The organism is Stenotrophomonas sp. B2 (assembly GCF_014947095.1).
GTDB classification, from domain to species: domain Bacteria; phylum Pseudomonadota; class Gammaproteobacteria; order Xanthomonadales; family Xanthomonadaceae; genus Stenotrophomonas; species Stenotrophomonas maltophilia_P.
On the sequence record NZ_JADCQA010000011.1, the window covers coordinates 1 to 113,181 of the forward strand.

Here is a 113,181-nt window from a genome sequence, read left to right on the forward strand (position 1 = left end):
GGCGCGACAGGTCGTTGTTGCCCGAGGCGATTTCGCCGGCGGCCAGGGTGATGCTGGAGGCGCTGGCCTGGATCTGGCCAACGATGCGGGTCAGCTGGGTGACGGTGGCATTGGCATCGTCACGCATCCGTGCGAACACGCCGTTGAACTGCCCGTCCATGCGCGCGGTGAGGTCCCCGGCAGCGATCGACTGCAGCAGCTGCGAGAGCTGGCCGAGATTGCTGTCGGCGACTTCCATCATGATGTTCAGGTGATCGATCATCACCTTGAAATCATGCTGGAAGCGCTGTGCGTCGCCGCGCTGGCTGAAGTCGCCCGCGGCGGCTGCGGCCGCGAGCTGCTGGATCTGCGTATTGATCGCCAGCAGGCTGGACTTGGCCGCATCCATCGACTCATGCAGGATGGCGCGGCTGCCGGGCAGGCGGCGCGCGTCCGGTGCGAGATTGCCGACGGCATACTGGTTGAGTACGTCGATCGCATCGCGGATCGCGTCCAGGTGCTCGAAAATGACCGTATTGATGCCGCTGGCGAGCTGGCCGTAGACACCCGGGAAGTCTTCCGGGATGCGATGGCTGATATCCGGTCCGGCATGCATCTGCGCCATCAGCTGTGTCTGCTCGGAGAAGCGGCGCAGCATTGCGGTCATTTCCGCGGTGGCGGACAGCATCTTGCCGGCCTCGTCGTTGCTGGTGGCCCGGGTGCTGACGCTCAGGTCACCGCGGGCAACTGCCTGGATGGCCTGCACGGCCTTGCCGAGCGGACCGGTCACGGCCCGCGAGATGACCGTGGCCAGCGCGGCGGCCAGCAACGACAGCAGTACGATGCAGCCGATGATGGCGATCATGCTGGCGCGATGCGTGGCGTTGGCATCGGCGATCCGCGCGTCCATCAGGCCGGCGATGTGGGCACCTAGTGCCTTCAGGGCGTCGAACAGTTCACGCCGTGCCGGGCGCGACTGCTCGTCGGAAATCTGCTGCGCCATGATGCCGTCGCCGGCGGCCACTGCGTCACGCATGGCCTTGTTGGCGGCGAAGTAGCGATCCACCTGCGCCGAGGCGGCGCGATACAGTTCGCGTTCCTTGTCCTGGGCCGGCAAGGCGGCATAGGCCGCCAGTTCATCGCGTACGGCTTTGGCGGTGGTGTCCATGCGCTTGTTGTAGTCGGCCACCTTGTCCGGCTGGTCCAGCATGGTCAGCTGGGCCAGCTCGTAGGTACGGAATTCACCAAGCTGCGAGCGGGCTTCGCCCAGATGCTGCACCGACGGAATATCGTTGCTGGCCATCGCCCCCAGCTGGTCGTTGGCCTGGCTCAGGCGCAACAGTGCGAACGCACCCAGCAGCAGGGTCATCAGGGTGGTGAGGGTGAACCCCACGGCCAGCTTGCGGGCGATGGGCAGATCGTGGAACCACTTCATGCAGGTGCTCCAGGTGGGCAGAGTGGCGGGCGTGCGTGCCGGCCGGGGAGTGCAGCGTGAACCGGAGCCGATGCGCGTCCGGTCACGACTGTCACTGCGAGATAGCGGCGCACGGCCGCCGGACTTTATGGATGGGCGTCACATCCGGATGCGTAGGGACGGCGGCGCGGACGCGTTGCAGGGGCCGCGTTCCGGCCTGCACGCGGGTGGTTTCCTGCGGCGCCGTGGGCCGACGGAGTTCACGAAATGGAGCGGGAGGCGCACACTCGCCTTACTACCGGGCTGCACACAAACGAAAGCCGCCGCCCGTGTGGGGCGGCGGCCCTGGATCACCTGCGCTCGGACTCAGGCGGCCTGCGGCACGCGCAGCGAGCGCACCAGCCCACCGATGTCGACGATCAGTGCAACGCGGCCATCGCCGAGGATGGTGGCGCCGGACACGCCGCCGATACGCCGGTAGTTGTTCTCGATGTTCTTGACCACGACCTGCTGCTGGCCGACCAGTTCGTCCACTTCCAGTGCGATCTTCTGCCCGTCGCCTTCCACCACCACCACCAGCGATTCGCTGCCGGGCATGCGGGCGCCGTATCCGTAGTACTCGCTGAGGGACAGGATCGGCAGGTACTCGCCACGCACGCGCAGCACGCGCCCTTCGCCGGCCATGCTGCGGATGTCCTCCGGCTGCGGCTGCAGGGCTTCCAGCACATAGGCCAGCGGCAGGATCAACGTCTCGCCCGCCACCGCCACGGTCATGCCGTCGAGGATGGCCAGGGTCAGCGGCAGCCGGATCAGGGTACGCGTTCCAGTGCCCAGGCTGCTTTCGATCTGTACTTCACCGCCCAGCGCCTGGATGTTGCGACGGACGACGTCCATGCCCACGCCGCGCCCGGAGAGATCGGTGACGGCGTCGGCGGTGGAGAAGCCCGGCTGGAAGATCAGGTCCCAGACCTGCGAGTCGGTGGGATTGTCGGGCACGCTCAGGCCGCGTTCGGCCGCCTTGGCGAGGATCCTGGCGCGATCCAGGCCGCGTCCGTCGTCGCTGACTTCGATGACGATGTGGCCTCCCTGGTGCGACGCCGCCAGGGTGATGGTGCCGGTCTCGTCCTTGCCTGCGCCCTTGCGCACGTCCGGCATTTCCAGCCCGTGGTCGATGGAGTTGCGGACCAGGTGGACGAGCGGATCGGCGATCTTCTCGATCAGGCCCTTGTCCAGTTCGGTGCCTTCACCGATGGTGCGCAGGCGGACCTGCTTGCCGAGGCGGGTGGAGAGGTCGCGGACCAGGCGCGGGAAGCGGCGGAACACGGCGTCGACCGGCAGCATGCGCACGCCGATGACGGCTTCCTGCAGGTCGCGGGTGTTGCGTTCGAGCTGATCCAGGCCGGCGAACAGGCTCTCGGCAAGCACCGGATCCAGCGCATGCGAGACCTGCTTGAGCATGGCCTGGGTGATGACCAGTTCACCGACCAGATTGATCAGCGCGTCCACCTTGTCGACACTGACGCGGATCGAGGTTTCCGCATCCTGGCTGGTGCCAGGGGTGCCACTGGCGGCAGGGGCGGCGGCAACGGGGGGTACTGCAGCAACGGGCGTGGAAGGGGCGTTGGCTGTTGTATCGGGGGCGCGGGTGGCCAGGCTCGGCGGCGCGGCCGGACGGATGTCCAGTTCGCAGTCGTCCAGCACCCACGCAAAGGTGTCTTCGATCTTGCTGCGCGGCACCTTGCCGACCAGGCCGAGGTCCCACGCAAGATGGGCTTCGAGAGGGTCAAGCTGGGCGAAGCCGGGCAGGCGTTCGAGCCGCGCAGCGACCTGCAGCGAGCCGAGATGTTCCAGTTCGCGGATGATGCGCAGCGGATCATTGCCACTCATGAACAGTGAGGGCGCGGGGGTGAAGCCGATCTGCCAGGCTTCGGGCGTATCGTCCACCGGTGCTGCGGCGGCAGCCGCGGCCGGGGCGCTGGCTGCCGGCTGGCCGGACAGCACTGCCTCCAGTCGCGCCTTCACCGCGGCGACGGCCGCCGGATCGGCCGCCTGGCCGTGCTCGGCCTCGCGCAGCAGGGCGCGCAGCACATCCACGGACGACAGCATCGCATCGACCGCGTGGCCTTCCAGCGCGCGCTTGCCGGCGCGCAGCTCGTCCAGCAGCGTTTCCAGTACGTGGGTGAGCGCGGCGATGGCATCGAAGCCGAACGTACCGGCACCGCCCTTGATGGAGTGGGCGGCGCGGAACACCGAGTTGATGATCTCCGCGTCCTGCTGCCCCGACTCCAGGGCCAGCAGGCCGGCCTCCATCGCGTCGAGGCCTTCGCGGCTCTCTTCGAAGAAGGTGGCGTGGAAGCGTTGCAGGTCCATGCTCATGCAGTGGTGATCCGGAAGCGAAGAAGGGGAACGGTGCGGGGCGATCAGCCCAGCACTTTCTGCACGGTGGCGACCAGCTGTTCCGGGTTGAACGGCTTGACCAGCCAGCCGGTGGCGCCGGCGGCCTTGCCTTCGGACTTCTTGTCGGCGGCGGACTCGGTGGTCAGCATCAGCAGCGGCGTGAACTTGTAGTCCGGCAGCTGGCGCAGCTCGCGGATCAGCGCAATGCCGTCCATGTTCGGCATGTTGACGTCGGTGACCACCGCGTTGAAGCGCTGTCCCTTCGCGCGGCCGAGCGCGACCGCGCCGTCTTCAGCTTCTTCGACGGCAAAACCGGCCGAGGTGAGGGCGAAGGACACCATCTGGCGCATCGACGCCGAATCGTCCACCACCAAGATACGTGCGCTCATGCAGCGTTCTCCACAGATTTCAGGTTGTCATGGGGTACGTCCAGGCCCAGGGCCTGGGTGACGCCCAGCAGGCGCGCGGCGTCACGGAAGGTTGCAGTGCAACCGTGGAAGCCGGTGTCCAGGCCCGCCTCGCGGCGTGCCTGCACGAATGCACACAGCACCTGCACGGCGGCGGTGTGGACGCGGCCGACCTGGCTTGCATCCAGGGTCAGCTCGCCAACCTGCGCTACCAGCGGGGCGAGGCGGTTCTTGAGCTCGGTGCTGGTCTCGATGCCGAGATCCTCACCCAGTTCGACAGTGCTCATCGTTGCTCCGGACAAACGGTTCCGTCATCCATATCGGCACCCGCCAGGGGTTCTTTAGGGGGGCGGTGAGGCCCTGCGTGCCCGTTCCGACGGGCCCGGGCAACGCGTGGACCCCGCCTCAGTTGAGCAGGCGGGTGGCGTCGAGCAGGATCATCGGCCGTTGGCTGACGCGGGCCACACCACGGAAGAGGTCGTTGGAGATCTGGCAGATGCGGGCGGTATCCGGTGGCTCGATCTGCGAATCAGTGAGATTGGCGACGTCTTCCACGGCCGAGACGCGCAGGCCGATGGTCTCGCCGTCTTCCTCCAGCACCACGATGCGGGTCTGTGCGTCGTCCTCGGCCGCCGCTGCGCCCAGGTGCAGCCCAAGGTCCATCACGGGCACCACCTGGCCGCGCAGGTTCATGATCCCCAGCATCGCCGGCGCAGTGCCGCGCAGCGGCAGCAGGGGTACCGGCAGTACCACCTCCTGCACTTTCAGCAGTTCCAGTGCATAGGCCTGGCTGCCACAGCGCATCCGCAGCCAGCGCGAGGTGCGCTCGTTCGCGCGGCGGTGCTGCGGATGCGGGCTGTTGGCGGGCCGATGGGCCTGCGCCTGCAGTTCCTGCCAGCTGGCAGGGCGGCTGGCGGCGGGTGCTTCGAGGGCGACACGCGGCGGTGCGGCCGCTACCGGCGGCGCAGCGGCGGGTGCCGGGGGCACGATCCGCGCGGGCGCCACCGGATCCACCCCTTCGCCGCTGGCGGCGGCCTCGAAGGCAGCCTGCAGCGCGGGGCTGTCGGTGTGGGCCAGCAACGGGCTTTCCGCGCCGTCGGTCTCGTAGATCACCTCATCGGGCAGATCGTCCCAGGTCGGCTGGCGTTCGGCAGCGGCCGGTGCAGCGGACTGGCTGGCGGTCTCGAAGGCGGCCGCCAGAGCGGCGTCATCCATGGGCACCACGTCGCTGCTGCCGGTTTCGTAGATGACCTCTGCCGGCAGGTCGTCCCAGGTCGGCTCGCGTTCGGCGATCGCCGCCGGAAGCGCCGTGTTGCCTGCATCGGGGCTGGCCGCCACCGGGGCGATCGCTTCGCCCAGCAGCTCGTCCAGATAGTCGTCCAGCACACCGGCGGTGTTCATGCGGCTTGCTCCAGCGCGCGCGCATCCTCGCCAAGGATCCAGTTCAGCGCGCGACGGTAGGCCGCGAGCCCGCGGCCGGGATAGTCCTCGCCGACGCTCGGCAGGGTCAGGCCGGCCGCGTTGCTGACCCGCGTGTCGATCGGAATCGCATCCTCCCAGACGCGTGCGCCGTGACGGTCCTGCATGCTGCGCAGTGATTCGTTGCCGGTGCGGGTGCGGCGGTCGAACAGGGTGGGCAGGATCGAGATCGGCAGCGGGCGCCGGCGCGAGCGCTCGACCATTTCACCGGTGCGCACCATGCCGTCCAGCCCGTGCAGTGCCAGCGGCTCGGCCTGCGTCGGAATGATCAGGCGGTCCGCTGCCGCGAGCGCATTGATCATCAGCAGGCCGAGTGTGGGCGCGCAGTCCAGCAGGATGTAGTCGTGCTGGCCCTGGTGCCGTGCCAGCGCGTTCTGCAGCGCCAGGCCAAGGCCCGGCTGGTTGGCGCTGCGGCGCTCCAGCGTGGCCAGTGCCGGCTGTGCACAGACGTAGTCCAGGCCGCTGACGCTGCTGGTGTGGCAAAGGCTGGACAGCTCGGCCGGAGGTGCGCCGAACAGCTCAAGTACGCCGGTCGGTGGCGGGTCCACCGGCACGCCGAAGGCGCGGCTGAGCGAGGCGTGGGGATCAAGATCGATCAGCAGCACGCGATGGCCCTGCGTGGCCAGGTTGCGACCGAGGGCCAGGGTGGTCGTCGTCTTGCCGACTCCGCCCTTCTGGTTGGCGACTGCCCAGATGCGCATGGGTTTACTCCTTCATTGCCGGGGGAGCGGCGGCGCCGACACGGCTGCCAGCCGGCACCGGTGGCAACTGCACCGGTGCGATGGGGGACGGGGAGGGCGCTGTGGCGGGTGTTGCCGCAGGCCCGGCGGACGGGTCGGCCGCGCCGTTGGCGGCGTTCAGGCGCTGGCCCAGCGGGTCGACCGAGTGCGAGGTGTCGGCCAGGATGATCACCATCACCCTCCGGTTGCGGTTGCGACCCTGCGCACTGTCGTTGTCCTCGCGCGGGCGGAACTGGCCGTAGCCGACCATGGCCAGACGCGAAGGCTGCAGGCCCTGGTCGGCGAACAGGTGGACCACGCTGGCGGCCCGCGCGGCCGACAGTTCCCAGTTGGAGGGGAAGGTGGCGGTGGCGATCGGCACGTTGTCGGTGTGGCCTTCCACCCGCACGCTGTTGGGTACGTCGCGCAGCACACCTGCCAGGCTGGACAACGTCCCGCGCGCGTGCACGTCCAGCGCCGCCGAGCCGGTCGGGAACAGGATGTCGCTGTTGATCTCCACTTCGATCCACAGCTCGGTGCGGCGCACGCTGATCATGCCGCGCTCGATCAGCGGCGACAGCGCGGCGGTCAACCGGTCGGCGATGCTGCTGAGCTGGCGCTCGGCACGGGCGATCTGCTGCTGGTCGTGCACCGAGACCGGCATGCGCATCTGCGAGGCCATGGCCGGCAGCAGGGTAGGGTCGTGCGAGGGTGCCGGTGCGGACGGGCCGATCTTGGTGCCGGACTTGATCACCGAAGGACTGTCCCAGCCGCCCCCCTGCACCTGCTTGTTGCCGACCTGCACCGGATTGATGGTGCGCGGCGCGCCACCAAAGGCATCGGTGAGCGCATCGGCCATGATCCGGTACTTGCCTTCGTTGATCGAGGAGATCGCATACATCACCACGAAGAAGGCCAGCAGCAGCGTCATCAGATCGGCATAGGGGATCGCCCATGCTTCATGGTTGGCGTGCTCTTCGTGGTGTCTGCGGCGGGCCATGTCAGTGCAGGAAGCCGGACAGGTTGGTTTCGATGTTCCGCGGGTTCTCGCCCTGCGCGATCGAGATCAGGCCTTCGATGACCATCTCGCGGTCGCGGCTGTTGTGGGCGATCACCCCCTTCAGCTTGGCGGCGATCGGCAGGAACAGCAGGTTGGCCGACGCGATGCCGTAGATGGTGGCGGTGAAGGCGGCGGCGATGCCATGCCCCAGCTTGCTGGGGTCGGCCAGGTTCTTCATGACGGCGATCAGGCCCAGCACCGCACCGATGATGCCCAGCGTCGGCGCATAGATGCCCATGCCCTCGAAGACCTTGGCAGCGGCCTGGTCACGGTGTTCCTGGCTGCCCAGCTCGATCTCCAGCATGTGCCGGATCGATTCGGGCTCGACGCCGTCGACCAGCAGCTGCAGGCCTTTGCGCAGGAACGGATCCTGCTGCGCTTCCACCTGCGCTTCCAGGCCCAGCAGGCCCTGGCGGCGGGCGATGTTGCTCCACTCGACGATCTGCTGGATCAGCTCGCGACGATCGCTGTGCGGCGGGCGCACGACCCAGCGCACGATCCGGAAGGCATGCCTGAATACGGCGGGTGCGGTGTGCAGCAGGATCGCGGCGATGGTGCCGACGATGACGATCACGAACGCCGCAGGCGACCACAGGGACGCCAGTCCGGCGCCCTTGAGGATGCTGCCGCCGACCAGCGAGGCCAGGGCGAGAAAGAGTCCGATGAGGCTGAGTCTATCCATGGGTCCGGTATCGGCGTGTGTGAATGGGACTTGAGACACCGGTCGATCGCGTACAGACGGTAGTCACAGTTTCTGGTTCGCCCGGCATGGCCCGGCGCTATCGCGCGAGGCCGTTTCCGGTAGCGCCGGGCCATGCCCGGCGAGCGTCATCGCAGGCCATCCACGTCGAGGATGAGGGCCATCCGACCATCACCGATCAGCGTCGCACCGGCGTAGCCGCGCAGGCCGCGCAGGGCCTTCGGCAATGGCTTGATGACCACTTCCTCGCGCCCACGGACCTGGTCCACGACCAGGCCGAAGCGCGCCTCGCCGGCTTGCAGCACCACGATGGTGAGCAGCGCCGAGGCGGCGGGCGTCACATCCAGCCACTGGCGCAGATCGACCAGCGGCAGGGTGTGCGAGCGACGGTCCAGCACCGCCCGGCCATCGAACCAGCCCAGCGAGGTGCGCGGTGCATGCAACACTTCCATCACGCGCGCCAGCGGCAGCGCATAGACGTCCTCGCCGGCCTGCACCAGCAGGGTTGGCAGGATCGCCAGGGTCAGCGGCACGCGGATCAGGAAACGGCTGCCCCGGCCCAGTTCCGACTGGATCTGGATCTGCCCACTGAGCTCGCGGATGCGCGACTGCACCACATCCATGCCGACGCCGCGGCCGGAGATGTCGGTCACCTGCTGCTTGGTGGAGAAGCCGGGCAGGAACACCAGGTGCAGACATTCCTCGCTGCTCAGCCGGGCCGCCGCCTCCGGGTCGATCAAGCCCTTTTCGCGTGCTTTCGCGCGCAGTTTTTCCGGATCGATGCCGGCGCCATCGTCCTGCACCTCGATGCTGACGTAGTCGCCTTCCTGCTGGGCCGACAGACGCACGTGGCCCATGCGTGGCTTGCCCTGTGCTTCGCGCAGATCGGGCATCTCCACACCATGGTCGATGGCGTTGCGGACCAGGTGCACCAGCGGGTCGGCCAGGGCCTCGACCAGGTTGCGGTCAAGCTCGGTTTCGGCGCCGACCAGCTCCAGGTCCACTTCCTTCTTCAGCGAGCGGGCAACATCGCGGGCGACCTTGGGGAAGCGCGAGAACACCTTGCCGACCGGTTGCATGCGCGTGCGCATCACTGCCGACTGCAGGCGCGCGGTGGCGATGTCCAGGGTCGACACGGCGCGGTCCAGTTCCTCGTCGCGCAGGCGCGCACGCAGGGTCTTGAGCCGGTTGCGGGACAGCACCAGCTCGCCGATCAGGTTGACGATGGCATCCAGCCGCTTGGTATCCACGCGCACGGTGTGCTCGGCCTCGGCCACCGGCTTGTTGGCCGCGGGCTTGGCAGCGGCGGCCGCGGGGCGCGGTGCGGGCAGTGCAGGCGCAGGCGCCGGCGGAGCAGCCACGGGTTTCGCGCCGGGGGCGGCGCCGCCGTGCAGCTGGTCCAGCAGGGCTTCGAACTCATCCTCGCTGATCAGGCCATCGTCGGCCTTGGCCGGCGTCGCCACCGCGGTGGGGGCGTTGCTGCCGTGCAGCTGATCGAGCAGGGCCTCGAACTCGTCGTCGGTGATCAGGTCACCGGCAGCGGGTGCGGCCGCTGCGGGAGCGGCGGCGGTCGGCGCAGCAGCGCCGTGCACGTCGAACTGGGCGATCAGGTCCGGCGGGGCATAGCCGGGTTCGTTGCCGGAAGACACGGCATCCAGCATCGATTGCAGGTAGTCCAGTGATTGCTGTGCGGCATCGAAGTGATGCGGCTGCAGCACCGCCTGGCCAGCGCGGGCGGCGCCCAGTGCCTCTTCGGCGGCATGGCACAGCTCGACCATGGCGGTGATGCCGAGGAAACCGGCGCCGCCCTTGAGCGTGTGATAGCCACGGAACACGGCGTTGAGCTGGTCGGCGTCCTGCGGCGCCTGTTCCAGCGACACCAGCTGTTCGCCGAGGCGATCCAGGATTTCCTGTGCCTCGATGATGAAATCGGCGGTGATGTCGTCGGATACCGCGCTCATGCTTACAGTCCCAGGTCCGACAACAGGTCGTCGGCGTCGTTCTGAGAGACCGCGTGGCGGTCCAGTCCCTTCAGTGCCGGTCCGGCCAGCGCCGGATCGGTCCGATGCTGCTCCGGTGGCAGGCCCAGCGCGCCAAAGCCTTCGTGCACGCGGCGGACGATGCCGACCACGCGACGGATGATCTGTCCGGTCAGGTCCTGATAGCTCTGGGTCAGGGCAATCTCGGTCAGGTTGTGGCGGATGCGTTCCAGCTGCGCATCCTGCCCCGGCTGCAGGCCTTCGGCGCGCAGCTGTTCGGTGAGGCTGCGGCACTCTTCGGCCAGGTCCAGGGTGCGGTGCGTGGCCTGTTCGGTCATCGCCACCACATGGTCCAGGCGCGCGCAGGCGTCGTCCAGCTCGCCCGCCTCGCTGGGGACGGTCGGCAGTTCGCCCAGGGCCTGGCCCAGTTCGCGGGCCAGCCGTGACAGGCCGCTCATCATCGGCTGCGTGCGTGCGGCCACCAGGGCGTCGATGCGCTGGCGCCAGGCGCTCTCGTCGCCGGATTCGAGCGCGTCGAGGGCTTCCTGCAGGCGCAGGGCGAGGGCGTTCTTGTCGACCGTGGCGTCCATCAGGCGCTGGCCGCCAGGCGTTCGAAGATCTTGCCCAGTTTCTCTTCCAGCGTCTGCGCGGTGAACGGCTTGATGATGTAGCCGTTCACGCCGCTCTGCGCCGCTTCGATGATCTGCTCGCGCTTGGCCTCGGCGGTGACCATCAGGACCGGCAGGGTCTTGAGCTTGGCATCGGCGCGGATCGCCTTGAGCAGTTCGATGCCGGTCATCACCGGCATGTTCCAGTCGGTGACCACGAAGTCGAACGGCTGGCTCTGCAGCATCGACAGTGCGGCATGCCCGTCCTCGGCTTCGGCGGTGTTGGTGAAGCCCAGATCGCCCAGCAGATTCTTGACGATGCGACGCATGGTCGAGAAGTCGTCGACGATCAGGATGCGCATGTTCTTGTTCAAAGCGGAGTTCCTTTGTTGTTCAGTCGCCCGCGGTGGCCGTGGCCGCCGCAGGCATGTTCATTCTTCAAGCCCGGCATCCGCAGCCTCGAAGATCTTCAGCCGGCCGCGCAGGCGCAGCACGGCCTGGCCGTGGATCTGGCAGACGCGCGATTCGCTCACGCCGAGCACCGCGCCGATCTCCTTCAGGTTCAGCTCCTGCTCGTAGTACAGCGAGAGCACCAGCTGTTCGCGCTCGGGCAGATGGCCGATGGCCTTGCCCAGTTCGCGGCCGAACTCGCCACGTTCCAGGACCTGCTGCGGTGTCGGTCCGCCCTGGGCGACGGTGTCCAGTTCGCCCTGGTCTTCGATGCGCGATTCCAGGCTCAGCACCTGGCCGCGCGAGGCGTCCTCCATCAGCCGCAGGTATTCGGGCAGTGGCATGTCCATGGCCGCCGCCACCTCGGTGGCACTGGCTGCACGGCCCGTGGTCTGCTCCAGGCGGCGGATGGTGGCGGCCGCATCGCGGGCGCGCCGATGCACCGAGCGCGGTACCCAGTCGCCACGGCGGATCTCGTCGATCATCGAGCCGCGGATGCGGATCGAGGCATAGGTCTCGAACGAGGCACCCTGGTCGGCGTCGTAGCTGCGCGAGGCTTCGATCAGGCCCATCATGCCGGCCTGGATCAGGTCGTCCACTTCGACGCTGGCCGGCAGGCGTGCGGCCAGGTGATGGGCGATGCGCCGCACCAGGTCCGAGTGCTGGGCGATGACCTCGGTCGCCGCCGAGCGCTGGACTTCCCTGTACTGGGCCGCGCCTTTCATGCTGCCACCCCGCGTTGCTTGAGGATGCGCTCGAGGAAGAATTCAACGCCACCGCGTGGCTCGGTGGGGGCCTGCCAGCGGGCGGTGCGACGGGCGATCTCGGTGATCGCCAGCGCCGCCGGGCTGGATGGATAGGCCTTCACCACCGGCTGCTGGCGCTGCACCGACAGGCGCAGCCAGTCATCCTGCGGCACGCAGCCCAGGTAGTTCAGCGAGACATCGGCAAGGAACTTCTCGCAGACCCGGGTCAGCTTTTCATACAGCACGCGGCCCTCGTTGGGGTCGCGCACCATGTTGGCCACCACCTGGATGCGGTCCACGCCGCGCTCGCGCGACAGCACCTTGATCAGTGCGTAGGCGTCTGTGATCGAGGCCGGTTCGTCGCAGACCACGACAACCGTGTCCTGTGCGGCCTGGCAGAAGGTCAGCACGCCGTCGGTGATGCCGGCGGCGGTGTCCACCACCATGATGTCCAGCTCGCGTTCCAGTTCGGAGAACACGTTCACCAGGCCGATGTGCTCGGCCGGGGCCAGCTCGGCCATGTGCCGCCGACCGGACGCGGCCGGCACCACCAGCACGCCGTTCGGACCTTCGACGATCACGTCTTCCAGCGAGCAGCGGCCGGCGACCAGATCCGCCAGGGTGTGGGTGGGATTCAGGCCCAGGATCACGTCGATGTTGGCCAGGCCCAGGTCGGCGTCGAGCAGCAGCGTGCGCTTGCCCATGCCGGCCAGCGCCACGGCCAGGTTGGCCGAGACGTTGGTCTTGCCGACGCCGCCCTTGCCACCGGTCACGGCGATGGTGCGCACAGGGCCGAGCGGCTCGCTGCGGGTGGCCGACAGCGGGAAGGTCTTGGTCAGCTTGGCGTACTCACGCGACGGCATGGTTCAACTCCGGGTTGCAGGGCATATCGGCCGCTCGGCGCAAATCTTCAAGGCGAAGTACGAGATTGGCCGCGCTGGCCCGGTGCAGGTCGTCCGGAACGTCCTGGCCATCGGTCACCCAGGTGATCGGCAGCGCGTGGTCTACCGCCACTGACAGGGCGTTGCCGAAGCGGCCGGTCTCATCCAGCTTGCTCAGCACCAGGCCCTGCAGGTTGGCCGCGCCGAAGCGGCGCACCACCTCGTCCATGTCGCCAAAGCTGGTATTGGCCGGCAGCACCAGCAGAGTGCGGACCTGGCGGGCGGCACGCAGCCACTGCAGCTGCGCGGCCAGGGCGCGGTCACGCGGGCCCAGGCCGGCGGTATCGATCAGCACCAGCTTGTAGTCCTTCAGCCGCTCCAGCAGCTGGTCCAGGTCGGTGCCGCTGTTGGCTTCATGCACCGCGATGCCGAGCTGGCGGCCATAGCCGTACAGCTGCTCGCGGGCACCGATGCGCAGCGTGTCGGTGGTGACCAGGGCCACATCGCGCGGCGCGTGCTTCTCGGCGAAGCGCGAGGCGAGCTTGGCGATGGTGGTGGTCTTGCCGGCCCCGGTCGGACCGACCAGAGCGATCACGCCGCCTTCTTCCAGCGGATCGACCGGCGCGATCGGCAGCCTGCGCGAGATCAGGCCCAGCATCAGCCCGCGGCCCCGGTGGGCTTCGGTATCCAGCGGTATCTGCATGGCCACATCGCGGGCCAGCCCGGCATCGAATCCGTACTCGTCCATCAGGTCCAGGGCGGTCGCCCGCACCGGGCAGCCGCGCAGGCGCTCGTCGGTGAAGCGGTTCATCTCGCGCTCGATGACCTGGCGCATGCCGGCCACTTCGTGGCGCAGCTGGCGGATCTCGGCATCGTCCTGTGCAACCACCGTCAGTACCGGCACCGGGGCAAGGAGCGGCGCCGGGGCCGGCGCGGTCTCCGCTTCAGCGGCAGCGGCAGGGGCTGGCGTGGTCTCGGCAACGTCCTGCGCGTACGGCGGCTCGGGGTGCACGGACTCGGCCTGCGCAGTGGCCGCAGCGGTGATCGGCAGCGGCGGCGGCAGCACTGCCGGCGCGGGGGATTCGTGATGCTCGTCCTGCGGCGGGTCGATCAGGAAACGGGCGCGGTTGGCGGGCGCCGGTGCGGGAGCCACGACGGCGCTCGCGAACGGCGCGAAGATCTGCTCCGGCAGTGCCGGATCGTTGACGGTGGCACGCGCCAGGGTGGCAGCGAAGCCGGAACTGCCGCGGGTGGGCACGATCTCGTCCGCACTGTCCAGGGTGCGGCCGGTGGCACCGACGGCCGCGCGGGCGAGGGCGGCCACGGCCGATGTGGTGGCGGTCACCGGCTGCTGGGCCGGTGTGGTGGAGCGGCGGCGGGTGACCGCGGCGATCACTGCATCCGCGGCGGTGCGCGGTTTCGGCGGCGGCGGAGCCACGTCGCGCCGCGAGGCTTCCAGCGCGCGTTGCACCGCGCTCTCGTCATAGTTGGCTGCGGCGACGATCTCGACGCCTTCCTCGATCCGGCGGTTGGACAGGATCACAGCATCGGGACCATGTTCCTTGCGCACCAGGTTCATGGCCGAGCGCATGTCGGCGGCGACGAATCGTTTGATTTTCATGCTGTGGTCACGGGACGGGGACGGCGGGGTGGTGGTGGGAGAACGCGGGTGGTCGGTGGTCTGCACGGAACGGGTTCCCCTTGGCATCTGTCTGTTGCGGTGGTTCGAAGGTGGTGTCTGTTTTCTGACGCATCGGTGGGCGGCGTCAGCTGATCGTTCCGACCAGCTTCAGGCGCTTGTCCTCCGGCACTTCGCTGTACGCCAGTACCGACAGCGACGGAACGCTGTGACGGACCAGGCGTGCCAACGCGGCACGTACCGGGCCGGGAACCAGCACGACCGCGGGCTCGTTGCGGGCTTCCTGCTTGCTGACACATTCGGCCAGACTCTGATGCAGTCGCTCGGCAAGCCCGGGTTCCAGCGCGGCGCCGTTGCCCTGCGTGGACTCCTGCAAGACGCGTTCCAATTGCGGGTTGAGGGTGAACACCGGCAGCTCCGCCGACATTCCGGCGATCTCCTGCACGATGAAGCGGCCGAGCGCGGTGCGCACTGCGGCGGTGAGCGTGGCCGGGTCCTGGCTGGACGGCGCGTGCTCCACCAGTGCTTCGGCGATCTTGCGCAGCTGGCGGATCGGAATGCGTTCCACCAGCAGGTTCTGCAGCACCCGCACCACGGCCGACAACGGCAGCGCCTTGGGCGTCAGATCTTCGACGAGCTTGGGCGCGCTCTTGGCGAGGTTGGCCAGCAGGTGCTGCACCTCTTCGTGGCCCAGCAGCTCCGGCGCATGCTCGCGGATCAGGTGGGAAAGATGGGTGGCGACCACGGTGGCCGGGTCGACCACGGTGTAGCCCATGGTTTCGGCCTGGGCGCGCTGGTGCGGCTGGATCCAGGTAGCGTCCAGGCCGAAGGCGGGATCCTTGCCGGCGATGCCGTCCAGCGGGCCGAGCGCACTGCCGGGGTCCAGCGCCAGTTCGCGGTCGGGATGGATCTCGGCGGTTGCCACCGGCACGCCATGTACCAGCACGCGGTAGCCGTTGGCCGGCAGTTCCAGGTTGTCGCGGATGTGCACGGATGGAATCAGGAATCCCACGTCCTGGGTCAGCTTGCGCCGCACGCCCTTGATGCGTGCCATGAGTTCGCCGCCCTGATTGCTGTCCACCAGCGGAATCAGCCGGTAACCGACCTCCAGCCCCAGCGGGTCGACCGGGCGCAGTTCGTCCCAGCTCAGTTCCGCGGTGGGGGCCGGCGCCGCCGGTCGGCCCAGCGCACTGACCGCGCCGGGGTCGCTGCCGGCAGCGTCGCTCGGGGCCGGGGCCTGTCCCTTCCGGTACAGCTTCCAGGCGATGAAGCCGAGAATGCAGGCAAGCGTCAGGAAAGCGACGTTGGGCATGCCCGGCACCAGGCCGACCAGGCCGATGATGCCGGCCGTGATGGCCAGGGCACGGTACTGGCCGAACACCTGGCCGGTCATCGCCTGTGCCATGTCCTGCGAGCGCGAGGCACGGGTGACCAGCATCGCCACTGCGCTGGAAACCAGCAGGGCCGGCAGCTGCGCCACCAGACCGTCACCGATGGACAGCAGGGTGTAGGTCGCAGCGGCATCGCCGAACGGCATGCCATGCTGCAGCACGCCCACGGCGAGGCCACCGAGCATGTTGATGAACAGGATCAGGATGCCGGCAATCGCATCACCCCGGATGAACTTGCTGGCGCCGTCCATCGCGCCATAGAAGTCGGCTTCCTCGCGGACCTCCTCGCGGCGCAGCTTGGCTTCTTCGCGCGTCAGCAGGCCGGCGTTGAGATCGGCATCGATGGCCATCTGCTTGCCGGGCATGGCGTCGAGGATGAAGCGCGCGGTCACTTCCGAGACACGGCCGGCGCCCTTGGTGATGACCACGAAGTTGATGATGGTCAGGATGGCGAACACCACGATGCCGACCGCATAGTTGCCGCCGATCACGAATTCACCGAACGCGGCGATGACCTTGCCGGCCGCGTCGTGGCCGTTCTGGCCATTGAGCAGGATGACGCGGGTGGAGGCCACGTTCAGTGCCAGCCGCAGCATGGTGGTGACCAGCAGCACGATCGGGAAGATGGTGAAATCCAGCGGGCGCTTCACGTACACCACCGCCAGCAGCACCATCAGCGAGATGGCGATGTTGAAGGTGAACAGCGCATCGAGCACGGGCGCCGCCAGCGGCACCACCACCATCGCCAGCAGCGCCAGCACGATCAGCGGTGCGCCGAGGCCTTGGCGGATCATCTCCAGCAGCCGGCGGGTGTTGAATCCGGACGAGGCCTGCGCGCTCATGCCCGGCCTCCCTTGCCGAATTCATCCACCTCGATGTGCGGGGCGCCCGGCATCGGGCCGGTGCGCCAGGCGCGCAGCTGGTAGACGTAGGACAGGACCTGGGCCACGGCCGAATACAGTCTCACGGGGATTTCCTTTCCGAGTTGGCCTTCCCGATACAAGGCGCGTGCCAAAGGCGGGGCGGAGACGATGGCGACCTTGTTGCCATCGGCGACTTCACGGATGCGCAGGGCGGTCTCGTCCACGCCCAGCGCCACCACGGTGGGCGCGTTCATGGCGCCGCCCTCGTACTTCAGGGCCACGGCGTAGTGGGTCGGGTTGACCACCACCACGTCCGCGGTGGGCACCGCTTCCATCATCCGGCGGTTGGCCATCTGCTGCTGGAGCTGGCGGATGCGGCCCTTCACCTCCGGGCTGCCTTCGCTTTCCTTCATTTCCCGCCGCAGTTCCTCGCGGGTCATCTTCAGCTTGCGCATCCAGTTCCAGCGCTGGTACGGCGCGTCGATCGCCGCCAGCACCAGCATTGCCCCGGCGGTGGCCAGCAGCAGTCGCAGGGTGAAGCCCAGGCCATCGGTGATGGCGGTTTCCAGTGGGTGGTGGATCAACCCGCGCAGGGTGTCGAAGCCGCTCCACACCACCAGTCCGGCGGCGACGCCCACGAACGCCACGCGCAGCAGTGACTTGGTGAATTCAGCGATGGCTTCCGGCCCGTACAGACGTTTGAGGCCGGTCAGCGGGTTCAGCCGATTGATGTCGGGCATCATCGCTTTGGCCGACCAGCGCAATCCGCCCATCACCAGCGGGGCGACGAAGCTGGCCAGCAGGCAGACCAGCACCAGCGGGGTGATCACCAGCATGAACTGCAGCAGCAGGTCGCCAAAGTGGCCGAACAGTTCCTTCGGGTTCTGCCGCAGCCCCTGCTCGGGACTCAACGCCTGTTTCATCCATTGCGTGGCACCACGGCCGATCGAGCCGCCCATGGCCATCACCGCCAGCACGCCGCCACCGAACACTGCGGCGGTCCCCAGTTCGCGGGAACGCGGCAGGTTGCCCTGTTCCCGGGCCTCGCGCAGGCGTTTTTCGGTGGGTTGTTCGGTCTTTTCGCCGGCGGATTCGTTCTCGGACATCACGGGCACTGCGGCAGGGGATGCCGGGCTGCCTGCAAGAACTGTTCCGCGGCGCGTGGTTCACCGCCGGGGCAACGCCCGACGCTAGCCGGGCAGGGCCGGCCGCAGCGGGATGCTCAGCGAGCTGTCGCTGTGCCAGTCCACCTGCAGGGGCTCACCGGCATCGGCGGCTGACTCGTCGCTGACATCGCGTCCGGTGCCGTGGTTCACCTGGTGCATGGCGTCCTTGAGCACGTCCACCTTCACCAGCAGCCGGCTGCCCGCGCCCACACGGCGGGCGACCATGCGGGTGCGATCGAAGGGCAGGTCTGTCCATCGCCCCGGCACCAGCAGCTGCCGCGTGGTCGGGTCGCGTACGTGGCTGGCCCGGCCGACGTAGTAGGACAGCTGCATCCGGCGCCCATCGGGCAGCAGCTCGTACAGGGTGACCGTGAAGTCCATGTCGCGCTTGTTGATGCGGACCTTCAGATCGCCCGAGAAGCGTCCGATCAGGTCCATCGGTGCTGGGAAGGGCTCGGAGAGGAAGGTCAGTGCCGTGTCCGGCTCGTCCCCGGCGGCCACGATCGGGAACGGATAGTAGCCATGCCGGACCTCCGTGCGATCGGCGAGGTCCACCGTCTGCCGCAGCGTTCCCGGCGTTGGCCGCTGTTCCTGCAACGGGTGATGGTCGCCCTCAGCGGATGCCGACAGGTAGTACGTGCGATGGCCGCCCGCAGCGGCATCAAGGGTGGCTGCATGCCCCCAGGTGTTGCTGCCCATCAGCTGGAAGTTGACCTGGTCGGCCAGAAGCGCCGGGCGCGGGGCACCGCGAAGTACGTGGTCCAGCCACTGGAAGGTCAGCGCAGGCGTATCGAACTGCGCGACCGGGTCCACCGCGTAGCCGCGCAGCTGCATCGGCTTGCTGGCGGCCTGGGCACCGCCGTGGTCATACGGCCCGATCAGCAGGACATGATCGGCGTCCGGCCGGTAGCGCATGTGATCGGTGAAGTACTGCAACGCGGAAATCTGGCCGTCGTCGTAGTAGCCGGTAATGGTCAGCACCGGAATGCGGATGTCCCTGAAGTCTTCGGCGTACGGCACCATGGCCTGCCAGTAACCATCATAGGCCGGGTGGGCGAGCCAGCGCTGCAGCCAGGGATTGGGGGTGCCATCGATCTGGTCGATCTGCCGGTACGGCCGGCCGGAGGCATACCAGCGGCCGGGCAGCTGTGACCACCGGTCCTGCTGCCCATAGGTGTCGGTATCCAGCATCGGGCCATTGGCCACGTAGAAGGCCCAGCCGTAGTTGGCGCTGAGGAATACGTTGTTCTCCATCGGCAGGCCCTGGCCCGGAATGGCAGCCACGTAGGGCACGATGGTCTTCAGTGCCGGATGGTGATGGCGCGCTGCCGCCCATGCGGTGAATCCTTCATAGCTGCCGCCATACATGGCGACCCGACCGTCGCTCCAGGGCTGGCGGCTGACCCAGTCGATCGCGGCATTGGCGTCCACACCGTCGTGTTCGTAGGGGGCGATGGTGCCGGTACCCTGACCTTTTCCGCGTGCGTCGACCACGATGCCGGCGTAGCCGTGGGCTGCGGCCAGCAGCATCTTCAGACGGTTCTTGGGCGGGTCGGTGTAGATGGTGAACAGCATGGCCGTCGGCAGCGGCGCGGACGCGCTGCGGGGCCGTGCCAGCTGTGCGGACAGCACCACCCCTTCGGCCACGGGGATACGCAATCCGCTGTCGATCACGAAGCGGCGTTGCTGTTCTGCGTCAAGCAGTGCAGGGGCGAGTGCCGCAGCCAGGGTCTGCGCGCGCAACACAGCCTGCAGGCGCACCAGCTCCAGCGCGGCTGACTGCGGCACGGTGGCGGCATCGGCCTGTGCCGCAAGCGCCTGCGTCAGCTGCGCCTGTACCGCAGCGGGAGGCAAGGCAAGCGCTGCATCGGCCTGCACGGCGGCAACATCATCCAGGCCAGCAAAGGCCGAATGGAAGGCGCGCGAATACGCTTCCGCATCCCGCGCGCCAGTGCTTGCCAGCAGCATCGGCATCCAGCGCTGGGCCGCCGCGCCATCGCCGGCAGCGGCCAGCGTCGCGCGCAGCTTCTCGATCATGGCGCGTGCCTCGGCGTAGCGACCCGTGGCCAGCAGCGCATGGCAGCGCTGTGCATCGGTCAGCGTTGCCGACTGCAACAGCTCCGTACCCAGCGCCTGCAGTGCCGTATCCACCTGTGCTGGCGGCGCATCGCGGGGCAGCGACCACCGCAGATCGCTGGCGGCCACGCCGGTGCAGGTGAGCGCCAGCAGCAGGCCAGCAAGAAGAGCGCGTAAGGTCACGGGGTGTTCCTTGCAATGGCGGGCGCGTGGTCATCATACGGTGGGTGGCCGCCCGCCGCGGAGAGTCCGACGTTACCCCGGCGGGGCCGGTGGGGGCGGGGTCTGCGCCAGCTCCACCCGTGGCCGCGGCAGGTCGTGCAGTTGCATGAAACGGCCCGCATCGACCGGGCGGCCGAGCAGGTAGCCCTGCAGGTAATCGCACCCCAGCCGCTCAAGGTAGGCACGCTGGGCAGCCGTTTCCACGCCCTCGGCAACAATGTCCATGTCCAGTGCATGGCCCAGCGCCACGATCGCCGATACGATCACCACGTCCTCCGCGCTGTGTTCGAGATCGCGCACGAAGGCGTGGTCGATCTTGATCTCGGTGGCCGGCAGGCGCTTGAGGTACAGCAGACTGGAATAGCCGGTGCCGAAATCGTCGATGGAGATGCCGACCCCCAGCACCGACAACGCCTGCAGCAGCCGCAAACTGGTGTCGGTGTCGCGCATCACGGTGCTTTCGGTGATCTCCAGCACCAGGTTGCGCGGCGTGATGCGATGCCGCTCGATCACGTCGCGCACATCGCGCAGCAGGTGCGGCGAGCTGAACTGGACCGGCGACAGGTTGACCGATATCGACCAGCCCTCGTGGCCGGCGTCGTGCCAGTGCCGCAGTTGCAGGCACGCCTGGTCCAGCGCCCAGCGGCCGATCTCGTTGATCGCGCCGCTGCGCTCGGCCAGGCGGATGAAGCGATCCGGTGGAATCAGGCCCTGTTCCGGATGACGCCAGCGGATCAGCGCCTCGGCGCCGGCGACCTTCTGGGTGGCCACGCGGATCTTCGGCTGGTAGTGCAGGAACAGCTGTTCGCTGCCGATCGCCCGGCGCAGGTCGGCCAGCAGGCGGAACTGCTGTTCGGCGCTGTCGTTCATCCAATCCGCAAACAGGACAAAGGAGTTTCGGCCGGATTCCTTGGCCTGGTACATCGCAGCGTCGGCGAAGGCCATCAGCTGGCGTTCGCTGGCGGCGTGGTCGGGGCAGATGGCGATGCCGATGCTGGCAGTCACCTGCAGTTCGTTGTCGGGCAGCAGCGGGCCGCCTCCCACCGCCTGCAGGATGCGCCGGGCCAGGGTCGGCAGGTCCTCGTCATGGTCGATGCGCACTACCAGCACGAACTCGTCGCCGCCGAGCCGCGCCAGCAGGTCGTTCGGCCGCAGCAGCTGGCGGGTGCGCTCGGCGACGGCCACCAGCAGGGCATCGCCGGCCTGGTGGCCATAGGCATCGTTGACCTGCTTGAAGCCATCCAGGTCCATGAACATCACCGCGAAGCGGCTGCCGCCCTGTTCGGCTTCGGCCAGTGACTGCACGATGCGCCGTTGCAGCAGCAGCCTGTTCGGAAGGCGGGTCAAGGGGTCGTGCAGCGCGGCCTGGGTCAATTCCTCCTGCGCATCCGTCAGCGAGGTGCTCAGCATCGCGTTGCGAAGGCGCAGCAGCTGCGCTTCCACCCGCTGGTCCAGCCAGGACACCACCAGCACCACCGCCAGGATCGCGACGGTCAGCACCACCACCAGCATCGCCAGCCAGGTGCTCTGCAGGCCATCGCCCACTGCAGCGCCGCAGATGCTGCCCTGTGGAAAGCGTGCGGCGGCCATGCCGGTGTAGTGCATGCCCACGATGGCCAGACCGAGCAGGCCGGCGGCGGCCAGCCGGTCACCGACCCGGGTGCGCTGCGCGCGCAGGCGGAAGGCGACGTAGAGGGCGGTCCAGGATGCAGCGACCGCAACCAGCAGCGACAGCAGCAGCCAGCCCGTGTGGTAGTCGATGCCGGGTTGCATGCGCATCGCGGCCATGCCGACGTAATGCATGCCGGCGATGCCGGTGCCCATCAGCAAGGCGCCCCCTGCCAGGCGGGGATGTGGCAGGGTGGGCAGCGAGACCAGCCAGAGCGCGAACACCGACGAGGCGATGGCCAGGGCGAGCGACAGCAGGGTGATCGGCAGGTCGTACCCCAGCGGAATGGGCAGGTCGAAGGCCAGCATGCCGATGAAGTGCATCGACCAGATGCCCAGGCCCATCGCGAAGCCGCCACCGAGCCGCCACCACCAGGTCGCGCCCCTGCCGGGTGCCGTGACCGTGCGTCCGGCCATCGCCAATGCCGTGTAGGAAGCCATCACGGCCACCAACAGCGAGACTGCCACCAGCCATGCGTTGTACGTGCCTACCAGCATTCGTCAGTCTCCCGGACCTGCCTGTCGACGGAAACTACGGTGGGGCATGCATGTGGCAGGCAGCCAGAAGCGGCCGCCAGGTGCGGCATCCCCCCGGTTGCCGCGTATTCACTCTAACGCGCGTCCCCGGGGGGACGGCAAGCAGCAAAGCGTGATGGAAGCGTCAGTGTGTGACCGCGTCCGCAGCCTGGAACGCCGCATCGAACAGTCGTTGCACCGGGGGCCCCATTTCGCCGGCCAGCAGGACCAGCAGGAACAGGCCCAGCAGCAGCGACACCGGCAGGCCGAGCTGGATCGGATTGAGCGCAGGTGCCGCACGGGCGAGCACGCCGAACGCCAGGTTCACCGCCAGCATCGCCACCGTCAACGGAATGGCCAGTGTCAACGCACCGCGCAGCACGGTCAGCAGGAACGTCGGGGCGATGCTGAAGAACGCGTGCGGATCGGGCAGCGGCGCACCGATCGGCAGTGCCCGGTAGCTGTCCACGACCAGCGAGATCAGCGCGAGGTGGCCGTTCGCGGTGAAGAACAGCAGGCCGAACAACAGGTAGAACCACTGCCCGATCACGCCGGAGGTGCCGCCGCGTAGGGGGTCGCTCATCTGCGCGAACGCCAGGCCGGTGCCCTGTGCCACCAGTTCGCCGGCCATCGCGCCAGCTTCGAACACCAGCCGCAGCAGGAAGCCGATGGCCACGCCGATGGCCAGCTCACGGGCGATGGTCAGCACGGTGGCCGCATCGAAGCCGGTCCACTCCGGCACGGGCGGCAGCAGCGGGGCGAGCGCGATGGCGAGGGTACCGGCCAGTACCACGCGGATCCGCGCCGGCACCGCACGGGTGCCGACCATGGGCATGGCCATGGCTACCGCGCCGATGCGCAGCATCGTCCACAGCACGGTGCCGATCATGCCGAAGGCCTGCAGGCCGTCGGCAGCCATCTGGGTGGCGGCATCCATCGCGGTGCGCGTCCTAGCCGATCAGGTGCGGAATGCGCTGGAACAGCAGCGTGGTGTATTCGACCAGATGGCCGATCAGCAGGCTGCCCAGGGCGAACAGCACGGCGGTCAACGCTGCCGCCTTGGCGACGAAGGCGATGGTGGGCTCATTGAGCTGGGTCGCGGCCTGCACGACACCGACCACCACACCTACTACCAGTACGGTCAGCAGCAGCGGGCCAGCCACCCACAGTACGGCAATCAGGCCGCCACGCAGTTCGGTCAGGGCAAGTTCGGGAGACATCGTCTTTCCATCGGTAGCGCCGGGTCCTGCCCGGCGGTGGTCAATGCGGCCGCCGGCAATGGCTGGCGGCCCCTGCAATCACGCCGGTCCGGGTCACGCCGGATTGAAGCTGGCCGCCAGCGTTCCCACCGTCAGCACCCAGCCGTCGACGAGCACGAACAGCAGGATCTTGAAGGGTGCCGAGACCAGCATCGGCGACAGCATCATCATGCCCATCGACATCAGCACGCTGGCCACGACCAGATCGATGATCACGAACGGGATGAAGATCAGGAAACCGATCTCGAAGGCGGTCTTCAGTTCGCTGGTCACGAACGAGGCGACCAGGACCGGGAACGGGATCGCATCCGGGCTGGCGTAGGTGCCGTGCCCGGCGATGCCGGCGAAGGTCATCAGGTCGGTCTCGCGGATCTGCGCCAGCATGAAGCCGCGCAGCGGCTGGGTGGTCAGCGTCCACGCGGTCTGGAAGTCGATCTGGCCGTTGAGGTAGGGCGCCATTCCGCTGCTCCACGCCTTGTCCCAGGTCGGCATCATCACCATCGCGGTGAGGAACAGGGCCAGGCCCAGCAGCACCTGGTTGGACGGGGTCTGGCCGGTGCCCAGTGCCTGCCGCAGCAGGCCCAGCACGATGATGATGCGGGTGAACGAGGTCAGCACCAGCAGCATCGACGGGATCAGGGTGATCGCCGTCATCAGCAGCAGTGTCTGCAGCGGCAGGCTGACCGGCTGGCCACCGATCCTGCCCACGTTGACATCCGGCAGTGGCGTGGTCGGAGCAGCGCCCGGCGCGGCAAAGGCGAGCGCGGGCAGCAGGCACAGGGCAATCAGCAGCAGCCACGCGATCAGGGTAGCTGGACGGGTACGGATGACACGCATGTCAGGGGTCCTTGCGCAGCCGCTGCTGCAGCAGCTGGGCGAAATTCGGCAGGTTCTTCAGGTCCGGCACGCGCACCGGCGCGGGCGGCGGCAGCGGTTCGGAAAGGGTGTGCAGGGCGTTGATGCTGCCGGCGGTGACGCCCAGCAGCAGTTGTTGGCCATTGACCTCCACCACCACGACGCGCTCCTTGGCGCCGACGCTGAGGCTGGCCACCAGCTTCATGCCGTCGGCCGGGCGGAAGCCGCTGCCGGGCAGGCGCTTGAGCAGCCAGCCCAGGCCGACCACCAGGGCCAGCACGGCCAGCAGCGCCAGCACCGCGCCGAACAGGCCCGGTGCCGAGGCCGCGTGCTGGCCGACCGGGGCGGCGGCCTTGCCGACGCCCAGCAGGGTGGATGCCAGCAGGCTCAACGCAGTCTCCGGATGCGTTCGCTCGGGCTGACCACATCGGTCAGGCGCACGCCGAAGCGGTCATTGATCACCACGACCTCGCCATGTGCGATCAGGGTGCCGTTGACGAATACGTCGAGCGATTCACCGGCGCCACGCTCCAGCTCCACCACCGAACCCTGGTTGAGCTGCAGCAGGTTGCGGATCGGCAGGCGGGCGCGGCCGACTTCCAGCGACAGGGTCACCGGCACGTCGAGGATCACGTCCAGATTCAGATCGACCCCGGAGGCCTCGTCGGCGTGCAGGGTGCCGAACTGGGCCGGAGTCGGTTCGAGGGCGTCGGTATCGTTCATTGCGGGTCTTCCTGGATGACGGGTACGCGCGGGCGGGTGCCCGGCGGATGGGTAGCAGTGATCTTCACGGCATTCATGCCGTTGGCGATGCCGAATTCGCCGGTGAACACCGGGATGTTCTCCACGCACAGCGGCACCTGCGGGCTCAGCTCGATCGGCAGGATGTCGCCGACCTTCAACCGGGTCAGGTCACGCAGGGTCATGCGCTTGCTGGCCAGCACGCTGGACAGGGTCACTTCGGCGATGTTGAGCTGCTCGCGCAGGGTCTGGCCCCAGCTTTCGTCGCGGTCGTTGCGATCGCTCTGGATGCCGGCATCGAGCAGCTCCCGGATCGGTTCGAGCATCGAGTACGGCAGGGTGACGTGGATGTCGCCGCCACCGCCGTCGAGCTCGACATGCAGGCGGCACACCACCACGTATTCGCGCGGGGTCACGATGTTGGCGAAGTGCGGGTTGATCTCCGAGTTGATGTACTCGAATTCCACGTCCATCACCGGTGCCCACGCTTCGCGCAGGTCGGCGAAGGTCTGCTTCAGCAGCAGATGGATCACGCGCATCTCGGTGGCGGTGAACTCGCGGCCTTCGATCCGGGTGGGGTAGCGCCCGTCGCCGCCGAAGAAGTTGTCGACGATGGCGAACACCAGGGTCGGCTCGAACACGATCAGGCCGGTGCCGCGCAGTGGCTTGAAACGGATCAGGTTCAGGTTGGTCGGCACATACAGCGAATGCATGTAGTCGTTGAACTTGATCAGCTCGATGCCGCGCACCGACAGTTCGGCCGAGCGCCGGATCAGGTTGAACAGGCCGATGCGCCACAGGCGTGCAAAGCGCTCGTGGACCATTTCCAGCGTCGGCATGCGGCCGCGGATGATGCGGTCCTGGCTGGCGAAGTCGTATGAACGGGCTTCGCCGGAGGGCGGCTCCGGGTCGGTCTCGACCGCGCCGCTGTCCACGCCGTGGAGCAGGGCATCGATCTCATCCTGGGACAGCAGATCATTCATCGGTGGGCCCTTACTGGGTCACGAAGCTGGTGAACAGCAGATCGTCGGCACCATTGCTGCCGGTCTCGGCCTTGAGCACCTTCTGCACCTCGGCCAGCGAATTGGCCTGCAGCTTCTTCTTGCCGGCGATATCGGCAATCTGTGCCGGCTCGACCTGCGAGAACAGCATCAGCAGTCGTGCACGCAGGGCCGGGGCGTGGGTCTTGATCGCCTCCAGCGCGGCCGGATCACGGGTCATCAGCTGCACTTCCAGCTGCAGGTAGCGCGGGCCGTCGATGGGACCATTGAGGTTGACCACGAACGCGGGCTCCAGCGCGAAGTACTGCGCCGGTGCCGGCGTGGCGTTCTTCTTCTTCGGCGCCTGGCTGGTCTTTTCTTCCTGCGTGGACTGGGTGAAGAACCACACGCCGCCACCGGCGGCAGCGGCAGCCAGTACGGCCACCAGCGCGGTGATCAGGATCGGACTGCGCGGCGTGCGGGCCTTGTCCTTTTCGACGTTCTTCTTGGTTTTGTCAGCGGCTGCGGCCACGAGGTGAAGCTCCTGAGGGTTGCTTCACCGGGATATGCAAGGGGTGTGCCGATGCACCGGGAGCAGGGTGCGACGGAAATCCGTCGGCAGGGCCTGCGTCGGTCGCGCACGTCAGGCGTAGGCGTCCAGCAGGCCACGCTGGCGGATCAACGGGGTGGCCGGCAGGCTGGCATCACCCCGCGTCGGTTCTCCGTCACCCCGACCTGCCTCCTGCCCGGCCTGGCCGGCAGGTGCGCCACCGCCGCCCGGCTGATGGCCGACATCGGCGTGGGCCAGCTGGAAGCCTTGTTCGCCCAGCAGTTCTCGCAGGCGTGGCAGGCTGCTTTCCAGCGCCTGGCGGACATCCACGTGCGGGCTGCTGAAACTGGCGTGGACCTTGTCACCGTTGAGCTGCAGGCGTACGTCCACCGGCCCCAGATCGTCCGGGCTCAGTCGGATGTGGGCGTGGCCGATCTTCTGGTCGGCCAGCCAGCCCAGGCGGGCGCCAATGGCCTGGTCGAATCCATCGTCGCCAAGCACCGGCTTCGGCGTCGGTTCACCGTTGAAGACCGCGTTGCTGGACAGCGCCGCCTTCAGATCCTGCAGTGCGGCGGGCAGGGGCGCCTGCAGGGGTGCAGGCGGGGCACGATCACCCTGCAACGTGCTGTCGGTGTCACCGCTGCGCTCCAGCGCGGCGTCGCCCGTCGGCAGGACGGGCAGGGACAGTGCGCCGTCCTCGCCATCGACGCCCGTGGCGGGTGACTGCACCACGGCGGCAGGCGACGCGGCAACCGGCGATGGGGGGGCGGTGGTCGCCGCCAGGGCCGGAGGCGCTGTGCCCGTTGCGGACGGTGGGACGCTGGCCGCAGGGTCGGCGGGCAGCGGGGTGGCCAGCACCAGCCCGGCCAGACCGAATGGAGGCCAGGGCGCTTCGTCGGTTTCCGTCGTCGCGTCCTGGTCGGTCGCAGCCTTGCCGGCCGGTGGCGCAGCGGCCTCGCCCGTAGCCTGCTTGCTGGCGGGGGGCCGCACGCTGGCGGCGTCATCGCTGCCGGTGGCCGCAACGCCGGTCGGCGCGGGGCTGTCCGTGGGCGGGACGGGCGCACCGCCCTGCAGCAGCTGACCGAAGTCCTTGCCGCCTTCGCTGCGTGCCGTGCGCGACGGGCTGCTGCCCACGCCGGGCGGAGTGGCCGTCGTGCTGCTGCCGGAAAGCGCGGCGGGCGTCACGAACGGCCTCCGGTGTCTGCGCCGTCCTGGTCCTCGGCCTGCGCCAGGCGGGAGCGGCGCGCGCCGATGTCATCCATCTCGCGCTGGTCGCGGCGGTCTGTCACCACCTTTTCCTGTGCGCGATAGCTGGCGGCCAGCTGCTCCAGTACCGCCTTGTCGCGGCTGGCCAGGATCAGGCGCGCGCGTTCGGCTTCGACCTTCTCGCGGTTGCCGTCGACGGTGCGCTGCTGTTGCTCCACCGCACTGTCGAGGCGGTCAAGGAACGCACGCCGGTTCAACAGCTGGGCGGGACTGGTCGCGGCCATCTGTGCGTTGGCGTACTCCTCGGCATAACGTCGCAGTTCGTCCAGACGCGACAGGTGAGTGTCGAGAAGGCGCTGGCGCTCGGCCAGGTCGCGGGCGACCGCATCTTCATGTTCCTGTGCCCGCCTCAGCAGAGGGTCGATACGCTTGGACTGGTTCATCGCTTACACCTCGTTTTCCACCAGGCGCTGCAGCGCCGCCTGGCTGTGCGGGAGATCCGCGGCCTTGGCCACGTCCTGTCCCAGGAATTCCATGATTTCCGGCCAGCGTTCCAGGGCTTCGTCGGTGGCTGCGTCGTTGCCGCGCTGGTAGGCGCCGATGGCGATCAGGTCGCGGTTGGCCGAGTAGGCCGACACCAGGCGCTTGAGCTTGCGGATGCGCAGGCGCCACGGTTCGTCGGCGATTTCCGTGACCACGCGGCTGACGGACGATTCCACGTCGATGGCCGGGTACAGGCCGCTGTCCGCGACCCGGCGCGACAGCAGGATGTGGCCGTCGAGGATCGCGCGTGCGGCGTCTGCGATCGGATCCTGCGGATCGTCGCCTTCGGTCAGTACGGTGTAGAACGCGGTGATGGAGCCGCGCCCCTTGGCGCCGTTGCCGGCGCGTTCGACCAGCGCGGGCAGCTTGGCGAACACCGACGGCGGGTAGCCGCGCGTGGTCGGCGGTTCGCCCACCGACAGGCCGATCTCGCGCTGTGCCTGCGCGAAGCGGGTCAGCGAGTCCATCAGCAGCAGGACGTTCAGGCCCTGGTCGCGGAACCATTCGGCAATGGCGGTTGCACGGTAGGCGCCATGCAGGCGCGCCAGCGGTGGCCGGTCGGCCGGGCTGGCGACCACCACCGCGCGGCGCAGGCCTTCCTCGCCCAGCGTGGTTTCGACGAAATCGCGCACTTCGCGGCCGCGTTCGCCGATCAGCCCGACCACGATGACGTCGGCAGCGGTGTAGCGGGTCATCATGCCCAGCAGTGTCGATTTGCCGACGCCGGAGCCGGCGAACAGGCCGACACGCTGGCCACGGCCGATCGGCAGCAGTGCGTTGATGGCGCGCACGCCCACATCCAGTGGCTGGGTGATCGGCTCGCGCGCGAGTGGATTGATCGACACACCGGCCATGCCGACGTGGCCTTCGGCACGGATCGGGCCCTTGCCGTCCAGCGGCACGCCATCGCTGTCGATCACCCGGCCGAGCAGGCCTTCGCCCACTTCCACGCCGCCGCGCCGTGCCGATGGCACGACCCGCGCGTTGGGCAACAGGCCATGCAGTTCGGCGCTGGGCATCAGGTAGGTGCGCTCACCGGCGAAGCCGACCACTTCGGCATCCACCCAGCCACCGTCGACCACTTCGACCTTGCAGCTGGCCCCCAGCGGTGCTTCGCAGCCGACCGCTTCCAGGGTCAGCCCGACCGCGCGGCGCAGCACGCCTTCGCGGATCAGGCCACGGCCGTGTGCGGTGTCCACGCGCAGCCCGTCCAGGCGACGGGCCAACCGTAGATTGCGGGCCAGGGCCCAGTCGGCCGCAGGCGGCGGCAGTGGCGTTTCGGCCGTCATGCGTTCGCTCCGGTCTGGCGGATCACTGCGTCCAGCGCGCCACGCAGGCGGGCTTCGAGAGTGCCGTCGATGCGCACGGCCTCGGCATGCACGCGCAGGTCGCCGCGGCTGAGGCTGGTGTCGGCAACCAGCCGCTGCTGCGGTGGCAGGGTGAGCAAGGGGGCGAGGGCAGCGATGTCGTCCGGGTGCAGGCGCACTTCCACTTCGCGCGTGCTGCCGCCGACCGCATCGATGGCTTCGCCGACCAGCTGTGCCAGCAGCGCCGGTTCGGCCTCGTAGGCGCGACCGACCAGGGCACCGGCGATGCGGACCGCCAGCTCTCCCAGCGCACCGACCACCTCGTTCTCCAGGCGGACCAGCGGGCGGCTGAAGTTGTCCAGGATGCCCTCGATCTGCGCGGCAAGCCGGCGCACCTCGGCCTGGCCCTGGCCATAGCCCTCCGCATGGCCGTGCTGGAAGCCTTCCTTCTCGGCACTGTCCTGGATGGCCTGTATCTCTTCCAGCGTCGGCAACTGCAGCGGCGGTTCCGGCTCGTGCTCCGGGTCCGGCCCGGCATGCCCGGACGCGTCCTCCTGTTCCAGCACGGGTTCCGGCTGGGCCAGCAGGTCGGGGGCGAGCCAGCGCACGACCGTGCTCACAGCATGGCCTCCGCGCTGCCGCCGATGGTGATGGTGCCTTCATCGGCCATGCGCTTGACGATGGCCAGGATCTCGCGCTGCGCGCCTTCCACGTCGGACAGACGCACCGGCCCACGGGCCTCCATGTCCTCCAGCAGGATCTCGGCGGCACGCTGGGACATGTTGCGGGTGATCTTGTCGCGGACCTTGATGTCGGCGCCGCGCAGGGCCAGTCCCAGCCGCTCGCCGCTGACTTCGCGCAGCACCAGCTGCATCTCGCGGTCGTCCAGATCGACCAGGTCGTCGAACACGAACATCAGGTCCTGGATGCGGCCACTCAACGGCGCGTCGATGCGTGCGATCTCGCCCAGGATCGCCTGGTCCTGGCCGCTGTCCATGAAGTTGAGGATGTTGGCCGCGCACTGCACGCCGCCGATGTTGGATGACTTCAGGTTCTGGTTGCCGGCGAACTGGCGCTCCATGATCTCGTTGAGTTCATTGAGTGCGTTCGGCGGAATGCCATCGAGGGTGGCGATGCGCAGCAGCACGTCCACGCGGGTGCGGTCGGGCAGCAGTTTCAGCGCATCGGCGGCCTGGTCGGTTTCCAGGTGGGCCATGACGATGGCGATGATCTGCGGGTGCTCGTTGCGGACCAGGTCGGCGACCGCACGCGGATCCATCCACTTCAGCGCATCCAGGCCGGTGGTGTTGCGGCCCAGCAGGATGCGATCTATCAGGTTGCCGGCCTTTTCGCTGCCCAGTGCCTGCACCAGCATGTTGCGGATGTAGTCGTCCGACCCCACGCCCAGCGAGGTCTTGGAGCCCAGCTCCTGGCCGAACTGGTCCATCACCCGTTCCACCTGTTCGCGGGTGATGTCGGACATGGTGGCCATCGCGATGCCGATCTTCTGGACTTCCTTGGGTTCCATGTGACGCAGCACTTCGGCCGCGTCCAGTTCACCCAGCGACAGCAGCAGCACGGCGGCGCGCTGCACTCCGGTCAGCGGTACCTCAGTCATTGGCCACCCAACCCTTGACCACCTGGGCCACGCGCTTGGAGTCGGTCTTCACGGCTTCACGGGCCATCCGCAGTCGTTCCTCGTAGGAGTCCACCGGCAGGGCCAGCGCCTCCGGTCCACCCAGGCCAGCGCGCTCGGCACCCAGGGCCGGCAGCGGGCTGCCATCGTCATCGACCAGCTGCACGTCAGCGGTATGCGGTTCCAGTGCCAGCGGGTCGTGCTTCTTCGCCTGGCCGGTGATGGCACGCAGCGCCGGACGCAGTACGCCGAACAGCAGCGCCAGCACCACCACGGCCCCCAGCAGCATGCGGCCGGCATCGTGCACCCACGGCAGTTCCCACCAGGCCGGGCCTTCCACCGGTGTGGTCTCGCGCACGAACGGGGCATTCATCACCGAGACCGTATCGCCGCGTTCGGCGCTGAAGCCGACGGCCTGCTTGACCAGCGCCTCGACGCGGGTCAGTTCGGCGGCCGACAGCGGCTGCGGGGTAAGTGCGCCATTGGCGCCGGGGCGCGGCACGTTGTCCACCAGCACCGCCACCGACACGCGCTTGATGCGGCCGGCCGGCTGGCGGGTGTGCTGCAGCGTGCGGTCCAGCTCGTAGTTGCGCGTGGCGTTCTTGCTGCTTTCGCTCGGCGTCTGCGCGGTCTGTGGCGGCGCAGTCTGGCCCGGAGGCGTGTTGCTGGTTGCGCCAGGCACACCCTGCGGTCCGGGCGTGCTGGTGGTGTTCTCGCTCATCTGTTCGCTGCGCAGCTTGGCCGGCTCGCCGTTGTACAGCTCACGCGCTTCCTCGGTGACCGAGAAGTCCATGTCCACGCTGACTTCCGGATTGACGCGGCCCGGGCCGGTCATCGGTTCCAGCAACTCGCGGATGCGCTGGTTGAAGGAGGTCTCCTGCCGGCGGACCTGCTCGAACTGGGCGGCGTTGACCGCCGCTTCGCTGTTCGGGTCGCTGATGCTGAGCATGCGCCCGCTCTGGTCGACCACGGTCACCCGTTCCGGCGACAGGTCCGGAATGCTGGCGGCGACCATGTGCACGATCGCATCCACCTGGCTGCGTTCCAGCTGCTGGCCACCGCGCAGTTCCAGGGTTACCGAAGCACTGGCGACGTCGCGCTGGCGGGTGAAGGCGCTGGGCTTGGGGATGGCCAGGTGTACGCGTGAATCACGCACCGGTCGCAGCGTGTTGATGGTGCGCGACAGTTCGGTCTCCAGCGCGTGCTGGTAGCGCGCGCTTTCCACGAACTGGCTGACACCAAAGCCCGGGTCGCGCTCCATCAGCTCGAAACCCAGCTTGCCGCTGTCGGTCAGGCCGGAGCCGGCCAGCTTCAGGCGGGCGTCATGCAGGTTCTTCTCCGGCACGGTGATGCCACCGGTTGCCGGGTCCAGGGCAAACGGGATCTGCGCTGCACGCAGCAGGTCGGTCGCTTCAGCGGTGGCCTTCTGGTCCAGGCCGGTATACAGCGGAACCATGCCGGGCTTCTGCGACCAGAAGAACACGAACAGGCCCGCCGCCACCGCCACTGCGATCATCGCCATCAGCCCCAGCCGACGGGTGATCTGCAGGCTCTGCAGGCGGTCGAACCATTGCCCCGCCTTCTCGGCGTTCAGGCTGTCCTTTGAAAGCGTCAGTGCCATGCGTCAAGTTCCTTACAGCGGCATGTTCATCACGTCCTGGTAGGCCTGGACGAGACGGTTGCGGACTTCCACGGTGGCGCGGAAGGCGATCTGGGATTGCTGCGAGGCGACCATCACCTTGGCCAGGTCGGCGCCGGGTTCGCCCATCTCGAACGCCTTGGCCAGCGCGCCGGACGTCTGCTGCGCATTGTTGACGCCGGCAATCGCACCGCGCAGGGTCTCGGTGAAGCTGGCCGGCTGCACCTGCGGCGCATCCAGCACCGCACCAGGAAGGGCATTGCTGCGCGGCGCTTCAGCCAGCGGATTGAGCACCGGCTGTCCCATCTGGGACTGGTAGGTGCGGATCTGCGAAAGGATCGAAGTGACGGAGTGGGACATCTGCAACGGTTCCAGGAACAGGGATGGGGAATCTGCAGGGATCACTGCAAGTGCCGTGCCGGAACGCCTGAGTGGTTCAGAAACGTGACGGAAGTTTGCGTTCGGCGGAGGACGGGCGAGCTGGCGTGCCGATACGCTGTCGTCATCTGCCGGTGTCAGTGAACCGGCGTCGGTTTTTTGGCCTTGCCGGCGGCCGCCGGATACACGAACGCCCGGGCAAGCCCAGGCGTCCGTGCCCCCTTCATGCTGGCGATCACGCTCAGCTGGCCAGTTCGGCCTGCTCGCGTTCGATGCCGTACTTGCGCAGTTTTTCCACCAGGGTGGTGCGGCGCAGGCCCAGCAGCTGCGCGGCGTGGGCGACCACCCCCTGCGTCCGCTCCAGCGCTTCATTGATCAGGCCCAGCTCGATGCTGGCCATGTGGTTGCGCAGGTCCAGGCCGTCGTCGGGCAGGGCAGTGGCAGCCGCAGCGCGGTTGACCGCGATGCCGTGCTCCAGCGACGGCTGGCCGCCGCTGCCGGGGGTGTGGAAGGAGAAGCTGCGCAGGTCCAATCGCTCTTCGCTGGGTGCTGCCGGTACCGCTGCCGGGGTGCTGACGGGGGCCAGCAGGGCGTCGCCCCGGTAGCGCGCGGGAAGGTCCTGCACGCGGACCGAACCACCCGGATGCAGCACCGCCAGGCGTTCGACCAGATTGTTCAGCTCGCGTACGTTGCCTGGCCATTCGTAGCCCGCCAGCGCCTGCAGGGCTTCGGCAGTGAAACGGACTTCGCCGCGGCCGGTGCGCGCCAGCTGCGCGGCAATGGTTTCCACCAGTGCTGGCAGATCCTCGCGCCGTTCGCGCAGGGCCGGCACGTCGATCGGGAACACATTGAGGCGGTAGAACAGGTCTTCGCGGAACTTGCCGTCGGCGATCCGGCTCTCCAGATCGCGGTGGGTCGCTGCGATCACCCGCACGTTGCAGCGGATGGTCTGGTTGCCGCCGACACGCTCGAAGCTGCGCTCCTGCAGCACGCGCAGCAGCTTGACCTGCATCGGCAGGCTCATGTCGCCGATCTCATCCAGCAGCAGGGTGCCGCCCTCCGCCATTTCGAAGCGGCCCTTGCGCGCGGTCAGCGCGCCGGTAAAGGCACCCTTCTCGTGGCCGAACAGTTCGCTCTCGAGCAGGTCGGCTGGAATGGCGCCACAGTTGATCGCCACGAATGGCCCGTCGCGGCGCGGCGAGCGCTGGTGGATGGCGCGCGAGACCACTTCCTTGCCGGTGCCCGACTCGCCCAGCACCAGTACGGTGGTGTCGAATGCCGCGACCTGGTCGATCATCGTGCGCAGCGCGCTCACAGCGGCACCATTGCCGGTGGGTCCCTGCTCCTGCACGGCGCCCGCCTGGTGCTCGGCATCCAGGCGCTTGAGGCTGGCACGGCGCAGCAGGGCTTCCATCTGCGCATGGCGCAGCGGCGTCTCCAACGGCCAGATGTTGGCTTCATGCAGGCCGTGGCGGTGGGCGAAGGCACTGGCCTCGCCATCGGCCAGCAGCACCGGCGGCGGCAGGCTGCTGCCGCCCAGCCATGCGTAGAGGGCGGTGCTGGCGGCGCTGTCGTCGAGGCTGCCGACGATCACCGCCATCCAGTCGCTCTGGCGCTGCCGGCCCAGGTCGAAGTCTGCCGCGTCGGAAACCCAGCGCGGATTGAAGTCCATGAATTCCAGCAGGGCAACGGTGCGTTCGGCACGCACGGCGTCGTTGTCCAGCACCAGGATGCGCGACTCGCTCACGATCGATCCTCCCTGAGGCCTTCCAGGATCGGCATCACTTCCTGGATGTAGGACAGCTTGCTGACGAAATTGTCGGCGCCGGCGCGCAGTGCATGCTCGCGGTGCTCGGCGTCATCGAAGTGGCTGGCGATGACGATGTACGGGGCGTCATCCTGCGACTTGATCAGGCGGGTCGCCTGCAGGCCGCCCATTTCCGGCATCGCCAGGTCCATCAGCACCACCTGCGGGCGCAGCGTCTCCGAACGCTCGATCGCTTCCAGGCCGTTGCCGGCACTGCCGACGATCTGCAGCCAGTCGATCTTGCGGAAATGGCGCATCGCTGCGTTGATGAAACCTTCGTGGTCGTCGACCAGCAGGACCGTGAGCGTGTTCATGTCCAACATCCTTTTCAGCCCACCCGGGCCAGCTGCGGTTGCCTGGCGCTGAGCCGGCGCCGTTCGCGGGCCGGGGCGATATCCAGTTGTTCTCGGTATTTTGCGACGGTTCGGCGGGCAATGTTCACCCCCTGGCGCGAAAGCAGGGCGGCGATGGCCTCATCGGCCAGCGGCCGACCGGCCGGCTCGGCATCGATCAGGCGGCGCACCATGGCCTTCACCGCTTGGCCGGAGACGCTGGCGCCTTCCAGGCGCACCGCGAAGAAGTGCTTCAGCTCGAAGGTGCCACGCGGGGTCTGCAGGTACTTGCCGGTGGTGATGCGCGAGACGGTGGACTCGTGCATGCCGATCTCCTCGGCCACTTCCTTCAGGGTCAGCGGCGCCATCGCTTCCTCGCCCCGGACCAGGAACGCAGCCTGGCGCTCGACGATCACCCGCGCGGTACGCAGCAGGGTGTCATAGCGCATCGACAGGCCACGGCTGAACCAGCGCGCTTCCTGCAGCATCTCGCGCAGCGCCGGTGCAGCCTCGTTGCTGTCGGCCAGCGCCTGTTCGTACTGCGTGTTGATCGATACGCGGCGGCTGGTCGCCGGATTCAGGGCCACTTTCCACTGGCCGTCGGCGTGCCAGGCGACCACGTCCGGTACCACCACGGCATTGCGTTCCGGCAGCAGGTTGTCACCCGGGCGGGGTTGCAGCGAGAGGATCAGTCGCACTGCTTCGCGCACGTCACCGATCTCGGCGTCATGCAGGCGGGCGAGGGCGGGGTAGTCGTGCGCGGCCAGCGGCTCGAGCGCGCCCGCAAGGATGCGGGTAGCCAGATGCCGCGCAGGAACCACGCCGTCCAGGCTGCGCAGCTGGGCCTGCAGGCTTTCGCGAAGGTCCCGCGCGGCCATGCCGGCGGGCTCGCCATGCAGCAGGCGCTGGCGGACCGCTTCGACACCATCGGCGGCGATGTCGAACTGGGCGCTGGCCAGCAGTTGCAGCTGTGCCAGCGGTGCCTGCAGATAGCCGGCGTCATCGCAATGCTCGAGCCAGAAGGCGGCGACCGCCAGCTCGCGGTCGTCCAGGTCCAGTGCCAGCCGCTGCAGCACGCGCAGCTGCGGATCACTCGATTCGCCCGCCGCGATGCGTGCCATCCGGTCGTCGTCGCCGTCCTGCCAGCTGGCGCCGGCAACGTCCCACATCGAGGATTCCGGCAGCTCGTCGAACGCCGCGGTTTCCAGCGTGGTGGCGCCGGCGTCGCCGGGTTCGGGTGCAGGTGCTTCGGCATCCTCGATGTCCAGCATCGGGTTGGAGTCGAGCAGGCGTTGGATTTCCTGTTCCAGATGCAGTCCGTCCAGCTGCAGCAGCCGGATCGACTGCAGCAGCTGCGGGGTGAGGTGAAGTTGTTGGCCCAGCTGGGCCGAGAGTGCAGCCTTCATCGTGGTTCCCCGGCGCCGCTCCCCGACGCCTTGTGGAACGCATCTTGCTTCTGATCCGGCGGGTCCGGAATCAGGGGGTTCCTGAGGTGGTTAGTGAATTACCCGACAGCGTGTAGGGGTTTTCCTGACATGGGCGCGGGATGTTGACGTTCCCCGGTCGCAAGTCCTTGATTTACTGTTGCGTACGCGGTCGGGGCGTCGTGCCGGCGTGTACCGGATTCCGTCAGTGCCTGTTGGGGGTGACGGGAACCCGTCATCCGGGTCGCGCGGTCACTCCAGCTCGTGCTGGTGGCGGGCGGCGAGCAGCAGCAGGTCGTTGGCGCGGCGGCACCCCAGCGATTCCATCATGCGCGCGCGGTGGGTTTCCACGGTCTTGACGCTGATGCCGAGATCGGCGGCGATTTCCTTGTTGCTTTCGCCTTTGCCGATGCGGCGCAGGATCTCGCGCTGGCGGGGTGACAGCGCGGCGATGCCGGTGGGCTTCTCGCGGCCCAGCATCGGCGCCAGCATCTTCGCCGAGATCTGCGGGCTCAGGAACACCTGGCCCGCGTGTGCAGCGCGCAGCGCCAGTTCCAGTTCCTGCGGAGCGGCATCCTTGACCACGAAGCCGACGGCACCGCGATCCAGTGCGTCGCGCACGTGGGCGGCATCATCGTGCATGGTCATCATCACCACCCGGGTGCCGGGTGCGCGCATGCGGATGTCGCTGAGTGCTTCCAGGCCGGTGCGTCCGGGCAGGGACAGATCCATCAGCACCACGTCCGGCGCGTGCTGCAGCGCCAGTTGCAGCGCCTGCTCGGCGTTGCTGGCCTCGGCCACGAGCTGCACGTCGGCAAACCCCTGCAGCAGCCGCGCCAGGCCGGCGCGGACCAGGGTGTGATCGTCGACGATGAGAACTCGCACAGGCACGCTGGAGGTCCGGGAGGGGAGTCCACCTTAACTTAGCTGAACGGGCGAGCCAAGGGTCGTCCGTTGCGGGCGGGCGTGGCAGGGTTCAGCGCGCCCGCCTTGCTTCGGCCACCTGACGACGGTGCAGGCGGAACAGATGCCGCTCCATGGCCATTTCCAGCCCGTCGCCGAGGCGATGGAAACGCAGCCAGAGATAGTGGCCTCCGCTGCCATCGGCGGCCTCGGCAACCACTTCCACCGGCAGATCGATATGGTCGGGCAGCCAGTCGCTGGGCTGCACGCGGACCACGCCGGCCTGGCCCGGGGCCGCGCCACTGCGGGGGCCCAGCTGCAGGCGGATGCCGCGCCGGGACCAGCGCACCGGGCGCAGGGTCAATGCCGGGCCCTGCTGGCGCACAAGCCGGCCCAGCAGCACCATGGCCAGATCCAGCTTGGCTTCCAGTCGCTGCAGCGGAAGGCTGGCCTCGCTGCGCTCCTCGTGTTCATCGACACGGCTGTCCTCGACCAGCGCCAGACTGCGCAGCAGGCCTTCGGCGCTGCTGGTACGTCCCGCCGCATTGCCGGCCTGGAACTCGACCGGCAGCGCCAGTTCGCAGCTGAGCGTCTCGTCGAACAGCTCGCTTTCGGCCGGGTGATGCAGCGACGTGGTCGGCAGGAGGGTCATGCCAGCGATTCTGCCTGCAGGTAGGCGTGCGCGGCGCGAAGGGAGCGCCGTCCATCGTGCAGCTGCACGGCCACCGCGTCACGGCGATGGCGCAGCAGTGTGAGCAGGCTCTGCTGGCGTTCGAACAGCGCGGTCAGGGGCCCATGGTCGGCGGCCGCCAGCGGTTGGCTCAACAGCGCGTGCAGCTTGCTGTCATGGCCTTCGAGCAGGCTGTCGGCGGTGTCGAAGGCATCTTCACCCAGCGCCTTCTCGAAAGCATCCAGCTGCGCATGCAGTGCCTGCAGGCTCATGGTGCCACCGCTGCCGTACGGCGCTGCTCGTGCGGAATTGCGTTCCAGGCGCTGTCGATCTCGCCCAGCAGCTGCAGCGATTCGTCCAGGGCGGCGCGGTCGTTGTGCAGGTTGGCCTCGGTCAGGCGCTGCAGCACGTAGTCGTAGAGGGACGAAAGATTGCCGGCAATCTCGCCGCCGGCCTCATGGTCCAGCGAGCCGTTGAGGTGGCCGACGATGGCGCAGACCTCGCCGATCGCCTTGCCCTTGCCGGCATGGTCGCCGCGCTCGAGGCTGGCCAGCGCGCGCCGCACGCGCTCCAGCGCGCCCGCCAGCAACAGGGCCACCAGCTTGTGCGGATCGGCATCGGTGACCGCACTGGTCACACCCACCTGGCGGTACTGCTCGGCGTACTGACGGCTGGAACCGTACATTCGTGATTCTCCTTGCGCTGGGTGCTGCAGCAGGATCGTGACGATCACTGCCGGCAGTACCGCGATGATTGCTGTTGCGTCCGTTATCGGTGCGTTCGGCACCAAACTTGAGTGCCGCGCGCGTCGTCCGTCAACCGTTCAACTGCGCCAGCTGCTGCTGCAGCGCCGAACTGCTCTGCTGCAGCTTGCCCATCAGGCTGTCCAGTGCGAGGAACTGCTTCTTGTACCGTGCCTCCACACCGACCATGCGTGTGTCCAGGTCCTTGCGGCGCTTGTCGATGCTGTCCAGGGTGTTGTTCAGGCCCTTGGTGCGCGCCACGAACGCACCCTCCTTGCCGACCGTCGTGCTCACGTAGCCGTCGACCAGCGAGTACAGCTGGCCCGCACCGCCGGCATCGCCGGTGATCGCCTGGCGGATCTTCTCCGGCTGGCTGGCAAGCGCGGCAGCGAACTTGGTGGTATCAAGCACCAGGCTGCCATCGGCATTGGGGTAGCCACGGGTCTGCAGGCCGATGGCCTTGGCGTCCAGGCCATCGCCGGACAGCGACTTAAGCACGCCCGACATCACCGAGCGCAGCTGGCTGGCGGCGCCGCGCATCTGCGCATCGCCGGTGAGGGCCGCCGCTTCCTTGGTCTTGGCGTCGTACTTGGTTTCGGTGTTGATGGCGGCGATGGCCGCGTTGTACGCGGTCACGAAATCCTGCATCACCTTGGTCGCCGCGGCCGTGTCGGTGCTGATCGTGACCGTGCTCTGTCCTTCCTTCTTCAGGTTCAGGGTCAGGCCCGGCACGGCGTCGGCCACGGTGTTGCTGGCGCTCACCACTTCAACGCCATCGATGGTCAGTTTGGCATCGGCGGCCGCGGTGTTCTGCTTCAGGCTGCCGACCAGCGCTCCCAACTTCGGGTCGCTGCCGGCGTATTCGAGCTTGATCGCGTTTGCCGCGCCGGTCTTTTCCTGTGCGATCGACAGGTACTGGTTGTCGCCGGAGCTGATCAGGGTGGCCTGCACGCCTTCCTTGCGGCCGGCGGCGTCGATCTTGTTGCGGATCGTGGTCAGCGTGTCGCCTTCCTCGACCTCCACGTTCATGGTCTTGGCCTTGTCGCCGACGCCGACGGTCAACGTCAAGGTTCCGGCGGCGAACGTATCGGTCTTGGGCACGGAGGTGTCGGCGATCAGCTTGTGTGCGGTCGCCAGCGACTTGACGTCGATGATGTGCGTGCCATTGGACGCTGCCGCCTTGGTGGTGCCGACGTCATACAGCGCCACGCTGGCCGTCAGGATCTCGTCGGTACCGCCGCTGCCGCCCTTGCTGGCGGTGACCGTGCGGGTGTCGAAGGCCGTGGTGGCCTTCAGTGCAGTGAGTGCGGTCTTCAGCTTGTCGAAGGCCGCGGTGACGGTGCCGATCGACGACAGCTGCATCTTGGTCTTGGACTGCTGCAGGTTCAGCGCATTGTCGGCGGGCTTGCGGTCGGCCGCGACCAGCTGGCTGACGATGCTGGAGATGTCCAGGCCCGAGCCGATGCCACCGTATCCAAAGTCTGCCACGTCGTTTCTCCTGGTAATCCGGGCGCCGCGCTGCGGCCGCCCGTCGTCAACGAAAATAGCGGCCTGCGCCGCTGGGTCTTGAGGACTTCGTTGATGCATGCGCCGTGCCAGTGCCGGACGGCAGATTTGGCATGCAGGTTGCAGGAGTGACAGGGCAGGGTGCGGTCGGGACGACGCAGGCTGCCGGGAGTCTGCAAAAAACCCTCCCCCAAAGCAGGGGAGGGATCAGGCTACTGACAATCGGGGGGAGACGAAGCCGCCCGGTGCGTACAGTCAAAGGTACAGCGCTGAAACAGAGGTCCGCAGGGGCGGGCGATGCCAAGCCGGTTCGGGAAGCGTCCCGGGCCGGGCATGGCCCGCGCCTGCGTGCGCCGTGGCTGTCGGGTTGCCGCTGCCGCCGGTTCGACCGGCGGCAGCGGTACCTTCTTGCCGTGGATCAGCGCAGCAGGCTGAGCACGCCCTGCGGTACCTGGTTGGCCTGGGCCAGCATGGCCGTACCGGCCTGCTGCAGGATCTGGGTACGGGTCAGTTCAGCGGTTTCCTTGGCGAAGTCGGTGTCCTTGATGCGGCTGCGTGAGGCGGACAGGTTCTCCGTCGAAGTCTGCAGGTTGGCAACCACCGAGGTGAAGCGGTTCTGGATCGCACCCAGATCGGCGCGGGTGTTGTTGATCGAACCCAGTGCCTTGTCGACCACTTCCAGCGCCTGCTGGGCGCCGAGCACGGTGCTCACATCCAGCTTCTGCACGCTGGCATCGGTGGCGGTGCCCGCCGTGTAGGCGGCTGCAGCGCCCTTGGCGCCCCAGGTGCCCGCGGTGGCGTCGAAGTCGCTGCGCTCCAGGGCGATATCAGCAACGACGACGTCCTTGCCTTCCTTCACGGAGCTCAGCTTCAGGGTGCCGTTGCTGTTGGCTTCGGCGTAGATGCCGGCTTCACCGATCTTGGCGTTGATGGCGGTGGCCACGGCCTTGGCGGCCTCTTCGGTGGTCGCGCCGGCCTTGATCTCGACGGTGCCGATATCCACGTCCATCACGGTACCGGTGATGCGTGCGCCGTCGCCGCCCGCTGCCAGGGCAGCCGTAGTGCCGGTGGCGAAGGTCGCGGTGCCCAGCGATTCGGTCTTGGCGTCCACCACCTTGTCGATGGCAATGGCCTGGCCGGCGTTGGCACCGACCTGGAACAGCTGGCTGGAGAACGAGCCGTCCAGCAGCTTGGTGCCGTTGAACTCGGACTGCTTGGCGACGCGATCGATTTCGCTGACCAGCTGGGTCACTTCAGCCTGCAGGGCCTTGCGGTCGCTGGCCGAGTTGGTGGCGTTGGACGACTGCACCGACAGCTCACGGATGCGCTGCAGGTTGTTGCCGATCTCGGTCAGCGAACCTTCGGCGACCTGGGCCAGCGAGATGCCGTCGTTGGCATTGCGGATGGCCACGTCGGTGCCGCGGATCTGGGTGCCGAAGCGCTCGGAGATCGCCAGGCCGGCGGCATCGTCCTTGGCGCTGTTGATGCGCGAGCCCGAGGACAGGCGCTGGATGGTGGTGGCCAGCGAGGCGCCGCTGGTGCTCAGATTGCGCTGAGCATTCAGCGACATCGTATTGGTGTTGATGACTTGTGCCATGGTGCATTTCCTTTGGCGGAGGTGGTACGTGGTTCAGGGTCCGGGCGCCGGCGTGGCCGGCGCCCGGGAGTCGATCGCGGTGCGGATCAGCGCAGCAGGCTGAGCACGCCCTGCGGTACCTGGTTGGCCTGGGCCAGCATGGCCGTGCCGGCCTGCTGCAGGATCTGGGTACGGGTCAGTTCAGCGGTTTCCTTGGCGAAGTCGGTGTCCTTGATGCGGCTGCGCGAGGCGGACAGGTTCTCCGTCGAGGTCTGCAGGTTGGCGACCACCGAGGTGAAGCGGTTCTGGATCGCACCCAGGTCGGCGCGGGTGTTGTTGATCGAACCCAGTGCCTTGTCGACCACTTCCAGCGCCTGCTGGGCACCCTTCACGGTGCTGATGTCGACGTCCTTCAGCAGCTTGCCCGGTGATGCGCCGGTGCTGGCGGTGGCGGCGGCGCTGTCAAAGCCGGTGACGCCGGCGCTGGTGCCCGCGGTGGCCGACATGGCGACGAACTTGCCGTCCTTGTCGACGCTTTCCTTCACCGAGGTCAGGTTGATCTGGCCGGCGGTGGTGCCGTCGAGTTCGGCGTAGACGCCGGTCTCACCGATCTTGGCGTTGATCGCGGTCACGGTCGCCGCGGCCAGGGCAGCCTGGTCCTTGGCGGCGTCGCCGGTGGAGGTGATCTTGACGTCGGCGATCTTGATCGCCGAGGTCAGGCCGCCGCCACCGATGGTCAGGCCGGAATAGGTGATTTCCTTGCCCGCATCGGCTGCGACGCTATCGCCTTCGTCGATGGCGATGGTGTTGGCGTCGAAGACGGCATTGCCCAGCGCGTCGGCCTTGGCATCGACCACCTTGTCGATGGCGATGGCCTGGCCGGCATTGGCACCGACCTGGAACAGCTGGCTGGAGAACGAACCGTCCAGCAGCTTGGTGCCGTTGAACTCGGACTGCTTGGCGACGCGGTCGATTTCGCTGACCAGCTGGGTCACTTCGGCCTGCAGCGCCTTGCGGTCACTGGCCGAGTTGGTGGCATTGGCGGCCTGCACCGACAGCTCGCGCACGCGCTGCAGGTTGTTGCCGATCTCGGTCAACGAGCCTTCGGCGACCTGGGCCAGCGAGATGCCGTCGTTGGCATTGCGGATGGCCACATCGGTGCCGCGGATCTGGGTGCCGAAGCGCTCGGAGATCGCCAGGCCAGCGGCGTCGTCCTTGGCGCTGTTGATGCGCGAACCGGAGGACAGGCGCTGGATGGTGGTGGCCAGCGAGCTGCCGCTGGTGCTCAGGTTACGCTGAGCATTCAACGACATCGTGTTGGTGTTGATGACTTGTGCCATGAGGAGAGGTCCTTGAGCGGTTGCACGTGAGTTGGGTCAGACGCCCCCGACGTGCCCCGGGAGCGGCTCATGTCAGCGCTGCAACAGGCTGAGCACGTTCTGCGGCACCTGGTTGGCCTGGGCCAGCATGGCCGTGCCGGCCTGCTGCAGGATCTGGGTGCGGGTCAGTTCGGCGGTTTCCTTGGCGAAGTCGGTATCGCGGATGCGGCTGCGCGAGGCCGACAGGTTTTCGGAAGAGGTCTGCAGGTTGGCGACCACCGAGGTGAAGCGGTTCTGGATCGCGCCCAGGTCGGCGCGGACGCTGTTGACCGATTCCAGGGCCTTGTCGACGATCTCCAGGGCCTGCTGGGCGCCGGCGACGGTATCGATCTGGATGTCGGCGACGTGGGCGGCAGCGGTGCCGGCGGCGGGGGCGTTCAGGTCGGTTGCGGTGGCGGTCGGCCCCATCTTCACGGTCACACCGGCCACGGTGTTGTCGGCCTTGACCGAGGTCAGGGTGACTTCGCCCGCGGTGGTGGACTGCGCGGCATGCAGGCCGGTTTCGCCGATCTTGCCGTTCAGGGCAGCAGCCAGCGCCTTGGTGGCGTTGTCCTGGTTGACCTTGCGCACCGCAGCGATCTCGGCGGCGGTGGCCGGCGCGCCCGGCGGGGTGGTGTAGTCGAACGTGACGTCGCCGATGCTGACGTCGCCCACCGTGATGTTGGCCAGCGTGCCGGCGGCGGCATCGACGGCTGCGTCATCCAGGGTGGCGCTGCCAGCGTTGACGAAGGTCGTCGCGCCCAGCGAGTTGGCCTTGGCGTCGACCACGCTGTTGATGGCGATGGCCTGGCCGGCGTTGGCACCCACCTGGAACAGCTGGCTGGTGAAGCTGCCGTCGAGCAGCTTGGTGCCGTTGAAGTCGCTCTGCTTGGCGACGCGGTCGATTTCGCTGACCAGCTGGGTCACTTCGGCCTGCAGGGCCTTGCGGTCGCTGCTGGAGTTGGTGGCATTGGAGGCCTGCACGGCCAGTTCGCGGATGCGCTGCAGGTTGTTGCCGACTTCGCTCAGCGAACCTTCGGCGACCTGGGCCAGCGAGATGCCGTCGTTGGCGTTGCGGATGGCCACGTCCAGCCCGCGGATCTGGGTGCTGAAACGCTCCGAGATCGCCAGGCCGGCGGCGTCGTCCTTCGCGCTGTTGATGCGCAGGCCGGACGAGAGGCGCTGGATGGTGGTGGCCAGCGAGTTGCCGCTGGTGCTCAGGTTGCGCTGAGCGTTGAGCGACATCGTATTGGTGTTGATTACCTGTGCCATGGGGTCGTCTCCTCTTATTTGGAACCCGTAGGTGAATGGAACGAAGCGCCGCCTGTTTTTTGTTTGGCTGTGTGCTTCGCCGTTGCCAAATGAATAACGGCGCTTTGTCAACAACCTTTAGGCGTGAATTCCGATGAACCGGAAAAAGCCCGCGGGACGCTGTTTTTCCGGGGTTTCACCGGCCTGGAAGGGGGGCGGGCAGGGGTGGCGGGCGCCGCTGGCGGCGCCGGGTGGGGCGGACCTGGGCGCGCGGGTCGTGAATGAACGCGCGCGGTGCACCCGCGGGCGAGGCAGCAGCAACGCGCTGCGGAAACGAAAAAGGCCGCGATGCAGGGCATCGCGGCCTTCATGGGCGTGTGCTGGAAACGGATCAGCCGATCTTGTTGAACAGCGACATCGACTGCATCTGCGAGAAGATCGTCTGTGCAGCCTGCAGCGCGGTGCTCTGCAACTGGTACTGGCTCAGGGCATCGGCGTAGTCCAGGTCGCGCATCTGTGACAGGGTGGTCTTCAACGTCACGCTGTTGGCTTCGCGCATGTCCGCTGCATTGTCCAGCGCCTTGAGCTGCGATCCGCCGGCAGCACGCGAATCGATCATCCGCTCGGACGCGCGGCCGACGTCGCGCAATGCACTCTGCAGCTGGTTCTGCTGGGCCGCCAGCTGCGCGGTGCTGCCGGTATCGGCGTCGAGTGCGGCGATCAGCTTGTCCATCGTCGCGAAGATGTCGCGGCTGCCGGCCGGCTGCACGTTGAAGGTATCGCCGGGCTCGGCAGCGCCGGTGATCTGCAGGCGCACGCCGTTCACTTCCAGTTCGTCGCCGGGCTTCAGGGAGCCGGTACTGGTCACGTTGCCCGTTGCGTCCAGCACCTCGTACTGGTCGCTGGCGGTGAAGCGCACGCTGAAGGCCTGGCCGTTCCAGCTGTCGCTGCCGTCGCGGGTGATGTTGGTCAGCACGCCCTTGCCGGTGTTGCCTGCGGCGGCGCTGCCGTCGACGAAGCCATCGCCGGTCGGAATGCGCATGAAGATCTCGCTGCCGGGCAGGGCGTCGAGCACGTAGGTGTCCGGCCCCACTTCCACCTGGCGCTGGGTCTGGTCGCCGCGATAGACCACCTTGCCGTCGATCTTGGCGAACGGCGGATCGCCGTCATGGGTGCCGCCGAATACATAGCGGCCGGTACCGTCGCTGCTGTTGGCCAGCGACAGCAGGCCGTCGCGGATCTGGTTCAGCTCGGTGATCAGGGTCTTCTTGTCCGCGGCGCTCAGCGCCGGATTGCTGGCCTGCAGCGTCAGATCGCTGACGCGGCCCATCAGATCGTTGACCTGGGCCAGTGTGTTCTCCTGCACGCCGAGCCGGTTCTGCACGTTGCCGGCGTTGAGGCCCATGCGCTCGAGTGCCGCCAGGCTGCGGTCCAGGCCCACGGCGGTGCCCGCGGCCACGGGATCGTCCTTGGCGCTGACGATCTTGCTGCCGGTGGCGATCTGCTGCTCCAGGTGATTGAGCTTGGCCTGCTTGGCCAGCATCAGCGTCACCGACTGGTTGAACATCATTCCGGTGGAGATGCGGCTGCTCATCGGCGGACGGCTCCCAGGATGGTCTGGAACATGTTGTCGGCAGTGGAAATCAGCTGCGAGGCGGCCTGGTAGGCCTGCTGCAGGCGGAGCATGTTCGCCGCCTCCTCATCCAGGTTGACGCCGGAGATTTCGTCGCGCGCGTCCTGGGCCTTCTCGTTGATCACCAGCTGCGCTTCAAGCGAGTACTCGGCCGAGCGCGCTGCCGCGCCGACCTGGGTGGTCAGCCCGCCCAGTGCGCCGTTCAGGGTGACGGTGCCGCTGCTGAACGCCTTGGCGCTCTCCACCTTGGCCAGCCTTGCCGCGTTGCTGTTGTCCGAAGAGCCGGCCGGGGTCGGGGTGATGTTGAAGGTGTCGCCGGTGCGTGGTGCACCGTCGAGAACGAAACTCCAACCGTTGGCGCTGATGGTCTGGCCCGGGGTGTAGGTCTGCGGTGGGCCACCATCGATGGTGTAGGTGGTGGCGGAGGTGAAGACGATCGCCGCAGGATTGCGCAGGTCAGCATGGCCGGCATCGGTCACGGAGACGCCGCTGAGCTTGCCCGTACCGGTATTGGCGGTGGCGGCGGCGCCCTTCACGGCAGCCGCGGCTGCGATGCGCGAGGGATCGGTGATGGCGATCTCCAGGCTGCCGGCCACGCCGGCAGTGGGCTGCAGCAGGAAGCGGTCGTTGATTGCCGGCGTGCCGCCGACCACCAGCTCGACGCCGTTGATCACCAGCGGATCGGCGGCGGTGCCGGTGCCGGTCAACGGAATGCTGGCGCCGGTGTCGGCGCGGCTCGCCTTCCACTGCGTGCCATCGAACTGCAGGACGACGTTCTGCGCGTCCAGCTTGCCGAGATCGCCGAAGCTGGCACTGATGCTGGCCGTCCCGCTGTTGCCACTGTTGGCCGTCACCCGCGGCGTGCCGATGTTGAAGAAGTCACCGCCGAGCTGGCCGTAGAGATCCACGCCTTGGTGGTGGACCTGGTTGAAGCTGTCGGCCAGGCCGATCGCCAGCTTGCCCAGCTCCGCCTGCGCCGGGGTCAGCACGGTGTCGCGGAACTCCATCAGCCCACCGATCTGGCCGCCGACGGCCTTGGGATCCAGGGTGATGGTGTTGCCCTGCGTTTCCAGTGCCAGCTGCAGGCGCTCGGGCTGGTACGGATCGGCCACGGTGGTGACCCGGGTGGCGGTGGTGCCGACCACCAGTGCGTTGCCGCCGGCGGTGTAGACGTTCATCACGCCGCCGTCCTGGATCACCGCGGTGCCACCGGTATAGCCGATCAGCTGCGAGATCAGCTGGTCGCGGCGATCGAGCAGGTCCGGCGCCGCGCTGGCGATGTTGGTGCCGATGGCGCCGTTGATCTGGGCGATTTCCTGCGCCAGCCGGTTGACCTCGGTCGCTCCGGCGAGCAGGCCGTTGTTGACCTCGCTGTTGAGGTTGTTCAGATGGGTATTGAGCTGCACGAAACGGTTGGCCAGGGCCTTGCCACCGTCCAGCATGCTCTGCCGGTCGGCCGTGCCGGAGGCATTGGAAGACAGGCCGCTGACCGAATCGAAGAAGCTGGACCAGACGCCTGCGACGTTGGTGGCGGCGTCGGAGAACAGCGCGTTGACTCGGTCGGCCATGCCGGACAACTGCTTCAGGCGTGCCAGCTCACCGCTGCTGTCGAGCAGGCGCGAGATCGCCAGCTGGTCGGCAGTGCGCCGGATGTCGGTGATGCGCGTGCCGTTGCCCACCGTGCCGTAGCCGAAGTTCTGCGGATCGGCCGTGGCGAAATTGACCTTCTGCCGGCTGTAGCCCGGCGTGTTGAGGTTGGCCACATTGTGGCTGGTGGTTGCCAGGGCGCGCTGGAAGGCGAGCAGGGCACCGGTACCGGTGGAAAGTACGCTGGACATGGGGTTCCTCAACGACGGGTGATACCCAGCGCCGCTGTTGCGGTGCTGGCGAAGGTCTGGCCAAGGCGACTGCCGGCATCGGTCACGGCGGCGACGGCACGCTCGATGGTCGGGCCGCCGGCGATCGCGGCGATCTTGGCGGCGTAGCGCGGATCGGTGGCATAGCCGGCCCGCTGCAGGCCCCGGGCGAAGCCCTGCACATCGGTGCCGGCCTGCAGGGCCTGCTGGTAGCGCGGGCTGGTCTTCAGCAGGCGCACGTAGTCGGCGAAGCTCTCGGCCGGCGAGGTGTAGGCACGGAAGCTTGCGGTTTCATTGCGGCGCACGCCATCGACGTACTCATGGGTGCCGGCCACCGCACGCTGTCCGTTCCAGCCATTGGCCTTGATGCCGAACAGGTTGTGCGAGGTGCTGCCATCGGCGTGCTTGATCTGGCGCTTGCCCCAGCCGGTTTCCAGTGCGGCCTGCGCAACCAGCGCGCGGGCGTCCACGCCCAGCTCCCTGGCTGCGCTCTGCGCGTGCTGCCAGATGCTGGCGACGAAGCCTTCCGGGGTATGCGCACCCAGCTGGGCTACCGCGGTGCGGGTCGCCAGCGCATCGGTCGTAGTGCCGCTGCCACGGTTGCTGGCAGTGGCGGCCCACTGGTCGTTGCGGGCTGCCCAGTCGGGGCCGTCAAGCCCGGCGATGTACGGATCATCGGTGCCCAGCGACCGGTGCACGCTGCTGCTTTCGCGGCCGGCGATCAGGTCCAGGGCCTGTTCCATCGGCGCGATGGCGGCCGATGCATCCTGCTGTGCACCTGCGGCCATCTGCTGCAGCATGCGTACGGCCTGGCCGGCGTCCTCCAGCGGCAGCGACGGCGCCGCCTTGGGGGGCGCGTTGAGCTGATAGGCCCGGCTGGCCTTCGCAGCGCCGATGCCGGTATCCAGCGCCGGTCCTTCGGCGGTCGCTCCGGACAGCTGGCGGGTGATCATGGCCGACAGCCCGAGTCCCTTGCCACGGGTCATCGCCTCGGCGATCTTCTGGTCGTACATCTCCCGGAACATCTTGTTCTCACCGGGAAAGAGCGAGTCGCCGAAACTGGCATCGCGCATGCTCTTGACCAGCATCTGCGCGAACTGGCCTTCCAGCTGCCGCGCGACCTTGTCGATCCTGGCCGGGTCGTTCTGCTGCGCCGGATTCAGCTCGAAGGCGGGGGTGATGCGCATGTCAGATCACCTCGAGTTCGGCGCTCAGCGCGCCGGCCTGCTTCAGTGCTTCCAGGATCGCGATGAGGTCGCCCGGCGCGGCGCCGACGGCGTTCACCGCGTGCACGATCTCATCCAGTGTGGTGCCGCCATTGAACTTGAACATGCGGCTGCCATCGTTGGTGGCGGTGATGGTCGACTGCGGGCTGATCACCGTGCTGCCGCCGGCCAGTGCGTTGGGCTGGCTGACGTTGGTGTTCTCCTGGATGGTCACCGTCAACGAACCGTGCGAGATCGCCGCAGGGCCGACGCGGACCTGCTGGCCGATGACCACCGTGCCCGTACGCGAGTTGACCACGACCTTGGCCGGGGCGCTGCCCGGGGTCAGCTCCAGGTTCTCGATGCGGGCAAGCAGGCCGATGCGTGCACCCGGGTCGGTCGGCGCGGCCACCGCCACCGTCACGCCGTCGACGGCACGCGCTGCACCTTCGCCGAAGGCGTTGTTGAGCGCCGCGACCATCCGCGAAACGGTGGTGAAGTCGTTGTTGTGCAGGTTCAGGGTGATTTCGCCGTTGGCACCGAACACATCCGGCAATGCGCGTTCGACCGTGGCACCGTTGGGAATGCGGCCGACGCTGGGCACGTTCACCGACACCCGCGAGCCGTCCTTGCCCTGGGCACCGAAGCCACCCACGATCAGGTTGCCCTGTGCGATGGCGTAGATCTGGCCGTCAGCGCCGCGCAGCGGCGCCATCAGCAGCGAGCCGCCACGCAGCGACACCGCGTTGCCGATCGAGGACACGGTGACGTCGATGGGCTGCCCTGGCTTGGCGAACGGTGGCAGTTCGGCGTGGATCGCCACGGCGGCGACGTTCTTCAGCTGCGGATTGACGTTGGCCGGCACATTCACGCCCAGCTCGCCCAGCAGGTTCTTCAGGCTCTGCACGGTGAAGGGGGCCTGGCTGGTGCGGTCGCCACTGCCATCCAGGCCGACCACCAGGCCGTAGCCGACCAGCGCGTTGCCGCGCACGCCACCGACCTGGGCCAGATCCTTGATGCGCTCGGCACTGGCCGGTGCAGCGACCGCAAGCAGCACCAGGCAGCACAGCGATGACAGGCGGTGCCAGGAAGAGAAGAAGGTAAGCGTCATGGCCATGCTCAGAACGGCGTCAGGCCGGAGTTGAAGAAGCGGCTCAGCCAGCCCATCGCGTTGGATTGCGCGACCGGACCGCGGCCGCCGTAGACGATGCGGGCCTCGGCTACACGGCTGGAGGGAAGGGTGTTGTCCGGACTGATGTCACCCGGGCGCACGACGCCCTGCACCTGCACCAACTCGTCGCCCTGGTTCAGGCGCAGATTCTTCTGTCCCTGCACGACCAGGTTGCCATTGGGCAGGCGCTGGATCACGGTGACCGTGACGCTGCCCTGCAGGCGGTTGCTCTGTGCGCTGTTGCCCTTGCCGGTGAAGTCGCGCGCGCCCTTGGCGCTGGCGCTGAGGATGTCCTTGCCGCCCAGGGTGACCGGCGCACCGAAGATCGAGGGCGTCCCCAGGCTCAGATTCGATTCCTTGTTGGTGGCGGTGTTGGCGCTGGTCTGCGCGGTGGTGTTTTCCAGCAGCGTGATGGTCAGCAGGTCGCCGACATCACGCGCGCGGCGGTCCGAGTACAGCTGCAGGGTTGGCCCTGCCGCATAGATCGCACCGGCCGTCGGCTCCGCCTGGGGCGGCATGATCGGCTGCAGCGGCGCCATCGCGGGGTAGGGGCGCACGTCGCCGGCGATCACGCAGCCGCCGAGCAGGGCGGCCATCGTGCTGGCGAGGACAGTGCGGGCGAGGGTGGAAATGGGCGACATGGCGTTATCCCGGTTGGGCCGGTCAGATCTTGTTGTTGAGGTAGGCCAGCATGGAGTCGGTGGTCGAGATCGCCTTGGCGTTCATCTCGTAGGCGCGCTGGGTTTCGATCATCGACACCAGCTCCTCCACCACGTTCACGTTGCTGCCTTCGAGCGCACCCTGGACCACGTTGCCGAGCCCGTTCAGGCCCGGATTGCCGTTCTGCGCCGGCCCCGAGGCGGTGGTTTCCAGGAACAGGTTCTCGCCGCGCGCCTGCAGGCCTGCGGGATTGACGAAGTCGGTCAGGGTCAGCGCACCGATTTCCACCGATGCGGCGTCGTCGGCCATCTTCACGCTGATGGTGCCGTCGCTGCCGATGGTTACCGACTGCGCGCCTTCGGGAATCTGGATGCCGGGCTGCACCGGGTAACCGCTGTTGGTGACCAGTTCGCTGTCCTGGTTGATCTTGAACGAGCCGTCGCGGGTGTAGGCGGAGCTGCCATCGGGCAGCTGCACCTCGAAGAAGCCCCGGCCATTGACCATCACGTCCAGCGCGCGGCCGGTCTGCTGCTGGCTGCCCTGCTCGAAGTTCTTGGCGGTGGCCACCACGCGCACGCCCGTGCCCAGTTGCAGGCCGGTCGGCAGCTGGGTCTGCGCCGACGATGCGCCGCCCGGCTGGCGGACCTGCTGGTACAACAGATCCTCGAAGCTGGCGCGGTCCTGCTTGAAGCCGGTGGTGTTGGTGTTGGCGAGGTTGTTGGAAACCACCGACATGCGCATCTGCTGCGCATCCAGTCCGGTTTTCGCGATCCACAATGCCTGGTTCATCTTCGGAGTCCTGTCTGGCTGAAACCGGCCGCGTGCTGCGGCCCATGGGGTACGGCGTGCAAGCGGTGTGCCAGTGCCGTTACGCGGCGCCGGCGGAATTCCGTCAGCTGCCCAGTCGCAGCAGGCTGTTGGCGCTGCGTGCGTTGTCATCACCGTGCTTGATTACCTGCACCTGCATTTCGTACTGGCGTTGCAGCTGGATCATCTGCACCAGTGCACCGGCGGCATCGACGTTGCTGCCCTCCAGCTGGCCGCTGTGCACGGTGGGCCCGAGGGCCTGGGCGAACGGCTGCAGCGGATCGGTGTTGCGGAACAGGCCATCAAGACCGCGCTCGAGCCGTTCGTCCGGTGCCTGCACCACCTTGATCCGGCCGATCATGGCCATGGTCTGTGGGCCTTCACCCTGCGGGATGATGGAGATCGTGCCGTCGTTGCCGATCTCCATCGCCTGGTACGGCGGAATGGCGATCGGGTTGTTGTTGTCATCCAGTACCGGGCGCCCACCGGAGGTCACCAGCTGACCGTTCGGTGTCACCGACAGTGCCGCGCCGCGCGTGTACGCTTCGCTGCCGTCGGTGGACTGCACGGCCAGCCAGGTGCCGGTCTGCAGCGCCAGGTCCAGCGGCTTGCCGGTGATGTGCTGCGCACCGGGCCGGCGGTTGAAGCCGGCGTCGACGTGCAGCGCATCGACCCGCGAGGCAAAGCCCCGGCCCTGGATCGGGAAGGCCTCGGTGTTGGCCAGCGCTTCCTTGAAGCCGGGGGTATCGGAGTTGGCGAGGTTGTGGCTGAGCGTTCCCTGCGCCTGCAGGGAGGCGCGGGCACCGGTCATCGCCACGTAGAGGGCTTTATCCATGCGGGGAGTTCCGTGACAGGGTCAGCCGCTCATCAACGGATGTTGATGACGGTCTGGGTGATCTGGTCCTGGGTGGTGATCATCTGTGCGTTGGCCTGGAAGTTGCGCTGCGCGGTGATCATGTTGACCAGCTGCTCGGTCAGGTCGACAGTGGACGCCTCCAGCGAGCCGGCCTGGATCTTGCCGAGGTTGGAGGTATCGGGCATTCCGGTACGGGCCGTACCCGAATCGAACGTCTCCGCCCACACGTTGTTGCCCTTCTGCTCCAGGCCCTGCGGGTTGTTGAAGGTGGTCAGCGCAACCTGGCCGAGCGGCTTGTCGTCGCCATTGGAGTAGCGTGCGTAGACCACGCCGGTGTCCGACACCGTGATTTCGTTGAGCTTGCCCGCGGCGTAACCGTCCTGCTGGGTGTTGCGCAGGGCGAACTTCTCGCCGTACTGGGTCGAGCCGCTCACGTCCAGGGTCATGTTCAACTCGCCCGCGCCGGTGGTCGGGGTGAACGTGCCGAGGCTGATCCTGCCGTTGGCCGGCGCGGTCAGCTTGCCGCTGTTGTCGAAGGTGACCGGCGTCGGGGTACCTGCGGGTTCGCCGTCGACGAAGTTGTGCACGGTCCACTGGTTGACGCCGGCTTCCTTGACGAAGTACGACACCTGGATGTGGCTCACGCCCAGCGAGTCATACACGGTAATGCCGCCGCTGGAGTGGTTGTAGCTGTTGGAATTGGTGGCATCGAACGGCTGCACCGTCGGTTCCTTGGCGTTGGCCGGCAGGGTGAAACCAACCTTTACATCGCTGGTCTGCCGGGGCGGGCTGTCGGTGGTCAGCAGCTGCAGGTCGATCATGCGACCGGCGTCGAAGTTGGTGCCGTCGGCGTTGGGCGCGAACACCTGCAGGCGCGCGCCCTGCGGGTTGGTCACGTAGCCTGCGGCATCGGTCTGGAAGTTGCCGGCACGCGAGTACACCCGCTGGCCGTTCATGTTCATGGTGAAGAAGCCCTCACCGGAAATCGCCATGTCCAGGCTGCGGCCGGTCTGCTCGTTGTTGCCCTGGATGAACTGCTGGGCCACGTTGGAGACGCGCACGCCCGAGCCGACCGCGTTCTTCGACAGGCCGTAGCTGGTGGCGGCGAACAGGTCGGCGAACTCGGCGCGCGACTGCTTGAAGCCGGTGGTGTTGACGTTGGCGACGTTGTTGGCGGTGACGCTCAGGTCGGAGTTGGCGGCATTGATGCCGGACAGCGAGACATTGAAGCCCATGGGATGCTCCTGGTAGATGCGGGTAGGCGGCTCAGCTGACGCGGAGCACGTAGTCGATCGGGGCCGTGCCCAGGCCCTTGAGGTTCAGGTACAGGCCATCGGAACCGACGGTCACGCTTTCCACCGGTGCCTGCACATAGGTGGACAGCTTGGTGCTCTTGCCAGCGGTATCGACATGGTTGGCGACCACGCTGTACTTGCCCGGCTCCATGCGGTTGCCGCCGGCATCCTTGCCATCCCACTGGAATGCGGTTTCGCCCGCGGCCTTGGCCTCGACGCTGATCGAGGTGACCTTGGCGCCGTTGGCATCGGTGATGTCCACGGTGATGATGCCGGCGCCGGGCGCGGCCACCGTGCCCTCGACGCTGCCTTCGTTCTCCAGCACCAGCTTCTCGGACGGCACCAGCACCTGGTGCCCCACCAGCGCGGCGCCACGCAGCACCTGGTCGCTGGCCATCGACTGCTGGAAGCCCTGCACCGTGGTGTTCAGATCGGTGATGCCCTGCACGGTCGACATCTGCGCCATCTGCGCGACCATCTGCGTGTTGTCCATGGGCTTGAGCGGGTCCTGGTGCTGCAGCTGCTCGGTCATCAGGCGCAGGAAGTCGGCCTGGTCCAGAGTGTTCTTCTTCTTGGTGGCGTTGCTGTTGGGAGCATTCAGGCCCAGTGCGGAGTAGACGTCCTGGCTGGTCTGGTTGTTGACGGCAGTGGTCATGGCGGTATCCGGTACTGCGGGCCTCAGCGGCCCATGGTCAGGGTGGCCAGGGCCAGTTCCTTGGCGGTGGTCAACATCTCCACGCCGGCCTGGTAGTTGCGCGAGGTCGAGATCAGATTGACCATCTGCGCGACTGGATCGACGTCGGGCTGGTAGATGTAACCGTCGGCGTCGGCGAGTGGGTGGCCGGGCTCGTAGCGCTTGATCGGCGCCGCCTCGCTGCGGGTGATTTCCTTCACCTGCACCGAGGTGATGTTCGGGTCGTCCTTGCTCGTGACCGCCTGGAAGATCGGCTCCAGCGGCTTGTAGACGGCCTCGGCCGAGCCGGCAACGGTGTCGGCGTTGGACAGGTTGGAGGCGATGGTGCTCATGCGCACCGACTGCGCCTGCAGCGCGGAGCCGGCGATGTCGAAGATCGGCAGGTTGCTCATGGCTTATTGCCCCGTGATCGCGGTCAGCATGGAACGGACCTTGCTCTCGACGAAGCTGAGCGATGCGCGGTACTCCAGCGCGGCGCGACCGTAGGCGGCGCGCTCTGCATCCGGATCGACGGTATTGCCGTCAAGGCTGGGCTGGACACCCTCGCGCGCGATCTGGAACGGATTCAGACCGTTGTTGATCGCATAGTGCTGCTCGTGGGTGGTGGCCATCAGGCCGTTGCCATCCTGTCCCTGTGCGCTGCGCAGGGCGGCGTCGAAGTCCAGGTCCTGGGCCTTGTAGCCGGGGGTATCGGCATTGCCGAGATTGCTGGCGATCAGCTTCATCCGCTGTTCGCGCAACGGCATGGCCTGGGCATGTACGCCCAGGTAGTCGGTAATCAGGTTGCGCACGATGCACTCCCACGGGAACGTTGCCCGGGACGCTGCAAGCGGTGTGCCAAAAGGTCGTGGGCGGGGCGCCGCTACGCTCGCCGGGCACGGCCCGGCGCTACCCAAGGGGCGGCCAACATCCGGTAGCGCCGGGCCATGCCCGGCGGGGAACCCGGCGGCCTCAGGCCGCCATCGCCACCTTGCGCAGGCGGTCCAGCACGAAATCGGCCAGCTCGTGCGGGGAGTACTTGGCGACGAAGGCATTGGCGCCCACGCGCTCGACCATCGCGTTGTTGAATACGCCCGACAGCGAGGTGTGCAGCAGCACGTACAGCCCCGCCAGCCCCGGATGGCGCCGGATTTCCGTCGTCAGCGTGTAGCCGTCCATCGCCGGCATCTCGATATCGGAGATGACCATGGCGTAGCGGTCGGCGGGATTCTCGCCCGAGGCGTGGATCTGCAGCAGGTGGTCCAGCGCCTGCCGGCCATCGGAGAGCAGGGTGGCGCCGACCCCCAGCTGGTCCAGCACGCTGCGGATCTGCTGGCGTGCCACCCGCGAGTCGTCCACCACCAGCACCTGCAGCTGCGGGCCGTCGGCGGGCATGGCCATCTGTGGATCGAGCACGGCCTCGCCCCGGATCTGCGCGATGTCGGCCAGCACGCTTTCCACGTCGATCACCTGGATCAGCTCGCCCTGGAAGCGGGTGACCGCCGTCAGATAGCTCGATTCAGCGCCGAGTTCCGGTGGCGGATGGATGTCCTCCACCGCGATGTTGACGATGCGCTCCACGCCGCTGACCAGGAAGCCCTGGATCGAGCGGTTGAATTCAGTGACGACCAGGTAGCCGGGCGAGGTATCGGCATCCGGCTCGCGCTCGGGATGGCCGATCGCCAGGCCCAGGTCCAGGACCGGCACCGAGCGTCCGCGCACATCGGCCACGCCGGCGAACTGCCCGGGCAGGCCGGGCACCTGGAACAGCTCCGGGCGCCGCAGCACTTCCTGCACCTTGAATACATTGACGCCAAAAAGCTGACGTCCGCCGAGGCGGAACAGCAGCAGCGCCAGTCGGTTGTGGCCGGCCAGGCGGGTCCGCTGGTCGATCCGGTTGAGCAGGTCATGGGACATGGCTGCTGTATCGGCGTGCAGCGGCGGGAACTTGAGGGTCCGATCCAGCGGCGCCGAGTGTTGCGCCGCGCATCGCACTGGCACGCCGCTTGCACGCGTCCGGGCCAGGTCCCATCGACAGGAGGCGCCATGCGCCCGATCTCCTCCATCCTGGCAGTCGCACTGGCCGTTGCCTCGCCCTGGGCAGTGGCCGCCGACTGGCAGCCGGTGGCCAGCATCCGTGCGGCGGCGTTGTCGAGCCTGCCCGCCGGCAGCGAAGGCGAGGCCCAGGTGGCTGACGCGCTGCGTCTTCCCCGGTGCGGGGGAGCGCTGCAGGTGCAGCCGACAGCGAACACCACGGTCGAGGTCAGCTGCCCCGATGCGGGCGGCTGGCGCCTGTTCGTACCGGTGAAGGTGCGGCGCAACCAGACGGTGCTGGTGCTTGCACGCGGCATCGCTGCTGGAGAAACGCTGACGGCTGCCGATATCAGTACCGCCCAGCGCGATGCTGCACGCATTGCCGGGGCCGTGCTGGCCGATCCCAATGCAGCGATCGGCCGCATCGCCCGGCGTCCGCTGCAGGCTGGAACGCTGCTGTCGAGCAACGACCTGGTCACCCAGCGTCTCATCAAGCGCGGAGACAATGTGGCGCTGGTGTCACGGCGCGGCTCGGTCGAGGTGCGCATCGCGGGCCGGGCGATGGGCGATGCCGGCGAGAACGAACGCATCTCGGTGGAGAACCTGTCCTCGCGGCGCATCGTGCAGGGCACGGTGGATGCCCGTGGTGACGTAATCGTGGCGCGTTGAATTCCCGCAAGATTTCCCTAAAGATCACGGCCCTGCGGCCGTTATCCCTTGTGAACGGCAACTCCAGGACACCCCATGAGCCAGAAAATCGACGGCAACCTGCAGGTCCCCCAGGCACTGCGCAGCGTGACGAACCCGGCCAGCAAGCCCGGCGTCAGCAGCGACTCGCCGGCGCGTCCGGTGGAGGCGGCCGACAGCCTGCGCCTGACCGGCGAGGCCACCAATCTGCAGGCCATCGAACGCGAACTGACCACGGCGCCGGCGATCGACGCCCAGCGCGTGGCCGCCGTGCGCGAATCGCTGCAGAACGGCACCTATACGATCAATCCGGACGCGATCGCTTCGCGCATGCTTGAGCTGGACCAGCAGCTGCACGGATGACCGCGGCGATGAGCGAGCCGTTGCAGCGCCTGGCGCTGGCCCTGGACGTCGAACGCCAGGCCCTGGTCGAGCATGACGTGCACGCATTGATCCGCGCCACCGGCGCCAAGCTGGAGGCGCTGCGTGCGCTGGAAGGCGCACCGCCGGTGGGCGAGGGCGAACAGCTGCAGGAGCTGGCCGAGCGCAATCGCGCCAACGGCGTGCTGCTGTCGCGCAGGCGCCGCGAAGTGAACTGGGCGCTGCGCCAGCTGGGCCGCAGCGAAGAGGCCTCGGCCTACGATGCCAAGGGGCAGGCCCACGCAGTCACCGCTGGCCGTCCTCTGGCGGTGGCCTGACGCAATTTCGCGCGGACCTCCCGGCTCGCAGGCTGTCGCCTGCGGCACGACCGCGTATATTGGGCGCCTGTTCGAATGCCCCTGAGCCGCCGTGTCCGCTGCCAACGTCCTGGTTACCGCCCCCCTTCCACCACAGCCGGTGCTGCAGGCGTTGCTTGAACGCCTGCGCGAGGGCCTGCTGCTGTTCACCGAAGACGGTCAGGTCGCCTTGGCCAATCCGGCCGCGCAGAACCTGCTGGCCAGCGACGAAGGCCTTCTGCCGGCGCCACAGCGCCTGCGTCAGCTGCTGCCGCCGGACGCGCTGGAGCACGCCCGCCAGAACGGTCACTGGAACGGCAGCCTGCCGCTGGGCGAGGGCGTGGTGATCGCGCATCTGTACCATCACGGTCCGCCCGGGCAGGGCCACTACCTGGCACTGTTCCGCCACATCGAGGGCCAGGAAGACTACGAGCGCGAGCTGCAGCAGCGCCATGCCGAACTGCGCCAGGCCTACCTTCGATTGAACGGCACGCAGGAAAAGCTGCTGCAGTCGGAGAAGATGGCGTCCATCGGCCAGCTTGCCGCCGGCGTCGCGCACGAGATCAACAACCCGATCGGCTACGTGCACTCCAATCTCGGCAGCCTGCAGGAGTACCTGCGCAGCCTGTTCACCGTGATCGAGGCCTACGAGCGCGCCCTGCGTGCGCCCGACCCGAAGGCGCTCATCCCGGAGATCGACGACATCCGTGACCGGCTGGACATCGACTTCATCAGCCGCGATCTGCCACAGCTGATGGCCGAGTCACGCGAAGGCATCGAGCGGGTGACACGCATCGTGCGCGACCTCAAGGACTTCTCGTACTCCGGCCGCGATGAGTCGTGGAAGCTGGTCGACCTGCACGCCGGCCTCGAGTCCACCATCAACATCATCTGGAACGAGCTCAAGTACAAGGTCACCCTGGTGCGTGAGTTCGGCCAGCTGCCGCTGGTCGAGTGCCTGCCGTCCGAACTCAACCAGGTCTACATGAACCTGCTGCTCAACGCCGGCCATGCCATCGCCGAGCGTGGCACCATCACCGTGCGTACCGGCGTGGAGGGCGACCATGTCTGGGTCGAGTTCGAGGACACCGGTGGCGGCATCTCGCCCGAACTGCGCCAGCGCATCTTCGACCCGTTCTTCACCACGAAGCCGGTGGGCAGCGGGACCGGCCTGGGCCTGTCGATCTCCTACAGCATCATCAACAAGCACCACGGTCGCATCGATCTGGACAGCACCCCCGGCGTCGGCTCGCGCTTCCGCGTGGTGCTGCCGGTGAAGCAGCCGCGCTGAGCCGCCGCACGGCACAGGTGCACGGTAGCGCCGGGCCATGCCCGGCGGCCTCCATCATCGCAACGGCGGGCGATCCTCGCCACCGTCACCTGCGTCCATCGCCACCGGGCCGGCGTTGCTGCGGCGCTGTTCCTCGTAGGTACGGAAGGCCTGGTGGATGTGCTTGCGCAGCTCGTCGTCGTTCCATGGCTTGGTCAGGAAGCGGTAGATCGCGCCGCGGTTGATCGCGTCGGTCACCGTGTTCAGATCGGTGTAGCCGGACAGCACGAGACGGATGGTGTCGGGGTACAGCATTTTCACCCGGCCCAGGAACTCGGTGCCGCTCATGTCGCTCATGCGCTGGTCGGACAGGATCACCTGCACATCGTTGATCGCCAGCAGATCGAAGGCGTCGCGCACGTTGCCGGCGGCAAGGATGCGGTAGCCGTCGCGGCGGAACAGCCGCACCAGCGAGCGCAGCACGTTCTCTTCATCGTCCAGCAGCAGCAGGGTGCGGTCCGGGCGGGTCTCGGCGAATGCTTCCGGGCGCAGGTAGCGCCGGCGCAGGGTCATGCCCGCGGCATCGGCCGACATCGGTTCGCCGAACAGATAGCCCTGGAACACATCGCAGTCGTTGCGGCGCAGGAAGCCCAGCTGTGCCTGCGATTCCACGCCGTTGGCGATCACCGTCATGCCCAGCTGGTGGCCCATGGCGATGATCGCACGGGCGATGGCGGCCTCGCGGTTGCCGGCGGGTGCGCTTTTGATGAAGCTGCGGTCGATCTTCAGCTTGTCCACCGGATAGCGCACCAGCGCGCTCAGGCTGGAGTCGCCGGTGCCGAAGTTGTCCAGGCTCAGGCTGATGCCTTCGTTGCGCAGGTTGGCCAGGGTCTCGTGCACGAAATTGACGTTGTTGGTCAGCGCGCTTTCGTTGATCTCCAGCGTCAGCATCTGCGCCGGCACGCCCGCTGCCTGCAGCAGCGACATCACTTCGGCGAAGAAATTCGGTCGCAGCAGCTGCAGGGTGGAGACATTCACCGCAATGGTGAAGTCGTCGAATCCCTGGTCGCGCCACAGCCGGGCCTGCTTGAGCGCACCCTCCAGCACCCAGGTGCCGATCTGCACGATGATGCCGAGCCGCTCGGCCGTTCGCATGAAACGCTCCGGTACCAGCATCCCCAGCGTCGGCGACTGCCAGCGCAGCAGGGCTTCCATGCCCACCACATGGCCATCGCGTGCGCTGACCAGGGGCTGGTAGCGCAGCTTCAGCTCGGCATTGGGGATGGCATCGACGATCTGGCGCGCGATGATGCTCTCGCTGTGCGCGCTGGGTGGTGTGTCCACGGCATGGATGCGCACCGCGTTGCCACCCTCGCGGGCGGCCTGGTACAGCGCATCTTCGGCATGATCGAGCAGGCGCGAGGTGCTGCTGGCATGCTCCGGGCACAGGCTGACGCCCAGCTTGCCGGTCATGAACAGGGTGTAGGGCAGCACCGACAGCGGCAGTTCCATCTGCTGGCGGATCTCTTCGGCGAAGTCCTCCGGCAGCGGCAGGTCGGCGTCGCGCGGCACGGCGATCAGGAACTCGTCGCTGCCATGGCGCCACAGCTTGCCGCGCCCGCGCAGGTAGGACTGCAGGCGTTGCGCCACCAGTACCAGCGCCTGGTCACCCACTTCCGCGCTCATGTTCTCGTTGACCGACGCGAAGTGGTCGATGTCCACATGCATCAGCATCAGCGGCGTGCCACCCGAAGCGGCTTCGGCCACCATCGCCTGCAGCTCGGGATTGCCGGCGCCAAGGCGGTCAGGGGCATCGTCGATGCTGACCAGCGGCAGATTGGGATTCCACATAGGCTCAGTAATCCGGTGTTTCGACGGCAGCCGCGCAGGCTGCCTGGTAGGGAAGATGGACATCGACCAGGGTGCCGGCGCCGTGCGCCGACTCGATCCGCACGTGGCCGCCCACGCTCTGCGCACGTTCGCGCATGACGATCAGGCCCAGGCCGCGCGGGCCGTCAGGGTCGAAACCCTCGCCGTCGTCGCGGATCTGCAGGTGCAGCCCGCGCTGGCCGACATCGCGCAGCTGCAGCTGCACCTGGCTGGCGCGGGCGTGGCGCAGTACGTTGGTCAGGCTTTCCTGGGCGATGCGGAAGCAGGCCTGCTCGATGCTGTTGTCGGGCCGATGCGGCAGGGGCTCGATTTCGGCCAGCAGTTCCACCGGTGAGGAGCGGAACAGTACCCGTGCCTGCCAGCTCAGTGCCGCCTCCAGGCCCAGCGCATCCAGCTGTGGAGGCCGCAGCAGGGTGGAGATGTCACGCAGCTTGGCCACCGTGGTGTCGGCCAGGCTGACGATCTGTGCCAGATCCTCGCTGCGGCGCTTCGGATCGTCTTCGTCCTGCGCGGCATAGGCGGAGAGCTTGATGGCGGTGATGGCCTGCCCGATGTCATCGTGCAGGTCGCGCGAGATCGCGCGGCGCTCGTCCTCCTGCAGCGAGAACAACCGGCCGGCCATCGCCTGCAGTTCGCGGTTGCTGGTCTCCAGCGCACTGCGGGTGCGCTCGGAGTCGCTCAGGTCACGCACGATCAGCAGCTTGCAGTCGCGACCGCCATACCGCACTTCGCCCACAGCCAGGCCGGCGTGGAAGCTGCGGCCATCGGCACGCTGCATCGCCACCACGCTGCTGTGGCCGGGGCCGTGCTGGGGCTGGCCGGCCCGGAGCTGCACGCGTACCCGCGCCAGATCGCTGTCGGCGACCAGAGCCGCCAGCGGCTCGCCGAGCAGGGCATGGCCGCCATAGCCGAACAGACTCGCGGCCCAGGCGTTGGCGTACAGCACGTGCTCCTCGAAGAGGATGACCACGCCGTCCGGCAGCACACGCACCAGTTCGCGGAACTGTTCCTCACGTTCGCGCAGCAGCCGCCGCGACTGCTCGCGCTCGGTCACGTCCTGCAGCGTGCCGAGCACGCGGTCGCGGCCGGCCTCGTCAACGCCGCTGGCCGCGCGCAGGTGCACCATCAACGCGCGGCCATCCATCGACAGCAGCGGCAGCAGCACGTCCACCTGCACCGGTTCGCCGGAACACAGTTCGGCCAGCAGCTGGTCCGCCTGCGCGGCAGTGGCCGGATCGGCCGCCACCAGCAGTTCGTCGAAGCGATGCCAGCGGCGCGCTTCCGGCGGGCGCCGGCCGAGCAGGCGATAGACCTGGCTGGAGTACCGGCCCAGCCCGCTGGAGGGGTCCAGTTCCCAGGCGCCGATCTTCGCCAGCTCATGCGCTTCCTCCACCCGTGCCAGTGCCTGGTCCCGGCGCAGCTGTGCAAGGTCCTCGGCGGTGCGATCGATGGCAATCAGCAGGCGTGCGTTGTGGCCGTCGTAACCGATTGCGTTCGAGCGCAGCTCCATCTGCCGCAGGCTGCCATCGCGCAGCTGCAGCTGCGCCCGCAGGATGCACAGCTGCTCGGGCGCCTCCCGGATGGCTTCGAGCTTGGTCTGCAGCGCCTGGTCCTGGCCGGGCGGCCAGAGCACGTCGATGGTGCGCTCAAGCAGTTCCTCGCGCTCCCAGCCGAAGGCGCTGCAGGCCGCAGGATTGGCATCGAGAATGGCCAGGCTGTCCAGATCGTAGACCAGGATCGGCCCGGGATTGCCCTCGAACATCTGCCGCAGGCGCAGCTCGGAGGCCTGCAGGCGGGCATGGGTGAGCAGCACGTGCTCGGCCAGCGGCCGCAGCAGCAGGTACAGCAGCCCGGCGCTGGCCAGGGCGAAGAACGACCCTTTCAGGCTCTGCCACAGCGAGGCCTGGTACGGATCGGGTACCAGCAGCTGCACGGCGCTGTCGGTGGCGATCATCCAGGCCAGGGCCATCGCCAGGTAACTCAGCACGATCCGCCGACGATCGCGGCCCAGGGATTGGGCCATCCGCGGGTCGGGAACAGGGGCGGTGCCGGTCGGTTCTGCGGGCATGGACAGGGCAGCAGGTAGGGGCGCCGGCCATCTTACCGCGCAGGTGCCCCGTAGCCACTCAATTATCCGCCGCAGGCGCCGTTAACCACTGCGTGCCCCGCTGTCGGGCGTTTCATCCGGAGCAAGATCGCGTGGACCAAGGGATCATCGCCAGCCTGCTGCAGCATCCGCTCGCGTCGGCGCTGGTCATCGTCGACCGCACTGGCCGTCCGCTGGCGGCCAATCCGGCGGCGCGCGAGCATGGCCTGCCGGCGACGGTCGCGGCCTACGCGCCCATGCTGGAGGACCTGCGTCTGCTGGCGGCCGACGGTGGCATTGTTGCGTGCAGCCTGCCGGGAGGGCCGCGCGGGCATTACGACGGCCACCTGCGCGCCGTGCATGACGGCGCCGGCAATCTGCTGGCCTTCACCCTGAGCGTGCCGGAACCGGTGCCGCTGGCGGGTGGCGGACGCTGGGAACTGGCGCTGGACAGCGCTGGCCACAGCCTGTGGGACTGGGATATTCCCAGCGATCGCGTCACCCGCACCCCTGGCCTGGGTGAAGAGACCGCCAGCGGAATGCTGGCGCGCGTGCACGGCGAGGACATCGTCCACGTGCGCGCCGCGCTGGATCAGCACCTGCGTGGAACCAGCGAGCAGTACAGCGCACAGTTCCGCTTCCGCCAACCCGACGGGCAGTGGCGCTGGGTGCTTGATCGTGGCCGCGTGGTCGCGCGCACTGCCGACGGCCAGCCGCTGCGGATGGTCGGCACCCACACCGACATCGAACAGCAGAAGCAGCTGGAGGCGTTGCTGCACGAACAGCAGGTGCACCTGAGCGAGGCGCAGCGCATCGCCAGCATGGGCAGCTGGTCGTTCGATCCGGGCACGGGCTCCTTCTGGTGGTCGCCCGAACTGCGTTCGCTGCTGGCACTTGAGCCCGGCAACGTGCCAGGCCAGCGACGCTGGCTCAAGCAGCTGCATCCGCGTTCACGCGGAGCGCTGCGGGCAGCCTGGCGCCGCTTGTGGCGCGATGGCCGCTCCGCCAGCCTCGAGCTGGAGCTGGCCCGCGGCAGCGGCGAACCATCGCTGCATCTGCGGCTGTGGATGCAGCCGCTGCTGGACGGCGAGGGCCAGCCCAAGCGCCTGCTGGGCCAGGTGCAGAACATCACCGAACAGCACCAGACCGATGCGCTGATCCGCTGGCGTACCGAGCTGCTCAACCGCGTTTCGGCCCTGGGCCGCATCGGCGGGTGCGAGATCGAGGTGCAGACCCGGCACATGCAATGGACCGAAGAGTGCTATCGCATCCACGGACTGCGCAAGGAGCCGATCACCCTGGACCAGGCGTTGGCGCTGTACACCGAGGACTCGCGCAGTGCGTTCGAGGCGGCGCTGGGCCGGATTGCCGGTGGCGGACTGCCCGAGCAGCTGGATCTCTGCTTCTATCGTCAATCCGGCCTGCGCGTATGGGTGCAGGTGCTGATCGAGCTGGATCGGCGCGATGGCCTGCCGCCACGCTTCGTGGTGCTGTTCCGTGACATCACGCGAGAGCGCGAGGCCAACGAGCGCATCGAGCTGCTGGCCCATTACGACCTGCTGACCGGCCTGCCGAACCGGGTGCTGCTGGGCGAGCAGACGGCTGAAGCAATCGAGGAAGCGCGTGATCGCGGCACCTCGCTGGCGATGCTGTTCATCGACCTGGATGGCTTCAAGACCATCAACGACAGCTTCGGCCATGCCACCGGTGATGCGCTGCTGAAGGCGGCGGCCACCCGGCTGCACCAGAACCTGCGCAACAACGATCTGTTCGGCCGCTTCAGCGGTGACGAATTCATCGTGGTGCTGCGCGACCTGGCCGAACCGGAAGACGCTGGCCACGTGGCGCGCAAGCTGATCGGCTCGCTGGCCGAGCCGCTGCGCCGGGGCGATACCACGCTGAAGGTGGGGGCCAGCGTGGGCATCGCCATGCTGGGCGATACCCAGACCGATTTCGATTCACTGCTGCGCGCCGCCGATGCCGCGATGTATGCGGCCAAGGAAGCCGGTCGCAACACCTACCAGTACTACAGCCAGGACGCACTGGCCCGCATCCAGCGCCGGCTTGAGCTGGAGCATGCACTCCATGGCGCAATCGAGCGCGAGGAGTTCAGCCTGGCCTATCAGCCGCTGCTGCACGCCCACCTTGGCGAGCCGCCGGCCATCGAAGCACTGCTGCGCTGGCATCGACCCGGCATCGGCTACTGCAGTCCGGCCGAGTTCATTCCCATCGCAGAGAAGTGCGGTGAAATCGTGCGCATCGGCGACTGGGTACTGAACGAAGCCTGCCGCCAGGCCACTGCCTGGGACAGAGCCGGTCTGCACTTCGACCGCATCGCGGTGAACGTCTCGGCCGTGCAGCTGCGTGATCGCGGCTTCGCCGAGCGGGTGATCGAGATCTGCCACGCCCATGGCTGGCCGCCACAGCGCCTGGAACTTGAGCTGACCGAGTCGGCGCTGATCCGTGACACCGACATCCTGCGCCATTGCTTCGACGTGCTGGAACGGCACGGTGTGCCGCTGGCGGTGGACGATTTCGGAACGGGATTCTCCAACCTCAACTACCTCAACCGGTTCCCGGTGGGCCGCCTGAAGATCGACCGCAGCTTCGTGCAGGGCATGCTGCACGACTCGGGTACGGCCGAGGTGACCCAGGCCATCGTGCACCTGGGCCACGCGCTGGGCATGAAGGTCGTGGCCGAAGGCGTGGAAACGCACCAGGAAGAAGACATGCTGCGCCGCCAGGGCTGCGACGAGATCCAGGGCTACCTGTACTCGCGGCCGCTGAGCCCGCGCGACCTGGCGCAGTGGCTGCGCCAGCAGCATCAGTCACCGTCGCGCACGGATGCCGACAACGAAGCGCTGCTGGTGCGTTGACGATTTGTGACCGCGTACCTGCGGTCTCCAGGCCTGTCCGGTTGCGATGAACCTGCGGCGCATATGAGCCGAGCATGGGCTCGGCGGCGCTTTCTGGTCGGAGCGATGGATATCCCTGCGCCTCAGCCGAGCATGGGCCTGTTTCACCGTAGAGCCGAGCCGACGCTCGGCTCTTTCGTGTTCGGGCCGCGATAGACCCGGCAGACGCCCCGGCGCTACTTCAGGGCATCTCCATCCAACCCCAGGTCCCAGGCCATGCCCAGCAGTTCGCCGGCGGTACCGGGCGAGGGCGAGCGCGCATCGGCGAGCTGCTGCAGCTCGCGGATCTCCTCATGCGCGACCTTTTCCAGCTGCTGCAGCTGTTCTCGCACGCTGGCGTTGCGCGGGCGTTCGATGTCGGTGAGGGAGGAGGGCGGGGCGCTGATCAGGGCCATGGGGCGCGTACAGGATGCATTCGGCGGTGGATCACAGGCAAAGGCCCCGGTCGAGCCGGGGCCTTGCAGACTGCCGGAGAGGGCAGCGGACACGCGTCTCAGAACAGTTCGACGGTACCGGCGCCCATGTTCTGCTGGGCGACCGGCTTGTGCGGCGGGCGCTCCCATTCGTTGCGAAGTTCGCGCAGACGGTTGCCGGTGCGCTGCAGCGCGCTGGCGATCTCTTCGTCGAAGACGCCGCCATTGCGGTGCAGGAGTTCCTGCAGGGCCACCGCTTCGCGGTTGATCGCGGTCAGGCGGTCGAGGTGGGTATGTACGCCACCCAGCGCCTGTGTGGCGATATCTTCGAACTGCAGCGCGCGCACGGCCTCGGCGACGCTGCCGTCGATGGCACGCGCACACTCGGACACCTCGCGCATGCCTTCGCCCAGAGAAGCATTGATCTGCGCCACGTTGTCCAGCATGGCCGCTGCTTCCTGGCGTGCTTCGCGGGAGCGGTCCATGTCGCGCGAAGCCATGTGCGAGACCGTCTCGCGGACCTTGGCGATGGCGTCCTTGGAGCTGTGGGCCAGCTTTCGGATCTGTTCGTTGAAGGTGGTCGAGCGCTCGGACAGGTTGCGCACTTCGTCGGCGACCACCGCGAAGCCGCGGCCGGCCTCGCCGGCACGGGCCGCTTCGATGGCGGCATTCAGTGCCAGCAGGTTGGTCTGGTCGGCAATCGACTTGACGTCTTCCAGCAGCGCGAAGATGCCGTCCAGGTGCTGCGCCATCTGGTCGATGTGCTGCACGGTGGTAGAGCTCTGGCCGCTGACCTGTTCCAGCGCTTCCACCAGCTGTTCCATGCGATGACTGGCATGCTGGGCGAACCGCGCAACGTCGAGGCCCGCACTGCCTTCATCGCCGGCACGGTCGACGATGCGCGACAGCGCCTGGCTCTGCTGGCGCGACTTGCGGTTCATTGCATCGAAGCTGCCGCCCAGGCTCGATACCGCCTGGCGGATCAGGTCGCGGGCGCGTTCCACTTCGCCGCGCGAACCGTCGATTTCGTTGCCGACGAAGCTGCGCAGTTCGGTCAGCAGCTGGTCCTGCTCACGCAGGACGCGGGCCTGTTCCGGTGAGCGGTGCGCCTGGGCGCGGGCGGTCCACCACGCAAAGCCCAGCCAGCTCAGCGTCATCGTGGTCAGGATCGCCCAGCGCAGGGCGGCCGGCCATTCGAAGCCGATGGCGAAGGGGAGCAGCAGGGTCAGGGCCAGGGGGGCGGCCAGACGGATGAAAATGCGTGAGTACATGGACGTTCTCGGGAGGTGCACGGAGGATGTATCGGCCGTGTGCCCCTTCTCTTTAACGTCGATGCGCTTTCTGAATGCGCCGGATTTCCGGCGCCGGACGCTCGCCGGGCATGGCCCGGCGGTACCCCTGCAGCGCTGCGCGACGGTCAGGCCATGCGGTAGCGCCGGGCCATGCCCGGCGGATGCAACGGTCAGGCCAGCAGGCGGTCCACGGCCTCGACCATCGCCTTGCGACCAAACAGGAAGTCCCAGTAGCTGCCGCCCACCTGCCGCCACAGCACCGCGGCGCGGACGGCGGCCAGCAGCAGGGCACGGATCTCGGAGACCACACCGGCCTGGCCCAGGTAATGCGGGTTGCCCTGCACCATCACCCGCGGCTTGAGATGGCTGATGGTGTCCGCATAGACGCCGCCGAGGCTGGCCAGCACATCCGGGTGACCGCTGTCGCCCAGTTCGGCGGCCTTGCGCTGCGCCTGCTCGATGCCCGCGGCAACCTTGTTGACGGTTGCGCCGTCCTGCACGAAGCGGCGCTCCAGCTGCAGCACCGACAATGCCAGCTTGGGCAGGATCGGATCCTGGCCCTGGTTGCGGAAGTAGTTGTGCAGCAGGCGCAGGCCCGACTTCAGCGCGTGGCGGTCGCCGAACACCTCCTGCGGAGAGGACGCGTCGACGCGGAACACGCTGTCCACCGCGGTACGTACAGCGGCGGCGTCGGAATGGCCGGTATCGGCGATGCGGCGCACCTGCTGCAGGGCCTGGGCAATGCCGGCCAGGGCCAGGACGCGGTCGTCGACAGTGAAACTCATGCAGCGATTACCTCAAAAGGACAAGGGGTGGTGCGCAGGCGCTGTTCCAGCGGCGCATCGGTGGCGGCGATCACCGCACCGCCCAGGCAGATCTCGCCGTCATACAGCACCAGCGACTGGCCGGGCGTGACGGCCCGCTGCGGGCGGGCAAAGGTGACCAGCACGCTGCCATCGTCCAGCACATCGACCGTACACGGCTCGTCGGGCTGTCGGTAGCGGGTCTGGGCAGTGCATTCGAAACGCCGGGCCGGTGGTGCGCCGGCGATCCAGTGCGCGGTTTCCGAACGCAGGCGTTCGGAGAGCATCCACGGGCTGTCGCGGTCCTGATCGACATACAGCACGTTGCTGGCCACGTCCTTGCCGACCACGTACCACGGCGCGGCCGGGCGGCCACGCACGCCGCCGATGTTCAGGCCCTCGCGCTGGCCGAGCGTGAAATAGAACACGCCCGGATGCTCGGCAATCACGCTGCCGTCGGCCGGGTCGAGGATCTGTCCCGGCCGGGCCGGCAGGTAGCGGCCCAGGAACTCGCGGAAGTCGCGCTCGCCGATGAAGCAGATGCCGGTGGAGTCCTTCTTGGCATGGGTCGGCAGGCTGACGTCACGGGCGATCCGGCGCAGGTCGCTCTTTTCCAGGTCGCCGATCGGGAACAGGGTGGCGGCCAGCTGCTCCTGCCCCAGCTGGTGCAGGAAATAGCTCTGGTCCTTGGAGCGGTCGGCGCCGCGCAGCAGCAGCCACTGGTGGCCGCGCTGGGTCACCCGCGCGTAATGGCCGGTGGCGATGCGCTCGGCGCCCAGTTCACGCGCCGCGTCCAGGAAGTGCTTGAACTTCACCTCGCGGTTGCACAGCACGTCCGGATTGGGGGTGCGGCCGGCGGCGTACTCGGCCAGGAAATGCTCGAACACGCCTTGCCAGTACTCGCTGGAGAAGTCGCGGAAATGGAAGGGAATGCCCAGCAGGCCGCAGACCGCCACCGCATCGCGGCGATCATCCTCGGCGCGGCAGTCGCCGCTGCCGTCGTCGGCCCAGTTCTGCATGAACAGGCCGGCCACGGCCTCGCCCTGCTGCACCAGCCGCCAGGCGGCGACCGACGAATCGACGCCACCGGAAACGCCCACCATCACGCGCGGGGTGCTCATGCGACCTCCCGGACCAGCGAAAGCGGGTGGCGCTGGCCACCCAGATAGTCCGCCACGACCTGCCATACCAGCGGGCTGCGCTGGCGTTGCCCGGCGGCCTGCAGCTCGGCCGGGGTCATCCACAGCGCGCGGTCGATGCCGGTGTCGAGCGGCTGCGCCGGATCATGCGAGACCGGGCGCGCCGCGTAGCAGAAGCGAAGGAACGTCGTACCGTCGCCCGCCGTCCACTGGTAACAGCCGATGAAGTCGGTCAGCTGAACCGTCCAGCCGGTCTCCTCGCGGGTCTCGCGCAGCGCCGCCTCGGCCAGGCTCTCGCCGGGCTCGAGGTGCCCGGCAGGCTGGTTGAGCACGGCGCGGCCATCGATGGTCTCCTCGACCAGCAGCACGCGGCCGCCGTCGACCACGATGGTGGCGACGGTGGCGTGCGGTGCCCAGCGCGGGTCCGGCGTGGCGTTCACCTCAGAGATCGTCCTTCTTGGTCAGTTCCAGTTCCATCGCGTCGGCGGTGCGGATCGCGGCATCGATGGCGTCGCTGAGCTGGTCGGCGGTGGCATCGGCGTCGATCTTCACCACGAACATCGCGGTCGCCTCCTGTTTCACCCAGCCGCCCATCTTGGCGTCCTGCGAGTCCTCCAGCAGGCGGTTGGCGACCGCGACCGGGAACTGCTTGGTCTTGGACGTGTACCCTGGCGACCAGATCTCACGGATGTTGTGGCTGCCGAAGTCTTCCACCGCCGAGCGCACGTACACCATCTGGGTGCGGTCGCCCTCGACGTCGAACACCAGGCGGTAGTCGCCATCCTCGTCGACCTCGTAGTTGTAGCCCAGCTTGTCCAGCTGGCGACCGACGGCAGCGTCGGCATCGGCTGCGCTCGCCGGACCGGCACAGGCCAGGGCGATCAACAGGGCAGGCAGAAGGGTCCTTTTCATGAAAATCCTGTGAAACCGGGGTGGGAAGGACAATTGTGACGGCGGCCGTCCGTGCCGTCCATTCCGGGAGGGCCGACGCGGGCGCGCGGCAACCTCTATAATGACCGGATGCCCCGCGAGTCTTCCCCCGATTCCCACCACGAGCACGGCATCGCCGTGGAGCCCGCGCGCCCGGAAGTGGCGCCGCCGCCGTTCTACCAGGTCATGCTGCTCAACGACGACTACACCCCGATGGATTTCGTGGTGGACGTGCTGCAGCAGTTCTTCAACATGGACCTGGACAAGGCGACGCAGGTGATGCTGCATGTCCATACCCGCGGTCGCGGCGTCTGTGGCGTGTTCACCCGCGAAGTGGCCGAGACCAAGGTCGGCCAGGTCAACGAGTATTCACGGATGAACCAGCATCCGCTGCTGTGCACGATGGAAAAGGCCTGACCGGCCTCTTGTAGAGCCGAGCCCATGCTCGGCTACAGCGGGATCACCCCTCCGCCAGCGCCTCCAGCGCCATCGCCGCGACCGTCTCGTCGATATCGGCCGGGTCGCCATCATTGCGGAACCATACGGCCGACAGCCCGGCGCTGGCAGCGATCCAGCGCAGCAGGCGCGTGCGATCCAGGTCCGCCAGGGCGCTGACCTCGGTCACCCGGGCCGCAAAGCGCTCCGGCCGGGTCGCGACGTGGATGCCGGGACCGCACAGGTCGGGATTGCTGAACAGCGTGGTGTAGTCGAACGCGCGATCACCGATCAGCCGTTTCGGGTCGATCGCCAGCCAGCCGCGCGTGCCGAAGTCGAGCACGTTGTCGTGGTGCAGGTCACCGTGCAGCGGCCGGACCTCCTGTTCGTCCTCCAGCAGCGCGACCGCCAGCGATCTGCACTGTTCCAGCAGTGGCGGCAGCGAGCCCCTTGGCTGCAGCAGGTCGGCGAACCATGTAGGCAGGCAGACCAGCTCCGCTGGCGGTGCGCTCCGTGGCCGGTGCAGCCGCTGCAGGACCTGGCACAGGATCGTGGTACAGGTGCTGTCATCGCCGCCGATCGAGCGCTCCCGCAGCGATTGGCCGCCGGCGCGCTCGATCAGGATGGCCGGCCCCTCGTGCGCCAGCAGGCGCGCGGCACCGTCGCCGTCCCACCAGCGCAGCAGGCGATGGCTGTTCTGTTCTTCGGTTTCACTGCTGATCTTCAGCATTGCCGGCTGGTCGTCGGCGGTCAGTACCGGCCAGAGCCGGGCGTGCGGGGTACGGATGGCGGGACCATCACGTCGCAATCGCCAGCGGCTCAGGTAGGGTTCGCTCATGGGTGGGCTGTCCGGGAGTGAATGAAGATCAAGCAATCCGCACTGCTAACGCCATCTGAACGCAGCAATCCGCTAGGGTGATGGAAATCGCGTAGTCAGGCCGCATATTGTCCCCATCTGCCGCCGGAGTAATCCATGTTCAGCAAAGACCTCGAACACACCATCGGCCAGTGCTACAAGCGCGCCCGTGAGGCCCGGCATGAGTTCATGACGGTCGAACACCTGCTGCTGGCACTGCTCGACAACCCGTCCGCCCAGGCCGTACTGAAGGCCTGTGGTGCCGATGCCGACCGCCTGCGCCAGGAGCTGGAGCAGGCCATCGAGGCCTCCGTGTCCCGCCTGGCGGAAGACGATGGCCGCGACACCCAGCCGACGCTGGGCTTCCAGCGCGTGCTGCAGCGGGCCGTGTACCACGTGCAGTCCTCGGGCAAGAAGGAGGTCACCGGCGCCAATGTGCTGGTCGCCATCTTCGGCGAGAAGGACTCCCATGCCGTCTACTACCTCAACCAGCAGGACGTGACCCGCCTGGACGTGGTCAATTACCTGTCCCATGGCATTGCCAAGCTGGGCGAGGAGGGCGAACAGCCTTCCTCCGAAGGCGAGAGCCGGGCCGAGGGCGGGGAGGGCGAGCCGAAGGGGGATGCCCTGACCGAGTTCGCCAGCAACCTCAACGAGCAGGCCCGGGCCGGACGCATCGACCCGCTGGTCGGGCGTGCCGACGAGATCGAGCGGACCATCCAGGTCCTGTGCCGCCGTCGCAAGAACAACCCGCTCTACGTGGGCGAGGCCGGCGTCGGCAAGACCGCGATCGCCGAAGGCCTGGCCCGGCGCATCGTCGAGGGCTCGGTGCCGGAGGTGCTGGCCGATGCCGTCATCTATTCGCTCGACCTGGGCGCACTGGTGGCCGGCACCAAGTACCGTGGCGACTTCGAGAAGCGCCTGAAGAGCGTGCTGACGGCCCTGAAGAAGGTGCCCAATGCCGTGCTGTTCATCGACGAGATCCACACCATCATCGGTGCCGGTTCGGCGTCGGGCGGCACCATGGATGCGTCCAACCTGATCAAGCCGGCACTGGCGTCGGGCGAGCTGCGCTGCATCGGCTCGACCACGTTCCAGGAGTACCGCGGCATCTTCGAGAAGGATCGTGCCCTGGCGCGCCGCTTCCAGAAGATCGACATCGTCGAGCCGACCGTGGGTGAGACCTACGAGATCCTGCAGGGCCTGAAAGGCAAGTACGAAGCCCATCACGGCGTGACGTACTCCGACGAGGCGCTGCAGGCCGCGGTGGACCTGTCGGTCAAGCATATCGGTGACCGCCTGCTGCCGGACAAGGCCATCGACGTGATCGACGAGGCAGGTGCGCGCCAGCGGCTGTTGCCGGAGGACCAGCGCAAGGAACTGATCGACGTGGAGGAAGTGGAGGCCATCATTGCCAAGATGGCGCGCATCCCGACCAAGCAGGTCAGCGCCACCGACAAGGATGTGCTGCAGCACCTGGAGCGCAACCTGAAGATGGTGATCTTCGGCCAGGACCCGGCCATCGAGACCCTGTCGTCGGCGATCAAGCTGGCGCGCTCGGGCCTGGGCAATCCGGAGAAGCCGATCGGCAACTTCCTGTTTGCCGGCCCGACCGGTGTCGGCAAGACCGAGGTGACCAAGCAGCTGGCCCTGCAGCTGGGCATCGAGCTGGTCCGCTTCGACATGTCCGAGTACATGGAGCCGCATTCGATCAGCCGCCTGATCGGTGCGCCCCCGGGATACGTCGGCTTCGACCAGGGCGGCCTGCTGACCGAGAAGATCGTCAAGACGCCGCATTGCGTGCTGCTGCTGGACGAAATCGAGAAGGCGCACCCGGACATCTTCAACATCCTGCTGCAGGTCATGGACCGGGGCGTGCTGACCGACACCAACGGACGTGAAGCGAACTTCAAGAACGTGGTGCTGGTGATGACCACCAATGCCGGCGCGGCCCAGGCCTCGCGGCGTTCGATCGGCTTCACCAAGCAGGACCACGCCACCGACGCGATGGAGACCATCCGCCGCAGCTTCACCCCGGAATTCCGCAACCGCCTCGATGCGGTGGTGCAGTTCCAGGCGCTGGGCTTCGAGCACATCCTGCGTGTGGTGGACAAGTTCCTGATCGAGCTGGAGATGCTGCTGCAGGAGAAGCACGTCAGCCTGTCGGCCACGCCGACCGCGCGCGACTGGCTGGCCCACCATGGCTTCGACCCGCTGATGGGTGCCCGTCCGATGGCGCGCGTGATCCAGGACAAGATCAAGCGTCCGCTGGCCGACGAGCTGTTGTTCGGCAAGCTGGTCAACGGCGGCAAGGTCAGCATCGATGTCCGCGACGACGAACTGGTGGTCGAGACCCAGGCCGAGCCGGAGCGGCTGCTGCCGGCCACGGTGGAGTGAGCTGACGCCACGGGCTGTGGCGTGAAGGACTGGAAAGGGCAAGGGCGGCTTCGGCCGCCCTTGTGCTGTCAGGTGTCAGCGGCTGCGACGGCGCGCTTCACGCGTGAACCGCTCGGCATCGATCGGCTCGATGCGCGCCACCTCGCAGGAGCCGCGACCGGTGTCCAGCTTGCTTCGGCCCTCGCTGCACAGCGTGTCAGCCTCCTTGCCGTCGGTCGTGAAGCCGAGGCGGGTGGCCAGCACGGCGGAAGGGCAGCTGTTGCGGAAGTGCACGACATAGTGCGCTTCGCCGGAGCGGAGCAGGATGTTCCTGTCGGCGCCGGCGCGAACGATCTGCTGTTCGCCGGACAGCGGCACGCACTGCGCCGCCGGGGTGTCGGCCGCATGGGCGGACGGGGCCAGCAGGGCGATGGCGGACAAGGCCAAGGGGGCGAGCAGGGAAGTGAGGTTCATGGCGGGGCAGGGGTGGCGATCCGGAGTGGATCGGATCCCAGAATGCTGCCGCTGTCGCAACTGCGAATCTGCCGCAAGCAGGGCTGACTGACGTCATGGTGAGATCGGTCACGATGACCTCCGGCAGGGCCGGAGAGCGGGCATGACAAAAGGCCAGCAACCCAGGCTGGCCTTGTCGAAGTGGCGCGACGCGCCGACCGCTTACTTCATGCGGTAGGTGATGCGACCCTTGGTCAGGTCGTACGGGGTCATTTCAACCTTGACCCGGTCACCGGTGAGGATGCGGATGTAGTTCTTGCGCATGCGGCCGGAGATGTGGGCGATGATCTCGTGCCCATTTTCCAGACGAACGCGGAAAGTGGTGTTCGGCAGCGTCTCGCTGACGGTGCCCTCGAACTCGATGGAATCGTCTTTCGACATGTAGTCCTGTGCGGTTCAGAAAACGGCCACGCTGGGCCTAAGGCGCAGTATTTTACGCGGGACGCGGCCGGCTTGCAAAGTTTATGTTAACCCCCGGCCAGGACGCGGGCCGGCAAGCGGCCCATGTGCCGGGCCCACGGGCCTTCACGCCCCGGGCAGCGCACGGCCTGCCGCACGTGGTCCAGAAACGCGGCGCGTGGCAGGTGCACCGCTCCCATCCGCAGCAGATGTGGATTCTCCACCTGTGCATCGATCAATTCCCAGCCCCAGCCATGCAGGGTGGCCGCCAGCGCGGCCAGCGCGATCTTGGAGCCGCCGCTGGCGCCGCTGAACATGCTTTCGCCGAAGAACACCGTACCGATGGCCACGCCATAGATGCCACCGACCAGGGTCTGCCGGTCCCAGACCTCGACGGAATGGGCGAACCCGAGGTCGTGCAGCCGGCTGTAGGCCTCGACCATTGCCGGGCTGATCCAGGTGCCGTCCTGTCCGGGGCGCGGCGCGGCAGCACAGGCGCGCATCACCTGGCTGAAGGCGGTGTCGGCAGTCACCTCCCAGTGGCTGCCGCGCAGCTGGCGGCGGAAGCGGCTGGACAGGTGTACGCCGGAGGTGCGGAACACCATGCGTGGGTCCGGTGACCACCACAGGATCGGCTCGCCGTCGCTGAACCACGGGAAGATGCCGCCGGCATAGGCATTCAACAGGCGTGCAGGATGCAGGTCGCCGCCTACGGCCAGCAGGCCGTCGGGACTGCGCAGCGCGGTTTCAGCGGGCGGGAAGGGGGCGTCCGGCGCATCGTCCAGGCGCCAGGGCAATTGACGGGTCATGCCGGGAGTGTAGCGATGCCGGCGCATCCATTCTGCGGCGGCGCTAGTCCTGCGTGCGGAACGGGCTGTGTTGCTGCAACGTCTGCTCATAGCGCCGCACGTCCCTGCGCTCCTGCCGGCACCAGTCCTGCAGAGCTTCTGCGAAATCCGCATCGGCCACCCTGTGCCGGCTGCGCACCCGCGTCGGCAGGAAGCCGCGCGCCAGCTTGTGTTCGCCCTGTGCGCCGGGCTCGAAGCGGGTCAGGCCTTCGCGCAGGCAGTACTCGATGCCCTGGTAGTAGCAGGCCTCGAAGTGCAGGCCAGGCAGGGTAGCGCCACCCCAGTAGCGGCCATACAGCGTGTCGCCCCCACGCAAGCACAGGGCGCCGGCAATCGGTTCGCCGTCCTGTTCGGCCAGGAACATCACCAGGCCGCGCCCGAGGCTGCTGGCCAGGTGGCGCAGGAAGGGCTCGGTGAGCGCCGGTGCATTGCCGTACTCGACGAAGGTCTGCAGGTAGAAACGGTACATCGCCTGCAGGTCGGCACGGCTGGCCTCATCGCCGTGCACGACGCGGAAGCCGATGCCCTGGCGGGTGACCCTGGCGCGCTCCTGGCGGATGTTCTTGCGGTGCTTGTGGTCCATGGCGCCAAGGAACTGATCGAACGTCGTCCAGTCGCCCGGGTTCTGCCACTGGAACTGGATGTCCTCGCGCAACAGCCAGTCATCGCCGAACAGCGCTTCATCCGCTGCGGTGTGGAAGTTGATATGCGCCGAGGACACGCCCAGCGTGGGCAGCGCCCCGCGCAGGGCCGACAGCACGCCCGCGCGGGCTGGATCGTCCCGGGCCAGCAGCCGCGGTCCGGTCACCGGCGAGTACGGCACGGCGCCGAGCCATTTCGGGTAGTAGTCGCGGCCATGCCGGGCATAGGCATTGGCCCAGGCGTGGTCGAACACGAATTCGCCGTGGGAGTTGGTCTTCAGGTAGCCGGGAATCGCCGCGACCAGGACGTCGCCCTCCCACAGGGTGAAATGCCGTGCCTGCCAGCCCCAGTCCCCGCGCAGGCAACCGTGGGCTTCGAGTCCGGCCAGGAACGCGTGGCTGACGAAGGGATTGCGGCCATCATGCAGCGCGTCCCAGTCGGTGGCGGTAACGGACTGCAGCGAGTCGAGGAAACGGGGGGAGGGCATGGGCCAAGGATAGGTCAGAAGAAAACAGAAAGGCCGGCGCTTCCGCGCCGGCCCCCAGGATCAGTCATGGCGTGGAGCAATCTTCAGCCGGCCTTGCCCTGTGCATCCAGATAGCGCTCGGCATCCAGTGCGGCCATGCAGCCGAAGCCGGCGGAGGTGATGGCCTGCCGATAGTGCTGGTCGGCCACGTCGCCCGCGGCGAACACGCCTTCCACCGAGGTCTGGGTGGCGTTGCCGCCCAGGCCCGAGCGGATTTCCAGGTAGCCGTTGTTCATCGCCAGCTGGCCATCGAACAGGGTGGTGTTCGGGTGATGACCGATGGCCACGAAGAAGCCGTGCGCGTCGATGTCGCGGGTGCTGCCGTCCAGGGTGGACTTCACGCGCACACCGGTCACGCCGGCATCGTTGCCCAGCACTTCCTCGACCTGGTGGTGCCAGACGGTTTCGATCTTGCCGGCCGCGACCTTCGCGAACAGCTTGTCCTGCATGATCTTTTCCGCCTTGAGGGTGTCGCGGCGGTGGACCAGGTAGACCTTGCGGGCGATGTTGGACAGGTACAGGGCCTCTTCCACCGCAGTGTTTCCACCGCCGACCACGACCACGTCCTGGTCACGGTAGAAGAACCCGTCGCAGGTGGCGCAGGCGGACACGCCGCGGCCCTTGAAGGCCTCTTCGGTCGGGATGCCCAGGTACTTGGCGGTGGCGCCGGTGGCGATGATCAGGGCGTCACAGGTGTATTCGTGACTGTCGCCGATCAGCCGGAACGGGCGCTGGGACAGGTCGGCGGTGTGGATGTGGTCGAAGATGACCTCGGTCTCGAAGCGCTCGGCGTGAGCCTGCATGCGCGCCATCAGGTCCGGGCCCATCAGGCCATGGGCGTCACCCGGCCAGTTGTCGACCTCGGTCGTGGTCATCAGCTGACCGCCCTGCTGCAGGCCGGTGATGACGACCGGCTTCAGGTTGGCGCGGGCGGCGTAGACCGCAGCGGTCCAGCCGGCCGGGCCGGAACCGAGGATGACAAGCCGTTGGTGGCGGGAGGGCAGGCTGGTGCTCATGTAAACTCGCGAAAAGGTAAGTGGGACAAGGCGCTGGCGATGTTTGCGCAGCATCCATGGCAGGTCATAGAGTGGCGGCTGGGGCAGGGCGATTCAAGCCGATGAACAGAACGCCGTCGCCCATCGACGGTTTCCGGCCCCGGAGGGCGCCTCGCAGCGTCGCATAACTGAAAACTGACGCCGTCTCATTTATTATCAATCACTAACAGCGCATTCCAAAGGTATGGTCTAAGGTGGCGAAGCAGGTCCCCGAACGCTCCAAGTCCGACGACAGCAAGGCGTCACGTCGCACGGCCGCGGCGGCGGCGACGACCGACAACCCCCGCCGCCAGCGCCTCTGGCGCGACCTGGGCCTGATCGCGATCGCGCCGGCGCTGCTGTACCTGGCGGCAAGTCTGTTCACCTACTCGGCGTCGGACCCCGGCTGGTCGCATACCGGCAGCGTGGTCGCGCCGGTGCACAACATGGGCGGCCGCGCCGGTGCCTGGATCGCCGACGTGCTGCTGCAGTTGTTCGGCTACATCGCGTTCCTGCTGCCGGTGGTGCTCGGCGCGCTGGCCTGGATCGCCATGTTCGGCCTCAAGCGGGAAAGCAAGGGCGAGAACGACCTCGATCCGGCCCTGCGCCTGGTCGGTCTGGTCGGCTTCCTGATCGCCGGCACCGGCTTCCTGCATGTGCGCCTGTTCAATGGTGATGTGTCCAGTGCGGGCGGCATCCTTGGCAAGCTGGTGGGCAACTCGCTGACCGTCGGGTTCGGAGCGCTGGGCGCGAACCTGTTCGTGCTGGTGCTGCTGCTGGCCTCGATCACCCTGGCCACCGGCCTGTCGTGGTTCACGGTGATGGAGAAGATCGGCCGTGGGGTGATGTCGCTGGCGCCGCTGCTGGAGCGCAAGAAGGAACAGGCGACCGAGTGGAAGCAGACCCGTGCCCTGCGCGAGGAGCGCCAGGAAGTCCGCAAGGCGGACGCCGAGGTGCGCGCCAAGCGCGAGCCGGTGAAGATTGAACCGCGCCCGGAACCGGTGATCGAGAAGAGCGACCGGGCCAAGCGTGACAACCAGATACCGATGTTCCGCGGCGTCAACGGCGATGGTTCGGACCTGCCGCCGCTGGCCCTGCTGGATGATCCCAAGCCACAGCCCAAGGGCTACGACGAGGAGACGCTGGAGACCCTGTCGCGGCAGATCGAGTTCAAGCTGAAGGATTTCCGCATCGATGCGCAGGTGGTCGGCGCCTATCCGGGCCCGGTCATCACCCGCTTCGAGATCGAGCCGGCGCCGGGCATCAAGGTCAGCCAGATCAGCTCGCTGGACAAGGACATCGCCCGCGGCCTGTCGGTCAAGTCGGTGCGCGTGGTCGATGTGATTCCCGGCAAGTCGGTGATCGGCCTGGAGATTCCCAACGTCACCCGCGAGATGATCTTCCTGTCCGAGCTGCTGCGCTCGAAGGAGTACGACAAGGCCTCCAGCGTGCTGACCCTGGCGCTGGGCAAGGACATCGCCGGCCGCCCCACCGTGGCCGATCTGGCGCGCATGCCACACCTGCTGGTGGCCGGTACCACCGGCTCGGGCAAGTCCGTGGCCGTCAATGCGATGGTACTGAGCCTGCTGTACAAGGGCTCGCCGAAAGATCTGCGGATGCTGATGATCGACCCGAAGATGCTCGAACTGAGCGTCTACCAGGGCATCCCGCATCTGCTCGCGCCTGTGGTCACCGACATGAAGGAGGCCGCCAACGGCCTGCGCTGGTGCGTGGCGGAGATGGAGCGCCGCTACAAGCTGATGAGCGCGGTGGGCGTGCGCAACCTGGCCGGCTTCAACAAGAAGGTGAAGGACGCCGAGGACGCCGGCCAGCCGCTGATGGACCCGTTGTTCAAGCCGAACCCGGAGCTGGGCGAGGCGCCGCGCCCGCTGGAGACGCTGCCGTTCATCGTCATCTTCATCGACGAATTCGCCGACATGATGATGATCGTCGGCAAGAAGGTCGAAGAACTGATCGCACGTCTGGCACAGAAGGCACGTGCAGCCGGCATCCACCTGATCCTGGCCACCCAGCGTCCGTCGGTGGATGTGATCACCGGCCTGATCAAGGCCAACATTCCCACCCGCATCGCGTTCCAGGTGAGCTCGAAGATCGACTCGCGCACCATTCTCGACCAGTCCGGCGCGGAGACGCTGCTGGGTCACGGCGACATGCTGTACCTGCCTCCGGGCACCGCCATGCCCGAGCGTGTGCACGGCGCGTTCGTCTCCGACGATGAAGTGCATCGCGTGGTCGAGCATCTCAAGGCGATGGGTCCGGCCGATTACATCGAGGGCGTGCTGGACGAGGTTCAGACCCTGGGGGACGGCGTGGTGGTGGGTGCCACCGGCCTGCCGGAAACCAGTGCCGGCGGCGACGAGTCGGATCCGCTGTATGACGAGGCGCTGAGGGTGGTCACGGAGACCCGCCGCGCGTCGATTTCTGGCGTGCAGCGCCGGCTGAAGATTGGCTACAACCGTGCGGCGCGACTGATCGAGGCCATGGAAGCGGCCGGCGTTGTCAGTGCGCCCGAGCACAATGGCGACCGGACGGTGCTGGCACCGCCGCCGCCGAAGTAAGGCCCGACGTACCTCCACGACGTCCAAGGATCCGACGAATGCTTCATCCCGTACCACGCGCGCTGGCGCTGGCGCTGGCTGGCCTGATGGCCGCCAGCCCGGCCCTGGCGGAGACCGCCACCCCCGCGCCCGCTACGGCGCCGCCTTCCACCAGCGGCGATACCGAAGCCAGCAACAACTTCAGCATCGTCCGCTATCGCGCCGACTACCAGGTGCGGCCCGACGCAGGCAATGTGCAGACCGAGACCTACGAGGTCCTGCTCAAGACCAAGGCCTCGGTCGAGCAGTTCAGCCAGGTGCGGCTGAGCTACAGCGAGAAGATGGAGACGCTGGAGGTGCTCGACGCCTACACCATCACCGCCGATGGCCAGCGCCGTGACGTTCCGGCAGATCGCATCTACACCCAGGAAAGCTATTCCAGCGCCTCGGCAGCGATGTACGCCGACCGCAAGGTGCGGGTGATCGTGTTCCCGAACCTGGCGCCGGGCACGCGCCTGTATTATCAGGTGCGCCGCACCCAGGCCACGCCGTACTTCCCGGGCTACTTCGGCCTGTGGGAGACCTTCAATGTGTTCACCGAATACGAGGATGCCGAGGTGACGCTGAGCGCACCGGCCAACCTGCCGATGTTCGTCGACAGCCGCGGCGTGCAGGGCAGCGATCGCCCGGTGGTGAGGAACGGCCAGGCGCAGTGGCGCTGGCGCTACCAGCGCCGCGAGGCGATGCAGGCGCAGAACTGGTCGGCCGCCGGCTGGGAGTTCGGCCCGAACATCATGGCCAGCACCTATCGTGACTGGGCGCAGATGGGCCGGGCGTACCAGCTCAAGGCCGGTCCCGCCGCGCAGGTCACGGCGGAGATCCAGGCGCTGGCCGACCAGGTCACCGCAGGCATCGGCGACCGTCGCTCGCAGGCCGATGCGCTGTACCGCTGGGTCGCTCAGAACATCCGCTACGTCGCGGTGTACCTGGGCAATGGCGGGCTGGAGCCCAACAGCGCGCAGAGCATCCTCGACAACCACTATGGGGACTGCAAGGACCATGTGACCCTGCTGGAAGCCCTGCTGGCCGCCAAAGGAATTGCCAGTTCGCCGGTGCTGATCGGCGCCGGTGGCGGGCCGACGCTGCCGAAGATTCCGGTGCTGGGGCGCTTCAACCACGCCATCACCTACATTCCCGAGTTCGATCTGTACCTGGATTCGACCACCGCCTGGGCGCGCTTCGGCCAGTTGCCCGAGGGCGACCTGGGCGCGCCGGTGATGCGCACGGCCGACGCGAGCCTGGCACGCACGCCGGCCAATGGTCCGCAGCGCAACGCAACCTCGATGGAGGTGCGCTTCACGTTCGATGCCAACGGCAATCTGCGTGGCGAGACGATTCCGCAGCTGGGCGAGAATGCGGAGATCGGCATGCGCGCACAGTTCGCCCAGCTCAATGCGCAGAATCGGGCGCGCGCCGAGGAGTCGATCATGGCGGCGTCCGGTTTTGATGGCCGCGGCCAGCTGCAGCTGCAGGGCGTCCCGGTCGATCTGACCCGGCCGTTCGGCTACCGCATGGCCTTCCAGGCGGAAGACTACGTGGACTTCAGCGTGGCCGGGGGCATGGCGGTGCCGGATCCGCCAGGCGGCGAGTCGGTGCGCGGGCTGTACGCTACCGCGTCTGCACCGGCCAACGAGACGCCGTTCTACTGCAACGCGAGCCTGCGTGAAGAAACCTATCGCCTGCAGTTCCCGGCCAACGCGCCGATAATCGCCGTTCCGGCCAGCCAGCGTTTTGCCAATGCCGCGGGCGAGTACCGGGTGGACTGGAGCCGGCAGGGCCAGGAGGTGATCGTCCACCATCGCCTGCAGCAGAATGCCGTGCGTGGACCGGAGGCACTGTGCCAGCCGCAGGACTACACCGCGTTCCGCGCGCTGTATCGCGAAGTGCGTCGCGGCTTCCGCGGGCAGGTTCTGTACGGAAGGCTGCCTGCGCCGGCCAACTGAATCGCCGATGGACGTGCGGGGCGGCATAATGTCGCCCTGATCGCCCATTCATCTTTGCCCGGGCACACTGACATCCACCTTTCCTTGCGCCCGCGCCCACAGGATTCCCGCATGAACGTCCGCCTCCGCCGTATTCTTGCCGCCAGCACTCTCGCCATGGCCTGCGCCGCCGCGGGCAGCGCGTGGGCGGGTGCCCGCGATGACCTGAAGAACTTCACCAGCGGCCTGAAGGGCCTGGATGGCCAGTTCAGCCAGCAGGTGTTCGACAGCCGCGGCAAGGTCAAGGAGTCGACCAGTGGCCGCGTGGCACTCTCTGCCCCGCGCCTGTTCCGCTGGGAGTACGTGCGGCCGCATGAACAGCTGATCGTGGCCGACGGCAAGAAGGTCTGGATGTACGAGCCGGACCTGGAGCAGGCCACCGTGCGCGAGCAGGGCAAGGAAGAGCAGAACAGCCCCTTGACCGCGCTGATCAACCCGGCGCTGCTGGAGCAGCAGTACGACCTCAGCGAGGAGGCGGCACAACGGGATGGCCTGCAGTGGCTGTCGCTGTCGCCGAAGCGCGATACCGAGGCCAGCTTCCAGTACGCTGCACTAGGCTTCAACGCCCAGGGGCTGGCGAGGATGGAGATCACCGACGCGGTCGGCCAGCGCACCGTGATCAATTTCAGCGGCTGGAAGCGCAACCCGACGTTCGCGGCCTCGACCTTCCGCTTCAGCCCGCCGGCCGGCACCGACGTCATCGGCAACTGATGCGTGACGCCGGGCATGGCCCGGCGCTACCGATGTGCGCATTTCGCCGATCCGCCGGGCATGGCCCGGCGCGACCGACGGGGGGCGCGGTACAATGAGCGGGTGCCAAGACAACGCTCCACTTCTTTCCCCGGCCCCGATCTGCTGAGTGTCGATCGGGAGCACCTGCGCCCGCTCGCCGAGCGCATGCGTCCGCAGACCCTCGATGAAATGGTCGGGCAGAAGCGCCTGCTCGCTCCGGACAGCGCACTGCGCCGGGCGGTCGAGTCCGGTCGCGTGCATTCGATGATCCTGTGGGGCCCGCCGGGCTGTGGCAAGACCACGTTGTCGCTGCTGCTGGCCGAGTATTCCGATGCCGAGTTCCGCGCCATCTCCGCCGTGCTGTCCGGCCTGCCGGAGGTGCGCCAGGTCCTGGCAGAAGCGGCGCAGCGTTTCGCCGAAGGCCGGCGTACCGTGCTGTTCGTCGATGAGGTGCATCGCTTCAACAAGGCGCAGCAGGACGCGTTCCTGCCGCATATCGAGCGCGGCACCATCCTGTTCGTGGGTGCCACGACCGAGAACCCGTCCTTCGAGTTGAACTCGGCGTTGCTGTCACGCTGCCGTGTGCACGTGCTGGAGGCGGTCTCGCCCACCGACATCGTCGAGGCACTGCAGCGGGCGCTGGGCGATCGCGAGCGCGGCCTGGGCCAGGAGTCCATCGAGGTTGCGCCCGAGCTGCTGCTGGAGATCGCCACCGCTGCCGATGGCGACGTGCGCCGCGCATTGACCCTGCTGGAAATCGCTGCCGAGCTGGCGGGGGGCGAGGGCGGGCACATCACCCCGCAGACGCTCACCCAGGTGCTGGCCGACCGTACCCGCCGTTTCGACAAGGGTGGCGAGCAGTTCTACGACCAGATCTCGGCGTTGCACAAGTCGGTGCGCAGTTCCAATCCCGATGCGGCGCTGTACTGGCTGACCCGCATGCTCGACGGCGGCTGTGATCCGTCGTACCTGGCGCGCCGGCTGACCCGCATGGCGATCGAGGACATCGGCCTGGCCGATCCGCGAGCACAGAGCATGGCGCTGGAAGCGTGGGACATCTACGAACGGCTGGGCAGCCCCGAAGGCGAGCTCGCGTTCGCCCAGCTGGTGCTGTACCTGGCCAGCACCGCCAAGTCGAATGCAGGCTACGCGGCGTTCAACCAGGCCAAGGCCGACGTGCGCCAGAGCGGTACCGAAGAGGTGCCGCTGCACCTGCGCAACGCGCCGACCAAGCTGATGAAGGAACTGGGCTACGGTGCCGAGTACCAGTATGACCACGATGCGGAAGGCGGGATCGCCCTGGATCAGACCGGCTTCCCCGATGCGATGGGCGAGCGCGTGTACTACAACCCGGTGCCGCGCGGACTGGAGATCAAGCTGAAGGAAAAGCTCGACCGGTTGCGCGCCGAGCGCGAGGCGGCGCGGGCGGCGAAGCGGCGTTGATCGCCGTTATGCAACCAATCCGATTGTCGGGTCCACGCTGATTCGAGAGAATCCCCGGTTCACTTCTCAAGGATGACGTTCATGCAGGACATGACTCTGGCGTTGAAGCGCTACGCCCAGTTCGAGGGTCGGGCCAATCGCCGCGAATACTGGATGTTCCAGCTGTTCCTGTTTCTGGTGGCCACGGCGGTGTCGCTGCTGGCTGGCGTGCTGGCGATCCTCATGCGCTCCAGTCCGGATGCACTGAGCGCCATCCTGATCGGCACGATGGTGCTGCTGGGCCTGATGTGGCTGGCGACGATCGTGCCGCTGATCGCCGTCACCGTGCGCCGTCTGCATGACTGCAACCAGTCCGGCTGGCTCTATCTTCTGGCATTGGTGCCGATGGGCGGCCTGGTGATCCTGGTGTTCGCTCTGCTGCCCGGCACGCCGCAGGAAAACCCGTACGGCCCCGTGCCTGCGGGCCCTTGACGCGGCACCCGCCGGGCAGCGCCCGGTCCTGGGAATCGGCCCTCCCGCCTTGGCGGGAACGAGATGATGCGTCCCATGACGCCGCGATATCGCGCGCGTGATACACAGTGTGACGTTTGATCGTTGTGATAATCATTCGCGTTTAAGGTAGACTGCGGTCCCTTGTGAAACAGCGGCCCAGGCCGCTGACGTCGCCCGCCGATGAAGCATTTCGTCCTGCCTCCGCACCGTGGTCCGCTGGCCCGCGGCCTCGCCGTCCTGATGATGGGTCTGCTCCTGGCTACCCCGTATGCGTACGCGCAGCAGCGCAATCCGCTGCAGAAGATCGGCCACACCGTGCTGGATGAGCCGGCCGCCAGCTATCGCTTCGAGCATTTCGTGATCGACAGTGCCGACACGCAGCGCCGCTGGCGGGTGAATCTGGCGATTCCGGTCCGCGCCTCCAGTGCACCTTCGCCGGTGTTGTACGCGCTGGACGGCAATGCGGTGGCGATGGTGCTCGACCAGCCGCTGCTGGCTGAACTTGCAGCACTCAAGGCGCCCCCGGTGCTGGTGCTGATCGGCTACGACAATGATCTGCGCATCGACTCGAAGGCGCGGACCCGTGACTACACGGCATGGATCGACCGCGCCGACGATGAGAGCGGCGCAACCCAGGCGGTCGGCGGGGGCGCTGCGGCGTTCCTTGATGTGATCGAACGCCGCATCAAGCCCGAGGTGGAGCGTCGCGCGCGCGTCGACACCGGGCAGCAGGCGCTGTGGGGGCACTCGCTCGGTGGCCTGTTCGTGCTCAACGCGCTGTACACCCGGCCGGCCGCGTTCCAGGCCTATCTCGCCGCCAGTCCCTCACTGTGGTGGGCGCAGGGCGCGGCGCTGGGCGATCCCGAACAGCAGTTCGTGCAGAACGTCCATGGGCAGCCGGCCAGGGTCTGGTTGATGCTGGGAGGCGCTGAGCGCGTCGGCGACCGCGGCAAGCGTGACCTGAACAACCCGCGGGTGGTCGCGCACCTGCGCCGCATCGGCGGCGCCACGCCTGACGCGGCGATGCAGTTGTCCGAGCGGCTGCGCCGGGTGCCGGGGCTGAGCGTGCAGTACCGCGAGTTTCCTGGCCTGGGCCATGGCCCGATGCTGCCGGCGTCCTTCCACGCGGCGCTGCATGAGCTGTACGGGGTGACCGATCGCAGTGCAGGCGATGGCGCCAGTGCAACGGATGGGCCGTCCAGCGAATGAATCCCTTCGCGCGGCGTGCCGTGCGACCCCACTACCCAGGCGAGGCTGCCCGCGTGCAGCGGCCCAGGCAACCGATGAATCCCGCGCCACGTGGCGCGGCCTACGTGTGCAAGGAGCCTGTCATGTCGTTCCGTTCCTCCCTTCGTCCTTCGCTTCGCTTCACCACTCTGGCCACCGGCCTGCTGCTGGCCGTCGCGGCCACCGCGCAGCCGGTATTCGATCAACCGGCCAACGCCACGTTCAAGGGCCAGGTGGTCTCGCGCGGCGACAATGTGGTGCCGGGCAGCACCGCCGATGTGGTCGGTCGCGGCTTCGTGCCGGGCCAGAAGGTCAGCCTGCTGCGCGGCGACAGCGTGTTGAACGCCCAGCCGGTGGTGGTTGATGCCGATGGCAACTTCAAGACCCAGCTGGCCATTCCCGCCGATGCCGTGCCGGGCACCCATCCGGTCGTGGTGCGGGCGAGCCAGCCGGCCGCCGCGACGGTGCTGAAGCTGCGCGTCTCGCCGCAGCTGCCGCTGTCGGGCCAGGCGCAGTTCACCACCCAGTCCAACAAGCTGGTGCCGGGCCTGTACCAGTCCGCCTACAGCGCCGCCAGCAATGCGCTGTTCGTGACCTCCGCGGTCGGCCGGCCGCCGGTGACCCAGTCGCAGCTGCTGAAGATCGACCCGGCGTCGCTGAAGGTCAGCAAGGCGATCACTCCGGCGCAGGTGCCGGGCAGTACCAACGGCGCGGTCTATGCGGTGTACGGCGTGGGCGTGGATGATGCCAACGGCAACGTGTGGGTGACCAATACCCGTCAGAACAGCGTGGCCGTCTATCGCCAGAAGGATCTGTCGCTGGTGCACCAGTTCCCGGTCGATGCGGTGCCGCATGCGCGCGACGTGGTGATCGATGGTACCCGCGGCAAGGTGTTTGCCTCGGCCACCGGTGAGGATCACCTGTCGGTATTCGATGCGAAGACGTTCAAGGAGCTGCCCGCGGTGACGCTTGAATCGGGGGTGGATGACGGCAAGTTCACGCCGATGAGCCTGGTGCTGGACGAGAAGGGCGGCAAGCTGTTCACCGTCAGCATCGGCACGCCGGAGGCGGCGGTGATCGACGTGGCCAGCGGTGAGGTCGAGAAGGTGATCGATCTGGGCAACTCGATCAGCGCGTCGGGCGTGGCGTTCGACGCGGCGCGCAACCGGTTGTACGTGGCGTCGCAGGGCACCGACAACCTGCTGATCGTCGACGTCGCAGCCGGCAAGGTGCTGCACGATGTGCCGGTGGGCGCGGGTGCGCTGAACGTCGCCTTCGATGATGCATCCGGCCTGGCCTATGTCAGCAACCGTGGCGCCGGCACCGTGACCGTGGTCGACCGCGAGGGCAAGGTGGTCGCCAACCTCGACGGCGGCACTTTGCCGAACCACGTCCGTGCCGATGGCAAGGGCAACGTGTTCGCGGTGAACAAGTCGCGCGGCGCTGAAGACCCGAAGGGTGACCGCATCACCCGCATCACCCCGAAGCAGTAAGTCAGACGGCAGGGCGGCGCGCGTCGCCCTGCCAGCAAGGAGAACGTCCATGAACATCGTGCCCCGTCTGCGCCTGTGCGCACTTCCGTTGGCTGTTTCGCTGGCACTGGCGGCCTGTGGCGGCTCGTCGGCTCCCTCCGATGCCAAGAAGCCTTCCGAACCGCTGCCGGCGGCAATGGCGGCCGCCGCGGACACCGCGTTGCCGGCAGGCTGGAAACGCGTGGCCGGTGCCGAGATGCCGGCCGTGCATGACCAGAAGGCCGTGCTGCCGGCCAAGGTGCATTCCGATGACGGCGCCGATATCGCGGTGACCGACACCAGCCGGATCATCGCCGGTGGCGACGACGTCATCGCGGTGATCGAGGCGCTGGGGCTGGGCAAGCAGGTATTTGCCGCCCCGACCAACACCACCACCGAGGCTGGCCGGGCTGCGCCGCACCAGTTCCTGTTCAACCGCACCACGGGTGTGGAGGGTGTGCTGAGCCTGCGGGGTTCGCTGTTCCTGGGCAACAGCCTGCGCCGCCACACCGAGCTGGCGAAGAAGCTGCGCGAGGTGGGGGAGCCGGCGGTGGTCATCGACGATCTGCAGCCGGCGCCGGACAAGGTGCGCAAGGTCGCCGCCGCACTCGGGCTGGCCGAAGCAGGGCAGACGCTTGCCACGCAGGTGCAGCGTCAGCTGGATGAGGCCGCAGCGATCGGCCGGGGCCTGGGCCATGCGCCGCGTGTGATCCATGTGTCGGCCACCGGTGCCGGTGGCGCACCGACCGTTGCGGGCGCCGACAGCGCATCGGCGCAACTGATCGCGCTGGCCGGCGGCGTCAACATCGGCACCGAAGCGGGAGTGAAGAACTACTCGCAGCTGAGCAATGAGGGCGTGGTCGCCGCGGCACCGGAGGTGATTCTGGTGACCGAGCACGATCTGCAGCTGTTCGGCGGTGCCGAGGGCCTGTGGAAGTCGTACCCGACGCTGAAGCAGACACCGGCCGGGCAGGCCAACCGGGTCTGGGTGATGCCGGATGTGCAGCTCAAGTACACCAGCGTAGGTTCCGGGGCTGGCGCACTGGCGCTGGCGCGGGCGCTGGCGGCGCTGCCGAAGGCATGAGTCCGGCGGACCGGCGCCGTCGTCGCGGGCGGACGATGTTGATGGTGGCGATGCTGGCACTGCTGGCCGCCATTCTGGCCTCGTTTGCGGTCGGGCCACTGCGCTTGCCACCGCTGGAGGTGCTGCAGGCGCTGGCGGTGAAGATGGGGCTGCTCGATCCGCAGGCGGTGAGCAGCCGCGACCTGGCGGTGGTCTGGCAGCTGCGCATCCCGCGCGCCCTGTTGGGCGCGGTGGTGGGGGCATCGCTGGCGATGGCCGGTGCCAGCCTGCAGGGCCTGTTCGGCAATCCGTTGGCGGACCCGGGCATTGTCGGCGTCAGCCAGGGCGCCGCGCTGGGCGCGGTCGCCGCCATCGTGCTCGGTGCTGCAGGTGCGGCCGGCTGGTTGGTGCCGGTGGCCGCGTTTGCCGGCGGTGCGCTGGCGATCGGCCTGACCTACGCGCTTGCCCGGCCGGGCAAGGGCAGTGGCAATGCCACCCTGTTGCTGGTCGGCATCGCCATGGCGGTGTTCTGCTCGGCGCTGATCGGTTTCCTGACCTACATTGCCAGCGAGAGCGAACTGCAGTCGCTGGTGTTCTGGCAGATGGGTTCGCTGGCCCGCGCCAGCTGGAGTGATGTCGCCGCCGTGGTGCCGTTGTTCGCCATCGGCGTGTTCGCGCTGCAGCGCCTGGCAACGCCACTGGACATGCTGGCGCTGGGGGAACGCCAGGCCCAGCATCTGGGCCTGGACGTGGCACGGACCCGCCGCCGGCTGGTGGCGTTCAGTGCCCTGCTGGTGGGTGCGGCCGTCGCGTTCGCCGGTTCGATCAGCTTCGTCGGCCTGGTGGTGCCACACGTGGCGCGCATGCTGGTGGGGCCGGGGCACCGCTGGTTGCTGCCCCTTTCCGGCCTGCTGGGGGCGCTGCTGATCGTGGTGGCCGATACGGCCGCGCGCACGCTCGACCCGCCGGCGGAAATTCCGCTGGGCCTGTTCTCGGCTGCACTGGGTGCACCGTTCTTCCTCTGGCTGGTGCTGCAGCAGCGCCGCAAGGCAGCCCCATGACGGGCCTGCTTCAACTGCGCGATGTCGTGGTGCGGCGCGGACAGCGCGAGATCCTGCACGGCATCAACCTGGCGTTCGAGCCGGCGACGGTCACTGCACTGGTCGGGCCCAACGGCGCTGGCAAATCGACGCTGCTGGCTGTGGCTGCGGGCGATCTGCATGCCGATGCGGGTGAAGTGAGCCTGCTTGGCAGGCCGCTGGCCGGCTACAAGGCCGGTCCACTGGCGCGCGAGCGCGCGGTGATGCCGCAGGAGCACGGCGTGCGCTTCGCCTTCAGCGTGGAGGAGGTGGTGGCGATGGGGCGCCTGCCACACCCGCCCGATCCCGTACGCGATGACACGCAGGTGGAGGCCGCGATCGACGCAACCGAACTGCAGGCGCTGCGCCTGCGCGAGGTGCAGCACTTGTCCGGTGGCGAATCGGCCCGGACCACGTTCGCGCGCGTGCTGGCGCAGGATACGCCGCTGCTGCTGCTCGACGAGCCGACCGCTGCGCTGGATCTGCGCCACCAGGAGCGTACGCTACGCAGCGTGCGTGCCTGTGCCGAGGCCGGGGCGTGCGTGATCGTGGTGCTGCACGACCTGAATCTGGCCGCCGGCCATGCCGACCGCATCGTGCTGCTGGAGCAGGGCAGGGTGGCCGCCGATGGCTCACCCGCGCAGGTGTTGACCGTGGACACGCTGCAGCGGGTCTACCAGCAGGACGTGGTCGTGCTGGAGCATCCGAAGCGGGGCGTGCCGCTGGTGGTGGTCACCTGATCCGGGCGGCGAAAGGAATCCTCATCGTTCCACTGGTGCGCGCAATCAGCACTTGCGCGCCAGATTGGCAGGTCTAGAATGCGCCCCATGAACCGGATGCCGCTCCTGAAGTTTTTCACCCTGACCCGCGCAAGCGCGGAACGGGCGTGTCTGCCTGGAGCTCGACGGGGCCGCTGAATCGGCCACCGTTGGACCATCCACAGAGCGCCCTCCGGGGCGCTCTTTTCGTTTCCGCAGTCCCTTTCATCCACCCGCTGCACCGCAAGGAGAACGTGCCATGCACCAGATCGCCGAGACCGAACGCTAGCCGCGCACCCTGTCGCCAACCGGGGTGCGCGGCCCCCGAAGTTGGCTTGCAGGAACCCATCACATGAACACCCAGATCCTTTCCCGTCGTCGCAACCTCGGCATCATTGCCCACATCGACGCCGGCAAGACCACGCTCACCGAACGACTGCTGTGGAAGAGCGGCGAGATCCACCGCGTCGGTGAGGTCCATGACGGCAACGCCACCACCGATTTCTCGGCGATCGAGCGCGAACGTGGCATCACCATCGGCGCAGCAGCCGTGCAGGCGCAGTGGGCGCCGCGCGATCTGCCGCCGCATCGGCTGACCCTGATCGACACCCCGGGCCACATCGATTTCGCCATTGAAGTCGAGCGTTCGCTGCGGGTGCTCGACGGTGCCGTCGCGGTGTTCTCTGCCGTGGATGGCGTGCAGCCGCAGTCGGAAACGGTGTGGCGCCAGGCGCGCCGGCACCGGGTGCCGTTGATCGCCTTCGTCAACAAGATGGATCGTGTCGGCGCCTCGTTCGAGCGCGTGCTGGAGCAGCTGCGGGACAAGCTGCAGGCGCGGCCGTGGGCGCTGGGTGTGCCGCTGGGCAGCGAAAGCGACTTCAGCGGCTGGGTCGATCTGGTAGATGAGCGCGTGCTGCAGTGGCGCGACGGCGGCGTGGTGACCATCACGCCGTGGGATGACGCTGCACGCAGCCAGTGGCAACCGCGGCGCGACGCGCTGGTGGAGGCCGTGGCCGACCATGACGAGGGTCTGGCCGATGCGTGGCTGGAAGGCCGGGTGATCGATGCGGAACTGCTGCGCGCGGCACTCCGGCGGGCGACGCTGGCCGGTGCGGGCGTGCCGGTGCTTGCGGGTGCGGCGTTCAAGGACAAAGGCATCGAGGCGCTGCTGGATGCGGTGGTCGATTACCTGCCTTCGCCGTTGGATCGGCCTGCCGTCACTGCCGAAGGCGAGGCCGGCGACGTGCTGCTGCCGCCGGATCCGGACGGTCCGCTGGCGGGCCTGCTGTTCAAGATCACCCATCAGCAGCACGGTGCGCTGAGCTTCGTGAGGCTGTATTCGGGAACGCTGAAGGCAGGCGACGCTGTGGCCAGCTCGCAACATCCGCAGGGTCGGCGCGTGAGCCGCCTGGTGCGGGTGCAGGCAGACCAGACCCATGACATCGAGCAGGCCGTGGCCGGTGACATCGTCGCGGTGCTGGGCTGGAAGGATGCAGTCAGCGGTGAAACGCTGAGCGCACGCGATCAGCCGTTGCGCTTGGAGAGCATCCAGGCACAGGCGCCGGTGCTGGCGTGGCGCCTGGAACCTGCGCGTGCAGCGGACCTGATCCGCATGGCGCAGGGGCTGGCCAGCCTCGCCCAGGAGGATCCGTCATTCCGCGTGGAGACCGATCGCGAGAGCGGCGAAACGCTGGTATGGGGCATGGGCGAACTGCACCTGGAGGTGATGGTCGAGCGCCTGCGCAGCGAATGGAAGATCGATGTCGGCATCGGTTCGCCGCGCGTTGCCTACCAGGAAACGCCGTTGCGCGCGGTCTCCGGCGTGGTCGGCAGGGTCGTCAAGCAGAGCGGTGGCCAGGGCCAGTTCGCCCATGTGGTGCTGGACGTGGCGCCGCGCGAGGATGACCAGGTGGTGTTCAACGATCGCATCGTGGGAGGCGTGATCCCCCGTGGTTTCATCGCAGCGGTGGAGAAGGGTGTGCGTGCGGCGCTGTCGGAAGGACCGCATGGGCATCCGGTCGTGGGCATCGAAGTGACCCTGGTGGACGGCCAGACCCATGCCAAGGATTCCTCGGACATGGCGTTCCACCGGGCCGGCAGTGAGGCCGTCAGGGCCGCGCTGGCCAGTGCCGGCACGCAGGTGCTGGAGCCGGTGATGGCGGTAACGGTGCATTCGCCCTCGGCGTCGGTGGGCGACGTGGTCGGCGACCTCAACCGTCGCCACGGTCGCGTCGCGCGCATCGAGGACCAGGAGGGCCGTGCCGAAGTGAGCGGCTTTGCACCGTTGGCGCAACTGGTGGGCTACACCACTGCGTTGCGCTCGCTCAGCCAGGGGCGCGCCAGCAGTGAATCGCACCTGCACGGTTACGAGCCGGTACGCGCTGCCTGAAGTGTGCAAGGGGCCCGTTCGCGGGCCCCTCTTGCTGCCGGCGAGCGGCGGCAGGGCGCATTGCATTGCAACAAAAGTGTAGAAAAAGCTGGATTAAAGTGATGCCTCACGATAAATTGCGCACCCGTCGTTGCTTGCCGCTGTCTGCCCCCACTCATGCGTGATGACAAAGACCCCGGAACCCTGGAGCTGACCCTGCCGCGCAAGCGCGGTCGTCCGCCCAAATTCGGGTACGCGATGAGCGATGCGCAGCGCGCCGCGCGTTACCGCGCACGCAGGTCGGGCCAGGCCAACCACGCCGATGTGCGCTCCTGCAGTGACATGGTCCTGCTGGACAAGATCCGCGCCGCGGTCAGTGCGCGCGACACCGAATTGGCGGGCTTCCTTGTCCACGTCCTGTGGCAGCGCTATCCGCTGCAGCTGAAATAAGTCAGTGCCGGGGTGGTGGTCGTCACCCGGCTTGTTGATAATGCGGGATTCAGGTTGTTCCCGCTGGCGCGCCCGGGATGGCAGGCGCGCATGATGATACGGTTCCTACGATGACCACCAGCGACACCACCACCGAAGCGGCGCAGGCCGGCACCCCCCTGTTCTACACCCGTCCGGTGCCGCTGCAGGCTGATGTGCACGCCGACCTGCGCATCCTGCCGGGCAAGCTTGATTTCGCCGCCGGCAACAACGCCATTCCGCTGGTGCTCGGCGAGTTCTCGCTGGCACTGCACCATTTCCCGATCCTGTTCGCCGGCCCCGGCGCCGTTCCGATGGCTGCCGTCGGCGTGACCAACGAGAACCTGTTCATCAAGGACGGGCTGTGGGAAGACGAGGCCTACGTTCCGGCCTATCTGCGTCGCCACCCCTTCATCTTCATCGACACCGGCGCGGACAACGATTTCCTGCTCGGCATCGATGAAGCGAGCCCGCGCGTGGTCAAGGGAGGCGAGGAAGGCCAGGCGCTGTTCGCCGACGGCAAGGCTACCGACATGGTGCAGCAGGCGCTGGAGTTCTGCGGCCAGTACACCCGCGAGCACGAACAGACCCAGGCCTTCTCCAAGGCGCTCATCGAAAAGGGACTGCTGGTCGAGCGCAACGCGACCGTACGCGCTCCGAACGGCCAGGAGTTCAACCTCAACGGCTTCCAGGTGGTCGACGTCGAGAAGTTCGTCGCGCTGCCCGAGGAAACCGTGATCGAATGGCACCGCAGCGGCTGGCTGGCCCTGATCCACCAGCACCTGATGTCGCTGGGCCGCTTCAACGACCTGACCCGTCGCCAGGTCGAACGCCTGGCAGCCTGAGCGGGCTGAAGGGCCGGGCTCCCGCGCAGCGGGGCCCGGTCCGTGCGGGACGTCAGCGCAGTGACTGCGGAACGCGCCGCAGCTCGCGGGTGTCATATCCCATCGCGGCGATGCGTTTCACCGCCTGCGCATAGTCCTCCGCAGAGACCTGCGGGGTGCGCGCCATGTACCACACGTAGTCGCGCTTGCTACGCGCCACGATGGTCTGCTGGTAGTCGCTATCGATCCAGGCAATGACGTACTCGGCCTGAATGGGCCATACGAACTGCATGCCCCAGATGGCGCCGTTGCCTTCCTTCTCGACCCTGCCGATCGGGTGCATCGATCGCTGGGGTGCGTCGAAACTGCCCTTGCGATACGTGAAGGTGGTCTGGATGCGGCCGTCCGGCCGCGGCGCGTAGCTTTCAATGGCGTCAAACGCTTCGCGTTCCGGCCAGGAAGGGATATGGGCGATGACGTACCAGTCGCCCATGAAGCGGGGAACGTCGACCGCCTGCGGTCGCGGCAGAGGGCGCAGGTCACTTGAACTGCAGCCGGTGCCGAACAGGGCGATCGCCAGGAACGAGAGCAGCGGAAGGGGGCGCATGGTGACCTCAACGTGGCCGGAACAGGTAATGGGCAACCAGCCACTGCTGGCCGTTGTCGTAGCCGAACAACTCGGCGCAGGCCATCCAGAACATGCGCCAGCGGTTCCACCATTGCCTTGCCGCCGGCCTGCCATAGGTTGCCTCCAGGATCGGCATGATGCGTTCACGCGCGGCATCCTGGTTCGCCAGCCAGTGGTCAGCCGTACGCTGGTAATGCGTGCCATCCAGCAGCCAGCGCCGCTGCAGGCGCAGGTCCTGCTGGAAGTGCAGCAGAGTGTCGGCAGCGGGCATCAGCCCACCCGTGAAGAAGTGCCGCCCCATCCAGTTGTCGCCGCCTTCGGTTTCAAAGGGGTACATCAGGGTGCGGTGGGCGAAGATGTGCACGAACAGCGCGCCGTCGGGCTTCAGCCACTGCGCGATGCGTGACATCAGCTGCGCATGGTTGCGGACGTGCTCGAACATCTCCACCGAAACGCAGCGGTCGAAACGGCCGGCGGGCAGCTCCAGCCGGTTCACATCGCAGGTGATCACCTCGACATTGCCCAGCCCGCGCAGCCTGCACTGTTCAAGGATGTGCTGGCGCTGGCTGTGCGAATTGGACACCGCCGTGATGCGCGCGCCCGGGAAGCGCTCGGCCATCCACAGGGTCAGCGAACCCCAGCCACACCCCAGTTCAAGGATGTGCTGCCCGTCAGCCAGGCTGGCACGCTCGCCGTAGAGCTCGAGCATGGCGACTTCGGCTTCGTCCAGGGTCTCGCGACCGCTCGGGTAGTAGCAGCTGCTGTATTTCAGGCGCTTGCCCAGGCAGGCCTGGAAGAATGCGGCGGGGACTTCATAGTGTTGCCGGTTGGCGGCATCGACATGAAGCGCGACCGGGCTGCCGGCCAACTGCTCAAGGCACTGGTTGAAGCGCGCGGACTGCGCCTCGATGCCCCCGGCACTCTCTTCCTGGAGGCGTTGGGCGCACAGCCGGCGGATACCGGAGCGCAGGGCCACATCCGGAATGAGGCCGCGCTCGGCCCAGGCGATCAGCCCGGTTTCCGGATCGGCAGGCGTTGCGAGTGATGTGGCGACAGTCATGGCAGGTGCTCCTTGGACGAACGCGGGAACCACGGGAAGAACATCGGCGTGCTGCGCTGGTAGTCGCGGTAGTCCTCACCACGGCTGCGCAACGCCTGCTTTTCGGTGAAGGGAATGCCGCTGAGATAGCGCAGGAACAGGTACATCAGCACCGGTCCTGTCCAGGCAAGCCAGCCCAATGGTGAGCCGACCGCGAGCAGGACGTAGGTGAACCAGTGCAGCCATTCGAAGAAGTAGTTGGGGTGCCGCGAGTACCTCCAGAGGCCGGTGCGGCAGGTGCGCCCCTTGTTGGCCGGGTCGGCGCGGAACCGTGCGAGCTGATGGTCGGCCAGCGCCTCGCCGCCGACGCTCAACAGCCAGACTGCGGCAGCGGCGGCAACCCAGCCCGCCGCGGCGGGCGAGTCGTTGCTGGCGACGGCCACGAATGGCAGGGAGAACAGCACGATCAGCAGCGCCTGGGCGATGAAGAAGCCGAAGATCTTGCCCTGGTGGCTCTGCCAGTGATCTCGCAGGTATCGGTAACGCCCGTCTTCGGCCTCGCGCCGCACGCGGCTCCACAGGTGCAGCGCGAGTCGGCCGCCCCACAGGCCGCCCAGCACCGCAAGGGCCACACGCGGCAGCGCGGCGCCGTCACCGAGCAGGGCCAGTATCAGCGCTGACGCAGCGACGCCCTTCGCCCACAGCACATCGACGATGCCGATGTTGCGGTGACGGCGTTGCCATGCCCATCCCCAGGCCATGATGAGCAGGGCATACAGGGCAACCCAGGGCAGGGCGTTCATGGTCGGGCTCCGGCAAACGGTGGGCGGATGGCCAGCCTCGACCAGCGACGCGCAGCGATACACAGCAGCGGCAGGGCGATGCTCCAGCCGATACCCAGCGTCAGCAGGCCTTTCCAGGCCGGGGGCGAAAGCTGCACGGCGTCGAAGCCGCGGCTGGCGGACAGGTACGCCAGCGGGGCAAGCAGCAGGCCAAAGCACACGGGGAGCGCCGTGTTCCGCTGCAGGAAGGCCATCGATGCATTGATCGTCATCGCGAAGGACGCCCAGAGTGCGAGGATCCAGGGCGGTGGCATCCAGCTCAGGGGCGCAGCGGCATAACGCACCACGCCCGTGGCGGCAGCGGCGCCATCGACCAGCCACGCACAGGCCAGGGCCAGGAACAGCAGGCGGAGCTCGACCCGGGGCAGGGGACTGGTGCTGAGCTGGCTGGCCACGAACAGTGTGGCGGCCAGCAGTGCTGGCCATTGCAGCCCGCGCCCGGCGCCAGCGACCGCGCACAGCCAGACCGCCTGGTTGCCGAGCAGATTGAGCCAGGTGCGGCGCATGTCAGTGTGCGCCTGTGGCGTGCGCGCTGCCCCGATGGCCGGGGCGTGCCAGCAGCAGGTGTGAAACGCCGATCGAACGTTCCAGGAAGCCGCCCTCGCAGTAGGCCAGGTAGAACTCCCACAGACGGCAGAACCGGGCGTCGAACCCCTGCGCATGCACTGCGGGAAGCTGTGCGAGGAATCGCTGGCGCCACGCCCGCAGCGTGAGGGCATAGGAATGGCCGAAGTCCTGCTGCGCCAGCAGCTGCAGATCGCTGGCACGGGTCTTGGCGGCCATGATCGCGTTGACGGAAGGGATGAAGCTGCCGGGGAACACGTGGCGTTTGATGTAGTCCACGCTTCGGCGCGCCTGCTCGTAGCGGTGGTCTTCAATGGTGATCGCCTGCAGCAGGGCCAGCCCGTCCGGCTTGAGCAGCCGTTGCAGGGTGGCCATGTAGGTGTCCAGATACTGGGCGCCGATCGCTTCGATCATCTCGATCGAGACCAGCTTGTCGTACTGCCCGTCGAGGTCGCGATAGTCCTTCATCAGCAGGGTGATGCGATCCTCCAGGCCCGCGGCGCGCACCCGTGCCGTGGCCAGCGCATGCTGCTCGGCGGAGATCGTGGTGGTAGTGACATGGCAGCCGTAATGCTGCGCGGCATGCAGTGCGAATCCGCCCCAGCCCGTGCCGATCTCGACCACCCGGTCTCCGGGTGCCAGGCGCAGCTGCTGGCAGATGCGATCGAGCTTGCGCCGCGAGGCGTCCTCGAGCGTGTCCTGCTCGCTGGCGAACAGTGCCGATGAATACATCAGGTCCGTTGACAGGAACAGGGCGAAGAAGTCGTTGCCGAGATCGTAGTGAGCCGCGATGTTGCGCCGGCTGCCTTCGCGGCTGTTGCGGCGCAGCCGGTTCCAGCCGCGCAGCAGCCAGCCGCCGATGCGTGCCGGGCCACGTTCCATGCCGTCCAGCAGATCGCGGTTGCGCACCAGCAGGCGTACCAGCGCAACCAGGTCGTCGCATTGCCAGTCGCCATGGATGTAGCTCTCGCCGGCGCCTACGCTGCCTTGTGCGGCGACTTTGCGGTAGAACGCCGGGTCATCGATGGTCACAGTGACATGCAGTTCCCCCGCTGCGTCACCCAGCAGTGTTTCGCCGAGGGCATCCCGTACCCGCAGCTGGCCTTCGCGCAGCGGCGCAAGCTGGGACAGCAGGCGTTGGCGCAGGTATGCGTCGAGCGCGCCGGCCCGGGGCATGGCTGCCGATGGAGTCATCTCGTTCATCGCGTTTTTCCGGCAAGTGAGGGGTGGTCATGGACCGGGTTGCGCTTGAGCCACAACCGCAGTGCATGCCAGTGAATCGCCGCAACGACCTGCACGGTCATCAAGGGATACAGGGTGAGCACCTTCGCCAGGCCGCGCCCGTCCAGCGGTCGTCGCTGCATGTGCTGCGTGGCGTCGAACTGGCGCACGCCCTCCTGCAGAACCTGCATGTGGACCCTGAGGTCCTCGCCGGGCGTGCTGAACCGCCAGTCGTAGGTGCAGTCCATCGCCATGAAGGGCGACACATGGAAGCGCTTCTGGAACTGCCAGCGCAGTGAGCCCGGCTCGCTGGCCGCTTCTGCCACTGACAGGACGTAGGCGTGGCGCTCTTTCCAGGGCGTATTGGTGATGTCGGCCACGATGCAGTCCAGTGTGCTGCCGTCAGGCTGGTAGCAGTAATAGAAGCTGACCGGGTTGAAGACGTGCCCGCCGAAGCGCAGATGGGTCAGCAGGCGGATGGGGCCCGCCGGGCGATGACCCCGCACGCCTGCGACATGGCGGCGGACCGCCTCGGCAAGCGGCATCGAGGGGTCGCCGAAGTAGTCGCTGCGCCGGAACTCTGCCAGATTGCGGCGGTTCAAGGACCACAGCCATCGTCCGGCAAAGATCGTGTCCAGCTCGTCGAGATCAAGCAGCAGCTGCGCGACCGGGTAGCGGAAGGCGTGCGCGTGCGGCTGGTGCCTGCGGTGTATCACGTGGCCGAAGTAGAGGGCGCTGGCGCTCATGCGGCGGCCTCGTCCTGTGTCATGGGACGTGGCTGTGGCGAACAGGTCCGCATTGCGTCGACGACACGACGGGCACTGCGGATGCCATCTTCGTGGAAACCCCACCCCCAGTAGGCTCCGGCAAACCAGGTGTGGCGGCGGCCCTGTACGTCGGCCCAGCGCTGCTGGGCTCGGACTGCAGCATGATCGTGCACCGGGTGTGCATAGCTCATACGACGCAGTATGCGGCGTGGGTCGATCGCCTCGGTGCGGTTGAGCGTCACGACCAGCGGGATGTCGCCGGGCAGTCCCTGCAGCAGGTTCATGCAGTAGCTCACGGTGCAGGGAGCGGCGGGATCGCGCGGCACATGCGCGTTCCATGCAGCCCATGCCTTGCGGTTGCGGGGCAGCAGGGATGCATCGGTGTGCAGTACGACGTCGTTGGGCTGGTAGCGGATGGCACCGAGTACGTCACGTTCGATCGGATCGGCATCGGCCAGCAGTGCCAGCGCCTGGTTGCTGTGGCAGGCGAGGATCACTTCATCGAATCCTTCCACGCCCGCAGCGCTGTGCACGCGCGCGCCCCAGGGCATCCGCTCGACGGCGAGGACGGGACACTCCAGGCGCTCGTGCACCCGCCAGCGGCGGCGCAGGGCGTCCACGTAGCGCGCCGAACCACCTTCCACCACGCGCCACGGCGCGCGGCCGGTCATCTGCAGCATCTGGTGGTTGGCCATGAACTGGGCCAGGTAGCGTGCGGGGAAGTCCAGGACGGTCGCCGTCGGCGACGACCACAACGCCGACGCCATCGGCAGCAGATGCTCGTCGACGAAGGCCTTGCCATAGCGCTGGCTGCGCAGATAGTCGCCCAGCGTTGGGCCTTCCCGCTCGGCCAGCAGCAGCGGCGCATCGCGATAGAAGCGCCGCAGGTCGGAGAGCATTCCCCAGAAGCGCGGCGAAACGAGGTTGCGTCGCTGGCAGAACAGGCCGTCCAGCGAGGTGGCGTTGTACTCCACGCCCGAACGCTCGCTGTGCATGGAGAAACTCATGGTGGTGGGCTGCGAGGTGACGCCCAGCTCGTCGAACAGCGCGCTCAGCAGCGGATAGTGCAGCGGATTGAACACGATGAACCCGGTGTCCACAGCCATCCGCGTCCCGCCCAGCTCGATGTCGTGGGTGTGGGTGTGTCCGCCGAGATAGTCGTTGGCCTCGAACAACGTGACGTCATGTTCGCCGTCCAGCCACCATGCACTGGCCAGACCAGAGATTCCCGAGCCGATGACTGCGATGCGCATGTCAGTATCTCGCCTTGTCCAGGACCCACGCAGGGATGGGTTTGAGCCCGCTGACCAGCCGCAGGGCGGCCATTGCGCGCAGCCCGTACCAGGTCATGTCCACCTCCCACCAGCGGAAGCCCTGCCTGACCGAGCCGGGAAAGAAGTGATGATTGTTGTGCCAACCCTCGCCGAAGGTCAGCAGTGCCAGCCATAGATTGTTGCGGCTGTCGTCACGGGTATCGAAGCGGCGCCGGCCGAAGCGATGCGCCAGCGAGTTGATGGTGACGGTGGCATGGAACAGGACGACGGTGGAAACGAAGAAGCCCCAAACCAGAAGCTGCGGCCCGGACGTGTGCAGGCCGGGCGCTGCCCGTTCGAGCAGTTCGCCCAGTACATAAAGGCCTGCCGCCAGCAGTACCGGCACCGCGATGTCGAAGCGGTCCAGCCAGCGCAGTTCCGGGAACCGGGCCAGATCAGGCACCCGGGCAAGGTCGGTGGTGAACGCCTCGCGGGTCAGGAACCAGCCCATGTGACTGCGCCAGAATCCGCGCTGGCGTGGGGAATGGGGGTCCTGCGGCTGGTCGGCGTGGCGGTGGTGATGCCGGTGGTGCGCGGCCCACCACAGCGGGCCGCGCTGCACGCTGGAAGCGCCGATCACCGCGAATACGAACTGCACCCAGCGCGGCGCCTGGAAGGTTCGATGCGAGAAGTAGCGGTGATAGAAGGCGGTGATCGCAAACATCCTGATCGCGTAGAGCGCAGCTGCCACGGCCACGGCGATCCAGGACACCCCCACCCAGATCACGCCGAGGCAGGCCAGGTGCATCAGCGCGAATGGCACCGCGCGCAGCCAGTCGATCCGATCCGCACGCCCACCGTCGGTGTCCATTGCAGTGCCGGCGTCGAACCAGCGCCGGATGGTGCTCAGAAGGCGTTCGCGTCGGCTGCGGAGGGGCGCTGCGGAAGCCATGGGGCGGATCTCGAGAGAGGCGTGTGTTTCTCTACGCAGCAGGGCGGGAAATGGATGCGCCTCGTTGCAGATTCTTCGTCTTCCTGTTTGTCTTCACTTCGCCGTAACGGCGCACCCGGCGACCAGAGGCCGCGCCCACGCCTGCTGCCACTGGCTGTCCGGCTGGGGCGCAGGCGGGCTGTCGAAGCGCACCACCACGGCGGGGTAAGTGCCACGTGCATCGCGCAGGTTGCTGGTGCCGCGGAACTCCAGCAGGCGACGATCGGCCTCGGCGTAGACCAGTGACAGGCGTGGGGCCACGCCGCCATACCAGGTGTCCAGCTGGACCTCGAATGACTGTGCAGCCAGCCCGCGCCAGCGGTTCGCACCACGCCAGCTGACCTTGACCGGATAGAAGCGCTGGCGCCCGGGGACGAGAAAGGGCAGGGTCACCTCGGCTCCCTGCAGCAGCGGTGTCCAGTGCTGGCGCACGGCCGCATCGAAGCCGGCATCGACGACTGCACCGGCAGGCGCTGGCAGGCGTGCCTGCCGCGATGTGGTCGAGGCACTCTCTTTCCACGAGATGCGGACTGCATCGCTGGACATCTCCACGTCAGCCTGCTGACCGGAGCGCTGGTCGAGCAGCCGGTAGCCGCGCGCCAGCGGTCGATCCGTGGCCGCCATGTGTTTTCTTGCGAAGGGCTGGCCGTCCGGGCACAGGTACTGGACCCAGCGCTCGGCGCCTTCCGTGGCGCCCCGCTGCCAATGCATCTCGCGGTAGGCCACCCGGCCATCCGGCAGGGTGGCGATGCCCTCGTTGTGCAGCAGGGTGGCCGCGAGGGCGGGGCAGGGCAGGCACAGCAGCAGGAAGGTGAGGCGCATCGAAGGCGCTCCGGCGGGATGTGTTCTGGCATACGCGGCAGGGCCGTTGCTGGATGCAGGTCGGTGCTGCATCCAAACGGGCCCGTGGCCCGTACTCAGGACAGACCTTCACCAGCCCGCCGCGACCGCAGATGTACCCTGACGCCGCCAGCCCTCCCGTTCCCTTCGACACCGCCCGCCTCGTGTCCAGTTCCCAGCAGCCCAGCACTGACGCACTGAACTGGACCGGTGACATGGACGCGGTGGCGCGGTTGCGCGACCGCGACTGCTTCATGCGCATCTATGACCACTTCATGCCCAGGTTGTGCGTCTATCTGCGCGGACTCGGCGTGCCGGATGCCGTGGCTGAAGAGCTTGCGCAGGAATGCCTGTTGAAGGTGTGGCTGCGCGCTGGAGACTACGATCCGGCGCAGGCGGCACTGAGTACATGGCTCTACCGGATCGCCCGCAACCTGCATATCGACCGGGTCCGGCGCGAGCGCAGCTGGATGCAGGTCCAGGCGGCCGTCGAAGAGGCCGCTGCCGCGGACCTGGTCGAGCGCAGCAGCGCCGAGCAGTTTGCCGACCATGCACGGCTGCGCCAGCGCATCAACGAACTGCCGGCCGTGCAGGCGCGCATGGTCCGGATGTCGTACTTCGAGGCCAAGAGCCACGGTGAGATCGCCTCCATTCTGGGCATGCCGCTGGGGACCGTGAAGTCGCATCTCCGCCGCGCATTCCTGCGCCTGCAGTCGCGGATCGGAGGTGCGCAATGAGCCCGCACCACCATCTGCACGAATCGACGTTGATGAGTTATGCGGCCGGCGCACTGCCGGCGCCACTGAGTATCGTCGCCGGCACGCATCTGGAGCGCTGCCCGGTGTGCCGGCAGCGCCTGCGGGAGGCTGAGGCGATCGGTTCGGCGCTGCTGGAACACACCCAGCCTGCGCTTGCCGAAGACCGCCGGGACGCCCTGCGCGAGGCCATGCTGGCCCATCTGTCCTCGCAGGCGGTCTCAGCAGCGGCCGAGCCATCATCGCCGCGGGAGGTGCCGCATGAACGGCCTGAGGCTGATCCGGACTACCTGCCGGCATCGCTGCACCCGTATTTCGGCAGGTCACTGGCAGCGCTGCGTTGGCGCTGGATCGCGCCTGGCGTGCACTGCATCCGGGCCGAACAGATGCCATCGTTGATCATGCTGAAGATCGCCCCCGGAAAGTGCCTGCCGATGCATAGCCACGGGCAGAGCGAACTGACGCAGATCCTGCGCGGTTCCTACAACGATGCGTTGGGCCTGTTCGCGCCTGGCGATGTCGCGGATCTTGACGAGGACGTTGAGCACCAGCCGGTGACCGCGCCGGGCGTGCCATGCATCTGTGTATCCGCGCTGGATGCCCCGCTGGTGTTCAGTGGTTGGCTGGCGCGCCGCATCCAGCGTTTCGTGAAACTCTGAGCCCCGTGGACAGCCACGCCGCCCCTGGCCGCATGAAGCTGCTCGTTGCCGGTGCAACAGGGCTGGTGGGGCAGGGCGTTGTCCTGGCCTGCCTGGAATCGCCCCGGGTGCAGCGTGTCACGGCACTGGTCCGCAGGCCGGGCAGCCGGCCGGGGCAGCAGGTCGCCGAGCTGCTGCTCGCCGATTTCCGGCAGGCCGCCGGGAGTGTTGACCTGTTTTCGGGATTCGACGCCTGCCTTTACTGCGCCGGAGCGCCGCCGGTGGGAACCCGCGAAGCCGAGTACCGCGCGGTCACCTTCGATGCCACGCTCGCGGTGGCGTCTGCGTTTGCCCGCGCATGTCCGCAGGGGCGCTTCCTGTACGTGTCCGGGGCTCATGCTGATCCGCAGAGCCGCATCATGCCATTGCGGGTGAAGGGGCAGACCGAACAGGCGCTGGCCCGCTTGCCGATCCGTACGGTGATGTTGCGACCAGGCGGTGTCCAGCCTGTTGCAGGTACAGGCACGGTGCATTCGTGGATGAAGCCACTCTATGGTGTCGGCGCCCCGGTGCTGGGGCTGGTCGCACGCATGGCCCCTTCCATCGCGACCAGCAATCTGGCCCTGGGGCGGGCGATGGTTGCATTGGCCGACATGCCACAGCCGCCGGGCGTCGTTGAGTGCGCGCAGATCAACCGGCTCGGAACCAGACAAGGCCCCTGAGCCGGCGCGCGCCCCGGTCCGTCAGCTGGAGGACGCCAGCACGCCGCGGATCGATTCGGCCAGATCGGCGCGCGTGAATGGCTTGCTCAGCAGCGCCGCAGAGCGGCCCGCGCCCCCCGGGGCGTCATGATCGCGCGGATAGCCGGATGTGAACAGAATCGCTACCTCAGGCCAGCGCTCCCGGACTTCGCGACCCAGTTCCCAGCCGGACATGCCGGGCATCACGATATCGGAGAACAGCAGATCGATGCGCGCGTCCGGGCGTTCCAGCAGGCGCAGCGCGGACGGCCCGTCATGTGCCTCCAGCACGCGGTAACCCAGCTGGCGCAGGGCGTCAACGGTGTACGCGCGGACATCGTCATTGTCTTCAGCGACCAGGATGGTCTCGCCGCGCTGTTCATAGCCGGCCAGGCCCGCTGCCGGCGCGGGAGATTCACAGGGCAGTGGCAGCGGCGAGCGCGGGAACATCATGGTGATGCTGGTTCCTCCGCCCTCCACGGAGTCGATCAGGACGTGGCCGCCGGACTGCTTGACGAAACCATGCACCATGGAGAGCCCCAGGCCCGTGCCACGCCCCACCTGTTTCGTGGTGAAGAACGGCTCGAACACCCGCGCCAGCGTATCGGCCGGCATGCCGTGGCCGTTGTCGCGGACGCGCAGCATCACGTACTCGCCCGGAGCCGCATCGGGGAACAGGGCGGCATAGTCGCCGTCGAGATGGCTGTTGTCGATCTCGACCTTCAGCCGGCCGCCGCTGGGCATCGCATCGCGTGCATTCACCGCGAGGTTGAGCACGGATGCCTCCAGCTGCGCGACGTCCAGTTCCACGCACCAGATGCCGGCAGCCGTGCTGATCTCCAGTCGCACCAGCTCGCCCAGCGCCCGCTGCAGCATGTCCTGCATTCCGAGCATGCAGTCGTTGAGATTGACGGCCTGGCTGCGCAGGGGCTGACGGCGCGCGAAGGCCAGCAGCCGCTGGGTCAGGCTTGCCGCGCGCGAGACGCCCTTCAGGGCGTTGTCCAGTGCGCGTGTGGTCGCCTCGGCCGACGCTCCGGGATGGCCGCTCAACAGCATCGCGTGCTCGACGTTGCCGGAGATGACCGTCAGGATGTTGTTGAAGTCATGGGCGATGCCGCCGGTCAGCTGCCCGACGGCCTCGATCTTCTGCGCCTGCCGGAGTGCATGCTCTGCCTGTAGTCGTGCGGTGGTCTCCACGGCTTCGGACACCACCGCGGTGACCTCGCCTGCGCCGTCCTGCAACGGACGGAATGAAACGTCGAAACTTCGCCGACCGGTGGGCAGCTCCAGTTCGAGCGAGTGCAGGGAGCTGCGCCCACGTACGGCATCGGCAACCGCCTTGTCGATCACCTCGCTCATTCCGGGCGTGGTGGTGAACCAGGGCGTCTGCCAGTAAGGGGTATCCACAACGTGCGCCTTCTCGGCCAGCACCGCGGCCAGCGAGGCGACGTTGGCGTCGACGACACGCCCGGACAGGTCAAGCAGCACCTGATGCTGGAAGCTGGACTCGAAGATGGACTGCAGACGTCGCTTGCTGGCCCGGAGCTCGGCGGTGCGCGCCTGAACCTGCCGCTCCAGCGACTGGTTGTCCTCGCGCAGGGCCAGTTCGGCGCGCTTGAGCTGGGAAACGTCGCTGCCCACGCAGATGTAGCCGACCACGCGGCCATCGGCTGCGCGCTCCGGTACGCAGTCCATCTGTACGAAGCGCGTCTCACCGCTGCGATGGGCAAGACGTGCCTGGAAGTTGGCGCGCTCTCCCTGGAGGACCTGCTGCAGGCTGGGCAGCGCCTCCTCGAAGGCTGAAATCCCACTGATCTCGCGCGCAGTCCGTCCCTGCACTTCGGCCAGGCTTACCCCGTGCCAGTCGAGAAACGCACGGTTGGCGAAGCGGAAGCGGTGTTCGTGATCGAACTGCGCGATCAGCGCCGGAACCACGTCGGTGATCTGCTGCAACTGCGCCTGGCTGTCATTCAGTGCCGCCTGGGCCTGGGCCAGCTTGCCACGCTCGTGCGCCTCCTGCCGTGCACGCCGTATCGCGTCCGGCAGTCGTTGCAGCCGCTGCTTCACCACGTAGTCGCGCGCGCCACGGGTCAGGGCCTGCACCGCCAGTTCTTCGGTAAGCGTGCCGGAAACAAAAATGAATGGCGTATGGGGGACGCGTTCGCGCGCCAGGGCCAGGGCCGCATCGCCATCGAAGCCGGGCAATACATGATCGGCGAGGATGACGTCATGCGTGCCGCTGTCGATGGCATCGAGGAAGCCCCGACGCGTCCATACGCGCTCCGCCTCGAAATCCAGGCCGGCCCGCAGCAGCTGGGCGGAGATCAGCTCCGCATCGAGTGCGCTGTCCTCCAGCATGAGGATGCGCAGGCGCTCGCCGCGGTCGGTGATATCACCCATGGTGGTGTCCCGAGCCGTTCGGGCGATGCGGCGGTGGTTGATTGGTGATTCCCCAGAACATGCCAAGACCCTGGATCGCGTCGAAGAATTCCTTGAAATCCACGGGCTTGACCACGAACGCGTTGACCCCTAGTTCATAGCTGCGGATCAGATCCTGCTCCTCCCGCGACGAGGTCAGCATCACGATCGGGGTGCTGCTGAGAACGGGATCGCCACGAACCTGCTCGAGCACCTCCAGTCCATTGACCTTCGGCAGCTTGAGATCGAGCAGCACGACCACGGGGCCGCCATGGCGGGCACCGGAAAAGGCGCCCTCGCATCGCAGATAGTCCAGCGCCTCGGCGCCGTCACGCACATGGATGACATCATTGAGCAGCTGGCAACGCGACAGCGCGGCCAGGGTCAACTCAGCATCCTTGGGGCTGTCCTCGACAAGCAGGATCGGCCGCAGGTCCCTCATTGAACATCTCCAGAATGCAGGGGCAGGGTGAAATGGAGGGTGGCGCCTTTGCCCGGCTCGCCCTCGGCCCAGGTGCGGCCGCCATGGCGGCCGATGATGCGGCGCACGTTGGCCAGGCCGATGCCGGTACCTTCGAATTCCTCGACATGGTGCAGCCGCTGGAACACGCCGAACAGCTTGTCCACATAGCGCATGTCGAAGCCGCAACCGTTGTCGCGCACAGTGAAGACATCCTCGCTTTCCGAGCGCTCGTGCGCCACTGCGATCACCGCGTGCGTGCGCTCGCGGGTGAACTTCACTGCATTGGACAGCAGGTTCTGCCAGACCAGGCGCATCATGGTGGGGTCGGCCTCAACCGGGGGCAGGTCCCCGATCTGCCAGTGGACGTCGCGTCCGTGGTATTCGAACTCCAGCATCTTCCGCACATCCTCCACCATGGCTGCCATGTCGATGCGTGCGCGACCCAGCGTCGAGCGGCCCATCTGGGAGAAGCTCAGAAGATCATCCACCAGCGTGCCGGCCGATTTGGCCGAATCAACGATGGTGTCGAGGAAACGCCGCTCGGTCTCGTTCAAGCGCTCGGCTGCCGAGCTGCCCAGCAGTTCGGAATAGCCCACGATATGCCGGAACGGGGCGCGCAGATCATGGCTGATGGAATACGAGAACGCTTCCAGCTCCTTGTTGCTACGCATCAGCTGCTCGTTCAGTTCGGCCATCTCTTCCGCCTTGCGCAGCACGATGTCGACGATGGCGTTGCGCATCTCGAGCGCCGCATCGCAGTCGACCTCGTTCCACGGCAGGCTGCGCTGCTGCACGGTCTCTTTCCATGCCTCGAATGAATGCCGTGGCGACAGGGCGTCGCTGCCGCCTGCGCTCTTGCGTGGATCGCCACCCCATCTGACCGTGCGTACCACCTCTGGGCGGAACCACATCAGGTAGCTGTCATGCAGCTGGGAGATGGATACGGCGATCACGCCGCTGGCGACATCGCTGAACTGCTCCGCAGGCGGCCAGGCCGCGGTCAGATGATCGGTGAAGTACATTTCCTCGCCCACGTGCGCGGTCGCGAGCCACTGTGCCAGCGCAAGTACCTCCGGATTCCCGGGGCATTGGCCCAGGCGCACGCAGTCGTTCCTGTGCACGATGGCCGCGCCCTGCGCGCCGGTCAGTGAAAGCAGGCTGTCGGGGTCCCGGCGGAGCGCGGCCATGAAGTCCTCGTCGCCGGCCATGCGGCCCAGCAGCTTGACCAGCAAGGACCGGCGCCCGACCCGTTCCTCCACGGCGCGTGCGCGCTGCTTCAGTGCGATCTGCAGCGACAGGATCTGCCCCATGAACTCGCAGGCCGTGCGCACGTGATAGGGCAGCCGGCGCGGCTGTGCGCTGTGGCACGACACCAGCCCCCACAGCTGCCCCTCGTGGATCAGCGAGACCGACATCGATGCCGCCGTGCCCATGTTGCGCATGTACTGCAGGTGCACCGGCGAGACGCTGCGGAGCGTGGAAAGGCTCAGGTCGGTGGGCGGGGCCTGGCGATGATGCCCGGCCCGCACCAGGGGCACGGGCGTGTAATCGCAATCGGCGATCAGCCGCACCCGGTTATGCAGATACAGGGCGCGCGCCTGCGCCGGAATATCCGATTCCGGGAAGCGCAGATCAAGATACGAAGGCAGGATGCCGTTGCCATCTTCGGCCACGACGGTTCCATTCCAGCCGGCGTCGAACTGGTAGACGAGCGTACGGTCGAATCCGGCGATCCTGCGTATGTGCGCAGCCGCCAGCTGGCAGAGATCCTCGACCGTCGCGGCACCCTCGATGGCGAGCATCAGTTCGCGGATCGCGGGGTACAGCTCCTCCAGCGAGGCGGGTTGACCGGCAACGGGGGCTTCCAGTTCGATCAGAAGATCGTCATCTGAACGATGCGCGAGCAACTGGTGGCGCCCCAGCCCATCCAGGTGGACCGCGCCCAGGTGCAGCGTGCCGCCGGGTGCGATGTGCCGCAGGCGATGTACGAAGGGGCCGATCACACCGCCCAGTGCGTTCTCGACATGCTGCATCAACGGATCACCGTACTGGCGCAGCGCGATGGGCTGGCTAACGGCACATTCCCGCACCAGCAGCGTCAGCGGATCCAGCACCAGCAGCACGCCATAGGGCTGGATGGCGCCCGGTGTGTGGATGGGTTCCCGCGCACAGTCCGACAGTGCATCGTTCCAGGTGCGATCAGCGGAAGGCATCAAGGGCGGTACTCATGATTCGTGACGGGCCGGGCGGAATGGAATGGTGACGGAAAATGCTGCGGCCGCATACCATCCGGACGATGTGAATGCCTGTTCACGCATTGCTGAACACTTCAGCTGCGCAACGCCGCACGAATGCAAACGCCTGTTGAGCCGCGCTGCAGGCCTGCTGGCGTTGCTGCTGCGTGAGGGGTTCCGCATCCAGATGCGCGCGGGTGATCCGCCATTGCTCGGCCACGCCTGCAGGCGAAGGTGCAAGGTGACGGGCGCCATGGCCGGCACCCAGCCCCAGCGCGGCGGCGTACTTGAGCAGGACAGCCGAACCCAGGGCAGAACCCTCGACGGTGTACAGCCAACCCAATGCCGACGCACGGGATGCGTGCTGCAGCCTGGGACGCCAGGCATGCGCGCGTGGCAGCGGGGCGCCCATATCCAGCAGATCCTGTTCAACCAGCTGCAGTCGTGCCGTTGCCGGAAGCATCAGCCCGTCCATGTACAGCGGCGCGGCGGCGTGGTGGAAATGCCATTGGACCTGGAGAAATCGCCCGTAGCGCAATGTGGATTCGAACAGGCGTTGCCCGATCAGGAACGCATCGAGGCTGCCGTGCACCGACCGCGTGGCGTCCCTCAGGTACACGCTCAACGGACTACCGGCAGACTGCTGGCAGCGGGCGGGTGGATCGGAGGACGGCAATGGACTGTGCATCTGCGGCACCCTAGCAGAATCGGTCCGCGGCCCGCACAAGATTTCGCGGTCACTGCATGTGCACTGCACACCCGCTGCACGCCGGTTTCCATAACGTACGCAGGACACTTCCACTGGCGCTCCGTCGTGAACCTGCACACACCCCCGAACACGTCCCACTCCATGCGCGCGATGCCGGACAGCTGCCAGTTCCAGCTGCTGGATGTGGATCTTCTGCAGGACCCCGGCACCCGCCGCATCGTTCACCTGTATTCCATGGTGGCACGCTGCCTGCGCTGCGAGACGGTGTTCAAGGCGGTGGAGGGGCAGGGCCTGGTCAGTATGTCGGCCATCCGCGTGCTGCGCTGCCCGACCGGCTGCGGGCAGCAGTCGCTGAAGGGCGCGACCCTGCGCAGCTGGCAGCCTGCGCCTGAAGCAACCGCCTGAAGCGCGCACCGCCTTACAGGGCCCCGGGGTTGGCCTGCCACACCGCGTAATTGAGTACGGCGGCGAACCCAACCCACAGCAGATAGGGCAGTAGCAGGATCGCCGCCAGCGTCCGGATGCGCGTGAAGGCAATCACGGTGGCGATGATGAGCGCCAGCAGGGCCAGGATATCCACGAAGGCGAGCGCACCCTGTTTCCATCCAAAGAACAGCCAGCTCCATGCGGTGTTGGCTGCCAGCTGCACGACGTAGAGCACCAATGCCACCGTGTTGGGACGCCGTTCCTTCTCGCGCCAGACCAGCCACGCGGCCACTGCCATCAGCGCGTACAACACCGTCCAGACCGGTCCGAACAGCCCGGCGGGAGGCGCCCACGCGGGCAGCGACAGGGTGGAGTAGAAGTCCGATGCCGAGATCGAGGCCCGTGCGCCAAGCGCCGCTGCCACGAAGGTCAGCGTAAGCCAGCCGGCCAGTCCAAGGGCCTGCGTTGTTCGTTTCATCGGGCATCCTCGCGTGGGTCTCGAACCAATACGAACGAGTGGCACGTTTGGATGCAGCGCCGGCCGTCAGTCCCCAGGCGCTTGTTGCGCAGGGGCCGCCGAGGCGGGCAGCAGGGAGGGGCGCTCATCAAACCACTCGCGGGCCTTTGCCAGGTGCCAGCGGCGCTGCTCGCCGTCGAGCTCGAGGCCGGCGCCGAGCACGCCCCAGCGCAGATAGAGATCGCCGCGCTTGTGCTGACCGGGAAGATCGAGGCGGGCGCGGACGGACCACCGGTCATTCTCCGCAGTCAGCTCGTCCAGGGTGAGATGCCCCGGCCGCCAGCGCAGTACGGTCTGCGCATCGACCTGGCCAGCGTCGAGCAGCGACAGCACCCAGCGCGGATAGTCGCCGCGCTCGGCAAACACCGCCAGCAGGGGCGAGGCATCGCTCATTGCCACGGCGCCACGTGCGTCCACCTGGAACGGCGACTGTGCATCGATGCGCCCGGACTGGATGTCGATACGTCCGCGCCACGGCGTCTTGCGTGCGACACCGGCCATCTGGATGTTGCGCAGCTCGACGGTGCTGCCGGAGACGTCGAAATGGCGGTCAGTGAAGTTGCCGCGGCGCAGGGCTGCATCCAGCT

At 67.5% G+C, this 113,181-nt stretch carries 107 protein-coding genes and 1 pseudogene (1 of these 108 only partly in view); 24 read left to right on the forward strand and 84 right to left on the reverse strand.

Translation table 11 applies throughout. The annotated features are described in order from the left end of the window. From IMX13_RS13590 to IMX13_RS13860, 55 genes and pseudogenes are all read right to left on the reverse strand, one after another. A partial coding sequence (locus IMX13_RS13590) for an MCP four helix bundle domain-containing protein (protein ID WP_193396538.1) occupies window positions 1–1,414 on the reverse strand: 1,414 nt, incomplete at its 3' end. Between the two features lie 345 nt (window positions 1,415–1,759). Then, window positions 1,760–3,769 (reverse strand): chemotaxis protein CheA, encoded by a 2,010-nt coding sequence (locus IMX13_RS13595; RefSeq protein WP_053520424.1) that lies wholly within the window; start codon window positions 3,767–3,769, stop codon window positions 1,760–1,762. Window positions 3,770–3,813: 44 nt separating this feature from the next. Further along, entirely contained in the window at window positions 3,814–4,179 is a 366-nt protein-coding gene (locus IMX13_RS13600) for a response regulator (protein ID WP_005409521.1), read from the reverse strand. Further along, window positions 4,176–4,484, reverse strand: a complete 309-nt coding sequence (locus IMX13_RS13605; RefSeq protein WP_053520056.1) for an STAS domain-containing protein — start codon at window positions 4,482–4,484, stop codon at window positions 4,176–4,178. The genes IMX13_RS13600 and IMX13_RS13605 overlap by 4 nt, the downstream gene beginning before the upstream one ends. A 118-nt stretch (window positions 4,485–4,602) precedes the next feature. Then, window positions 4,603–5,598: a chemotaxis protein CheW gene (locus IMX13_RS13610; RefSeq protein ID WP_193396539.1), complete on the reverse strand. Its 996-nt coding sequence runs from the start codon at window positions 5,596–5,598 to the stop codon at window positions 4,603–4,605. Continuing rightward, on the reverse strand, window positions 5,595–6,377 hold the full coding sequence (locus IMX13_RS13615; protein ID WP_065176153.1) for a ParA family protein: 783 nt from the start codon (window positions 6,375–6,377) through the stop codon (window positions 5,595–5,597). The genes IMX13_RS13610 and IMX13_RS13615 overlap by 4 nt, the downstream gene beginning before the upstream one ends. A 172-nt stretch (window positions 6,378–6,549) precedes the next feature. Next, window positions 6,550–7,395 (reverse strand): annotated as a pseudogene (motD, locus tag IMX13_RS13620) (flagellar motor protein MotD); the annotation flags it as partial. Between the two features lies 1 nt (window position 7,396). Beyond that, entirely contained in the window at window positions 7,397–8,137 is a 741-nt protein-coding gene (locus IMX13_RS13625; protein WP_053520060.1) for a flagellar motor protein, read from the reverse strand. A gap of 146 nt (window positions 8,138–8,283) precedes the next feature. Continuing rightward, window positions 8,284–10,116: a chemotaxis protein CheA gene (locus IMX13_RS13630; protein ID WP_193396541.1), complete on the reverse strand. Its 1,833-nt coding sequence runs from the start codon at window positions 10,114–10,116 to the stop codon at window positions 8,284–8,286. A gap of 2 nt (window positions 10,117–10,118) precedes the next feature. After that, window positions 10,119–10,724, reverse strand: a complete 606-nt coding sequence (locus tag IMX13_RS13635) for a protein phosphatase CheZ (RefSeq protein WP_053520062.1) — start codon at window positions 10,722–10,724, stop codon at window positions 10,119–10,121. Continuing rightward, on the reverse strand, window positions 10,724–11,116 hold the full coding sequence (gene cheY, locus IMX13_RS13640) for a chemotaxis response regulator CheY (RefSeq protein WP_053520063.1): 393 nt from the start codon (window positions 11,114–11,116) through the stop codon (window positions 10,724–10,726). Before cheY ends, IMX13_RS13635 begins: the two co-directional genes overlap by 1 nt. Window positions 11,117–11,173: 57 nt before the next feature. Next, window positions 11,174–11,917: an RNA polymerase sigma factor FliA gene (locus IMX13_RS13645; RefSeq protein ID WP_053520064.1), complete on the reverse strand. Its 744-nt coding sequence runs from the start codon at window positions 11,915–11,917 to the stop codon at window positions 11,174–11,176. Then, a complete protein-coding gene (locus IMX13_RS13650; protein ID WP_053520065.1) occupies window positions 11,914–12,801 on the reverse strand; it encodes a MinD/ParA family protein in 888 nt (295 codons plus the stop codon). Before IMX13_RS13650 ends, IMX13_RS13645 begins: the two co-directional genes overlap by 4 nt. Then, window positions 12,788–14,440 (reverse strand): flagellar biosynthesis protein FlhF, encoded by a 1,653-nt coding sequence (flhF, locus tag IMX13_RS13655; RefSeq protein WP_193396542.1) that lies wholly within the window; start codon window positions 14,438–14,440, stop codon window positions 12,788–12,790. The genes IMX13_RS13650 and flhF overlap by 14 nt, the downstream gene beginning before the upstream one ends. A 145-nt stretch (window positions 14,441–14,585) precedes the next feature. Continuing rightward, window positions 14,586–16,691 (reverse strand): flagellar biosynthesis protein FlhA, encoded by a 2,106-nt coding sequence (flhA, locus tag IMX13_RS13660; protein ID WP_193396543.1) that lies wholly within the window; start codon window positions 16,689–16,691, stop codon window positions 14,586–14,588. Then, on the reverse strand, window positions 16,688–17,818 hold the full coding sequence (gene flhB / locus IMX13_RS13665; protein WP_053520068.1) for a flagellar biosynthesis protein FlhB: 1,131 nt from the start codon (window positions 17,816–17,818) through the stop codon (window positions 16,688–16,690). The genes flhA and flhB overlap by 4 nt, the downstream gene beginning before the upstream one ends. Before the next feature lie 84 nt (window positions 17,819–17,902). After that, window positions 17,903–20,137: a CocE/NonD family hydrolase gene (locus IMX13_RS13670; protein WP_193396544.1), complete on the reverse strand. Its 2,235-nt coding sequence runs from the start codon at window positions 20,135–20,137 to the stop codon at window positions 17,903–17,905. Window positions 20,138–20,209: 72 nt separating this feature from the next. Next, complete coding sequence (locus IMX13_RS13675) at window positions 20,210–22,342, reverse strand: bifunctional diguanylate cyclase/phosphodiesterase (RefSeq protein ID WP_111186092.1); 2,133 nt, start codon at window positions 22,340–22,342, stop codon at window positions 20,210–20,212. A gap of 163 nt (window positions 22,343–22,505) precedes the next feature. After that, a complete protein-coding gene (fliR, locus tag IMX13_RS13680; RefSeq protein WP_053519606.1) occupies window positions 22,506–23,297 on the reverse strand; it encodes a flagellar biosynthetic protein FliR in 792 nt (263 codons plus the stop codon). Between the two features lie 13 nt (window positions 23,298–23,310). Continuing rightward, window positions 23,311–23,580 carry a flagellar biosynthetic protein FliQ gene (locus tag IMX13_RS13685; protein ID WP_053519605.1) on the reverse strand — a complete coding sequence of 90 codons (270 nt, stop codon included), beginning with the start codon at window positions 23,578–23,580 and terminating at the stop codon, window positions 23,311–23,313. Between the two features lie 93 nt (window positions 23,581–23,673). Continuing rightward, a complete protein-coding gene (gene fliP / locus IMX13_RS13690; RefSeq protein ID WP_053519604.1) occupies window positions 23,674–24,456 on the reverse strand; it encodes a flagellar type III secretion system pore protein FliP in 783 nt (260 codons plus the stop codon). A gap of 1 nt (window position 24,457) precedes the next feature. Continuing rightward, entirely contained in the window at window positions 24,458–24,865 is a 408-nt protein-coding gene (fliO, locus tag IMX13_RS13695; RefSeq protein WP_053519603.1) for a flagellar biosynthetic protein FliO, read from the reverse strand. Beyond that, window positions 24,862–25,197 carry a flagellar motor switch protein FliN gene (gene fliN, locus IMX13_RS13700; RefSeq protein ID WP_053519602.1) on the reverse strand — a complete coding sequence of 112 codons (336 nt, stop codon included), beginning with the start codon at window positions 25,195–25,197 and terminating at the stop codon, window positions 24,862–24,864. Before fliN ends, fliO begins: the two co-directional genes overlap by 4 nt. Continuing rightward, on the reverse strand, window positions 25,194–26,198 hold the full coding sequence (gene fliM / locus IMX13_RS13705; RefSeq protein WP_065176161.1) for a flagellar motor switch protein FliM: 1,005 nt from the start codon (window positions 26,196–26,198) through the stop codon (window positions 25,194–25,196). The genes fliN and fliM overlap by 4 nt, the downstream gene beginning before the upstream one ends. Before the next feature lie 10 nt (window positions 26,199–26,208). Next, complete coding sequence (locus IMX13_RS13710; protein WP_193396545.1) at window positions 26,209–26,727, reverse strand: flagellar basal body-associated FliL family protein; 519 nt, start codon at window positions 26,725–26,727, stop codon at window positions 26,209–26,211. 111 nt (window positions 26,728–26,838) lie between these two features. Next, window positions 26,839–27,930, reverse strand: coding sequence for a flagellar hook-length control protein FliK (locus IMX13_RS13715; protein WP_193396546.1), 1,092 nt, complete (start codon window positions 27,928–27,930; stop codon window positions 26,839–26,841). Further along, window positions 27,927–28,394, reverse strand: a complete 468-nt coding sequence (fliJ, locus tag IMX13_RS13720) for a flagellar export protein FliJ (protein ID WP_065183030.1) — start codon at window positions 28,392–28,394, stop codon at window positions 27,927–27,929. Before fliJ ends, IMX13_RS13715 begins: the two co-directional genes overlap by 4 nt. A 3-nt stretch (window positions 28,395–28,397) precedes the next feature. Then, the gene (locus tag IMX13_RS13725) at window positions 28,398–29,783 is read right to left on the reverse strand and encodes a FliI/YscN family ATPase (RefSeq protein WP_053519597.1); all 1,386 of its coding nucleotides are present in this window, start codon (window positions 29,781–29,783) and stop codon (window positions 28,398–28,400) included. Next, the gene (locus IMX13_RS13730) at window positions 29,780–30,421 is read right to left on the reverse strand and encodes a FliH/SctL family protein (RefSeq protein ID WP_053519596.1); all 642 of its coding nucleotides are present in this window, start codon (window positions 30,419–30,421) and stop codon (window positions 29,780–29,782) included. Before IMX13_RS13730 ends, IMX13_RS13725 begins: the two co-directional genes overlap by 4 nt. Beyond that, window positions 30,418–31,404, reverse strand: coding sequence for a flagellar motor switch protein FliG (fliG, locus tag IMX13_RS13735; RefSeq protein WP_053519595.1), 987 nt, complete (start codon window positions 31,402–31,404; stop codon window positions 30,418–30,420). The genes IMX13_RS13730 and fliG overlap by 4 nt, the downstream gene beginning before the upstream one ends. Before the next feature lie 7 nt (window positions 31,405–31,411). Continuing rightward, window positions 31,412–33,058 carry a flagellar basal-body MS-ring/collar protein FliF gene (gene fliF / locus IMX13_RS13740; RefSeq protein ID WP_193396547.1) on the reverse strand — a complete coding sequence of 549 codons (1,647 nt, stop codon included), beginning with the start codon at window positions 33,056–33,058 and terminating at the stop codon, window positions 31,412–31,414. Window positions 33,059–33,070: 12 nt separating this feature from the next. Further along, window positions 33,071–33,436, reverse strand: a complete 366-nt coding sequence (fliE, locus tag IMX13_RS13745) for a flagellar hook-basal body complex protein FliE (protein WP_053519593.1) — start codon at window positions 33,434–33,436, stop codon at window positions 33,071–33,073. 259 nt (window positions 33,437–33,695) lie between these two features. Beyond that, complete coding sequence (locus IMX13_RS13750; RefSeq protein ID WP_193396548.1) at window positions 33,696–35,201, reverse strand: sigma-54 dependent transcriptional regulator; 1,506 nt, start codon at window positions 35,199–35,201, stop codon at window positions 33,696–33,698. After that, window positions 35,198–35,575, reverse strand: a complete 378-nt coding sequence (locus IMX13_RS13755; protein WP_053519591.1) for a response regulator transcription factor — start codon at window positions 35,573–35,575, stop codon at window positions 35,198–35,200. The genes IMX13_RS13750 and IMX13_RS13755 overlap by 4 nt, the downstream gene beginning before the upstream one ends. A 14-nt stretch (window positions 35,576–35,589) precedes the next feature. Then, window positions 35,590–36,999 carry an RNA polymerase factor sigma-54 gene (gene rpoN / locus IMX13_RS13760; RefSeq protein WP_193396549.1) on the reverse strand — a complete coding sequence of 470 codons (1,410 nt, stop codon included), beginning with the start codon at window positions 36,997–36,999 and terminating at the stop codon, window positions 35,590–35,592. A 270-nt stretch (window positions 37,000–37,269) separates the two neighbouring features. After that, window positions 37,270–37,902 (reverse strand): response regulator transcription factor, encoded by a 633-nt coding sequence (locus IMX13_RS13765; protein WP_053519589.1) that lies wholly within the window; start codon window positions 37,900–37,902, stop codon window positions 37,270–37,272. Between the two features lie 91 nt (window positions 37,903–37,993). After that, a complete protein-coding gene (locus IMX13_RS13770; protein WP_111186090.1) occupies window positions 37,994–38,572 on the reverse strand; it encodes a PilZ domain-containing protein in 579 nt (192 codons plus the stop codon). Beyond that, window positions 38,569–38,862 carry a hypothetical protein gene (locus tag IMX13_RS13775; protein WP_193396550.1) on the reverse strand — a complete coding sequence of 98 codons (294 nt, stop codon included), beginning with the start codon at window positions 38,860–38,862 and terminating at the stop codon, window positions 38,569–38,571. The genes IMX13_RS13770 and IMX13_RS13775 overlap by 4 nt, the downstream gene beginning before the upstream one ends. Next, window positions 38,859–39,275 carry a flagellar export chaperone FliS gene (fliS, locus tag IMX13_RS13780; RefSeq protein ID WP_053519586.1) on the reverse strand — a complete coding sequence of 139 codons (417 nt, stop codon included), beginning with the start codon at window positions 39,273–39,275 and terminating at the stop codon, window positions 38,859–38,861. Before fliS ends, IMX13_RS13775 begins: the two co-directional genes overlap by 4 nt. A gap of 130 nt (window positions 39,276–39,405) precedes the next feature. Further along, the gene (gene fliD / locus IMX13_RS13785; RefSeq protein WP_053519585.1) at window positions 39,406–40,821 is read right to left on the reverse strand and encodes a flagellar filament capping protein FliD; all 1,416 of its coding nucleotides are present in this window, start codon (window positions 40,819–40,821) and stop codon (window positions 39,406–39,408) included. A 436-nt stretch (window positions 40,822–41,257) separates the two neighbouring features. Then, window positions 41,258–42,436, reverse strand: a complete 1,179-nt coding sequence (locus tag IMX13_RS13790; protein WP_065176169.1) for a flagellin — start codon at window positions 42,434–42,436, stop codon at window positions 41,258–41,260. Window positions 42,437–42,522: 86 nt separating this feature from the next. Further along, window positions 42,523–43,755 carry a flagellin gene (locus IMX13_RS13795; RefSeq protein ID WP_065176170.1) on the reverse strand — a complete coding sequence of 411 codons (1,233 nt, stop codon included), beginning with the start codon at window positions 43,753–43,755 and terminating at the stop codon, window positions 42,523–42,525. A 72-nt stretch (window positions 43,756–43,827) separates the two neighbouring features. After that, complete coding sequence (locus tag IMX13_RS13800; RefSeq protein ID WP_053517904.1) at window positions 43,828–45,045, reverse strand: flagellin; 1,218 nt, start codon at window positions 45,043–45,045, stop codon at window positions 43,828–43,830. 370 nt (window positions 45,046–45,415) lie between these two features. Further along, complete coding sequence (flgL, locus tag IMX13_RS13805) at window positions 45,416–46,618, reverse strand: flagellar hook-associated protein FlgL (RefSeq protein ID WP_053517905.1); 1,203 nt, start codon at window positions 46,616–46,618, stop codon at window positions 45,416–45,418. Further along, entirely contained in the window at window positions 46,615–48,495 is a 1,881-nt protein-coding gene (flgK, locus tag IMX13_RS13810) for a flagellar hook-associated protein FlgK (RefSeq protein WP_053517907.1), read from the reverse strand. The genes flgL and flgK overlap by 4 nt, the downstream gene beginning before the upstream one ends. An 8-nt stretch (window positions 48,496–48,503) precedes the next feature. Further along, the gene (gene flgJ, locus IMX13_RS13815; RefSeq protein ID WP_111187007.1) at window positions 48,504–49,700 is read right to left on the reverse strand and encodes a flagellar assembly peptidoglycan hydrolase FlgJ; all 1,197 of its coding nucleotides are present in this window, start codon (window positions 49,698–49,700) and stop codon (window positions 48,504–48,506) included. A 1-nt stretch (window position 49,701) separates the two neighbouring features. Next, a complete protein-coding gene (locus IMX13_RS13820) occupies window positions 49,702–50,835 on the reverse strand; it encodes a flagellar basal body P-ring protein FlgI (RefSeq protein WP_193396551.1) in 1,134 nt (377 codons plus the stop codon). A gap of 2 nt (window positions 50,836–50,837) precedes the next feature. Further along, a complete protein-coding gene (gene flgH / locus IMX13_RS13825; protein ID WP_065182178.1) occupies window positions 50,838–51,530 on the reverse strand; it encodes a flagellar basal body L-ring protein FlgH in 693 nt (230 codons plus the stop codon). A 22-nt stretch (window positions 51,531–51,552) separates the two neighbouring features. Further along, window positions 51,553–52,338: a flagellar basal-body rod protein FlgG gene (gene flgG, locus IMX13_RS13830; protein WP_053517910.1), complete on the reverse strand. Its 786-nt coding sequence runs from the start codon at window positions 52,336–52,338 to the stop codon at window positions 51,553–51,555. A 103-nt stretch (window positions 52,339–52,441) separates the two neighbouring features. Further along, the gene (locus IMX13_RS13835; RefSeq protein WP_065175709.1) at window positions 52,442–53,191 is read right to left on the reverse strand and encodes a flagellar basal body rod protein FlgF; all 750 of its coding nucleotides are present in this window, start codon (window positions 53,189–53,191) and stop codon (window positions 52,442–52,444) included. Window positions 53,192–53,223: 32 nt separating this feature from the next. Continuing rightward, a complete protein-coding gene (gene flgE / locus IMX13_RS13840; RefSeq protein ID WP_053517912.1) occupies window positions 53,224–54,447 on the reverse strand; it encodes a flagellar hook protein FlgE in 1,224 nt (407 codons plus the stop codon). Between the two features lie 31 nt (window positions 54,448–54,478). Then, window positions 54,479–55,162, reverse strand: coding sequence for a flagellar hook capping FlgD N-terminal domain-containing protein (locus IMX13_RS13845; RefSeq protein ID WP_193396552.1), 684 nt, complete (start codon window positions 55,160–55,162; stop codon window positions 54,479–54,481). A 23-nt stretch (window positions 55,163–55,185) separates the two neighbouring features. After that, window positions 55,186–55,593 carry a flagellar basal body rod protein FlgC gene (gene flgC / locus IMX13_RS13850; RefSeq protein WP_053517916.1) on the reverse strand — a complete coding sequence of 136 codons (408 nt, stop codon included), beginning with the start codon at window positions 55,591–55,593 and terminating at the stop codon, window positions 55,186–55,188. Window positions 55,594–55,596: 3 nt separating this feature from the next. Then, window positions 55,597–55,992 carry a flagellar basal body rod protein FlgB gene (gene flgB / locus IMX13_RS13855; protein WP_053517917.1) on the reverse strand — a complete coding sequence of 132 codons (396 nt, stop codon included), beginning with the start codon at window positions 55,990–55,992 and terminating at the stop codon, window positions 55,597–55,599. A gap of 160 nt (window positions 55,993–56,152) precedes the next feature. Continuing rightward, entirely contained in the window at window positions 56,153–57,097 is a 945-nt protein-coding gene (locus tag IMX13_RS13860) for a chemotaxis protein (RefSeq protein WP_053517918.1), read from the reverse strand. Between the two features lie 129 nt (window positions 57,098–57,226). On the opposite strand from IMX13_RS13860, the gene flgA reads away from it, so the two are divergent. The 4 genes from flgA (at window position 57,227) to IMX13_RS13880 (ending at window position 59,908) form a co-directional block, all read left to right on the forward strand. Beyond that, entirely contained in the window at window positions 57,227–57,883 is a 657-nt protein-coding gene (gene flgA, locus IMX13_RS13865; protein ID WP_111187003.1) for a flagellar basal body P-ring formation chaperone FlgA, read from the forward strand. Window positions 57,884–57,958: 75 nt separating this feature from the next. Then, the gene (flgM, locus tag IMX13_RS13870; protein ID WP_053517921.1) at window positions 57,959–58,264 is read left to right on the forward strand and encodes a flagellar biosynthesis anti-sigma factor FlgM; all 306 of its coding nucleotides are present in this window, start codon (window positions 57,959–57,961) and stop codon (window positions 58,262–58,264) included. Then, on the forward strand, window positions 58,261–58,599 hold the full coding sequence (locus IMX13_RS13875) for a flagella protein (RefSeq protein WP_053517922.1): 339 nt from the start codon (window positions 58,261–58,263) through the stop codon (window positions 58,597–58,599). The genes flgM and IMX13_RS13875 overlap by 4 nt, the downstream gene beginning before the upstream one ends. A 91-nt stretch (window positions 58,600–58,690) precedes the next feature. Next, the gene (locus IMX13_RS13880) at window positions 58,691–59,908 is read left to right on the forward strand and encodes an ATP-binding protein (protein ID WP_065175707.1); all 1,218 of its coding nucleotides are present in this window, start codon (window positions 58,691–58,693) and stop codon (window positions 59,906–59,908) included. Between the two features lie 54 nt (window positions 59,909–59,962). Here IMX13_RS13880 and IMX13_RS13885 read toward each other — a convergent pair whose 3' ends face one another. Continuing rightward, entirely contained in the window at window positions 59,963–61,738 is a 1,776-nt protein-coding gene (locus IMX13_RS13885; protein WP_053517925.1) for an EAL domain-containing protein, read from the reverse strand. Between the two features lie 4 nt (window positions 61,739–61,742). Next, the gene (locus IMX13_RS13890; protein ID WP_111187002.1) at window positions 61,743–63,845 is read right to left on the reverse strand and encodes a PAS domain S-box protein; all 2,103 of its coding nucleotides are present in this window, start codon (window positions 63,843–63,845) and stop codon (window positions 61,743–61,745) included. Between the two features lie 131 nt (window positions 63,846–63,976). On the opposite strand from IMX13_RS13890, the gene IMX13_RS13895 reads away from it, so the two are divergent. Next, window positions 63,977–66,739, forward strand: a complete 2,763-nt coding sequence (locus tag IMX13_RS13895) for a GGDEF domain-containing phosphodiesterase (RefSeq protein ID WP_193396553.1) — start codon at window positions 63,977–63,979, stop codon at window positions 66,737–66,739. A 215-nt stretch (window positions 66,740–66,954) separates the two neighbouring features. On the opposite strand, the gene IMX13_RS13900 is transcribed toward IMX13_RS13895, so the two are convergent. The 6 genes from IMX13_RS13900 to IMX13_RS13925 form a co-directional block, all read right to left on the reverse strand. Next, window positions 66,955–67,173 carry a hypothetical protein gene (locus IMX13_RS13900; RefSeq protein WP_193396554.1) on the reverse strand — a complete coding sequence of 73 codons (219 nt, stop codon included), beginning with the start codon at window positions 67,171–67,173 and terminating at the stop codon, window positions 66,955–66,957. Window positions 67,174–67,271: 98 nt separating this feature from the next. After that, window positions 67,272–68,462: a methyl-accepting chemotaxis protein gene (locus IMX13_RS13905; protein WP_053517932.1), complete on the reverse strand. Its 1,191-nt coding sequence runs from the start codon at window positions 68,460–68,462 to the stop codon at window positions 67,272–67,274. 191 nt (window positions 68,463–68,653) lie between these two features. Then, window positions 68,654–69,268 (reverse strand): high frequency lysogenization protein HflD, encoded by a 615-nt coding sequence (gene hflD, locus IMX13_RS13910; protein ID WP_053517934.1) that lies wholly within the window; start codon window positions 69,266–69,268, stop codon window positions 68,654–68,656. After that, the gene (gene mnmA, locus IMX13_RS13915) at window positions 69,265–70,407 is read right to left on the reverse strand and encodes a tRNA 2-thiouridine(34) synthase MnmA (protein ID WP_193396555.1); all 1,143 of its coding nucleotides are present in this window, start codon (window positions 70,405–70,407) and stop codon (window positions 69,265–69,267) included. Before mnmA ends, hflD begins: the two co-directional genes overlap by 4 nt. Continuing rightward, window positions 70,404–70,865 (reverse strand): NUDIX hydrolase, encoded by a 462-nt coding sequence (locus IMX13_RS13920; RefSeq protein WP_065182192.1) that lies wholly within the window; start codon window positions 70,863–70,865, stop codon window positions 70,404–70,406. The genes mnmA and IMX13_RS13920 overlap by 4 nt, the downstream gene beginning before the upstream one ends. Before the next feature lies 1 nt (window position 70,866). Continuing rightward, on the reverse strand, window positions 70,867–71,337 hold the full coding sequence (locus IMX13_RS13925) for a hypothetical protein (RefSeq protein ID WP_111186999.1): 471 nt from the start codon (window positions 71,335–71,337) through the stop codon (window positions 70,867–70,869). 108 nt (window positions 71,338–71,445) lie between these two features. Between IMX13_RS13925 and clpS the strand changes: the two genes are divergently transcribed. Beyond that, window positions 71,446–71,772, forward strand: a complete 327-nt coding sequence (gene clpS / locus IMX13_RS13930) for an ATP-dependent Clp protease adapter ClpS (protein ID WP_053517940.1) — start codon at window positions 71,446–71,448, stop codon at window positions 71,770–71,772. 43 nt (window positions 71,773–71,815) lie between these two features. On the opposite strand, the gene IMX13_RS13935 is transcribed toward clpS, so the two are convergent. Further along, entirely contained in the window at window positions 71,816–72,628 is an 813-nt protein-coding gene (locus tag IMX13_RS13935; RefSeq protein ID WP_193396556.1) for an APH(6) family putative aminoglycoside O-phosphotransferase, read from the reverse strand. A gap of 135 nt (window positions 72,629–72,763) precedes the next feature. On the opposite strand from IMX13_RS13935, the gene clpA reads away from it, so the two are divergent. After that, window positions 72,764–75,043: an ATP-dependent Clp protease ATP-binding subunit ClpA gene (clpA, locus tag IMX13_RS13940; protein ID WP_065182194.1), complete on the forward strand. Its 2,280-nt coding sequence runs from the start codon at window positions 72,764–72,766 to the stop codon at window positions 75,041–75,043. A gap of 75 nt (window positions 75,044–75,118) precedes the next feature. Here clpA and IMX13_RS13945 read toward each other — a convergent pair whose 3' ends face one another. The 5 genes from IMX13_RS13945 to trxB form a co-directional block, all read right to left on the reverse strand. After that, on the reverse strand, window positions 75,119–75,496 hold the full coding sequence (locus IMX13_RS13945) for a hypothetical protein (RefSeq protein ID WP_065182195.1): 378 nt from the start codon (window positions 75,494–75,496) through the stop codon (window positions 75,119–75,121). Between the two features lie 201 nt (window positions 75,497–75,697). Then, window positions 75,698–75,916, reverse strand: a complete 219-nt coding sequence (infA, locus tag IMX13_RS13950) for a translation initiation factor IF-1 (RefSeq protein WP_005409596.1) — start codon at window positions 75,914–75,916, stop codon at window positions 75,698–75,700. 86 nt (window positions 75,917–76,002) lie between these two features. After that, window positions 76,003–76,743: a leucyl/phenylalanyl-tRNA--protein transferase gene (gene aat / locus IMX13_RS13955; RefSeq protein WP_193396557.1), complete on the reverse strand. Its 741-nt coding sequence runs from the start codon at window positions 76,741–76,743 to the stop codon at window positions 76,003–76,005. Between the two features lie 43 nt (window positions 76,744–76,786). Continuing rightward, complete coding sequence (locus IMX13_RS13960; protein WP_193396558.1) at window positions 76,787–77,911, reverse strand: GNAT family N-acetyltransferase; 1,125 nt, start codon at window positions 77,909–77,911, stop codon at window positions 76,787–76,789. A gap of 83 nt (window positions 77,912–77,994) precedes the next feature. Then, entirely contained in the window at window positions 77,995–78,966 is a 972-nt protein-coding gene (gene trxB, locus IMX13_RS13965) for a thioredoxin-disulfide reductase (RefSeq protein ID WP_053517948.1), read from the reverse strand. Window positions 78,967–79,199: 233 nt separating this feature from the next. On the opposite strand from trxB, the gene IMX13_RS13970 reads away from it, so the two are divergent. The 13 genes from IMX13_RS13970 to IMX13_RS14030 all read left to right on the forward strand — a co-directional run bounded on the left by IMX13_RS13970 (window position 79,200) and on the right by IMX13_RS14030 (window position 95,570). Next, a complete protein-coding gene (locus IMX13_RS13970; protein ID WP_053517949.1) occupies window positions 79,200–81,563 on the forward strand; it encodes a DNA translocase FtsK in 2,364 nt (787 codons plus the stop codon). 38 nt (window positions 81,564–81,601) lie between these two features. Beyond that, the gene (locus IMX13_RS13975; RefSeq protein WP_065182197.1) at window positions 81,602–83,545 is read left to right on the forward strand and encodes a DUF3857 domain-containing protein; all 1,944 of its coding nucleotides are present in this window, start codon (window positions 81,602–81,604) and stop codon (window positions 83,543–83,545) included. Between the two features lie 111 nt (window positions 83,546–83,656). Next, entirely contained in the window at window positions 83,657–84,295 is a 639-nt protein-coding gene (gene lolA / locus IMX13_RS13980) for an outer membrane lipoprotein chaperone LolA (protein ID WP_065182198.1), read from the forward strand. A gap of 186 nt (window positions 84,296–84,481) precedes the next feature. Then, window positions 84,482–85,759 carry a replication-associated recombination protein A gene (locus IMX13_RS13985; protein WP_227255445.1) on the forward strand — a complete coding sequence of 426 codons (1,278 nt, stop codon included), beginning with the start codon at window positions 84,482–84,484 and terminating at the stop codon, window positions 85,757–85,759. 81 nt (window positions 85,760–85,840) lie between these two features. Next, on the forward strand, window positions 85,841–86,230 hold the full coding sequence (locus tag IMX13_RS13990) for a DUF805 domain-containing protein (RefSeq protein ID WP_065182200.1): 390 nt from the start codon (window positions 85,841–85,843) through the stop codon (window positions 86,228–86,230). A 201-nt stretch (window positions 86,231–86,431) separates the two neighbouring features. Then, complete coding sequence (locus tag IMX13_RS13995) at window positions 86,432–87,460, forward strand: alpha/beta hydrolase-fold protein (RefSeq protein ID WP_065182201.1); 1,029 nt, start codon at window positions 86,432–86,434, stop codon at window positions 87,458–87,460. 122 nt (window positions 87,461–87,582) lie between these two features. Continuing rightward, complete coding sequence (locus tag IMX13_RS14000) at window positions 87,583–88,971, forward strand: ATP-binding protein (protein WP_128988579.1); 1,389 nt, start codon at window positions 87,583–87,585, stop codon at window positions 88,969–88,971. Between the two features lie 49 nt (window positions 88,972–89,020). Then, on the forward strand, window positions 89,021–90,073 hold the full coding sequence (locus tag IMX13_RS14005) for an ABC transporter substrate-binding protein (protein WP_193396559.1): 1,053 nt from the start codon (window positions 89,021–89,023) through the stop codon (window positions 90,071–90,073). Further along, window positions 90,070–91,113, forward strand: a complete 1,044-nt coding sequence (locus IMX13_RS14010; RefSeq protein ID WP_193396560.1) for an iron ABC transporter permease — start codon at window positions 90,070–90,072, stop codon at window positions 91,111–91,113. The genes IMX13_RS14005 and IMX13_RS14010 overlap by 4 nt, the downstream gene beginning before the upstream one ends. Beyond that, window positions 91,110–91,871, forward strand: coding sequence for a heme ABC transporter ATP-binding protein (locus IMX13_RS14015; protein ID WP_193396561.1), 762 nt, complete (start codon window positions 91,110–91,112; stop codon window positions 91,869–91,871). The genes IMX13_RS14010 and IMX13_RS14015 overlap by 4 nt, the downstream gene beginning before the upstream one ends. Before the next feature lie 370 nt (window positions 91,872–92,241). After that, on the forward strand, window positions 92,242–94,278 hold the full coding sequence (fusA, locus tag IMX13_RS14020; RefSeq protein ID WP_193396562.1) for an elongation factor G: 2,037 nt from the start codon (window positions 92,242–92,244) through the stop codon (window positions 94,276–94,278). Between the two features lie 156 nt (window positions 94,279–94,434). Next, a complete protein-coding gene (locus tag IMX13_RS14025) occupies window positions 94,435–94,707 on the forward strand; it encodes a hypothetical protein (protein ID WP_019659661.1) in 273 nt (90 codons plus the stop codon). Window positions 94,708–94,817: 110 nt separating this feature from the next. Beyond that, window positions 94,818–95,570, forward strand: coding sequence for a SapC family protein (locus IMX13_RS14030; RefSeq protein WP_053518557.1), 753 nt, complete (start codon window positions 94,818–94,820; stop codon window positions 95,568–95,570). Between the two features lie 52 nt (window positions 95,571–95,622). Here IMX13_RS14030 and IMX13_RS14035 read toward each other — a convergent pair whose 3' ends face one another. From IMX13_RS14035 to IMX13_RS14075, 9 genes are all read right to left on the reverse strand, one after another. Continuing rightward, the gene (locus IMX13_RS14035; RefSeq protein ID WP_065175694.1) at window positions 95,623–96,156 is read right to left on the reverse strand and encodes a lipocalin family protein; all 534 of its coding nucleotides are present in this window, start codon (window positions 96,154–96,156) and stop codon (window positions 95,623–95,625) included. A 7-nt stretch (window positions 96,157–96,163) separates the two neighbouring features. Further along, window positions 96,164–97,237, reverse strand: coding sequence for a cyclopropane-fatty-acyl-phospholipid synthase family protein (locus IMX13_RS14040; RefSeq protein ID WP_065175693.1), 1,074 nt, complete (start codon window positions 97,235–97,237; stop codon window positions 96,164–96,166). Next, on the reverse strand, window positions 97,234–98,019 hold the full coding sequence (locus IMX13_RS14045) for a DUF1295 domain-containing protein (RefSeq protein ID WP_065182210.1): 786 nt from the start codon (window positions 98,017–98,019) through the stop codon (window positions 97,234–97,236). The genes IMX13_RS14040 and IMX13_RS14045 overlap by 4 nt, the downstream gene beginning before the upstream one ends. Then, on the reverse strand, window positions 98,016–98,564 hold the full coding sequence (locus IMX13_RS14050) for a DUF2878 domain-containing protein (RefSeq protein ID WP_193396564.1): 549 nt from the start codon (window positions 98,562–98,564) through the stop codon (window positions 98,016–98,018). The genes IMX13_RS14045 and IMX13_RS14050 overlap by 4 nt, the downstream gene beginning before the upstream one ends. Window position 98,565: 1 nt before the next feature. Continuing rightward, complete coding sequence (locus IMX13_RS14055; protein ID WP_193396565.1) at window positions 98,566–99,825, reverse strand: cyclopropane-fatty-acyl-phospholipid synthase family protein; 1,260 nt, start codon at window positions 99,823–99,825, stop codon at window positions 98,566–98,568. Next, the gene (locus IMX13_RS14060) at window positions 99,822–100,589 is read right to left on the reverse strand and encodes a DUF1365 domain-containing protein (RefSeq protein WP_193396566.1); all 768 of its coding nucleotides are present in this window, start codon (window positions 100,587–100,589) and stop codon (window positions 99,822–99,824) included. The genes IMX13_RS14055 and IMX13_RS14060 overlap by 4 nt, the downstream gene beginning before the upstream one ends. Further along, a complete protein-coding gene (locus IMX13_RS14065) occupies window positions 100,586–101,863 on the reverse strand; it encodes an FAD-dependent oxidoreductase (protein ID WP_193396567.1) in 1,278 nt (425 codons plus the stop codon). The genes IMX13_RS14060 and IMX13_RS14065 overlap by 4 nt, the downstream gene beginning before the upstream one ends. Before the next feature lies 1 nt (window position 101,864). After that, on the reverse strand, window positions 101,865–102,815 hold the full coding sequence (locus IMX13_RS14070) for an acyl-CoA desaturase (protein WP_193396568.1): 951 nt from the start codon (window positions 102,813–102,815) through the stop codon (window positions 101,865–101,867). 93 nt (window positions 102,816–102,908) lie between these two features. After that, complete coding sequence (locus IMX13_RS14075; RefSeq protein WP_193396569.1) at window positions 102,909–103,676, reverse strand: hypothetical protein; 768 nt, start codon at window positions 103,674–103,676, stop codon at window positions 102,909–102,911. Between the two features lie 131 nt (window positions 103,677–103,807). Here IMX13_RS14075 and IMX13_RS14080 point away from each other — a divergent pair, with 131 nt between their 5' ends. The 3 genes from IMX13_RS14080 to IMX13_RS14090 are packed head-to-tail and all read left to right on the forward strand — an operon-like array spanning window position 103,808 to window position 105,809. Continuing rightward, complete coding sequence (locus IMX13_RS14080) at window positions 103,808–104,431, forward strand: sigma-70 family RNA polymerase sigma factor (RefSeq protein ID WP_065182216.1); 624 nt, start codon at window positions 103,808–103,810, stop codon at window positions 104,429–104,431. Next, window positions 104,428–105,108: a ChrR family anti-sigma-E factor gene (locus IMX13_RS14085; RefSeq protein WP_193396570.1), complete on the forward strand. Its 681-nt coding sequence runs from the start codon at window positions 104,428–104,430 to the stop codon at window positions 105,106–105,108. The genes IMX13_RS14080 and IMX13_RS14085 overlap by 4 nt, the downstream gene beginning before the upstream one ends. Before the next feature lie 32 nt (window positions 105,109–105,140). After that, entirely contained in the window at window positions 105,141–105,809 is a 669-nt protein-coding gene (locus tag IMX13_RS14090) for an NAD(P)H-binding protein (RefSeq protein WP_111186981.1), read from the forward strand. Between the two features lie 21 nt (window positions 105,810–105,830). Here IMX13_RS14090 and IMX13_RS14095 read toward each other — a convergent pair whose 3' ends face one another. From IMX13_RS14095 to IMX13_RS14110, 4 genes are all read right to left on the reverse strand, one after another. Then, on the reverse strand, window positions 105,831–108,227 hold the full coding sequence (locus IMX13_RS14095; protein WP_065175684.1) for a response regulator: 2,397 nt from the start codon (window positions 108,225–108,227) through the stop codon (window positions 105,831–105,833). Next, window positions 108,220–108,687 (reverse strand): response regulator, encoded by a 468-nt coding sequence (locus IMX13_RS14100; RefSeq protein ID WP_053518529.1) that lies wholly within the window; start codon window positions 108,685–108,687, stop codon window positions 108,220–108,222. The genes IMX13_RS14095 and IMX13_RS14100 overlap by 8 nt, the downstream gene beginning before the upstream one ends. Next, window positions 108,684–110,921: an ATP-binding protein gene (locus IMX13_RS14105; protein WP_193396571.1), complete on the reverse strand. Its 2,238-nt coding sequence runs from the start codon at window positions 110,919–110,921 to the stop codon at window positions 108,684–108,686. The genes IMX13_RS14100 and IMX13_RS14105 overlap by 4 nt, the downstream gene beginning before the upstream one ends. Before the next feature lie 97 nt (window positions 110,922–111,018). Beyond that, the gene (locus tag IMX13_RS14110) at window positions 111,019–111,561 is read right to left on the reverse strand and encodes a biliverdin-producing heme oxygenase (RefSeq protein ID WP_231107782.1); all 543 of its coding nucleotides are present in this window, start codon (window positions 111,559–111,561) and stop codon (window positions 111,019–111,021) included. A 240-nt stretch (window positions 111,562–111,801) separates the two neighbouring features. Between IMX13_RS14110 and IMX13_RS14115 the strand changes: the two genes are divergently transcribed. Next, window positions 111,802–112,056, forward strand: a complete 255-nt coding sequence (locus IMX13_RS14115) for a hypothetical protein (RefSeq protein ID WP_181452142.1) — start codon at window positions 111,802–111,804, stop codon at window positions 112,054–112,056. A gap of 13 nt (window positions 112,057–112,069) precedes the next feature. On the opposite strand, the gene IMX13_RS14120 is transcribed toward IMX13_RS14115, so the two are convergent. Together IMX13_RS14120 and IMX13_RS14125 are read right to left on the reverse strand one after the other, a co-directional pair. Beyond that, window positions 112,070–112,555, reverse strand: a complete 486-nt coding sequence (locus IMX13_RS14120) for a TspO/MBR family protein (RefSeq protein WP_193396572.1) — start codon at window positions 112,553–112,555, stop codon at window positions 112,070–112,072. 66 nt (window positions 112,556–112,621) lie between these two features. Further along, window positions 112,622–113,181, reverse strand: the 3' portion of a protein-coding gene (locus IMX13_RS14125; RefSeq protein WP_193396573.1) for a hypothetical protein. The gene runs 1,636 nt beyond the window's last position; 560 of the gene's 2,196 nt are visible here — the last part of the coding sequence; the start codon falls outside the window, past its right edge — the gene reads right to left on this strand; its stop codon occupies window positions 112,622–112,624.

Excerpts from the sequence above, each read along its gene's own strand:
- IMX13_RS13595 (WP_053520424.1), bottom strand. The coding sequence starts at position 3,769 with ATGAGCATGGACCTGCAACGCTTCCACGCCACCTTCTTCGAAGAGAGC.
- IMX13_RS13600 (WP_005409521.1), bottom strand. The coding sequence starts at position 4,179 with ATGAGCGCACGTATCTTGGTGGTGGACGATTCGGCGTCGATGCGCCAG.
- IMX13_RS13605 (WP_053520056.1), bottom strand. The coding sequence starts at position 4,484 with ATGAGCACTGTCGAACTGGGTGAGGATCTCGGCATCGAGACCAGCACC.
- IMX13_RS13610 (WP_193396539.1), bottom strand. The coding sequence starts at position 5,598 with ATGAACACCGCCGGTGTGCTGGACGACTATCTGGACGAGCTGCTGGGC.
- IMX13_RS13615 (WP_065176153.1), bottom strand. The coding sequence starts at position 6,377 with ATGCGCATCTGGGCAGTCGCCAACCAGAAGGGCGGAGTCGGCAAGACG.
- IMX13_RS13625 (WP_053520060.1), bottom strand. The coding sequence starts at position 8,137 with ATGGATAGACTCAGCCTCATCGGACTCTTTCTCGCCCTGGCCTCGCTG.
- IMX13_RS13630 (WP_193396541.1), bottom strand. The coding sequence starts at position 10,116 with ATGAGCGCGGTATCCGACGACATCACCGCCGATTTCATCATCGAGGCA.
- IMX13_RS13635 (WP_053520062.1), bottom strand. The coding sequence starts at position 10,724 with ATGGACGCCACGGTCGACAAGAACGCCCTCGCCCTGCGCCTGCAGGAA.
- IMX13_RS13645 (WP_053520064.1), bottom strand. The coding sequence starts at position 11,917 with ATGAAAGGCGCGGCCCAGTACAGGGAAGTCCAGCGCTCGGCGGCGACC.
- IMX13_RS13650 (WP_053520065.1), bottom strand. The coding sequence starts at position 12,801 with ATGCCGTCGCGTGAGTACGCCAAGCTGACCAAGACCTTCCCGCTGTCG.
- flhF (WP_193396542.1), bottom strand. The coding sequence starts at position 14,440 with ATGAAAATCAAACGATTCGTCGCCGCCGACATGCGCTCGGCCATGAAC.
- flhA (WP_193396543.1), bottom strand. The coding sequence starts at position 16,691 with ATGAGCGCGCAGGCCTCGTCCGGATTCAACACCCGCCGGCTGCTGGAG.
- flhB (WP_053520068.1), bottom strand. The coding sequence starts at position 17,818 with ATGTCCGAGAACGAATCCGCCGGCGAAAAGACCGAACAACCCACCGAA.
- IMX13_RS13675 (WP_111186092.1), bottom strand. The coding sequence starts at position 22,342 with ATGCTGGTAGGCACGTACAACGCATGGCTGGTGGCAGTCTCGCTGTTG.
- fliR (WP_053519606.1), bottom strand. The coding sequence starts at position 23,297 with ATGGATGCCGCCACCCAGATGGCTGCCGACGGCCTGCAGGCCTTCGGC.
- IMX13_RS13685 (WP_053519605.1), bottom strand. The coding sequence starts at position 23,580 with ATGTCTCCCGAACTTGCCCTGACCGAACTGCGTGGCGGCCTGATTGCC.
- fliP (WP_053519604.1), bottom strand. The coding sequence starts at position 24,456 with ATGCGTGTCATCCGTACCCGTCCAGCTACCCTGATCGCGTGGCTGCTG.
- fliN (WP_053519602.1), bottom strand. The coding sequence starts at position 25,197 with ATGAACGATACCGACGCCCTCGAACCGACTCCGGCCCAGTTCGGCACC.
- fliM (WP_065176161.1), bottom strand. The coding sequence starts at position 26,198 with ATGAATGATCTGCTGTCCCAGGATGAGATCGATGCCCTGCTCCACGGC.
- fliJ (WP_065183030.1), bottom strand. The coding sequence starts at position 28,394 with ATGAACCAGTCCAAGCGTATCGACCCTCTGCTGAGGCGGGCACAGGAA.
- IMX13_RS13725 (WP_053519597.1), bottom strand. The coding sequence starts at position 29,783 with ATGACGGCCGAAACGCCACTGCCGCCGCCTGCGGCCGACTGGGCCCTG.
- fliF (WP_193396547.1), bottom strand. The coding sequence starts at position 33,058 with ATGGCACTGACGCTTTCAAAGGACAGCCTGAACGCCGAGAAGGCGGGG.
- fliE (WP_053519593.1), bottom strand. The coding sequence starts at position 33,436 with ATGTCCCACTCCGTCACTTCGATCCTTTCGCAGATCCGCACCTACCAG.
- IMX13_RS13755 (WP_053519591.1), bottom strand. The coding sequence starts at position 35,575 with ATGAACACGCTCACGGTCCTGCTGGTCGACGACCACGAAGGTTTCATC.
- rpoN (WP_193396549.1), bottom strand. The coding sequence starts at position 36,999 with ATGAAGGCTGCACTCTCGGCCCAGCTGGGCCAACAACTTCACCTCACC.
- IMX13_RS13770 (WP_111186090.1), bottom strand. The coding sequence starts at position 38,572 with ATGACCCTCCTGCCGACCACGTCGCTGCATCACCCGGCCGAAAGCGAG.
- IMX13_RS13775 (WP_193396550.1), bottom strand. The coding sequence starts at position 38,862 with ATGAGCCTGCAGGCACTGCATGCGCAGCTGGATGCTTTCGAGAAGGCG.
- fliS (WP_053519586.1), bottom strand. The coding sequence starts at position 39,275 with ATGTACGGTTCCAGCCGTCAGTACGCCGAGCAGTACCGCCAGGTGGGT.
- IMX13_RS13790 (WP_065176169.1), bottom strand. The coding sequence starts at position 42,436 with ATGGCACAAGTCATCAACACCAATACGATGTCGCTGAATGCTCAGCGC.
- IMX13_RS13795 (WP_065176170.1), bottom strand. The coding sequence starts at position 43,755 with ATGGCACAAGTCATCAACACCAACACGATGTCGTTGAATGCTCAGCGT.
- IMX13_RS13800 (WP_053517904.1), bottom strand. The coding sequence starts at position 45,045 with ATGGCACAGGTAATCAACACCAATACGATGTCGCTCAACGCTCAGCGC.
- flgL (WP_053517905.1), bottom strand. The coding sequence starts at position 46,618 with ATGAGCAGCCGCATCTCCACCGGAATGATGTTCAACCAGTCGGTGACG.
- flgK (WP_053517907.1), bottom strand. The coding sequence starts at position 48,495 with ATGTCCAGCGTACTTTCCACCGGTACCGGTGCCCTGCTCGCCTTCCAG.
- flgJ (WP_111187007.1), bottom strand. The coding sequence starts at position 49,700 with ATGCGCATCACCCCCGCCTTCGAGCTGAATCCGGCGCAGCAGAACGAC.
- IMX13_RS13820 (WP_193396551.1), bottom strand. The coding sequence starts at position 50,835 with ATGGCCATGACGCTTACCTTCTTCTCTTCCTGGCACCGCCTGTCATCG.
- flgH (WP_065182178.1), bottom strand. The coding sequence starts at position 51,530 with ATGTCGCCCATTTCCACCCTCGCCCGCACTGTCCTCGCCAGCACGATG.
- flgG (WP_053517910.1), bottom strand. The coding sequence starts at position 52,338 with ATGAACCAGGCATTGTGGATCGCGAAAACCGGACTGGATGCGCAGCAG.
- IMX13_RS13835 (WP_065175709.1), bottom strand. The coding sequence starts at position 53,191 with ATGGATAAAGCCCTCTACGTGGCGATGACCGGTGCCCGCGCCTCCCTG.
- flgE (WP_053517912.1), bottom strand. The coding sequence starts at position 54,447 with ATGGGCTTCAATGTCTCGCTGTCCGGCATCAATGCCGCCAACTCCGAC.
- IMX13_RS13845 (WP_193396552.1), bottom strand. The coding sequence starts at position 55,162 with ATGACCACTGCCGTCAACAACCAGACCAGCCAGGACGTCTACTCCGCA.
- flgC (WP_053517916.1), bottom strand. The coding sequence starts at position 55,593 with ATGAGCAACCTGCCGATCTTCGACATCGCCGGCTCCGCGCTGCAGGCG.
- IMX13_RS13860 (WP_053517918.1), bottom strand. The coding sequence starts at position 57,097 with ATGTCCCATGACCTGCTCAACCGGATCGACCAGCGGACCCGCCTGGCC.
- flgA (WP_111187003.1), top strand. The coding sequence starts at position 57,227 with ATGCGCCCGATCTCCTCCATCCTGGCAGTCGCACTGGCCGTTGCCTCG.
- flgM (WP_053517921.1), top strand. The coding sequence starts at position 57,959 with ATGAGCCAGAAAATCGACGGCAACCTGCAGGTCCCCCAGGCACTGCGC.
- IMX13_RS13875 (WP_053517922.1), top strand. The coding sequence starts at position 58,261 with ATGACCGCGGCGATGAGCGAGCCGTTGCAGCGCCTGGCGCTGGCCCTG.
- IMX13_RS13885 (WP_053517925.1), bottom strand. The coding sequence starts at position 61,738 with ATGTGGAATCCCAATCTGCCGCTGGTCAGCATCGACGATGCCCCTGAC.
- IMX13_RS13890 (WP_111187002.1), bottom strand. The coding sequence starts at position 63,845 with ATGCCCGCAGAACCGACCGGCACCGCCCCTGTTCCCGACCCGCGGATG.
- IMX13_RS13900 (WP_193396554.1), bottom strand. The coding sequence starts at position 67,173 with ATGGCCCTGATCAGCGCCCCGCCCTCCTCCCTCACCGACATCGAACGC.
- IMX13_RS13905 (WP_053517932.1), bottom strand. The coding sequence starts at position 68,462 with ATGTACTCACGCATTTTCATCCGTCTGGCCGCCCCCCTGGCCCTGACC.
- hflD (WP_053517934.1), bottom strand. The coding sequence starts at position 69,268 with ATGAGTTTCACTGTCGACGACCGCGTCCTGGCCCTGGCCGGCATTGCC.
- mnmA (WP_193396555.1), bottom strand. The coding sequence starts at position 70,407 with ATGAGCACCCCGCGCGTGATGGTGGGCGTTTCCGGTGGCGTCGATTCG.
- IMX13_RS13925 (WP_111186999.1), bottom strand. The coding sequence starts at position 71,337 with ATGAAAAGGACCCTTCTGCCTGCCCTGTTGATCGCCCTGGCCTGTGCC.
- clpS (WP_053517940.1), top strand. The coding sequence starts at position 71,446 with ATGCCCCGCGAGTCTTCCCCCGATTCCCACCACGAGCACGGCATCGCC.
- IMX13_RS13935 (WP_193396556.1), bottom strand. The coding sequence starts at position 72,628 with ATGAGCGAACCCTACCTGAGCCGCTGGCGATTGCGACGTGATGGTCCC.
- clpA (WP_065182194.1), top strand. The coding sequence starts at position 72,764 with ATGTTCAGCAAAGACCTCGAACACACCATCGGCCAGTGCTACAAGCGC.
- IMX13_RS13945 (WP_065182195.1), bottom strand. The coding sequence starts at position 75,496 with ATGAACCTCACTTCCCTGCTCGCCCCCTTGGCCTTGTCCGCCATCGCC.
- infA (WP_005409596.1), bottom strand. The coding sequence starts at position 75,916 with ATGTCGAAAGACGATTCCATCGAGTTCGAGGGCACCGTCAGCGAGACG.
- aat (WP_193396557.1), bottom strand. The coding sequence starts at position 76,743 with ATGACCCGTCAATTGCCCTGGCGCCTGGACGATGCGCCGGACGCCCCC.
- IMX13_RS13960 (WP_193396558.1), bottom strand. The coding sequence starts at position 77,911 with ATGCCCTCCCCCCGTTTCCTCGACTCGCTGCAGTCCGTTACCGCCACC.
- trxB (WP_053517948.1), bottom strand. The coding sequence starts at position 78,966 with ATGAGCACCAGCCTGCCCTCCCGCCACCAACGGCTTGTCATCCTCGGT.
- IMX13_RS13975 (WP_065182197.1), top strand. The coding sequence starts at position 81,602 with ATGCTTCATCCCGTACCACGCGCGCTGGCGCTGGCGCTGGCTGGCCTG.
- lolA (WP_065182198.1), top strand. The coding sequence starts at position 83,657 with ATGAACGTCCGCCTCCGCCGTATTCTTGCCGCCAGCACTCTCGCCATG.
- IMX13_RS13985 (WP_227255445.1), top strand. The coding sequence starts at position 84,482 with ATGCGTCCGCAGACCCTCGATGAAATGGTCGGGCAGAAGCGCCTGCTC.
- IMX13_RS13990 (WP_065182200.1), top strand. The coding sequence starts at position 85,841 with ATGCAGGACATGACTCTGGCGTTGAAGCGCTACGCCCAGTTCGAGGGT.
- IMX13_RS13995 (WP_065182201.1), top strand. The coding sequence starts at position 86,432 with ATGAAGCATTTCGTCCTGCCTCCGCACCGTGGTCCGCTGGCCCGCGGC.
- IMX13_RS14000 (WP_128988579.1), top strand. The coding sequence starts at position 87,583 with ATGTCGTTCCGTTCCTCCCTTCGTCCTTCGCTTCGCTTCACCACTCTG.
- IMX13_RS14005 (WP_193396559.1), top strand. The coding sequence starts at position 89,021 with ATGAACATCGTGCCCCGTCTGCGCCTGTGCGCACTTCCGTTGGCTGTT.
- IMX13_RS14010 (WP_193396560.1), top strand. The coding sequence starts at position 90,070 with ATGAGTCCGGCGGACCGGCGCCGTCGTCGCGGGCGGACGATGTTGATG.
- IMX13_RS14015 (WP_193396561.1), top strand. The coding sequence starts at position 91,110 with ATGACGGGCCTGCTTCAACTGCGCGATGTCGTGGTGCGGCGCGGACAG.
- fusA (WP_193396562.1), top strand. The coding sequence starts at position 92,242 with ATGAACACCCAGATCCTTTCCCGTCGTCGCAACCTCGGCATCATTGCC.
- IMX13_RS14025 (WP_019659661.1), top strand. The coding sequence starts at position 94,435 with ATGCGTGATGACAAAGACCCCGGAACCCTGGAGCTGACCCTGCCGCGC.
- IMX13_RS14030 (WP_053518557.1), top strand. The coding sequence starts at position 94,818 with ATGACCACCAGCGACACCACCACCGAAGCGGCGCAGGCCGGCACCCCC.
- IMX13_RS14035 (WP_065175694.1), bottom strand. The coding sequence starts at position 96,156 with ATGCGCCCCCTTCCGCTGCTCTCGTTCCTGGCGATCGCCCTGTTCGGC.
- IMX13_RS14040 (WP_065175693.1), bottom strand. The coding sequence starts at position 97,237 with ATGACTGTCGCCACATCACTCGCAACGCCTGCCGATCCGGAAACCGGG.
- IMX13_RS14045 (WP_065182210.1), bottom strand. The coding sequence starts at position 98,019 with ATGAACGCCCTGCCCTGGGTTGCCCTGTATGCCCTGCTCATCATGGCC.
- IMX13_RS14050 (WP_193396564.1), bottom strand. The coding sequence starts at position 98,564 with ATGCGCCGCACCTGGCTCAATCTGCTCGGCAACCAGGCGGTCTGGCTG.
- IMX13_RS14055 (WP_193396565.1), bottom strand. The coding sequence starts at position 99,825 with ATGAACGAGATGACTCCATCGGCAGCCATGCCCCGGGCCGGCGCGCTC.
- IMX13_RS14060 (WP_193396566.1), bottom strand. The coding sequence starts at position 100,589 with ATGAGCGCCAGCGCCCTCTACTTCGGCCACGTGATACACCGCAGGCAC.
- IMX13_RS14065 (WP_193396567.1), bottom strand. The coding sequence starts at position 101,863 with ATGCGCATCGCAGTCATCGGCTCGGGAATCTCTGGTCTGGCCAGTGCA.
- IMX13_RS14070 (WP_193396568.1), bottom strand. The coding sequence starts at position 102,815 with ATGGCTTCCGCAGCGCCCCTCCGCAGCCGACGCGAACGCCTTCTGAGC.
- IMX13_RS14075 (WP_193396569.1), bottom strand. The coding sequence starts at position 103,676 with ATGCGCCTCACCTTCCTGCTGCTGTGCCTGCCCTGCCCCGCCCTCGCG.
- IMX13_RS14080 (WP_065182216.1), top strand. The coding sequence starts at position 103,808 with ATGTACCCTGACGCCGCCAGCCCTCCCGTTCCCTTCGACACCGCCCGC.
- IMX13_RS14085 (WP_193396570.1), top strand. The coding sequence starts at position 104,428 with ATGAGCCCGCACCACCATCTGCACGAATCGACGTTGATGAGTTATGCG.
- IMX13_RS14090 (WP_111186981.1), top strand. The coding sequence starts at position 105,141 with ATGAAGCTGCTCGTTGCCGGTGCAACAGGGCTGGTGGGGCAGGGCGTT.
- IMX13_RS14095 (WP_065175684.1), bottom strand. The coding sequence starts at position 108,227 with ATGGGTGATATCACCGACCGCGGCGAGCGCCTGCGCATCCTCATGCTG.
- IMX13_RS14100 (WP_053518529.1), bottom strand. The coding sequence starts at position 108,687 with ATGAGGGACCTGCGGCCGATCCTGCTTGTCGAGGACAGCCCCAAGGAT.
- IMX13_RS14105 (WP_193396571.1), bottom strand. The coding sequence starts at position 110,921 with ATGCCTTCCGCTGATCGCACCTGGAACGATGCACTGTCGGACTGTGCG.
- IMX13_RS14115 (WP_181452142.1), top strand. The coding sequence starts at position 111,802 with ATGCCGGACAGCTGCCAGTTCCAGCTGCTGGATGTGGATCTTCTGCAG.
- IMX13_RS14120 (WP_193396572.1), bottom strand. The coding sequence starts at position 112,555 with ATGAAACGAACAACGCAGGCCCTTGGACTGGCCGGCTGGCTTACGCTG.